Consider the following 115343-nt stretch of genomic DNA (forward strand, 5'->3'; position numbering starts at 1 on the left):
CGAAAAAGGGCAATCAAAACAGCCCTTTTTCGTTTTTGAAAAGCATTAAAAAACAAAACATAAAAATATCTTATAAATTTTAAAATATTGGGATAAAAAGGTGGAAAAATATTTCGAAACCCGATATATTTATAATTACGTTCAATTATTTTTAACAACGGGGGGGAATTTTGTGGATACATTTAAAAAGCTTAAACAGTTTTATATGCCATACAAACAGTTGTTTATCACATCGATGGTTTTCTTATTGTTTGTTAATGCAATTACAATTGTTTATCCCATAATCCTACAAATTACCATTGATGAAGGTGTCGTAGGGAAAAAATACAGCTGGATACCATATTTGGCATTAGGATTTATCGGTATCATGATTGTGAAAGGTGTAGCTACATTTATTCAGCAATATACAGGAGATATGTTTGGAATCACTTCCGTATATCGTTTACGTAATGAATTGTATAAAAAGCTACAATTTTTACCATTTAAGTACTACGATAATGCTAAAACAGGGGACTTAATGTCTCGATTAACATCTGATGTAGAAGGATTTCGTTTCTTTTTATCTTTCGGATTTAGTGAATTATTACGGTTTGTTTTTACTTTAACCATCTGTTTTGGTGTAATGTTTTATTATTCGGTTTCATTAACATTGATGACGATGATTTCTTTACCGTTTCTTGCGGTTGTCGTATTCCGCTTCGATAAATTAATTCATCCAGCTTTTCGCGGAATTAGAAGATCATTTGGCCGCTTGAATACGAATGTACAAGAAAATATTAGTGGTATCAATACGGTAAAATCATTATCTCGTGAGGAATTTCAAAATTCAAAATTCAATGTATCGAATGAAGATTTTAAAGATAGGCAAATTCACACATCGAATGTATGGGCGAAATTCTTTCCGTTAATGGAGTTAATCGGAAATGCGTGTATTGTTATCATTCTTGCATATGGTGGTTACTTAGTAATCCATAAAGATTTAACACCTGGTAAGCTTGTCGCATTTTATTCTTTAATTGGTTATGTAATTGAACCAATTATTAATCTTGGCTTCACTATAAATATGTTTTCACAATCAAAAGCTTCAGGTGAGCGTTTGTTGGAAGTATTGGAAGCCGATGAGGAAATTTTTGATAAGCAAAACCCCGTAAAGGTAGAGCAATTAAATGGAGATGTTGTGTTTCAAAATGTGACGCTCAAATATTTTGGAGATGAAAATGCAGCTATTAAAGACGTAAGCTTTAAAGCTGAAAAAGGGAAAGTGATTGGCCTTATTGGAGCAACAGGTTCTGGTAAAACAAGTATTACCCAGCTAATGACTCGTTTTTATGAGCCGGTTGAAGGGCAAGTGTTAATTGATGGCAAATCAGTAACTGATTATTCACTTCAATCATTACGATATAATATTGGATTTGTTCTACAGGAATCATTCTTGTTTTCATCCACGATCAAATCAAATATTGCGTATGGTCGTCCTGATGCGACAATGGAACAAATAATTCACGCTGCAAAGCTTGCACAGGCACACGACTTTATTATGGAATTACCGGATGGTTATGACACGATGCTTGGCGAGCGCGGGCTTGGTCTTTCTGGGGGACAAAAACAACGGATTGCGATTGCACGTGCCATTTGTTTAGATCCAAGTATTTTAATTTTGGATGATGCAACGAGTGCAGTAGATATGGACACGGAATTTAAAATTCAAGAGGGTTTAAGAGAAGTCATGAGGGACCGAACTACCTTTATCATTGCACATAGAATCTCATCACTTAAGCATGCGGATGAAATTCTCGTTTTCGAGGATGGAAAAATCGTCGAAAGAGGAAAACATGAAGAGCTGTTGTCGAATGGTGGACCATATGAAAGAATTTACACGATTCAGTACAAAGACCAACAAGCAATTCTACAAGCACAAACTGGGTGAGGTGAAATAGGTGGAAAATGCAAAAAAACTTAATCCTAAGGTGATGGAAAGGTTTCACTATTCATCTGAACAAGTGATAGATAAACCTTTTAACTGGAAACAAATGTATCGCCTTCTCGGTTATGTTAAACCATACTTAAAAAATTTAGTACTAAAATCGCTTATTACCGTATTGTTAAATACGATTATCCGACTCATTATTCCAACCTTAATAGGAGTATATGCAATCGGTAAAGGAATTGAGAAAAAAGATGGTTCTTTTTTAGCAACAATCATTGTAATTATTTCTGTACTATTTGTTATGTCATATATTGCGGGGATATTACGAATTCGCTGGCTGAATAAGCTGGGGCAAAATGTTATATACGATATTCGAAAAGATTTATTTACGCATGTTCAAAGATTGTCCCATAACTTTTTTGATAAGCGTTCGGCAGGTTCGATTCTTGTCCGTATTATGAATGATACTGGGTCATTACAAGACTTGTTTACAAATGGGGTCATCAATTTATTAATGGATATGTTGATGCTTGTAGGTGTAATTGTCATTCTCTTTACGTTAAGTCCGCAAATGACCTTGGCAATAATTATTATTTTGCCGATCATGTTTTTAATTTCGACAAAACTAAGGAAAAAAATTCGCATGGGCTGGCAGTATATGCGATTGAAGCAATCGAAGCTAAATTCACATTTAAATGAAAGCATCCAAGGAATTCGGGTAACACAAGCCTTTACACAAGAAAATGAAAACATGGCGTTTTTCGATGGAGTAAATACGGAGAATTATGAAGCATGGAGAGATGCTACAAGAAGATCTGCCTACTTCCGTCCAATGGTTGACTTGACAAATGCGGTTGGTTCCGCAGTCCTTATATGGTATGGTGTCCATTTAATACAAGGAGGACATCTAAAATTAGGAGCCTTTGTTTCTTTCGCTTTTTACTTAGGAATGTTCTGGCAGCCAATATCTCGGATGGGGCAAGTATACAATCAACTACTTCAAGCAATGGCCTCTTCTGAAAGAATATTTGAATACTTAGACGAGAAGCCGCTCGTAAATGAAAAAGGGAATGCGGCAACTGTAGCAGACATTAAAGGACATATTGTATTTGACAATGTTGAATTTGCTTATGATACAAGACGGAAGGCATTAAATGGTATAAATCTAGAGATGAAAGCTGGTCAAACGATAGCACTTGTTGGCCACACAGGATCAGGAAAGACAACCATTGCCAATTTAATTAGTCGTTTCTATGATCCTACTAGCGGATCGGTTAAAATTGATGGTTTCGATTTACGTGATATTACACTTCGGAGCTTGAGAAATCAGATTAGTGTTGTGCTTCAAGACACATTTATTTTTTCCGGTACAATAATGGAAAATATTAAGTTTGGGCGACCAGATGCAACAGATGCAGAAGCAATGAATGCAGCAAAAGCGATTGGTGCACATCATTTTATTGAAAAACTTCCTAACGGTTATGAAACACAAGTCGAGGAACGCGGGAATATCCTCTCAGTAGGGGAACGCCAATTATTATCCTTTGCCCGTGCACTCCTCGCTGATCCTAAGATCATTATTTTAGATGAAGCGACAGCAAGTATTGATACGGAAACAGAAGTTCAAATTCAATCTGCTTTAAAAACTTTGTTAAAAGACAGAACATCCGTTATCATCGCGCACCGTCTTTCCACTATTCGTGAAGCAGATAAAATATTCGTCCTTGACCATGGAAACATCATTGAGGAAGGAAATCATGATGAGCTCATGAAGCATCAAGGTGAATATTTCCGTCTAGTAAAAGCGCAGTTTAAAGTATTAGAAGAAAAATAAGTAACAGAAAGGAGAATGACTTCGGTTGTTCTCTTTTTTTGGTTAATCAATTGATAATTGTTCGATCTAATTTGAACAAGCTTTAGATGTTACCAATAACAGCGAATAAGGAGCAGATCGGCCAACAAACAAATTCTGGGTTGGATAAGAGACCATGGGGATTTTTTGCAATCATTATACGCCTTAAGCCCTACAAAAAAATAAAGCTTGCGATTGTTATGGATTCCTTCATTTTTTTTTATGATAAGTATATCGAAAGGAGGAATAAATATGAAAAAGGTATTGATGTTTAGCTTGGCGGTGATTTTAGCAATAGTCGCTCTTGCTAATTTAGGTCACATAATTGGGCTTGCGATAAGCCTAATTGTCGTATATTTCTCATTTAAACAATTTTTAAAAACCCATTCTTTTTGGGGTAAACTTCTATGGGTTCTAGTTGGAATAGCAGGAATTAGTGGAGTAATATCTACACTTCCAGCACTTGCGGGAATTATAGCAATTTACCTGCTCTATATTGGCTATAAACATTGGAAAAATGATGTAAAAAAAACTCCAACAGCTGGTAACCCATTTGATAGTTTTGACCAACAATGGAATGAAATGAAGAAAAACGTTCATTAAAAAGTAAAGGAGAATTGATTATGACCAATTTATTAGAACGCATTAAGAACACGATAATGGCTGATGTACATGAGGCTTTAGATAATAAGGAAAAGAAAAATCCAATCTCTCTCTTAAATCAGTATTTAAGAGAAAGTGAAAATGAAACAAAAAAAGTAGCTACTTTAATTGAACGCCAATACATGTTAAAGGATGAATTTATGCGTGAATGGAAGCAAGCGGAATACTTAGCGGATAAACGTAAAAAACAAGCTGAGATTGCGAAACTTGCGAACGAACAAATCCTTCAAGATGTGGCCATTGAAGAGGAAGGATTATACAGAGAACAAGCAAATAAACTCCAACTAGCATATGAGCAAGCTGCAGTACAACTGGAAGAATTAGAACAAAAGCATCGTGAAATGAAGCTAAGATTGAAAGATATGCATATTAAAAGAATGGAGCTTATGGGCCGTGAAAATGTAATGCAAGTGAAGGAAAAAATTCATCATGTTCTAGATGATTCTATTATGGGACGTGCAGCATCTAGATTTGATGACACGGAAAAGTATATGGATCATTTAGAAGCGCACATAAATAATGGTTACGAAAAAAGTATGTTTGATGCAAAGATCATTCAATTAGAAAATAGGCTAAAAAGTCAAGAAATATCTGTTAATGAATAGAGTGTCCATGGTAATATAAAAAGGCAAACAACCTTTATTAATCTCCCTTTCCGTAAAAAGGGAGATTTACGCTATTATTCCTAAGGTAAAAATAAGTTAAAAAGAAAGAAGGAGGGCAGCATGAAAAAATTATTCGAACATACATCTCTTGCCTGGATATTCATTGTTGCCATTATCGGAATATTATTTGAAATTTCTTTTCGATCTGATTCACTATTTACACTTGCTTTTGCAGCAATTTTAATCTTTTTCGGAAAGAAAAAGGGCAAATCCACCATAGGTATGATTTGTTTAATAATTGGTATCTCCATCGCTTCTATTATCGTTATCTCAACCTTCTTTTTTAAGTTTATATTAATAGGTTTACTTATCTATTATTTGTTTAAGTATAGAAAAAAGAAAAAGATATCAAAAATGATAATGGTTGAAACGACAGAACCGTTGCTGGACAAGAAAAAATATCGAAAACAGCCATTCCTTTCAAATAAGCTCTTTGGTTCTCAGAAAGTAGTTAATCATGTATATGAATGGGACGATATCAATATTCAAACTGGTATTGGCGACACAGTCATTGATTTAAGTATGACTATGCTCCCTTTAGGTGAGTCCATTGTCATGGTAAGGGGGTTAGTTGGAAATATTCAATTACTCGTTCCATATGATGTTGGGTATTCCATTAATCACTCATCTCTTTCAGGAAGTCTAAGGCTATTTGGCAAAGAAGAAAAATTATTCAATCAAAATGTTGTTTGTTTCTCTGATAATTATAATGAAGCGACTAGGAAAATAAAAATTATCACTTCTTTATCAATAGGTGATATTGAGGTGAAACATATATGAGTATACAAAGATCATTCTTATATTATTTCTGCTCGTTTTCCGTCGTTATCGCAGGTTTTATTACCGTCATTTATTGCATATCGGTAAAAACAGATTGGTACCAGGCGCTTTTTTTCACTCAAATATTTCTAATACCAGTAATCGTTTTTATACTATTAACAAGTTTAATAGTAGGCGGCATTTTTGGGTTAGTCATTGGGCAGTTTGTTAAGAAGAAAATAGAGGAAGTGGATTCACGCTTAGTAGAATTGGAAAATGGCGAATTCCAGGCAGCAAAATTTCCTAAAGAGAAATTAAAGGAGCTTGCTTTTATATACAATCGCTTTTCTGCTATACAAAAGAGATTCGAGGAGCAGGTGAAAGCCTCACAAAAATTAGCTAGTGAAAAAGCTGATTGGAATGAGAAAATGAAACAAGAAGTGCTGTCACAAGAAAGAAACCGACTTGCAAGAGAGCTACATGACTCTGTTAGTCAGCAATTATTTGCAGCCAATATGCTTTTATCAGCCATCAATCAAAACCCTGACCCAAATTCTCCAATGACAAAGAAGCAAATGGTATTAGTGGAAGAAATTATTAATGAGTCCCAGTCGGAAATGAGGGCACTACTCTTACATCTTAGACCAATTCAATTGGAAGGAAAATCATTAAGAGAAGGAATAAAAGAACTGTTGCACGAATTAACAGCTAAACTTCCAATGAAGGTAACTTGGAAAATGGAAGATGTTAAGCTTGATAAAGGTGTGGAGGATCATTTATTTAGAATTGTCCAGGAATCGATTTCTAACACTCTTCGCCATGCAAAAGCGAAATTACTTGAATTACATTTACTAAACCTTCAGCAATTTGTTTTATTAAAAATTATTGATAATGGTGTAGGTTTCGAAATGGAGAAGGAAAAAGCCGGTTCTTACGGTTTGCAAAATATTCGTGAGCGAGCTTCCGAAATTGGAGGGACGGTCAAAATGATAAGCTTTCCTCAAAAAGGTACGAGTATAGAGGTAAAAGTGCCAATTATAAATGAGAAAAAGGATGAGATAGAATGATAAAGGTTTTATTAGTGGATGATCATGAGATGGTAAGGATAGGAGTTTCCGCTTTTTTATCTATTCAACAGGATATTGAAGTGGTTGGTGAAGCTGATAGTGGAGAAAAAGGAGTCCAATTGGCGTTATCTTTACGACCTGATATTATCTTAATGGATTTAGTTATGGGCGGTATGGATGGAATTGAGGCTACTAAGGCAATCATCGAGGAATGGCCAGAAGCAAAGATTATTATCGTTACTAGTTTTCTTGATGATGAAAAAGTATATCCTGCTTTGGAAGCTGGTGCTACAAGTTACATGTTAAAAACATCGAAAGCGAGCGAAATTGCGGAAGCGGTTCGTTCAACATATGCAGGCCAATCAGTACTAGAACCGCAAGTAACAGGAAAAATGATGTTGCGAATGAAACAAGGCAACAAACGACCGCTTCATGAAGATTTAACAAATCGTGAAATTGAAATCTTGCTTTTAATGACAGAAGGTAAATCCAATCAAGAGATTGCTGACGAATTATATATTGCTCTAAAGACCGTAAAAACCCATGTGAGTAACATACTAAGTAAGCTTGAGGTTCAGGATCGCACACAAGCTGTTATTTATGCCTTTAAACATCAATTAATAAAAAAGTCATAATGGAAGTATATCTATTAATTTGTGACGGACTTGAATTAATTCTGCCATGATGCTTACGCTTATTTCATCCGGACCCTCTGCTTGTATGTTTAATCCGATTGGATAATGGATTTGGCTTTTTATCGAATCATTCAAATTAATTAGCAATCTTTCAGTCCTTTTTTTTGAACCTAAAATTCCAATATAAGCTGATCGCTCGAAAGATAATTTCTCTATTATTTGTTTATCTCTTAGGAAGTGATGATTCATAATCACAACAAAGCACGAGTAATATAGTTCATGGCTGCGAAAAAAAGTGTCTGGATGTTCGATAATAAGCTCATCAGCTGTAGGGAAAAAATCACGATTACAACGACTTTCTCTGGGGTCAATAACGGTAACGAAAAAATCCAAACTAGTAGCAAGCTTAACTAATGGTTCAGCATCATTACCAGCTCCAAAAATATATAAATAGCTTTTAGGGTGATGTATTTCGAACAAATAATCTTCTCCTTCAAAGGTAATGATTTTCAGTTTTTGATTAGAATGAAGAAATTCATGTAATGCAGTTGTAATATCATTATGAAGTTCCATTTCAATTTCACAGTCAATTAGGTCTCCATCTTGAGTAAATAAGTATGTCACCGGGGACTTGTCATTTAAAAGTGGCTTTACAGAAACAGCTTTCCTACCATTAAATAAGTACTCTTTCAGTTTTAAGAGGCTTTGGTTACAATTTGGTTCTATATAAACTTCAATTTTTCCATTACAACCAATCCCCCATCCAAGATCTTCTTCGTCTTGTAAATCATACGTTATTATTTTGCTGTGATGCCTTTTAATCGCCTCCGTAGAATGCAGCGCTAAGTCATCCTCCAAACATCCCGCACTAATCGTTCCGAATCTTTGCCCATGCTCCAGAAAAAACATTTTTGCTCCAACCTTCCGATAAGACGAGCCATTAATACGAATAATCGTCGCAACTGCCAGTTTTTCCTCTTTTTCAAAATCAACTTGTTCTAAAATTCTGCATAGGTCATTCATGCTGTTCACCTCTGATTTATACGCTAATTTAAAAGTATTCTTAATTCCTTGCAAACATGAATATGCATGGATAGAAAGTGGAAATCTAAATACACAATAGATATTGTGAAAAGTGTCACAAAATATTCATGTTACATCGTTCCTAATTTAATGGAAAAGCTTACACTAATAGTAAGGAGAAGTAAATTCGAAAAAACTTATGCGCCAGTAAGTAATATAAAAGGTAGAATAAGGGTATAGGATATGTAGGGAGGGTCTTGAATGGTATTGGATAATGTTATGTTAAGCAGGATGCTAACGGGGATGACTTTAGCGTTTCATATTATATTTGCAACCATAGGTGTTGGTGTTCCAATTATGATATCCATTGCAGAATTTTTAGGAATTAAGCGCAAGGATCCACATTATCTACTTCTAGCCAGAAGATGGGCAAGAGGGTTTACGATTACCGTTGCTGTTGGTGTTGTAACAGGTACTTGTATCGGATTGCAACTTTCTATGCTATGGCCGAGCTTTATGAGGGTTGCAGGTCAAGTTATAGCTTTGCCATTATTTATGGAGACTTTTGCATTTTTCTTTGAAGCTATCTTTCTTGGGATATATTTATATACATGGGATCGTTTTAAAAACAAATATTTACATTGGGTACTAACCATCCCAATTATGATTGGATCTTCCGCTTCTGCTATGTTTATTACAATGGTAAATGCATTTATGAATACACCACAGGGGTTCACATTGAAGAATGGAAAAGCGATTAATATTGATCCAATTGCCGCAATGTTTAACCCGGCAACACCTTCGAAGGTCTTCCATGTAGTTACATCGGCATATACCGCTTGTGCGATATTACTAGCTGCACTTACAGCTTTATTAATCTTACGTGGAAAAAGCGGTATATATTATAAAAAAGCTTTAAGACTTACGATGATATGTTCGCTTCTATTTGCCTTAGTAACGGCAATTGCTGGTGATGCATCGGCGAAATTTCTTGCTAAATATCAACCAGAGAAATTGGCAGCAGCAGAATGGCATTATAAGACTGAATCTAATGCAGAGCTCATTTTCTTTGGTACAATAGATAAGAATGATCAAATAAAATATGCAATTCGAATCCCGAAATTACTTAGTTTTCTAGCTGGAAATTCTTTTAAGACAAAAGTGATTGGGTTGAATGATATTCCAAAAGACGAACGACCGCCATTAATCGTTCATTATATGTTTGATGCAATGGCAGGAATTGGTGTTTATTTAATTGTTATTCCAATTTTTTACTTGTTATTTTGGCGAGTAAAGAAATGGAATGAATGGAATAAGCCAATATTGGGGGCTATTATATTAGGAGGGCCATTAGGGATGCTCGCCATCGAATTAGGCTGGATGTATGCAGAGGTAGGACGGCAGCCTTGGATTCTAAGAGGTTATATGAAGGTTGCTGAAGCAGCTACAACTGGTAATGGAGTTGGTTTAACTTTCGTTTTATTCGCCATCCTGTACTTGATTCTTGCTATTTTCAGTTGTGTTGTAATCATTAAAATGTTTAAAAATAAGCCTGCAGAAACGGAACTTGAACAACGTTTTTCTGTGTGAGTATTCGCATTTAGGAGAGGTGTAAGACATGAGTTTGGAAGTAATCGGAATTACAGTTCTTTGGATATTTTTATATGGCTATTTAATGGTAGCATCCATTGATTTTGGAGCAGGCTTTTTTGCTTTTTATGGAAAATTGACGAAAAAAGATCACATCATGAATCATCTGATTAGCCGATATTTATCGCCTGTTTGGGAAGTTACGAATGTATTTTTTGTGTTTTTCTTTGTCGGTTTAGTTGGTTTTTTTCCTGACACAGCTTATTACTTTGGTACAGCACTGTTAATTCCGGGGAGCATTGCACTTATTTTAATTGTAATACGCGGTTCCTTTTATGCATTTGGAAATTATGGATCAAAAGACAATCTCGTTTATTTATTTTTATATGGGGCAACAGGCCTTCTAATTCCGGCTTCACTTTCAACCGCCTTAACGATATCGGAAGGGGGATTCCTTTCTCAAAAAGGAGTGCATGTTGTATTTTTGGCTAAAGAATTGTTTGCAAGTCCTTATTCATGGAGTGTCGTTTTTCTTGCGATTGTTTCCGTTTTATTTATTAGTGCAGGATTTCTAACTTTTTATGCAGATAGAGCGAATGATATTCAAGCAAGGGAGATTTTAAGAAAGTTTGCTTTGTTTTGGAGCACTCCTACCATTATCGCAAGCCTCCTTGTATTTATTGCTTTACATGAACATAACAGTCAGCATTTTGAAAAAGCAATGAGTTTATGGTGGATGTTTGGATTTTCACTTGTGTTTTTTATGATAGCGTCGTTTTTAATTTATAAACGAAAGTATTTTGGTACAGCATTTATTATGATCATGCTTCAATTCTTTTTTGCCTTTTTCGGGTATGGGGCGTCACATTTACCATATATACTTTATCCATATATAACGATTCACACAAGTGTAACAAATCCATCAATGGGGACAGCTCTTGTTTTTGCTTTTATTGCTGGTTTATGCTTGCTTATACCATCGCTATTTTTATTAATGAGACTCTTTTTATTTGATGCAGATTATATAAAAGGGAAAAAATGAATTAATTCATAAACGATTGTTACATTGTAAAGCACTAGGATTTATTTGCATTTAAATAAATCCTAGTGCTTAGTTTTTTCTTATCGGTAAGATTGTTTCATTCTGCTGTGGTACCGTATGTGTGCTAGAATAATATAAGAACATGGATTGGGGGGGTGGATGTGAAGAAAGAATTTGTTGTCATTGGTTTAGGTCGTTTCGGTGGAAGTATTTGTAAAACTTTAATCGAACAAGGGATGGAAGTGTTAGTAATTGATCACGATGAAGCACGAATAGATGAATTTGCTTCTATTGCAACACATGCTGTCATTGCTGACTCTACAGATGAAACAGTTCTAAAAAGCTTGGGCATCCGTAATTTTGATCATGTAATTGTCTCCATTGGTATCGATATTCAAGCTAGTATTCTTACAACATTAATATTAAAGGAAATTGGAGTGAAAATGGTTACCGTAAAAGCTCAAAATGATTACCATGCAAAAGTATTAAGGAAAATTGGCGCTGATAATGTTGTCCATCCTGAACGAGATATGGGGAAAAAAATAGCTCATAATATTGTTTCGAACAATATTCTTGATTACATCGAGCTTTCGGATAAATATAGTATAGTGGAAATTGCATCAAATCAGCTTTTATCAGGACACTCTATCATCAAACTTAACATTAGGGCAAAATATGGCATTACAATTGTTGCTATTAGAAGAGGCTCTGATATCATTGTTTCTCCACATGCTAGTGATGTTATTAAAAAAGATGATGTTTTGATCGTAATTGGTGCGGATGACGATATTAATCGTTTTCAAAAAGATTTTTTAGAGAAATAAAAAAATTGGCAGCTAAAACTGCCAATTTTTTTTATCTATTAATCATACTTCCATAATAATAGGCATAATCATAGGGCGACGTTTCGTTTTTTCATATAAGAACGGTGCAAGTGTATCTGTTATTTCATTTTTAATTTCAGTCCACTGTGATGTTTTGCGTTCCATTACTTTATTTAAATGCTTCGTAATTAGATTTTGTGCCTCATTAATCAAATCACCAGATTCACGCATATATACGAATCCTCTTGAAATAATATCTGGCCCGGATGCAATTTTAAATTCACTCATATTAATGGAAACAACTACAACAACAAGACCTTCTTCTGATAAGATTCTGCGGTCGCGCAACACAATATTTCCAATATCTCCGATACCATTTCCGTCGATATAAACATTACCAGAAGGGATTTTCCCTGCTACTTGTGCAACATCATTGCCTAAAGCAAGAACTTCGCCGTTATCCATAATAAAGCAATTTTCTTCATGAACACCGCAATCTACAGCAAGTTGTGCGTGCATTCTTTGCATACGGTATTCTCCGTGAATTGGCATAAAGTATTTTGGTTTAATTAATCTTAGCATTAGTTTTTGTTCTTGTTGTCCACCATGACCAGAAGTATGAATATCATTTAAGGGTCCATGTATTACATCAGCACCTGCACGAAATAGTAAATTAATTGTTCTATTTACACTAATGGTATTGCCTGGGATTGGAGATGATGAAAAGACAACTGTATCTCCAGGTTGAATTTGAATTTGGCGATGTGTCCCATTAGCAATACGTGATAATGCTGCCATAGGCTCACCTTGACTACCTGTACAAAGTATAGTTACTTTATTAGCAGGAAGGCGATTTATTTGCCCTGCATCAATGAACGTTTCTTTCGGGCATTGTATATACCCCAGATCATGACCTATTCCAATTGCAGCTTCCATACTTCGGCCAAATACAGCGATTTTACGTCCAGTTGCAACAGCAGCTTCCGCAACTTGCTGAAGGCGATGGATATTAGAAGCGAAAGTAGCAAAAATGATTCGGCCATCGACCTTACGGAAAATATCATGAATGCTTTCGCCAACACGTCTTTCTGACATTGTAAAGTTTGGTACTTCACTATTGGTACTATCAGATAGAAGGCATAGGACACCTTCCTTTCCGATTTCTGCCATTTTAGTTAAGTTTGCAGGTTCACCAACAGGAGTAAAATCAAATTTAAAATCACCAGTGTGAACGATGTTTCCGGGTGGTGTTTTCACCACAATCCCATATGAATCAGGAATACTATGTGTTGTTCTAAAAAAAGTAACAGACGTTTTTCTAAATTTGATAATATCGTCTTCTTTAATTTCATGTAGGGTTGTTTGTCGTAATAGTCCATGCTCTTCTAGTTTATTTTTTAGTAATCCGAGCGCAAGCTTTCCACCATAAATTGGAATGTTCACTTGTCGGAGAAGATAAGGTATTCCACCAATGTGATCTTCATGCCCGTGGGTAATGAACAAGCCTTTTATCTTTTCTACATTTTTAACTAAATAAGTATAGTCAGGTATTACATAATCAATCCCTAATAATTCATCTTCAGGAAATTTAATTCCCGCATCAATTAAGATTATTTCATCTTGGAACTGAACGCCATAAGTATTTTTTCCGATTTCCCCTAAACCGCCAAGGGCAAAAACTGCTGTTTGATCATTTTTCACAAATTTCATATAGTTACCTAATCTCCGTTACTTTAAAATATTCTTGCTGCTTCTCATATTCAAGATATGCTCCTTGAATAAGTTGGACAAATTCAATATTGATTTGACGGTCTTTTAATAATTGGCGTGCCTCACGTTCCGAATTTACTTCTAAGAATATTGTTTTTGTTTTTTCTCTTACTGGTACTTCATACTTACTATCTTGGTAATAAACTTTGTACATTTTTTTCTCTCCTAACTCCGAATCAATTGTAACTTTTTCTATTATATAAAAAGTTAACAAGATTTTCATGTTATTTTTAATATAAGTTTTAACAATAAAGGTAAATTATAAAGAATAAGTCCCTACTCGAGAGGGACAAATCATTATCCGTACTTAGATGTAAAGCTTTCCTGTCAAATTGTTGTTTAAGACTTTGCAAAATTTCTAATAAAGTTTCGTGTCGGGGCATCACTTCTTATATAAAGATACCCATTTTATAGTTGAAAGTAAATTATATTAGGTTTTTGTTTAGAAAACGACTGTAAATAAGAAAAGAGTCTTTTAAGCTATTTGTTTTTTTCTTAGTAAATCATTCCATTGTTTAACTAGCTTTTTTTTTAGCTTTTTTAACATGGTGGTTCACTCCTACCTATTATTTTAATGAATTCTACAGGAAAGTAAAGGCGATCAAGAATTTCTATTAATAGTATATGTAATAATACAAGCTTTTTTCTTGGATATTAATGGATTACAATTAGGAAATTGACAAATAGGGTGGAAACATATAGGGTAAATGGCGAAGAAAAATTCATTATGAACAGAATAGATAGATTGGGGTTATTAATGTGAATAAAATAGTTTTTTTTGATATAGATGGTACATTATTAGATCATGAAAAAGCACTTCCTACATCAACGAAAGAAGCAATCTTTGAACTTAAGAAAAACGGAGTTTATGTAGCTATTGCTACTGGTAGAGCACCATTTATGTTTGAACATATCAGAAGTGAACTAGAAATTGAATCATATGTTAGCTTTAATGGTCAGTATGTTGTGTTTGAAAATGAGGTAATATATAAAAATCCACTAAAAACAGACTTGTTACATTCACTAGTTGATTCTTCAAAGTCCCTCATGCACCCATTAGTTTTTTTAAATGAAAAATCGATGAAATCAAATATTCCATTCCATGATTCCATACAAACAAGTATGGAAAGCTTGAAATTGATGCAGCCGGAATATGAACCAAATTTTTATAAAGATACAGAAATATATCAATCATTACTCTTCTGTGAAGAAAAAGATGAAAACTACTATAAAGATCATTTTCCAGAAATTTTATTTTTACGCTGGCATGAATTTTCAATGGATGTTATACCAAAAGGCGGATCAAAAGCAGAAGGGATAAAAAAAATGATAGAGAGAATCGGTTTTGAACTTTCTGATGTCTTCGCATTTGGAGATGGTTTAAACGATATTGAAATGTTGAACGCAGTAGGTACCGGGGTCGCAATGGGGAATGCAAGTGAGATTGTAAAAAGAAGTGCTGATATGGTTACAAATGATGTAGCGGATAATGGGATTTATAACGGATTAAAAAAACTTAACCTTATATAAACATTGTTGGTTTTAAAATTGATTTGATACAAATCTATCAAAAGCTGTCATATCTATTAATTTCCTGCATACATTTTAACAGAACCTAATTCCATTATGAATCGAATAAAATTCCTACTATTGTAAAAGTTGTGAGTTATCTATATAGTAAATTAGCAGTAATATAAGGAGGAAAACTTGTGGTAATGTTTCGGTTCTTGTTGATTTGTATTAGTCTATGTATTGTTTTAACAGGATGTCAATCGAGACCAGAGGAAAAAATTTATCATATCCTAGAAGACACGGTTTCGCAGGAAAAAGGATTTCAAAGCCAACAGTCACCTTTAGCAAAACTTGAATCGGAAGAAACAAATATCTTTGAGCAAATTATGGATTTAGGAATGAATAATTATCAAGAAGTAGTGAAACTTTCAGATAAAGCATTGCAAAATTTACTGGAAAGAAAAGATAGAATGGAAAAGGAACAAGCGTCAATGCTCTCCTCTCAAAGAGAATTTCAGAAAATGAAAACGATAATTTCCGAGTTAAAAGATCAAAATTTAAAAGAAGAAGCTTCTGAATTATATGATATTATGGAAATGCGCTATGAAACACATGAAAAGCTTTATAATTCCTATATTGCTGGCCTAGATGCTGACCAAAAATTATATGAATTATTAAAACAAAAAAATGTTCCATTAAACAATCTAGAAACGCAAATAAACGCGACCAATAAATCGTTTTCTACAGTAATGACGGCAAATAAAAAATTTAATTCAGCAACAAAAACTTATAATGAGAAGAAACTAGAATTTTATAAGAACGCTGGCATTAAAAAAAAATCTTAACAAAAACAGGGAAAATGCTCTCTGTTTTTTTATTTTCAATTATTATAGTACAGAGGTATTTTTTGGACTAGTACAGTTTTTTGGTTGAATTGGTGATGAATTGAAATATTATGTTAGAAAAGTATTATTTATATGGTTCAATTAATTGACTGGTAAAAAAATATGATGTAATCTATTAGGGAAATAAAAGATTGTATTAATGATTTGTGATATTTTATTAATACAGTTTACTTAATGTAAAGGTTTACTACTTTAATATGTTTTTATCGATAAAAAGGTTAGAAGAAAACATTATTTCATGTTGTTTTTGGGTAACCTATTTTTGTATGTTGTCTCACATATCCACCATAATAAATACAACCCATGATATTCTTGTAAAGCGGGAATTGTGTGGCTCATCTAAAACGTATTAAGGGATCGTTACTAATTTAAAACATTACTTTTTATAAGAAAGGAAGAGGTGACTTTAGAATGGCTTCAACAAAAAAAGCACCATTAGACCCGAAAAAGACACTCGAAAACATTGAAAAGCAATTTGAGATGTTTCAGATCTTAAATGAAAATGGTGAAGTTGTAAATGAATCTGCAGAACCTAATCTATCAGATGAACAACTTCAAGAATTAATGCGTCGTATGGTATATACTCGTATCCTTGATCAAAGATCTATTTCATTAAACAGACAAGGACGTCTAGGTTTCGTTGCACCTACAGCAGGACAAGAGGCTTCCCAAATCGCATCTCATTATGCATTAGAGAAAGAAGACTTTATTCTACCAGGATATCGTGATGTACCACAAATTATTTGGCATGGATTACCATTATATCAAGCGTTTCTATGGTCTCGCGGACATTTCGGTGGGATGCAAATTCCTGAAGGTGTAAACATTTTGCCTCCACAAATTATTATTGGTGCACAATATGTTCAAGCAGCTGGTGTTGCCCTAGGTATTAAAAAGCGTGGTAAAAAAGCTGTTGCTATTACATATACAGGTGACGGTGGATCATCACAAGGGGATTTCTATGAAGGAATTAACTTTGCTGGTGCTTACAATGCTCCTGCAATATTTATTGTTCAAAATAACCAATTTGCAATCTCAACTCCACGTGAAAAGCAAACGGCTGCTAAAACAATTGCTCAAAAAGCGGTTGCTGCTGGAATTGCTGGGCAATTAGTGGATGGTATGGATCCATTAGCAGTTTATGTGTCCGTAAAAGAAGCTCGCGAGCGTGCAATTAATGGTGAAGGACCAACCTTAATAGAAACTTTATGCTACCGTTACGGTCCTCATACTATGGCCGGAGACGATCCTACTCGTTATCGTACTTCTGAAATGGATAATGAATGGGAGAAAAAAGATCCTTTAGTACGCTTCCGTAAGTATTTGGAAAATAAAGGTTTATGGAATGAAGAAAAGGAAAATGAAATTATTGAACAGGCAAAAGAAGATATTAAAGTAGCAATCAAAAAAGCTGATGATACACCTAAACAAAAGGTTACAGATTTGATCTCTATTATGTATGAAGAGCTTCCTGCTAATCTAAAAGAACAAAATGATATATATAAAGCAAAGGAGTCGAAATAAGCCATGGCGCAAATGACAATGATTCAAGCAATTACCGATGCATTACGTACTGAGTTGAAAAACGATGAGAATGTATTGGTATTCGGTGAAGACGTTGGCGTTAACGGCGGCGTATTCCGTGCGACAGAAGGTCTTCAAAAAGAATTTGGGGAAGAAAGAGTATTTGATACACCACTAGCGGAATCTGGAATCGGTGGTCTTGCTATCGGTTTGACATTACAAGGGTATCGTCCAGTTCCAGAAATTCAATTTTTCGGATTTCTATATGAAGTAATTGACTCGGTAAATGGTCAAATGGCTCGTTGGCGTTATCGTACAGGCGGCACATTGAATGCTCCTATCACTATCCGTTCTCCATTCGGTGGTGGTGTTCATACACCTGAACTTCACGCTGATAGCTTAGAAAGTCTTGTTGCTTCACAACCAGGATTAAAAGTAGTTATTCCTTCTACACCATATGATGCAAAAGGACTACTTATTTCAGCTATTCGTGACAACGACCCAGTGATTTACTTAGAGCATATGAAGTTATACCGTTCATTCCGTCAAGAAGTACCTGAAGGTGAATATACGATTCCAATTGGTAAAGCCGAAGTAAAACGTGAAGGGAAAGACCTTTCCATTATTACTTATGGAGCGATGGTTCATGAATCAATCAAAGCTGCTGAAGAGCTTGAAAAAGAAGGATATTCAGTAGAAGTAGTGGATTTACGTACTGTTTGTCCACTTGATATAGAAACAATTATTGCTTCTGTAGAAAAAACAAATCGAGCTATTGTTGTTCAAGAAGCACAAAAACAGGGTGGTATTGCAGCTAATGTTGTGGCTGAGATTAATGAACGTGCTATTTTAAGTCTTGAAGCACCTGTATTACGTGTTACAGCACCTGATACAGTGTATCCATTCTCACAAGCAGAATCTGTTTGGCTTCCTAATCACAAGGATATTATGGAAACAGCTAAAAAAGTACTTACATTCTAAGTGCAAATGCGTAAGCGCCTTGCTCATCGGCGTATGGATTTCGTAGTCTTCGACTGAGATAAAGGAAACACAGCGAGGTAGTTCACGAGCTGATGTTGACTTATCGTAGGGAGAAGACGTAGAAATCCACTAGCCGATAGGCGCTAAAGCTAGACGTGGAAGGGCTATGGACTTTAAAAATATTCAATAGGAGGGTGAACAACATTGTCATTCGAATTTAGATTACCAGACATTGGTGAAGGTATTCATGAAGGTGAAATCGTTAAATGGTTTGTTAAGCCTGGCGATAAAATAAATGAAGATGATGTACTTTGTGAAGTACAAAACGATAAAGCGGTAGTTGAAATTCCATCTCCAGTTGCGGGAACAGTGGAAGAGGTTCTTGTGGAAGAAGGAACAGTTGCAATTGTTGGCGATGTCCTTATAAAATTTGACGCTCCTGGCTATGAGGATCTGAAGTTTAAGGGTGATCATGGAGAGGAAGAAAAGAAAGCAGAAGAAAAAGCAGAACCAGTAAAAACGGAAGTTCCTACTACAGAAGCTACTGAAGAAGTACCACAAGCCACTGATGTGGATCTAAATCGTCGCGTTATTGCAATGCCTTCTGTTCGTAAATATGCTCGTGAAAAAGGTGTGGATATTCGCCAAGTCTCAGGTTCAGGAAATAACGGACGTATTCAAAAGGAAGATATCGATGCATTTGCAAGCGGTGGAAACAAAGTAGTAAATGAGCAAGCAGAAGCACCACAAGCTACTGAAGAAAAAGCTACACCAGCTGCTGCAAAAGTAGTGATTCCTGAAGGTGAATTCCCTGAAACTCGTGAAAAAATGAGTGGAATCCGTAAAGCAATTGCAAAGGCAATGGTAAATTCAAAGCATACAGCACCACATGTTACATTAATGGATGAAGTAGATGTTACGAAACTAGTTGCACATCGTAAGAAGTTCAAAGAAGTAGCTGCTGAAAAAGGAATTAAGCTTACATTCTTGCCTTACGTTGTAAAAGCGCTTGTTAGTGCTCTTCGTGAGTTCCCTACTTTAAATACATCGATTGATGATGAAGCAGGAGAAATTATTCAAAAGCATTATTATAACATAGGTATCGCAGCAGATACAGATAAAGGTTTATTAGTTCCAGTAGTGAAAAATGCAGATCGTAAATCCGTATTTTCTGTTTCAAGTGAAATTAATGAACTTGCTACAAAAGCACGTGAAGGCAAGTTAGCTCCAAATGAAATGAAAGGTGCATCTTGCACAATTACGAATATTGGTTCTGCTGGCGGCCAATGGTTTACTCCTGTTATCAATCATCCAGAAGTTGCAATTCTTGGTATTGGTCGAATTGCAGAAAAACCTGTAGTAAAAAATGGTGAAATTGTAGCAGCACCTGTGTTAGCATTATCTTTGAGCTTTGATCATCGAATTATCGATGGTGCTACCGCTCAACATGCTCTTAACCAAATTAAGCGCTTGTTGAACGATCCAGAATTATTATTAATGGAGGCGTAATAAAATGGTAGTTGGAGATTTTCCTATTGAAACAGAAACGATAGTAATCGGTGCTGGCCCTGGTGGATACGTTGCAGCAATACGTGCAGCACAACTTGGTCAAAAAGTGACAATTGTTGAAAAAGAAAATCTTGGTGGAGTATGCTTAAATGTTGGTTGTATTCCTTCCAAGGCATTAATTAATGCGGGACACCGCTATGAAACAGCAAAACATTCTGATGATATTGGTATTTCAGCAGAGAATGTAACAGTAGACTTTTCTAAAGTACAAGCTTGGAAAGGTACAGTTGTAAATAAGTTAACAAGTGGTGTAGAAGGTCTTTTAAAAGGGAATAAAGTTAACATCGTAAAAGGTGAAGCATATTTTGTTGATGCTAACACATTACGTGTTATGGACGAAAACTCTGCGCAAACTTATACGTTTAAAAATGCAATAATTGCTACAGGTTCTCGCCCGATTGAAATTCCAACTTTCAAATATTCAAAACGTGTAATTGATTCAACAGGTGCACTTAATTTACCTGAAGTTCCAAAGAAATTAGTTATTATTGGCGGCGGGGTTATTGGTGTTGAGCTTGGTTCAGCATATGCAAACTTCGGTACTGAAGTAACAATTCTTGAAGGAAGTGCGGAATTATTTGCTGGAGCTTTTGAAAAGCAAATGACTACAATTGTTTCTAAAAACTTGAAGAAAAAAGGTGCCGAAATCGTTACAAATGCTATGGCAAAAGGCGTTGTAGAAAACGAAGACGGTGTTATAGTTACTTACGAAGCAAAAGGCGAAGAAAAATCAGTGGAAGCTGATTATGTACTAGTAACAGTTGGTCGCCGTCCTAATACAGATGAAATGGGTCTTGAGCAAGTTGGTATTGAAATGGCCGAACGTGGACTTATCAAAATTGATAAGCAATGTCGTACGAACGTACCAAATATTTATGCTATTGGAGATGTCGTTGTTGGTCCTGCCTTGGCACATAAAGCATCTTACGAAGCAAAAATTGCAGCAGAAGCAATTGCTGGACATCCTTCTGTAATCGATTATCTTGGTCTTCCAGCTGTTGTATTCTCAGAGCCAGAATTAGCTACTGTAGGTTATACAGAGAAACAAGCTAAAGATGAGGGTATTGAAGTTGTTGCAGCTAAATTCCCATTCGCTGCTAATGGCCGTGCACTTGCATTAAATAGCACAGATGGATTCTTAAAATTAGTTACTCGTAAAGAAGATGGCTTAGTTATCGGCGGTCAAGTAGCTGGAACTAGTGCATCCGATATGATTGCTGAAATCGGTCTTGCTATTGAAGCAGGTATGACTGCTGAAGATATTGCTATGACAATTCATGCCCATCCAACATTAGGTGAAATCACTATGGAAGCTGCAGAAGTAGCTCTTGGAACACCTATTCACATAATTAAATAAGCAGACAAATAAAAGCATCCTCCTGGATGCTTTTATTTGTTATTCAGTTTTAAAATTGACTGCTTTACGCATATAATAGGATTATTAATAGAATTCATCTAAAATCCGATGGTGATAAAATGAAAAACTATGTGGCCTTTTTATTTCAATTAATTGTGTGGAGCGGTTTTACTTTCGCTGAGTGGCTTTCGAACCGGGACCATTTGCTTTATAAGGTCCTTATGTTTCTTGTGTTTTTGTACTTAGCATTTTTATTGACTAGAATGATTGTGAAATCTAATCGTGCAACGATTTTTATTACTATTGCAAGTCTATCTGCTTATTTTTTACTCCAGTTTTTCCTACATCAAATGTTACCTTCCAGAATGGCTTTTTTATCATAAAAAATGCAATAAAACATCTAATTAACAAAATGTGTTATACAATTTGTTCTTGAAATCTCTAATGTGATATATTATTATATTAATTAGGAAATAAAGCGCTTTCAATAATTCTTGATAATAGGCTCTTTTTTTAAAACTTTGTTGTTTTTGTAATCGATAAACTAATAAATTATTTCATTCTGCATTAGTGGGTAATCTTTTCTAAAAAGGATGCTCCGAAACCAATTATTACTTGGAATTAAAATCAAAGTACGCCAAAGCAATAATTTAATCGAAAAATGGCCTGGAGGGAGAATGAAATGGGGACGATTGTTTGTCAATCTTGTAACACAGTAATTGATCATTTTGAGGATGAAAAAGTAAGTATCCTTTATTCGAACTGCAAAACATGTTGTGACCAAGACGATAAACAAGATGCATAGAAGAATTGATGTAAGAGTGTATGTGTCGATGCACTCTCTTTTTTTTGGTCAACAAAAAACTCCCCGTTTAAGGGGAGAACAGTTTAGCGAATAGCCCTATATTCTTTAATAACTCTTAAGGTTTTTAATTCAAAATCCTCTGGCCCTTGAACAGGTAAACCAACCTCAATGTTCTTTTGAATATATTTTAAATTTTCTTCAGTTATGATTTCTCCGGGGATGAATATCGGGATTCCTGGAGGGTAGACCATAATAAATTCCGCACTTATTCTTCCGACTGATTCTTCAAAAGGAACTACCTCTGTTTCCGCATAAAATGCCTCTCTTGGCGATAATGCCAACAAAGGAATGTCTGGAAGCATTATTTCATTATGAACCAAACCAGAAAGATGTGAAAATTGTTTTGATAATTCCTGAAGAGCAGTGACCAACAAATTAGCTTCTTTCTCCGTGTCACCAGGAGTAATAAGACAAAGAATATTATATAGATCTGATAATTCGACTTCAATATTATAAACCTCACGGAGCCACTTCTCTGCATCAAAACCAGTAATTCCTAAATCTTTTACGGAAATAATAAGTTTTGTTGGATCATAATCAAAAGTAGCTTTTGTACCTAAAATTTCTTTTCCGACACAATATAAGTGATCAATTTCATTTATTTGCGAACGAATTGAGTTCGCCAAATGAATGGTGCGGTCTATTAATTGTTTTCCCTCTGTCGCCAATCTTCGTCTTGCTACATCAAGTGAAGCTAATAACAGATAAGAAGTCGATGTAGTTGTAAGCATGCTTAAGATTGTCTGTACCCGATTAGCAGATACAAGTCCCTCGCGTACATTTAACACCGAGCTCTGTGTTAAAGAACCACCTAGCTTATGTACACTTGTTGCGGCCATATCTGCCCCTGCTTGCATTGCGGAAATTGGCAGATCTTCATGAAAATGAATATGAACACCATGTGCTTCATCAACAAGAACAGGAACTTGATAGGAATGGGCGATTTCTACAATCTTCTTTAGATCGGCTGCCACGCCAAAATAAGTAGGATTTATTACTAATACACCTTTTGCATCAGGATTTTGCTGCAATGCTTTTGAAACTGATTCAGTTGTAATTCCATGTGATATTCCTAATTTCGGATCAATTTCAGGATGAATAAATACGGGAGTTGCTCCGGAAAATACAATTGCCGACATAACAGATTTATGGACATTTCTAGGCACGATAATTTTTTCACCAGGGCCGCAAACTGCCATTACCATCGTCATAATTGCCCCACTTGTCCCTTGAACGGAAAAAAAAGTATGATCAGCTCCAAATGCTTCAGCTGCCAAAACTTGCGCTTTCATAATCATTCCCTTTGGTTGATGTAAATCATCAAGCGGCGAAATATTAATTAAATCAATCGATAATGCGTTATCACCGATAAAATTTCGAAATTCAGGGTCAATCCCATTCCCTTTTTTATGACCTGGTATATGGAATTGTACTGGGTTCTTTTTAGCATGTTCGACTAACCCAGTAAATAAAGGAGTTTCATATTGTGACAATGTGTTATACACCTCTTCATCAAAAATAAAATTTCTTTTTTATTATTGCACATAACTTGAGTATTTCCTTTTTGAATTATATATGCTGTTTACATTTTATTATTGTTTTTCGTAATTTGTATAGATTCCTAATAAGTTTTAGATTTTGGACATCTTTTCTTAATAGGATTCCCCATTCTAAAACAGAATAAAAAATTTGTGAGATTTACGCTAACAAAAACAACAAAGTTATATGAAAAGAACAATACATAAAACAAATGAATTATAGCATTTAACCCCTTTTTTGCAAATAGTTTATTATCCACATAAGAATTATTTATAATAGAGAAGAGGTAATATGGAGGGAGAGATTTGGATGAAATGGGAAACAAGGGTTACAGAAATATTTAGTATAAAATACCCCATAATACAGGGCGGTTTAGCTTATCTAGCATATGCTGAGCTTGCTGCGGCTGTTTCAAATGCAGGAGGACTTGGACAGATTACAGCAATGTCTTTAGATGGCCCAGAAAAGCTAAGAGAAGAAATACAAAAAGTTAAAAGACTTACAAATAAACCTTTTGGCGTGAATTTTGCAATCGGACAGCATGGTAGACCTTTTTCACATTTTGTGGATGTAGCTATCGAAGAAAAGGTTCCAGTTGTTTCGGTAACAGGTGGGAATCCAACTCCCTTTTTCCAGCAATTAGAAGGAGTTAATGTGAAGAAACTCGTATTAGTTGCAGCTAAAAAGCAAGCACAAAAAGCAGAAAGCTTAGGTGCTGATGCCGTGATGGTGGTAGGTAATGAGGGAGGTGGACATTTAGGGAAAGATGAAATCGGTACATTTGTCCTCGTACCACAAGTGGTAGATGCAGTTGAAATCCCAGTAATTGCATCTGGAGGAATTGGGGATGGCAGGGGGCTAATGGCAGCATTAAGCTTGGGAGCAGAAGGTGTTGAAATGGGAACACGATTTATTGCAACGAAAGAATGTGTTCATGCATCTGATGTATATAAAAAAGCATTAATAGAAGGAGATGAAACAAATACAGTTGTTATAAAAAAATCGCTTGGTACACCTGCCCGTGCCATTATGAATAATTGGACGGATCAAATTCTTAATATTGAGAAAAACGAAGGTGGTTATGAGGCGTTAAAAACATACATAAGCGGTGCAGCAAACAAAAATTATATTTATAATGGTAAAGTTGAGGAAGGCTTTGCTTGGGCCGGTCAAGTGATGGGACTTATTAAGGACGTACCAACCGTAGCAGAGCTTTTTGAACGAATCATGAAGCAAGCAGAAATAATCCGTAATAATTGGTCAAACTAAAAATAATTGAAATGAAGAGAGTTGGTGTTATGATGGAATATCAATATCCATTTGATACAGATTGGAATACAAAGGAAGTAGTGGATGTCATTCAATTTTTTGAAGCAATTGAATTGGCATATGAGAAAGGGATAGAACGTGAGACAATAATGAAAAAATATCGACGTTTCAAAGAAATTGTTCCTGGAAAAGCAGAGGAAAAGAAATATTGTAATGAATTTGAAAAAGAGAGTGGTTATTCCTCTTATCAGGTAATGAAGAAAGCGAAAGAAATGGAGCCTGGGAAGTTAATTAAAATGTAAACCGCAGCATCCCGCTGCGGTTTTATCCTGCCTCCAATTTTTCTTTAATTGGTTTGTTAAATTGTATATAGGGGTACTAAGCTATTAAAGGTTTCTTGGATTGTATGCAATATCTGTTCACCGCTCATTTTTACTGCTATCTCTTTTGGAATATTTATTCCACATAAGATCTCAGCTTTTTTAATGGTTTGCACACGTTTAAACAATTGAAGCAAGTCAGTTTTACTCATTTCACTCATTGATGTTGCATCCGGCTTCATATGATCACCTGACCAAACGAAGGTAGAAGGGATCATTCTAAAAATATTATCAATGTTTTTCTCGAACTTTTCACCATATTCCGTCTTATTTGGTGCTTCATATATAATAGCAAACCATACAAAAAGATGTGTATGCCAAAGGCCTATTTGAAAATGTGGCAGCATTTTATACCCACGTTTATTATTTGCAAAAGCAACCCAAGTATCTTTCGGTGGATTGATTGTCCTGCGTGCATGCTTTGCTACATGCGGAAACATTTCTTCACCTGTTAATACACTTAAGGTGGGGGCAAAGTGTGCACCAATAAGCTCTAATTTGGGTCTTAAGGTGGAAATTAACTTTTCCATCCTTGCTTCTAACCCATCTATTAAAAATAAATCAAAATCTTCGTTTGTAAATCCATTAAACTTCATTTGTACACCTCTTTTGCAATCATGGTTGTTTTTCTAATAAATTGCTGCTTAAGGTTCACTGTAAAAATCCTAGAACATTTTTAGTTTTGGGCATCTTTTCTTTAAGAAATATTCAATTCTGTAGCCGAATAAAAAAATCACGATATTTTTAGTTTTAAAACAGCAAAGTTTAGAAAAGAGCCTTCCATGACAATATTCTATCATAATTAGTTGCACTTCAAACAAATTTGTCTCGAAATTCTTCTTACTAGGTAAAAACACATTTTAGTTGCAACCTTTTATTTTAAACATACAATATCGAAAGGAAATATTTGAACAATTCGTTAATATACAAAGGTTCCCTTGGCATTATTAGATTTTAATTAATCATAAAAAGAGAGAGCGGATTATTAAGTTTATGGAAGGGAAGTGAATTTCATGAAACAAGTAATGAGTACATCCAAAAAGAAAAAGCATGATCTTGAACGGATTGCAGTATTAAGATTAGAACTAGATTATGAACTAGCCGTACTTTATGAAGCTATTCAGGAAAACGATGAAGCGATGAAAACAAAGTCAAAAATGAAATTAGAAAAAATTAGAGATGAACTCCTTAAAATGAAAGCTATATGATGATAATGCAGTGGTTAAGGTTTCATTCTTTTCCTCATCTGATTGGATGGGGTTCGTTTTTGTGAGTATCAGTCGATGGTTTTCCTACATAAAAGGAGCAGTAAACTTGAAATAGAAATCATTTTCCATTAAGCTAAATTTACATTTAGGTACGGCACTTTTCTTATATTTGTTACTTTAATAAGTAGAAAATTTATATAGTTTCTAATTTATAATATAGAGATATTTTTTAAAGAAAAGATGCCATGAAGCGATAAGTTATTAGGATTTAAATCAATTTACGAATAGCAATAATTAATATGAATAAAGCTTAGCAATGAATGTCTGGAGGATGAGGGTGCTGATGGATTGGGAGCAAGTAAATAGAAATGTAATGGATTGGATAAAAGAAGCGGGAAAAGAAATATTAGACTCGTTTACTCATACATTGCAGATTCAAACAAAATCGGATAGAAATGATCTAGTAACAAATATGGATAAACAAATTGAGCAATTATTTATTAAAAGGATTCGAGCAGCATATCCTGAACATCACATCTTAGGGGAAGAAGGCTACGGTGAAACATTACATAATACAGATGGAGTTATTTGGATTATTGATCCGATAGATGGAACGGTTAATTTTGTTCATCAACAACGCAATTTTTCTATATCTATTGGAATTTATGAAAATGGGGTTGGAAAATTAGGATATATTTATGATGTAGTCCATAATGAACTGTATCATGCTATAGCTGGTAATGGTGCTTATTTTAATGGTAATAAACTACCAAAGCTTGGAACACCACAACTATCAGATGCCATTATCGGGATAAATGCAACATGGTTGATTGCAAATAGACATGTTCCAACCGAAAATTTACAAAAGCTAGTATGTGATGTCCGTTCCACGAGATCCTTAGGTTCTGCTGCTCTAGAGATGGCTTATATCGCAACTGGTAGGTTTGATGCCTATATTTCAATGAGATTGTCGCCTTGGGATTTTGCCGCTGGTAAGATTCTTGTAGAAGAACTTGGAGGAATACTAACAACTGTTAAGGGAGATCCATTAGATATATTACATGGAAGTACTGTATTGGTAAGTAAGCCCGGACTGCATCAAAATATTTTAGATGAATATTTATTGAAATAAAGAGGAGGGGAATCGCTTGATTCCCCTCCTCTGACTCTGTCTAATCTCAAGCAGCGATGCTTCCACTTTTCTTATAGTTTTCCTTCTTCCCTCCATTTTTTCTTAGTTTTAAAACCAAATCCTAATACCACTATTAATAATACGATGCAAATAACAAATCCAAGTATACTTTGATTCCCGATTGCAACCCCAATACCTATCATGAACACAGCTGCAGCGAATGCATAAAGTAGGAATATCCATTTTATTTCTTTCATTTTTTAGTTCCTCCGTTTTCATTTTCTTTTATCAACATCTATTTTATAGAAAAAGTTTCTGCTTTTCTAGTCGCTGTGATATAATACATAGGTTGGAGATATACTAAGGCTGTTCTCGTATAAATTGTTGCTTTTCGTAATTTGTATTTAAATACTAATTTAGACTTTGCTTCGGGACATCTTTTCTTAAAAAGATACCTATTTTAAGTTGAATCGAAAAGTTTATAAGTTTTCCTTTTTACAAATGCAACAAAGTTTAAGAAAAGAGCCATTACTAATTATGATCGTTTTTAGGTCAGGAGGAACAACTTTGAATAGAAGAGAAGATTTAAGAAATATAGCCATTATTGCCCACGTTGACCACGGTAAAACAACACTTGTGGATCAACTATTAAAGCAATCAGGCACATTCCGTACGAATGAACAAGTGGCTGAACGTGCGATGGATTCTAATGATTTAGAGCGTGAAAGAGGAATTACAATCCTTGCAAAAAATACAGCCATTCAATATAAAGATAAAAAAATCAATATTATGGACACACCTGGACATGCCGATTTCGGTGGCGAAGTAGAACGAATTATGAAAATGGTTGACGGTGTATTATTGGTTGTTGACGCATATGAAGGATGTATGCCTCAAACTCGCTTTGTATTGAAAAAAGCGCTCGAACAAAATCTTACACCAATTGTAGTTGTAAATAAAATTGACCGTGATTTCGCCCGCCCAGAGGAAGTAGTGGACGAGGTTATTGAATTATTTATTGAATTGGACGCAAACGAAGATCAATTAGAATTCCCAGTGATTTATGCTTCTGGTATTAATGGAACTGCAAGCAGCACACCAGATAAGCAAGATGAGAATATGGAAGTTTTATTTGATACGATTGTGGAACATATTCCAGCTCCAATTGATAATCGTGAGGAGCCATTACAATACCAAGTGGCACTATTAGATTACAATGATTATGTTGGTCGAATTGGAATCGGACGTATTTTCCGTGGAACAATGAAAGTGGGAGAACAAGTTGCATTAATGAAATTGGACGGTTCTGTAAAGCAATTTCGTGTATCAAAATTGTTTGGTTTCTTCGGATTAAAACGTCTTGAAATTCAAGAAGCTTATGCAGGAGATCTTGTCGCAGTATCTGGCATGGAAGATATCAATGTTGGTGAAACAGTTTGCCCAATTGATCATCAAGATGCACTTCCGCCACTAAGAATTGATGAACCTACATTACAAATGACGTTCATCGTAAATAATAGCCCATTTGCAGGAAGAGAAGGAAAATTTGTTACTGCTCGTAAAATTGAAGAAAGATTACGTGCTCAACTTCAAACAGATGTTAGTTTGAAAGTTGATAATACCGATTCACCTGACGCATGGGTTGTATCTGGTCGCGGGGAATTGCATCTCTCAATTTTAATTGAAAATATGCGTCGCGAAGGATTCGAGCTTCAAGTTTCGAAACCTGAGGTTATTGTAAGGGAAATTGATGGTGTTCGTTGTGAACCAATCGAACGTGTTCAAATTGATATTCCTGAGGAAAATACTGGTGCGATTATTGAATCAATGGGCTCACGTAAAGGTGAAATGTTGGACATGGTTAATAATGGGAATGGTCAAGTTCGTTTGATCTTTAATGTTCCAGCAAGGGGCTTAATTGGGTATTCAACAGAGTTTATGACATTAACTCGTGGTTATGGAATTTTGAATCATACATTTGACAGCTATCAGCCAATGCAGCCTGGAAAAGTAGGAGGTCGCCATCAAGGTGTGCTTGTCTCTATGGAAACAGGAAAAACAACAACATATGGAATTATGCAAGTAGAGGATAGAGGTACCATTTTCGTGGAGCCTGGTACAGAAATCTATGAAGGTATGATTGTTGGTGAAAATACGCGAGAAAATGATCTTACTGTTAATATTACAAAAGTAAAACATGCGACAAATGTCCGTTCAGCAACCAAAGATCAAACTTCTGTAATCAAAAAGCCACGTATCATGTCTCTTGAAGAGGCTTTAGAATATCTTAATGATGATGAGTATTGTGAAGTAACACCAGAATCCATTCGCTTACGTAAAAAGATATTAAATAAAAATGAACGTGAAAAAGTAGCTAAAAAGCAAAAACTTGCAGAAATGAAATAATTTCAGTAAGGTTAATAAATGAAATAATGTTATGGTTAAGATGTGAGAAAATTTCTCACATCTTATTAATAGCTAATACTTTATGTTCGTTTATCTAATTAAAACAGAAAGGAGTAATGAACTTGCCGAGCACAAATGTTCATGAAAGACTTTCTTTCTTTGCATCTCTATATCAGGTTGATAAGCATCCTTCCATGGGAATGTGGCTGCTTTACTTAACGATTATTGCATTATGTATATTAGTATTTAAACTTGGATTTGCGAAGAAGCTACCATTACTAAAGTCAGCAGTCATTTACATTTTCTTAATTTTGGGTTGTACGATATTAACATTTTTAGGAATATTTTTGCCAATTACTGAAGGGTTAGTTGTCGCAAGCCTAATCTTAATTATTTACAAAATTCGTTTGCACAATCAGAAAAAAGCAGAGGCACAAAAAGATATATAAAAACCCGCCAAGACCATTGGCGGGTTTTTATATATCTTCAGAATGTAAATTGCTCGTCCTTGCTGCCAGCCTTGTCAATGTTTTTTCTGTTATTCTATCATGGCAATCATCACACATATATGTATGAATAGGACGGTTTTTTAAGCGCTTGGCAATTAATGTGTCATCATCAATCGTTTCCATTTTATCACATAAAATGCATTTCACTTTCATTCGCGTTACACCTCAAATACCGTTCTCCTTAATTTTAAGTCCCTTTTAGTATACCATGAGTAAACACGAAAGGCTGCTTACATTTTAAATGTTATATTGCGTCCTTATTTATAAATTCTAATTAGGATCGGGGCATCTTTTCTTAAAAGATTTTTACAATAATAACTCAAATAGAGTTGTAACCAAGAATTTTCGTATACAAAAGTAACGAAGTTTAAGAAAAGTTATTTTTTGTGATTCGATTGTTCTTCCTGTTGCTTTTCAAGTTTCCGTTCACTAGGACGATTCAAATCTTGTTGTGAATTATCAAGAGCTTTATCAGGGTTTTTTGCTGGGATAATATTTTTTGGAATTTCAGGCATTAATCTCCCTGCAATATCAGCAAGTTCACGGATAATACCTTGTCCTGGCTTGCCATTCCGTATATCCATAGCGATTTCTTTTAGTCGTGCAGTAATGTCCGGGTCAGCTACAACGATTGACTCTGCCCCATAAGGATCGTGCTTTAAACTTTCAGCGACTGAATACTTTATCGTTCCTACTTGTGAGCGTTCAAGGTTGGCGTCAATATCAATTCCTACAATCGCATATTTTCCAAAAACAACAGCAGTAGCTTCTCTTACTCCGGGTACATCACTAGCCAATTGAACTAGTCTTTTGGAAATTGCTTGTCCGCTTTTTCGATCCACATTCTTGGTAGTATTATTCTTCATTGAAACAGGCTGAGGTGTGTTTCTTTGATTATTTTCAACTACACCATTTCGTGGGGTACAAGAAGTCAATAGTATAAGAAGACCAATAAATAAACATATTTTTTGCAAAACTCAATACCTCCTGCGATTGCCTTTTCTTTATCCAGTTCCAGCGCCTATCGGCTAGCGGATTTCTCCGTCTCCTCCCTACGATAAGTCAACATCAGGTGAAATTTGAAGTGCCAATTTCAATAGTTCGTGAACTGCCTCACTGTGTTTCCTTTATCTCAGTCGAAGACCACGAAATCCGTACGCCGATGTGCAAGGCGCTTCCACTTTTATTTATATTGTGCAATTTTCTTCTATCTTTATTCGTTCATTCATATATTTTAGCAATGTCCGTCCACTTCTAATGAACCGGATGAAGAGAATAATCATAAGATAAATTAATCCAATGAGGAGCAGGAGGCATCAATTTGAAAAAAATATATGTGTTAGATACGAATGTCTTGTTACAGGATCCATATGCTATATTTTCATTTGAAGATAACGAAATAGTTATTCCAGCCGTAGTACTGGAAGAGGTTGATTCAAAGAAAAGGTATATGGATGAAATTGGTCGTAATGCAAGGCAAGTATCCAAATTGATAGACAGCTTTAGACAAGCAGGAAAGCTCCACGAAAAAATCCCGCTTGATAATGGTGGAGAGCTTCGGATTGAGTTGAATCATCGCTCTTTTCATCAGCTTCAGGATATTTTTATCGAAAAAACAAATGATAATCGAATATTAGCTGTCGCAAAGAACCTTTCTCATGAAGAAGGGACAAAGGAAAACGGTAAACAAGTTATTCTAGTTAGTAAAGACGCTCTAGTCAGAGTAAAAGCGGATGCGTTAGGACTAGAGGCAGAAGATTTTTTAAATGATCGAGTAGTAGAAATAGATCATATATATACTGGATTTTTGGAAATACACATCAATATTGAGTCATTAAATACATTTTACGAACATGGGGAACTTCATTTATCGGAAATCACTAATCATTCATTCTATCCTAATCAATTTTTAATTATGAAGGATGCATTAGGGAGTTCTTCATCTGCCATTGGTATGGTAGATAGATCGGGGAAAATTGTAAAAAAGCTAAATTACACCCATGATTCAATCTGGGGGATAAAACCAAGAAATGTGCAACAAACGATGGCAATGGAGTTATTGTTTCGAAAAGATATCCCTCTTGTTACGATGATTGGAAAAGCAGGAACTGGAAAAACATTGCTTGCTCTTGCTGCTGGTCTAATGCAGACTGAGGATTTGCATACTTTTAAAAAGCTGCTTGTTGCAAGGCCTATCGTACCGGTCGGAAAGGATTTAGGATATCTTCCTGGTGAAAAGCAAGAAAAGCTTCGTCCGTGGATGCAGCCAATATATGATAACCTAGAATATTTATTTAATACAAAAAAACCTGGAGAATTAGATGCTATTTTAGCTGGGATGGGCTCTATTGAAGTGGAAGCATTAACGTATATAAGAGGGAGGAGTATTCCAGATCAGTTTATTATCATTGATGAAGCACAAAATTTAACGAAACACGAAGTAAAAACTATCCTAACGAGAGTCGGCGAAAGGAGTAAAATTGTGCTAATGGGAGACCCTGAGCAAATAGACCATCCTTATTTGGATGAATACAACAATGGTTTAACATATGTACTGGAAAAGTTTAAAGATGAAACTGTTTCAGGACATATTAAATTAATGAAAGGAGAACGATCAAGCTTAGCACAATTGGCAGCGGATATATTATAAATTCGATATATAGTGTATGATAAAAGTATTAAGTTGTTCATGTAAAAACAAAAGCAAAAGGGCTTATTGCCGTTTTGCTTTTGTACATATTATTAATCAATCCGAAAAGCTTTTACATTTTTAATAGGGTTTTCTTTATTGGAGCCATCTTCAAATAGGATGTGGATTGGCCCATCTTCATTTAATGGTTTACCATCTTTTGAAAAGGCTGCAATAAGATTATATGCATCTATAAGTGGAAAGGAGACATCTCCATCAGATGTTTCAATGACGAAAGTTCCGCCAAATGGCTCAGCATTCTTAATAAATGGTTCTAATTTTATTCCGAAAGTTCCAGTCAGTAATCTTTCTTTCAAGAACCTTTTTTCTGATTTTATAGTAGGCGGAGACACAGAACCTTCTTTGATTTCACGATCAAAGATTTTTCCTACTTGCTGTTTATAATTTTCCATTTCATCCACTTCAACTTTTTCAGAAGCAAAATATGTATTTAAATCTAGTTTACGGTCGTCAAATATCCATACACCTGCATCAAGTGTAATTGGAAATTTCACACTACCTTTAAATGGTATTATCATTTTTTTTCCTCCTTACTACACTAATAAAATTATACCTTTTTATAATCAAGTTGTCACATATAGTAACCCATGTGATAATAATGCGTTTTTAATATGGTTAACATGTTTAAATGGTTGATTTCAAGGGATTTAAAGTATTTCTTACTTGCATTTAGCTGGATTTCCTAGTAAAATTTTTAAATAGGATTGTCTATTGTAAGGATCGGGGGGATCAAGATGGCGTCTGATATTAAAGTAGATTACCGGGAAAAAGCATATAATCTTTTGAAGATAGATGCGGATAAAATATTGCGTTTAATTAAGGTTCAAATGGATAATTTGACGATGCCCCAATGTCCTTTATATGAAGAGGTATTGGATACACAAATGTTTGGCCTTTCCCGTGAAATAGATTTTGCAGTAAGATTAGGTTTAGTGGACGAAAAGGATGGCAAGGAAATGCTTGATTCTTTAGAGAGAGAACTTACTGCTCTACATGATGCGTTCACTAAAAAATAGGCATTTAAAAACTCAAACAAGTTTTACAATTTGTTTGAGTTTTTTTGATATTTGTATCGTTGTCCTAAAATAACAAAAATTACTATATATTTTGTGTTTTTAAGAAGGATATTCTTTCCTTTTACAGAATATTCTTTTGTAGACTAAAGGATTGGAAGGGTACTATGTTAAAAAAAATCATAAAGTCGTTTGACTACTCCATTATCACCGTGTACATACTGCTTTGCTTATTTGGATTAGTAATGGTTTATAGTGCTAGCATGGTAACTGCTATTAGATTAGGATATGAAAGTGATTTCTTTTATTTGAAACAATTAAAGAATCTGGTTCTATCATTAATAGCATTTGTTTTCACTGCCTTTTTGCCATACAAATTGTATAAATCGAATAAATTTTTGGGTGTAATAATGCTCGCATCCATCTTAGGTTTATTAGCCATATTTGCATTTGGGCATATTGTTAATAATGCAAATAGCTGGATAAAAATCGGTTCTAGCACGATACAACCATCGGAATTCGTTAAACTAAGTGTTATCGTATATTTGTCAGCTGTGTATTCGAAAAAACAAACATATATTGACCATTTTAATAAGGGGGTCGTCCCGCCACTAGCATTTCTTATCTTTGTTTGTTTTCTTATTGTCATTCAACCTGATACAGGAACGGCAGGAATAATCTTTTTAATAGGGATGACTATTATCATATGTTCGGGCATGAAGTTTAAAACTTTGATGAAACTATTTGCAGTAGGACTTCTCATTTTAGCCATTCTTTCTCCATTCGTAATATTAGAGAAAAATAAAATATTTACTCCTACAAAAATGGGACGAATCACTGGTTTTATAGATCCATTTAAATTAGCACAAAAAGAGGGACATCAGTTAGTAAATTCATACTTTGCTATTGGGTCAGGCGGGTTAAAAGGTCTGGGACTTGGCCAAAGTATTGAAAAGCTGGGATATCTTCCAGAACCCCAAACCGATTTTATTATAGCTGTTATTTCTGAGGAGTTGGGGATATTCGGTGTATCATTTGTAATTATTGGTTTAGCATTTTTAGTATTAAGAGGGATCTATATAGGATTAAAATGCCGTGATACCTTTGGAAGTTTATTGTGTATAGGTATATCCAGTATGATTGCCATTCAAACATTTATTAATCTGGGAGGCGCTGTGGGTCTAATTCCAATTACGGGAGTACCGCTTCCATTCATTAGCTATGGTGGTTCTTCGCTACTACTATTGTCCATATCGATAGGAATATTAGTAAATGTAGCAATGTTTATTAAATACGAGGAAAAATATAAAAAGAAGAAAGATCAAGCTATTAAAGAAAAACCAATTAAATATAAAACTTTTAATGCCAGATAATATCTATCTCTAAATCGATCTTGCAAAGGGGAGCGAAAAGGATGAAGAAAATTAAAAAAGTATTAGTGGCAAATCGTGGTGAAATTGCTATCCGTGTTTTCAGAGCTTGTACAGAATTAAACATCCGAACTGTAGCGATTTATTCTAAAGAGGATTTAGGTTCATTTCACCGCTATAAAGCGGACGAGGCTTATTTGGTAGGGGAAGGAAAAAAACCGATCGAGGCATATTTGGATATTGAAGGCATAATTGATATTGCAAAAAGAGCAAATGCAGATGCTATTCATCCAGGATATGGATTTCTTTCGGAAAATATCGATTTTGCTAGGCGATGTGAACAAGAAGGGATCATTTTTATTGGACCTAGAACAGTTCATTTAGATATGTTCGGAGATAAGGTAAAAGCAAAAGAGCAGGCTAAGCTAGCCGCAATCCCAGTTATTCCTGGAAGTGATGGTCCTGTCAAAGAAGTAGAGGATGTGAGTACATTCGCAAGTCTTCACGGTCTCCCTATCATCATTAAAGCATCTTTAGGTGGTGGCGGTCGTGGCATGAGAATTGTTAATCATTTACAAGAAGTAGAAGAAGCTTTTCTACGTGCAAAATCAGAGGCGAAGGCTGCGTTCGGGAATGATGAAGTATATGTTGAAAAGTTTGTGAAAAATCCAAAGCATATTGAAGTGCAAATACTTGGTGATAAGGAAGGAACAATCATTCATTTATTTGAACGTGATTGTTCCGTACAACGACGTCACCAAAAAGTTGTTGAAGTTGCACCATGTGTTTCCCTTTCTAAAGACTTACGGCAACGCATATGTGATGCAGCTGTTAGGCTGATGAAAAAAGTTCAATATGTGGGCGCAGGTACAGTTGAATTTTTGGTATCTGGAAATGATTTTTATTTCATTGAAGTGAACCCAAGAGTGCAAGTGGAACATACCATTACAGAAATGATCACCGGGGTTGATATTGTGCAATCCCAAATCATGATTGCTGAAGGACATTCTTTACACGGAGATATGGTTGGAATTCCGGAACAATCTGACCTGAAAATTAATGGTTTCGCTATACAATCACGTGTAACGACAGAGGATCCATTAAATAATTTTATGCCTGATACAGGAAAGATAATGGCGTATCGTTCCGGTGGTGGATTTGGTGTACGTCTAGATGCCGGAAATGGATTCCAAGGTGCTGAGATAACACCTCATTATGATTCACTACTTGTGAAGCTTTCGACATGGGGATTGTCATTTAATCAAGCAGCATCTAAAATGGTCAGAAATTTACAAGAGTTTAGAATTAGAGGGATTAAAACAAATATTCCGTTCCTTATAAATGTTGTAAAGCATGAAAAGTTTATCAATGGACAATATGATACATCCTTTATTGATACAACACCGGAATTATTTGCTTTTCCAATCAGTAAGGACCGTGGGACAAAAATGCTTACCTATATTGGTACAGTCACGATTAACGGCTTTCCAGGCATTGAAAAGAGAGAAAAGCCGCTCTTTCCAAAACCCCGTGTGCCTAAGTTCAGCTATTCGTCTACAACTCCATACGGAACGAAACAAATATTAGACGAAAAAGGACCTAATGGAGTATTGGAATGGATAAATTCTCAAAAACAAGTGCTATTAACCGATACTACATTTCGTGATGCACACCAGTCATTACTTGCAACTAGAGTAAGGACGCATGATCTTAAAAAAATCGCTGAGCCTACTTCAAAATTACTGCCAGAGCTATTTTCTTTAGAAATGTGGGGTGGAGCAACATTTGATGTAGCATATCGATTTCTGAAAGAGGATCCATGGGAACGTCTAACGGAACTTAGGGAGCGAATTCCTAATATTCTCTTTCAAATGCTTTTAAGAGCTTCAAATGCTGTAGGTTATAAAAATTATCCGGATAATGTGATTAAGGAATTTGTTATAGAGTCCGCTCATAAAGGTATCGATGTATTTCGAATTTTTGATAGCTTAAACTGGGTAAAAGGTATGGAAGTAGCGATAGATGCGGTAAGACAAACAGGCAAAATTGCTGAAGCATCTATTTGTTATACAGGTGATATCGGAAACCCTGCTCGTGGTAAGTATAGTATCCAATATTATAAAGATTTAGCGAAAGAACTGGAGCTTCAAGGTGCACATCTTTTAGGAATTAAAGATATGGCAGGATTATTAAAGCCACAAGCTGCCTACCGGTTAATATCCGAATTAAAAGATGTGGTCAACATTCCAATTCATCTTCACACTCATGATACAAGTGGAAATGGAATTTACACATATGCAAAGGCAATTGAGGCAGGTGTTGATATAGTAGATGTTGCATTAAGCCCAATGTCAGGCAATACATCACAGCCGAGTTTGAATTCTCTTTATTTTGCTCTTGAGGAAACAGAAAGGGTACCAAATATCGATATTAATAATGTCGAGTCTCTTTCACATTATTGGGAAGATGTTAGAAAATATTATCATGATTTTGAAAGTGGTATGAATGCTCCTCATACCGAGATTTATCAACACGAAATGCCTGGTGGCCAATATAGTAATCTACAGCAACAAGCGAAAGCTGTCGGTCTAGGAAATCGCTGGGAAGAAGTAAAAGAAATGTACGCACAAGTAAACTTAATGTTCGGCGATATAGTAAAGGTAACACCTTCTTCAAAAGTAGTAGGAGATATGGCATTATTCATGGTTCAAAATGATTTAACGGAAGAGGATATTATAAATAGAGGCTCGAAAATTGATTTTCCTGATTCTGTAGTGGAGCTTTTTGAAGGGTATCTCGGACAGCCATATGGAGGCTTTCCAGTTGGTCTGCAAAAAGCGATATTAAAAGAGAAGGAGCCCATAACTGTTAGACCAGGAGAATTACTTGAGAATGTAGATTTTGATGGTTTGAAAGATACATTAAAGAAAGAATGGAACAATAATGAAATATCCTCTTTAGATACAATTTCTTTTGCACTATACCCAAAAGTTTTTAAGGATTACATGAAAACAGTAGAGCAATATGGTAATGTTTCTGTTATTGATACACCAACTTTCTTTTATGGCATGAATATCGGCGAAGAAATTGAGGTCGAAATTGAAACAGGGAAAACTCTTATCGTTCAAATGCTTTCGATAGGTCAACCCCGTCCAGATGGAACGAGAATTATTTATTTTGAGCTAAACGGCCAGCCGCGCGAAGTCATTATCCGCGACGAAAGTTTAAAATCAACCATTGTTCAGAAAGTAAAAGCCGATCCTAAAAATGATGAGCATATTGGCGCAACAATGCCAGGAACTGTAATAAAGGTAATAGTGAATAAAGGCGATTTAATTAAGCAAGGTGAGCACCTCATGATCACAGAAGCAATGAAAATGGAAACTACTGTCCAAGCTCCGTTTTCTGGAATAGTTAAGGATATTTATGTTGATAATGGGGAATCTATTCAAACTGGGGATTTGTTAATCGAATTGCAGAAAGCATAGAAAAGTAGAAGTGCCGCAGCTCTAGCGTACGGATGAATGAAATTTGAAGTGTAATTTCACCTGAAGCTAGAAAGGATAAAAAAAGTGCAGACAACTGTCTGCACTTTTTTTACGTACTTTTATTCGCATGGTTATGATGTTTGATATAGTAATGGTTTCGGTTTACGAGTAATAGGAAATAACTCAAAAGACCAAATAAGCAGGAAATGAATAAGGCGTGTGCTAATTCAATATAAAGATTTCCTTTTGACATTATGATAGAAGCACCTGCAATAACTTGCAGCATAACTAGAATAAAAGCGATAATTGATCCCCAATAAATAACTGGATGTTGTTTATAATTTCGTATCGCCAAATACATAATATAGCCAATCCAAACAAAAATTAGTCCTGCAGCACAGCGATGTCCCATTTGGATCCATTGATGGATATTCGTGGGAAGCCATGATGAATCATTAGAACATAATGGCCAATCTAAACATGACATGCTTGAATTGGTGTGACGAACAAGCGCACCCGTATAAACAACGAGATAACTATAAATAGAAACACCAATAATATGAAATTGCATCTTTCGATCAATAAATAGTTTTGCGGCATTAAATTTTTGGTCAATTTCGAAGATTAGCAGTGTCAATAAAAGTACTGAGGCAAATGAAATTAATGAAATGCCAAAATGTAATGCTAGTACAAAGCTATTTTGTCCCCAAACAACGGCAGCAGCACCAATCAAAGCTTGCAGAATAAGAAAGAATAATGCCAATATTACTAGAAACTTTGTTTCTCTTTTATATCCGATTACTTTCCAAGACCATATTGACAAGATTAGTAACAGGATTCCAACACTACCAGAAACTAACCGATGTGCTAATTCAATGATGGTTTTCATTGTTAGTGGACTTGGGATGATTTCACCGTGGCACAGCGGCCATGATCTTCCGCATCCCATTGCGGAATCTGTCTTCGTCACTAATGCTCCTCCAATTAAAACAAATAGCATTCCGAGTGTTGTTATAACAGCCAGCCATTTTAATCCTCGATGCAATCTATTCACCTTCTTTTAAAGAAAATATATAAATTTATTGTTAGCCTTCTTTTTCAAATGATCGTATGAAGTACACTTACTGATAGTACATAAATAAGAAAAAAAAGACAACCGAAAATTTTGTTACAGCATATCGTTATGGGCCTCTGATGAATAAATTATCTGTTTCATAATGTATACAAAAAATGGATATAGTAACAATGAATGAAGATCAGTCACATTTCAGACATAATTAAATCAAAAAAAGTTCACAAAAATACTGGCAGTTATGATTTAATATGAAATTGGTGGCTTTTTTTGTGAACAATTGCAGATAAAAGTCTATTTATGAATGTTTTGTGGTAAACTTTAAATGTTGGTTTTTGGGGCAATTATTTCCACGTTGTTCCTATCGAAAAATGAACAATTAGCGACAATTTGAGGAAATATAGAAATTATATAAAATTTGTTTTATAGTAAATCTATATGTGTAATTAACAACATGAGGGGAGGGAAAAAAATGTCCAACAGTCGTGTAATTGCCAGTGTAGAAAATACAGAAATTCCAGAGACAACCATGATAAAAGATTTTTTATCATTAATAAAAATAGGCATCGTAAATTCAAATCTAATTACCACATTTACTGGATTGTGGTTAGCAATTGTTTTTACAGAAAAACATTTTTTTCAATCTCTTGATATCGTCTTTCTAGCATTAGTGGGATCAGGTCTTATCATCGCTGGATCATGTGCAATTAATAATTATATTGATCGTGATATTGACCAAATCATGCTTAGCAAAAGATCTAGACCTACTGTAACTGGTAAGGTTAGTGCCGGAAAAGTGTTAGCACTCGGACTAAGCTTTATCATTATTGGATTAATTCTATTATTTATGACTACGATTACTGCTGGTGTAATAGGTATAATTGGAGTTTTTAGTTATGTAGTTCTTTATACTATGTGGTCTAAACGTTTATTTGTAAGCAATACGATCATTGGTAGTATACCGGGAGCTGTGCCTCCTTTAATTGGTTGGGCTGCAGTAGATTCACATTTACATACAGTAGCCTGGATTTTATTTTTATTAATGTTTATTTGGCAACCACCACATTTTTACGCATTAGCGATGAAAAGATGTGAAGAATATAGAGCGGCGGGAATTCCAATGCTCCCAGTTGTAAAAGGATTTAAAACAACAAAAAATCATATCGTTGTATGGGTAGCCTGTTTACTACCACTTCCATTTTTCTTATTTTCATTAGGATTACCTTTTGTAATATTAGCAACCATCTTTAATATAGGCTGGTTTGCTCTAGGATTATATGGTTATAAAATGAAAGATGATTTAAAATGGGCGAAGCTTATGTTTGTATACTCGCTTAATTATTTAACTATATTATTTGTAGCAATGGTTATCCTAACACTTATTAAATAGGGAATTCTTTCTTGAAAGAGAAATCCAAATATATTTTTTGTCCTTGTAAACTTATAAGACATAATAGAAAGAGGGGTTTGAAAAGGCTATGAAACAATGGCTGCAAAAAGTGCGTCTAGTATCAGTATTTGCTTTATTGACGCTTGCACTTGCCGGTTGTGGTAAACCATACTTATCTACATTAGATCCAGCCGGTGAAGTAGCTCGTAAGCAATATAATCTAATGATATTGAGTACGAGTATAATGGTAGTAGTAATAGCAGTAGTCGTGGTTATTTATGTTACTGCAATAATTCGCTTCCGACGTAAAAAAGGAAAAGAAGATTATATTCCGAAACAGGTAGAAGGAAATCACGTATTAGAGATTATCTGGACTGTTATTCCTATTATTTTACTGCTAATTTTAGCGATTCCAGTTGTCGCAACCACTTTCAATTTGGGCGATACAAAAGCAATGGATATAAAAGATAAAAACGGAAATCACAAAGTACTTATTGTAAATGTTACTGCACATTTGTATTGGTGGGAATTTGAATATCCTGATCAGGGGATAAGCACAAGTCAAACTTTAGTGATGCCAGAAAATGAAAAAGTATATTTCAATGTTAAAGCAGCTGATGTAAAACACGCATTCTGGATTCCTTCTATCGGTGGGAAAATCGATGCGAACGTTGATAATGTAAATAAATTCTGGTTAGAAGTAGACAGTAAAAAGGCAAAACAAGCTAATAATTTATTCTATGGTAGATGTGCTGAGCTTTGCGGACCTTCCCACGGATTAATGGACTTTAAAGTGAAAACAATGTCCAAAGCAGATTTTTCAAGCTGGGTAGACAAAATGAAAGCTGATACAAATCCTACGCCTACTACAGCACTCGCAACAGATGGTGAAAATGTATTTAAAAAATCATGTGCTGGCTGTCATGCTGTAACGCCGAATGATAAAAGAAATATTGCACCTAACTTATCTACATTCGGTGAACGTGAGCGAATTGGCGGAATACTAGATCATAATGAAAAAAACTTAAAGAAATGGATTAAAAATCCACAAGCCTATAAACCAGGTAATAAAATGCCATCATTCGAGAAGCAATTATCTGATCAAGATTTGGATGCATTAGCAGCATACCTAATGGGCTTAAAAGTGGAGTAATTTTTAATAGTTTTTAGGCACATAAGGGAGGTTTAACAGTGACTACTAAAGCTCAAAAGAGAGGTTTTGGTGCTACCATTTGGGACTACTTAACAACAGTAGACCATAAAAAGATCGCCATTCTTTACTTGTTGGCAGGTGGGGTGTTCTTTTTAGTCGGTGGTATTGAAGCCTTGATGATTCGTATACAGCTTGCTATACCAGACAATAATTTTGTTAGTGCAGGACTTTATAATGAAGTTCTTACGATGCACGGAACTACAATGATTTTCTTAGCGGCAATGCCAATGGTTTTTGCTTTCATGAATGCCGTAATGCCTCTGCAAATCGGGGCGCGTGATGTTGCATTCCCATTTGTCAATTCATTAGGTTTTTGGCTCTTCTTTTTCGGTGGCCTATTCTTAAATTTATCATGGTTTTTAGGTGGAGCACCTGATGCTGGATGGACTTCTTATGCATCTTTATCCATCGATTCACCAGGTCATGGAATTGACTTTTATTCATTAGGTCTTCAGCTTTCAGGATTTGGTACGTTAATGGGGGGAATTAATTTCCTTGTAACAATCGTTAATATGCGTGCACCTGGTATGACTTATATGCGTATGCCAATGTTTACATGGACAACTTTTGTTACATCTGCATTAATTTTATTCGCATTCCCTCCACTTACTGTTGGATTGTTTTTAATGACATTTGACCGTATGTTTGGAGCACAATTTTTTGATGTTTCCGGCGGAGGAAATACGATTATTTGGGAGCATCTATTCTGGATTTTTGGACACCCAGAGGTTTATATTTTAATATTACCTGCATTCGGGATTTTCTCAGAAATAATTCCTGTATTCTCTCGAAAAAGACTTTTCGGATATTCATCGATGGTATTTGCAACAGTCTTAATCGGATTTTTAGGATTTATGGTATGGGCTCACCATATGTTTACGGTTGGTCTTGGTAACGTGGCAAATGCAATCTTTGCTGTTGCAACGATGACCATTGCAATCCCAACTGGTATGAAGATTTTCAACTGGCTATTAACAATGTGGGGCGGAAATATTAAATTTACATCCCCAATGCTATGGTCTGCAGCATTTATTCCATCTTTCCTAATGGGAGGAGTAACTGGAGTAATGTTAGCTGCTGCTCCAGCAGATTATCAATATCATGATACTTATTTCGTTGTTGCACACTTCCACTATGTAATTGTTGGTGGGGTAGTATTTGCGTTAATAGCAGGTACACAATTCTATTGGCCAAAAATGTTTGGAACGATGTTAAATGAAACGTTAGGAAAAATTACATTCTGGACTTTCTTAATAGGTTTCCATTTAACTTTCTTTATTCAACATTTTCTTGGATTATTGGGTATGACTCGCCGTGTTTGGACTTACTTGCCTAATCAAGGTTGGAATACCGCAAACCTTATTAGTTCAATTGGTGCAGCTTTCATGGCCATCGGTGTTATTGTTATGCTAATCAATATTGTGATTACAGTTGTTCAAAATAAACGGATTGGAAATGACCCATGGGGTGACGGACGTACTCTTGAATGGGCATTACCATCACCACCTCCATTCTACAATTTCAAGCAGCTGCCACTTGTTCGTGGTGTTGATACTTGGTGGATTGAGAAAATGGAAGGGAAGAAAGAATTAACACCAGCTGAGCCACTTGGTGATATACATATGCCTGATGCATCTATATTGCCAGTAGTTATCTCAGGCGGATTATTTATTGCTGCTTTCGGTGCTCTCTATCACGGGGATAAAGGCAATACTTGGGGTGTTCCAGTACTGATTCTTGGAATTGGTATCGCATTATTTGGTATGTTAATTCGCTCTGTGAAAGATTATCATGGATTCCATATTCATAAAGAAGAGCTATTGGAAGATGATAAAGATAAGGGGGTTAAGGCATAATGCATGTAGAAGAAAAATTCACGCCAAAAACTTGGCCTGAGTCGCCTGAAAAAGCAACCCTCGAAGGTAAGAATAAATTTCTAGGATTTTGGTTCTTCCTTGGTGGCGAAACAGTACTTTTTGCTTCACTTTTTGCTACTTATCTTGCCTTAAAAGATAAGGTGCCAGATCCTTCAATGGCACATGCTAAAGACCTTTTTGAATTACCATTATCGTTTTTAGCAACGATGCTACTTTTAACAAGTTCTATTACTAGTGTGTACGCAATGTATCACATGAAAAACTTTGCTTTTAAAAAGATGCAAGCTTGGTTACTAATTACAGTTCTATTAGGTGCAGGATTCCTTGGTACCGAAGTTTATGAATTTCATCATTATGTAACCGAATTTCATCATACATTTACAAGCAGTGCATTCGGTTCTGCATTTTATACATTAGTTGGATTCCATGGTGGTCACGTTGCCTTTGGTCTTCTCTGGATTCTTTCGCTAATGCTTCGAAATTCTGGACGTGGTTTAAACCTATATAATGCACCTAAGTTCTATGTTGCAAGTTTATACTGGCATTTCATCGACGTTGTATGGGTTTTCATTTTCACAGTCGTATACTTAATGGGAATGGTGGGATAAGACTATGACGAATGAACAAGTAAAAACTGGTAACCCTAGAGTTGATTATGACTACCGTCGTAGAAAAAGTGCTGAAGAAATGAGATATCAATTAATTTCCTTTGCGTTAATGATTTTCTTAACACTTATTGCATTTGGAGCTGTGTACTTTGATTTTTCAAAGTGGTTTACAATTCCAATCATCTTATTGCTTGCGATAGTACAAGTAATCTTTCAATTGTATTATTTCATGCATATGAGTCATAAAGGCCATGAAGCTCCACAATTGTTTATGTATTCCGGAGTTTTAGTTGGTTTCATTACCATCTTAACTTTTACTACTATTATTTGGTGGTAATGATAGAAAATCCAGTCAAATGACTGGATTTTTTATATCCTTTTAATATTTGTTGTCAATCTGTCAATAAGTACTTATAACATGCATTGAAGTCAGTAAGGAACAAAAGTATAATGAGATTTGAGCATTTGATTTAGTGAGGTGAAAATTGGTGGGAGCAATAAGTATTTTTGGCTTTCGAGCATTGTGGAGCCCGTACTTTTTATTAGCAATATTATTAGTGACTTGTCTGTATTTTTTAATCACAATTAAATGGAGGAAACGTTTTAAAGAGAGTCAGCCTTTGCAGGTAAAACAAGCGGTCTATTTTGTTATTTCTATGGTTTTATTATATGCTGTTAAAGGATCTCCGGTAGATTTGATGGGGCATATTATGTTTTCCATGCATATGATTCAAATGTCCTTTCTTGTGATGATCATTGCGCCATTATTCATTACAGGTATTCCAGTATGGTTATGGATTTCATTTTTAAATCTTCCAATAATCAAGCAAATCTTTCATATTTTCACTAAGCCAGTTCTGGCTGTGGTCTTATTTAATGTTTTCTTTTCTTTGTATCATTTACCAATCCTTTTCGATACGATTAAGAAAAGTGTGTTTATGCATGGACTTTATACATTATTCTTGTTTATCTTAGCTATATTCTTATGGTGGCCGATGATTAATAAAGTACCTGGTCAAAATCAGTTGGCTGGTGTGAAAAAAGTTGCCTATTTAATTACTAGTGCGATACTTTTAACTCCGGCTTGTGGTATGATTATTTTTGCAAACAATCCAATATATCTAACTTATTCGGATAGTTCTAGCTGGTTGCAAGCAATGTCGTTATGCGTTCCTGTGGATACTTTAGCAAATCTCCATTTAAGCGGCCCAGAGCTTTTTTCACCGCTGCCTGTTTTAGAAGATCAGCAATTAGGTGGAGTTATTATGAAAATTGTTCAAGAAATTGTTGATATCGTTGTCTTAGGAAAAATTCTTTCTGAATGGTTTAAAAAAGACAAAGAAGAAGCAGATAAGTTTACAGAAATGATGCTTGCAAATAAACCAGAACCAGTGAAGTAGTTTTTAAGAAGGTAATTTTTCCTTCTAATACATAGGCTAATATTTAAAAAAATTATTTTTGAGAGGTCGAAAAAATGTCATTACCTATTTTGCCAACAATAAGCACATCTTGTATTGTTATAAGTGCAATCTTTGTGGCTATCGGTTGGTCATTCATTAAAAAGAGAAAAATAGAAGCACATATGAAAATGATGGTAACAGCAGCTATTTTTGCCCTTACTTTTTTCATTATTTATGCTACTAGAACGATATTTATTGGGAATACTTCATTTGGAGGACCAGAAAGTATAAAGATTTTTTATACGATTTTTCTTATTTTCCATATAACATTAGCTACAGTTGGAGCTGTACTAGGGATTATCTCTTTGTGGACAGGATACAAAAAAAATTATCAGTTTCATCGTAAATTTGGTCCATTTACAAGTAATGTCTGGTTTTTTACAGCGATTACTGGTGTTTTAGTGTACTTATTATTATACGTTTTCTACCATGGAGGAGAAACAACCTCTGTGATTAAAGCAATTTTAGGCACATAAAAAAAGTTCAGGGAATCATCCCTGAACATCTTTTTTTATTCTGCAAATTCTGCTACTTCCTTTTTAATATCTGCAAGGAGATTTTCACATTGTTTCACTAAATGTGTTGGATACACTTCATCATCGCCATATTCAACGCCATGAGGATAATAATGTTTACCTAAAATCGGCACCATTAATTGAATAACTGCATCAAATGTATCAACATCTCCCTCTACAGCATATCCTTGAACTCGAAGATAATAAATGCCTTCTTTAATCTGTAATTTGCGATCATAGGATACACGTTCATAATCCCATTGTCCCGCACGTACCATACCATGTCTTTGCATAACATCATCTAATCGATTTAAGTCAACTTTAAATGTTTCCAAACCTGTATTTTCGAATCTCATTATTTTTACCTCCTATAGCAGTAAAGCATTCCTATTATTAAAATGCACAATTTGTCTCATGTTTAATAATAGTCCATAATTTACTAACTTGCAATGTATCAATTGTGAAATATAAGTAACAGGTAAAATGAATAAAGTTTTTATGGAAGGAAAAGTTATTATTGTAGGAATTCTTTAGTAGGAGGATATATTTTATGACACAAGTAAGGGATATAATGACGAAAGACGTGGAAACGTGCACACTTTTGGATAGCATATATGAAGTTGCATTAAAAATGCAAGAAGAAAATGTAGGAGCCATACCAATTGTAGATAATGAACGTCTAGTAGGAATGATTACTGACCGTGATATAGTACTGCGATGCGTGGCTGAAAAATATCCTGTTTCATCTAAAGTTGAAGAGATCATGAGTACAAATTTATTTACAATTAAACCTGAAACTACAACACAAGAAGCAGCGAGAATGATGGCCCAGCACCAAATCAGGAGACTTCCTGTCGTAGAAGATAATAAATTAATTGGTATCGTTGCGTTAGGAGATTTTGCAATTCGGGATTTAACAGATCATCAGGCTGGCGAAGCTTTATCACAAATATCTGAAACCTCAAATAATGAATTACACCATTAACCATATGTTAGTATAAAAACCTCTCATTACCTGAGAGGTTTTTTATTTCATATTTAACATTATTATTGTAAACTCCATTTAAATTCAATGATATAATGAAGTTATATAAGTATATTTTGCAGGTAAATATCAGCGATGAATGGAGGGACAAAACTGCGTACGATTGGTAAAGTATTAATCGTGTTAGTTATTATTTTTATAATAAGTTTATACTTTCATTTACGTCCAGAAAATGATAATAGTATATTGAATGGTGACAATAGCTCACATCAACCAGTATTGGATCAACAGAATATCCTGAAAAAAGAAGAAACAGTAAAAGGCTATAAGCGTCCTGAAAATGGTATTTCCACTTTAATAGGAAAGGAAACAAGCAGTCTCGTTAAAATGTATGGAAAACCCTCGAGAATTGATTCCTCTGCCTATGGCTATGAATGGTGGATTTATAATCAAGATGATAAAAAATATTTTCAGGCTGGAGTAGAAAACGGAAAAGTTGTAACTATTTTTGCTATTGGCAGTGCTCTTAATATTCAGCCTTTTAAAATCCAAGAAAAAATTGAAGACATCTATAAATCAATTTTATTAAATACAGAGATTCTTGTCGCTTATAATAAAAGTTATTATCGTTTTGAATTATCTGAAGAGGATTTAAATATTCGTCCATTAGTTAAATTAGGAAACATATTTGCGCAGCTTTCCTTAGATAAGTTCACAGGAACTTTATCAAGCATTAGATTTATGGACAAAGAAACACTTATCAAACAAAGACCTTATGAAATGGTTTATCGAGGAAATCTCATCAAGCCAGAGGATCCAGACGAAGCTCAGTGGAATGTAATAGAAAAAGGCAGTGCTCAACAAATATTTGACTTAACGAATATTATTCGTGAAAGGTTTAAGCTTAATAAGCTGGAATGGGATAATGATGTAGCCCAAGTTGCTTACCAACATAGTGAGGATATGTTTCAAGAACAATACTTTTCTCATGAATCTCCTAAATATGGGGACTTAGCTAAAAGATTAGAAACAGCCCATGTTTTTTATCAATTAGCTGGTGAAAACATTGCAGCACAATATTTGGACGGACCAGCAGCCGTAGAAGGTTGGCTTAATTCAGAAGGCCACAGGAAATCCCTACTTGAAAAGGACTTTACCCATCTAGGGGTCGGGGTTTATCAAAAATATTATACGCAAAACTTTATCGAGAAAAGTTGGAAGTAATAAGAGTCCGGGCGTAAAGCTCGGACTCTAAATTAAATATCCTTTTTAATGATGAAAAATGTACCTGTGCAATGCGCTATTTTTTTTCCTCCATCACAATATGCTGAGCCTTCTACAACCAATGTTTTTGTTCCTCTATGGATTACCTTAGCGGTTGTCTCCATAGTCTCTCCCTTTCCAGGAGCAATATAATGAATCGCTAAGTTTGATGTAACCGCTCCATAACCAGCTGGCAATATTGAGTTTGCCAAAGTCCCCATTACAGTATCTAAAACGGTAGCTGTTATCCCTCCATGGATAATCCCTAGTGAATTATCGGTTAAAGCATTAATAGGGAGTAAAATTTTGTATTCATTATCGGATGGAAGCTTGCTCATATTTAGAATGGCACTAATATAAGAATCATTAAGTTTTAGTTTCTTTCTTCTAACCCCTGATAAGAGCTGGTGTATAACATTAAGCTCCTCTTCGGTTGCATCCTCTATACATAGTTCAAATAAATCCTTTACTTCAGTTTTATTCATTTTGCTATTCCCTCATGTTCATAAGTTTCAACTCCTCCCATAATAGCAAAAAAAATCTTATGTGAAAACTTTTTCACCTTTTCTATGCATTTATCATAATTTATATTAAAAATGGCTCAATCTTTAAGAGGTGAATTAATATGGCTGAAAAAATACTTCACCCTTCCGTTGAAAAATTTAAGTCGTTTGTAAAGGAACATCCGGGACTTATTAAAGAAGTTCGCAAGGGTGAACATACTTGGCAGGATTTATTTGAAGATTGGTATTTACTTGGTGAGGATGATCCAAGTTGGGAAACATATCAAGATGAGAATTCGAAACAAACGACAACAAATACAAAAAAAACTACTAAATCAGAAAAAGGTTGGATGAATCAAATAGGTAATGTGTTGCAAAAAATGGATCCTGAACAAATGGACCATCATATTGATAATTTAAGTAAAGCGATTGCTGCTGTTCAAGGTGTTTTAGCACAATTTCAAAGCCCTACTTCCAGTACAACACAAAACACAACTCCTGAAGTAAAAAACCCATTTTCCTTCCGAAAAGATTAAGAATGGAGAGTTTTTATGCGATTAGAAGTTATTGATTATATTCGTTCAAATAATGATTTAATGCAATTTATTCGTGAACAGCCTATTTGGTATAGAACGTTAAGTAGACATCCAGAAGAATTGGAGCGCTTAGAAATAACATCGCTACATTATTATAAACGGACAATTCCGCATCGCATGGAAAAGTTCACTAATGGGGTACAAATGGCCTCGATGATGATGAATATGGTTCAAGCAATGTATACACAAGGTTAAAAAGCACATTTTTTAATGTGTTTTTTGTTTTTTTTGAGTAAAAATCATTGTTTTGAAGAATGATAAAACAAAGGAGTGATGAGTATGAAGAAAGTAATCGGTTTAGCCTTAATTTTTATAATTTTAAGCGGATGCAGACAAAATATACCGAACCCAGAAATGATTAAAGTCAAAGCATCCTCCGGAAATCCTGTGAGCCAAGCGAATAAAGAAGCTACTATACGTCATTTTGTGCGAGGAAATGATTTATTCGTCGAATGCTTTGTCCCTTATGTTTCGTTTTCAGGATTAAATAAAGGCCAACCAGCGAAAATTAAAGTGTATGTCGATGGTGAGTTAAAGGCTGAATATAATACGGCAGCATTTATTTTAAAAGATCTAAATAGTGGCATTCATTATATAAAAGTAGATATTGTAAAACCAAATAATAAAAGTCTTGGGTTAAGCAAGAAGTTTTACATAACAATATAAAAACTTAAATAAAATTCGCTTGCCTACTTAAAACATGATAAAATAAATGTTGGAGGTGAGCTTTTTGCTTGCAACTATTGAAAGATTAGAAGTAGTGGCTGAGGCGGAAAATTTAGCAAAAATGATTTTGCAGTCTGATGCTGCTTTAAAATATAAAAAATCATATTTTAAATTAAATAATGATCCTGAGACGCAAAGAAAGATTAAAGAATTTGTGCGGATGAAGGATTTATTTGAAGATGTACAAAGATTTGGAAGATATCATCCAGATTATAAAAACATAAATCAAAAAACTCGTGAAGCAAAGAGGGAAATGGATTTAGACGAAAATGTAGCACAGTTTCGTCAAGCGGAAAATGTGCTTCAACAAATATTAGATGAAATTAGTGTGCTAGTTGGAAATTCTGTTTCCAAACATATTAAAGTTCCATCTGGGAATCCATTCTTTGATTCAGGGTCTTCGTGTTCAGGTGGCTGTGGATCTGGCGGAAGCTGCGGCTGTTCTGCGTAGTATAATGTTTATTATTTAATTGCATAATCTTTAAAGGGATACCTAGGTATTCCTTTTATTTTATGGTTTGTATGTGTTGTTTATTGCTTAATTGTAAAAATATATGGTAAACTAATGAGAATTAAAATAAGGGGAATTAGGACATGCGCTCAGATAGACAAGGACTAATTATTTGGTTAAATAATTTAAAGCATGCCAAATCACTTAGGAGATTTGGAAATATTCACTATATATCAAAAAAATTGAAATATGTTGTTTTATATTGTGATCGTGAAGAAATTGAAATCTTAGTAGAAAAGTTTGAAGCATTGCCATTTGTCCGCAAAGTGGAGCAATCATACAAACCATTTTTGAATACGGAATTTGAGAATTCCAAACCGGATAAAGCAAAAGAATATGATTATAAAGTGGGGATATAAACAACAGGTGAAAATCTTTTCATCTGTTGTTTATTTTTTATTAACGCTGTTTTCGTAATAATTGTTGTTTTACGTCATTTGTTATAATTCCTAAGTGGGCTTGGTTTCGGGGCATCTTTTCTTACCAGTTTATTCATTTTTACCCCAAATAACGATGTTAACATAGATCTAGTATATAAAAGCAACAAAGTTAAAGAAATGAGCCTTATTTAAAGAGGTTTAATGAAATGATTCATTCTTAATATTCCAATTAAATATTGATAATATAATTCTTTTTCTGCAAAAAGAGTGGAAGGCTTAATATCAAATTCGATAATTTTTTTGTTCATTTGTTCTGCTAATTCTTGAAATAGATCGTATCTTTTATTAGGATAATGGTTTGGATTTGGGATTCCTTCTCTACACATATATAAAGCTTGGAAGTCTCCAGGATTTGTTGGTTGGAAAATTACAACGAATGATGTTACTTCCTTGCCTTTTACTGTTGTATGTAATGCCAATAGATGTGTTAACCGATGTTCGTTCCCTTTTGCTAATTCTATTAATTCATATATATCCGAGTACCCTTCACCAAGTTCAATAAATCGTTGAATCATTTTGTTTCCACACTCCAAACGTTCTTTCTTTTATCTAATCAATATTTACATATAGCAAACAAGCTCCTTATTAATGTATCATTGAATTATGAAAAAGAGAAGGTTTCAAAAATAGATAATGTGTAATTAGAAAAAAGAGGTAAGAGAATGCGGCAAAAAGGAAAATGGAAATTAGCTGTTTTTGTTCTATTAGCAGTATTAATTAGTGTGATATTTTTTCAATGGAGAAGTTTTTCATCTGAACAAAATAAAAAAATGGAAAAAGCTAATGCTGAGTTTTCCATAAAACATCAAAATGATCATTTTATAATACAACAAACCATCCATCATTTGTCACCGCGTACTTATGAGCTGATATGGCCAAAAGATATAAAAAATTTAAAGTGTTCCAGTAGTTCCGGTAAAACATGTACATGGATAAATGCAAATAAATCAAAAATTAAACTAGGCAGCAGTAATGTGACCTTTACCTATACGCTCAATAGAAAAGCAAATAAGGATTTTTTTGTCTTAAACGATTGGTTTTTACAATTGAAAAATGTGCCATTAAATTCAATAAAAATCCAACTATCAGATAGTGATTTCCAAAATGGTACTTGGATAGCAGGTGGGAATAGAGTTGCCATTAAACACATGGATTTTATTGATTACTATGTTTTTGAGACAAAAACCGATATCCCCGCATTACTTTGGAATAATAAAAAACTTGTAAAATCAAAGATAAATAACTGGCTAACTATTTATAATGATGGATCAACAAAAATACCAGTTCTGCCATATGAGAAAATAAATGTATTTCAAGAGCATCCACCAATATATATTTTTTTAACATCTGATTATACATCTAGGCAAATTGGATCAATTATCGTGTTAAATGTGAAGGACGTTCCAAAGTTTGAACCTATGCTTGTACAATCGTTTTTGGATAAAAAATTCCATTTTGAAAGTAATGAAGAATTGTTAAGGGATATTATTGCATCAGCTGTTATGGAAAAACCATTAGGGTCCAAAAAATCTCAAGAATTGTATGATCAATTAGTGAAAGTCTTTAGCCAAAATGATTTGGATAAATGGACAAATGACATAATAAGTTTGAAAAAAGATAAGATTAATGATAAAGATTTAGATTTACTAATCCAAAAAATCACCGGATTACGAACAAATTTTTTTCAAGAAAATAATAATGAAAAAAGCTTAATCAAATCACTTCAGTTGTTTGACCCACATATAGTAAAAATAAATGGCCAAGTTATAAACATGAATATCATTTTAAATCATGGAAAGAGGATGTACCCTCTTGAAAAAACTATGTCGGCACTTGGGTATAAAGTAAAAACATCAAATAACGGTACTATTCTTCAGATTGATAAAATTAAGCATCATTTTCAATTCACTTTAAATAGTCATATATTTTATTACAATAACGAAAAATATGGAGTTCTAACCTATCCGATTTTTACACAAAATAATAAAAATTATATTGAGGAAAATTGGTTAAAACAACTATTTAAAATGAACATACAAATTTATGATAAAGAGATAGAGCTTTTCAATTAATAAACGATTTAAAAAAAGCGCTAGCAGATGGCTACTTGCGCAAGAGAGAGACCAAACTTGTAAAAAAATTCATATGATTTATTTAAAAATAAAAAACCCTGCAGCAATCCTGCAGGGTCCTTCTATATCCTATGTAAAGGACAGAAGGCAAAGGGAGAGGAGAAACCGGAGGAAGAACTTATGGGGAAACGTAAGTCTTCTCCGCGGTTGGCAACAACATCTAAAATGATGTTGCTAATAAAAGTATGACCATCAACGTTGATTTTATACATCAATTTAAAATCCCTTTTTGAATAAAAATGTGAAATATTGGATGCGAAATTAATCTTTTTATAGGCATCTTTAATAGTCTAAATGTAGTCATGAAATGCATTCGATTTTTTGCTTTTCCATCCACCTTGCATTATGGTAGGATAAATAGGGAAAAAATATAAAAAATTATTGTGGTGAATATAATGAGAGTTATTTCAGGAAGCCAAAAAGGAAAAAGTTTAAAGTCAGTTCCTGGCAACCAAACGAGACCAACAACAGACAAAGTAAAAGAAGCGATTTTTAATATGATAGGTCCTTATTTCGAAGGTGGAATTGGATTAGATTTGTTTGCAGGTAGTGGGGGTCTTGGATTAGAAGGATTGAGTCGGGGATTGGATAGAGTAATATTTGTCGATCGTGATATTCAGGCATTTCAAACACTAAAAGCAAATATTAAAATATGTGGCTACGAAGAACAAAGCGAGGTTTTCAGAAACGATTCCGAGCGAGCATTAAAGGCATTAATGAAGAGAAACAAATCTTTTGATGTTATCTTTCTAGACCCTCCATATAAAAAGCAAAAGCTGGTTGATTTACTTCAAATGTTAAGTAATGCGAACATGCTTAATGAAAACGGTTCCGTCGTCTGTGAACATAGCTCTGATTTAGAATTGCCAAATTTAATTGGTGATTTCACATTAATCAAAACAGCTAAATATGGAATTATTGGTCTTTCAATATTTCAATTAGATACAAATAAGGGAGAGGAAATGGAATGACAAGTATTGCAGTTTGTCCCGGGAGCTTTGACCCTATTACAAATGGTCATTTAGATATCATTAAAAGAGGTGCAAGGGTCTTTGACAAGGTTTATGTAGTCATCTTAAATAATTCATCTAAAAACCCGCTTTTCTCTGTCGAGGAAAGAAGTCAATTAATAGGGGAAGTGACGAAAAGCATTCCGAATGTAATTGTCGATACATTTCAAGGTCTGCTTGTCGATTATGCATCAAGTGTAAATGCAAATGCTATTATCCGAGGTTTACGTGCCGTTTCTGATTTTGAATATGAGATGCAAATTACATCGATGAACAGAGTACTCAATGAGAAAATTGAAACTTTTTTCATTATGACAAACAATCAATACTCATTCCTAAGTTCTAGCATAGTAAAAGAAGCGGCAAAATATAACGGAAATATTTCGGATTTAGTTCCAAAGGAAGTGGAAAAAGCGCTTCGCTTAAAGTATACATAAAAAAATAAGAACTGCTGCACATATATCCCATGTGCAGCAGTTCTTTTTACAAATCAAATTCACTTACTGAAGACTCCTTTTATAATTAATGAATATGTATAAAAGAATACCTCCAATCGTGAGTAGCGGTCCATAATGTAGTCCCCATCGATATATTTCCAGTAAAAAATGATGATTGTAACCATTTAAAAATACAGGAGAATTTGTTGAACGATCAGGATGAAAAAGTCTTATGTAGATAGGTTTCCAAATAAAGAAAGTGATGAACGCAGAAATAAATCCGTGTAAGATTCTAGCTATAAAAAATGGTTTAAACCTAATATCTGTCTGAGCAAGAATACTTGCCACCTGAGCCTGTATACTGAATCCGCTGAACCCAAGAATAAAGCTAGTGATAACTGCTTGTTGTAAAAGGGTAGAATGGAAAACTTCACTAACTAATTTGCTGCCTAAAGTAATCTCAAATAAACCAGCAATATAGGGGATACTTAGTGAAATAGGAAAATGAATCGATAATAAAATGCTTCCAATAATACTTGCTAAAAAAGATGTAACATGGAGATGGAATAATAATCGATTGATTACTGAGAATATGATGATAAATCCGCCGATCATTAATAAAGTTTGAATAGAAGAATTGACAGCATCACCTAATAATTTTCCAATTGGTCGTCTATCTTCCACTCGTGTTTTATGTAATGCTCTTAAAGCTTCCTTTAAGGGGATTTTTCTTATTTCATTTTTCACTTTTTCATTACGTGAATAACCATAATATCTCATAATCAATCCGACCATAATATTTCCCGCATAATGCGCAGTAGCAAAAATAATACCCAAATCCTTGTTGTGAAAAAAGCCTACAGAAACTGCAACGAAAATAAATAGAGGGCTTGAGTAATTAGTAAAGGAAACAAGTCTCTCCGCTTCAATCTGTGATAATTGTTTTTCCTGACGCAGTCTGGCGGTTATTTTAGCTCCTGCCGGATTTCCTGAAGCCATACCCATTGCTAAAGCAAATCCCCCAACACCAGGTACACGAAATAACGGTCGCATTAATGGTTCAAGAATCACTCCGATAAATTTAACAACCCCAAATCCTATCAATAATTCGGAAATGACGAAAAAGGGAAAAAGAGAGGGAAAGACGACTCCCCACCAAATATTCAATCCGTCAAGCGATGCTTCTGAAGTTACTTTCGGAAGAACAATCATAGAAATAGCCATTAATGTTGCACTAGAAGCTAAAAAGACTGTTTTTAATCTCGATTTAAACAACCTTTGTCCCTCCTAAATAAATAATCCAAAATAAATAACTTGTCCCCATATAAATCAATATACTCATAGATAAATATTTTAGACCATATTATGTACTGAGTTCGAAAATACGATTTTTCATGATAATACCAGTTCTTCACTTGGAAAGGGGATTTATATAAATGGACAAACCGAAAATTGGTTTGGCATTGGGATCTGGTGGAGCACGTGGTTTTGCCCACTTAGGTGTATTAAAAGTTTTAGAGGAGCATAATATTTCGATTGATTATATGGCTGGGAGTAGTATGGGTGCACTTGTCGCAACTTTTTATGGAATGGGACATAATATCGATTATTTAATTAAGCTTTCACTTGCATTCAAGAGAAAGTTTTATATGGATTTTACTGTTCCCAAAATGGGGTTTATTAGTGGAAACCGAATAAAGGAATTTATTAAGCTATTTACCCACGGGAAATATATAGAGGATTTGAAACTACCAATATCCATTATAGCCACTGATCTTGTGAAAGGAGAAGAGGTAATATTTTCGAAAGGGCCAATTGCGGATGCAGTTCGTGCAAGCATCTCAATCCCAGGTATTTTTGTACCTGTAAAAATGAATGGGAAAATATTAGTAGATGGAGGAGTAATTGACCGAGTCCCTGTCTCTATCGTCAAGAAAATGGGGGCAGATATTATTATTGGTGTTGATGTTACTTACAGTAAAAAAGAAACTGAAATTACTAATATGTATGATGTTATTATGAAGAGCATTGATATTTTGCATTTGGAAGCGATATCTAATCGCAGGTTAGGAGCAGATGTACTAATCCAGCCTGATGTATCCGAATATAGTTCAACTGCTTTTACTAATACAGAAGAAATTATTAAGATAGGGGAAGAAGAGACAATAAAGAAACTTCCAGAAATAATGCATGTGTTGAATCGGTGGACGGAGAAAAATTCAGATGAAATGTAAGCTATGTTTTTCGGCAAACATAGTTGATGCAATTATATAACTGCATCTTTTGCCGCCAAAGAAAACAGGTGATAAGTCGGTCACCTGTTTTCTATATTTGGATAGGCGGTTGGGAAAATTCCATTTTCATAAGATATTGCCGTTCTGGTTCATTTAATCCTTGGGCGTATATTCTTGAAGCTTTAATATCTAATTGTATCGAATCATTTTCAAAGGAAGAAAGCTTAGAAATAATGGGAAGTGATATATTTTTCTTCATTTCGTTTAAATATGATCTCCCGTTTTGACTTATTCCTAAGAGGCGAATATATTCCGGTAGCATTTTTTCATTCTTCATTTCTATTTTTTTTGTATTCGTTAAAATGTGGACACACATTCTTTGAATTCTTGTCCAAGTATATCTTTTTGTTTTTACCTTACTCATAAAATCATAAAAGCTAGTCGACTTTTCCGCTGCTTTTAGTAGACGATGCTCAATTCCTTCTTCAACTTCATACAAATGGGCAATTTCTTCCGGCTTCGTTGAAATCAGCTTGTATTGCAAATATGGCCAGTAAAGTTCCCATTGGTGGAGGATTCCAAAATGTTGTTTATAATTTAGAAGTTCATTATAGGAAGCTGCAGGTACATATTGTTCAATATTTGATGGATTATTTTCATCAAATATTGCTTTTCGAATAGCGGTCGCACTTGCAATCGTTGAAGATGAAAAATTTTCATCATGATAATTTGCGTTTTTTCTAGAAATAGTTAGTGCTTTCATATTAGAATCAATATGATTTCGTGCCTTAACATACTGGTAGCCTAAGATATTGTTTGGCATAGAAAGATCTAAATACTCCGTTCCCAACCCTAAATCTAGAAAGCTTTTGGATAATGCAGATGGGTAGCTGACCCCAGCTTGCATATATTTTTTTATATTTTCATTATATTGTTCAAGATTTTTCTGAATGATATCAATTGTATTCGTAAAAACCTCTATATCCCCTGATTCACTACCAAAACAAAAACTTTGACAGCCTAGAGCATCTAGAAGAGATACAGATCCTAATGCAAAGTTTTCTGCTTGCTGAACGGCAAACTTATACGGCAATTCTACGACAATATCTATTCCAGAAAGCAAAGCCATTTTTGTCCTGGACCATTTTGAAACAATAGCGGGTTCTCCTCTCTGCAAGAAGTTTCCACTCATCACTGCAATTACAATATCGGCGTTAGCTGCTTCCTTAGATTGGGTAAAATGATATAAATGACCATTATGGAATGGATTGTATTCCACAATTATGCCGGTACTATTCATAAATTCCTCCATGTATTTAAATTTTAAATGTAATATGCCTTTTACTAACGGTTATACTTTATTTTATCACTAGTCTTGACAATTTTTTTAATAACTTGCTGAATACTTGCAAGTATTTGCATTTTCTTCAAAAGAGTATACAATACTAAGAATAGCTCTTACTACAATGATGATTTAATTTTTTGAAAGAAGTATCAATATAACTATTTGAAATAGGTTTTACGTCTAGCTCCAGCGCCTATCGACTAGCAAACTTCCGGTCTCCTCCCTACGATAAGTCAACATCGGCTCCTGAAAAACCTCGCCGTGTTTCCTTTATCTCAGTCGAAGCCCTCCAGTTTGTACGTCGATGAGCAAGGCGCCTTCGCATTTGAAATTGTAAAGATAAAATATTGACAAAAGGTATGATGAAAGCTATAATTACCTTTGTTGCCTTGGGGTGATTTACATGAAATGGTCTACGATTCAGTTGCAAAAATATCGCGGCAAGAACATCGAGTTAGATGAAATGATAGATGTTTCCGAGGATCTTATTAAAAGGGATTCACAAGTTCGTAACGTTTCTCCGATGCATGTTACAGGTATTGCGAATGTTACATCTGAAAAGGTAACTTTTCAGCTTCATATAACAGGAAACTTAATTTTGCCTTGCTCAAGAACACTTAAAGATGTTCGATACCCTATCGATATAGACACTACTGAAATATTTTTGTTGAAGCCGGCAGAATCTTATGAAGATGATGAGGCGGAAATTCACCAGCCTATTGGTGAAGTTATTGATTTGAACCCAATTATCACCGAATTACTTCTTTTGGAAATTCCAATGCAAGTATTTAGTGAGGAAGCAAATGAGAATTCAGAGCTTCCTACGGGAAATGACTGGGAAGTAGTGAGAGAAGACCAAGACAAACTAATTGAAGGCAAGGATGCAAAAAAATTAGATCCTCGTCTTGCCGGACTAGCAAAATTCTTTAATAAAGAAGAATCTTAAAAATTTGGAAGAACCAGCTTTACTGTTTCTTTACAACCGTGATCTCTTTAAGGAGGTGGGAAGAATGGCTGTACCTTTTAGAAGAACATCCAAAACTGCGAAAAGAAAACGCCGTACACACTTTAAATTACAAGTACCTGGCATGGTTGAATGTCCTAATTGTGGAGATATGAAACTTGCTCACCGTGTATGTAAAGCGTGTGGAACATATAAAGGCAAGGATGTAGTTAATAACTAATAAAAAAAGGTGAAGAGACCATGGCTCTTCACCTTTTTTTCGTTTTTTATGGAAAAGCAATGAATTAGAAATGGATTAACAGCAGATTCGAAAAACTCCAATTGCTAGAGAAAAAATACAATTAAATCCAAAAGATACTGTTCCAAAATTATTATTTAATTAAATCTAATCCTGGTATAGTCTATCTTTTCTATCAGCTGCATATGTATGAATTAATGAATCTTCCTATAGTAGAAAAAATGCATTCATATTTTACACAATCCTTGTGGATCAGAAGTTTACCCTACTTTAGGGAGTTTATTTTGTTAGCAAAATTGTCGTGTAAGGCATTAACGCATAGTAAGAGATCTATACATACTGCTAATATTTGCTTATGCCAATTCGACAGTTAGAGCGATAAATAAAAAGCTGGGAGGGATAGAATTGTCATCTACTCGTCAAGATGCTTGGTCACATGATGAAGATTTGTTATTAGCGGAGGTTGTCCTAAGACATATTCGCGAAGGAAGCACACAGCTTCAAGCGTTTGAGGAAGTCGGGAAGCAAATGAATCGTACTGCAGCAGCCTGTGGCTTTCGCTGGAACTCATATGTACGAAAACAATATAAGTCTGGTATAGAATTAGCTAAAAAACAAAGAAAAGAAAGAAAAAATAAACAAACTGATCAAAACGAACAGTCTGCACCGCTTCAATATGTTGAAGTTAGTGAAAAACAGGAAGAGGCTGTGCCTTCTATTAATTTAAAAAATGTTATTGCATATTTAGAAAACCTTCAATTTTCACAAGACCAAGCTAGGAAGGATAAAGAAAACTTAAGTAATGAGGCGGAGGAATTTCGAAATAAATTTTTCCATTTACAACACATTTATGAGGAGAAACAAAAGGAATTTTGTGAATTAGAAAAAGAATATTCCTCAATGTTAGCAATAATGGAAAAGGCTAGAAAAATGGCGTTGAAATAGAAACAAAATGTAGTATAGCCCCATAATAAGAACAAAAAAACAAACAGCATTTTAGCTGTTTGTTTTTTGTAGTTTAACACCTTCCGGACACCACACTAATGGATTTTGACCTAAATCTCTATCCATATCATATTCAACTGTTTGGAAACCTATCTTTTCCCAAAATTCTTTGGACTTCATTCTCGAATTTGTTTTGATTGGAAGACCTAAGTCTTTTGCAAAATCAACAAGAGCTTTTCCAAAGCCTTTAAATTGATAGTTAGGCAAGACTTCTAATTTCCATAATTCCAAATAAGATTGTCTCGGATCAAAATATAGATCGTATTTTGCATCTCGTTTGTATAAGCTCATACGGGCGACAAGTTTATCAGCAAAATAAATTCCGAAGAATGGGGACTCTGAATTATCTTCAATAATGTTTTCTTGAAGATCTTCGAGCATGGATAATTCCTGAATTCCATATTCTTTAAATTTTTTAAATTCTTCTAATGTTTTATAGTTAACTTTTAATCTCTCTATTTTCATAGCTGCCTTCCTCCTTATTTTATCTAAATCCTATGTGGATAAAAATTACTTTGGCTATTGTTTAGAATTAAGTGATGAAGTGCTGTTTTGATTATTATATATTAATTATATACCAAATAAATATAAAATTCCGCTTTAACTTTCGGAAGCGTTTACAAAAAATGAAGGAAAAAATATTTTTTTGTAGAATTTTATTTATGTGATGCATTTTGTAAGTGAAAAACGGGCAGATCATAATTCCCGTTTTCAAAAGAGACATATTTAGGATTTGTTGAAAGGGGTTCTGCTATGAATAAAATTTTAATAGCAAATCGTGGAGAAATTGCATCTCGTATCATTAGAACGTGCAAACAAATGGGGATCGAAACAGTAGCTATTTACTCAGATGCTGATGCGGAACTTCCGTATGTAAAGGAAGCTGATAAAGCTTTTTGTATCGGACCACCACCAGTAAATCAATCTTATTTAAATATGGATTTAATCATCGATATCGCTGTGAAGGAAGATGTTCAAGGGATTCATCCTGGGTATGGGTTACTATCCGAAAACAGTGCATTCGCTAAAAAGGTGATGGAAAAGGGAATCAAGTTTATTGGTCCAAATCCCGAAACGGTTGAAGAAATGGGCGATAAGATTAGTGCTCGCAAAAAAATGATTGCAGCTGGAGTACCTGTTGTACCAGGAAGTGTAGAGGGATTACAAAATATTGAGGAAGCCCTACATTTTTCCGAAAGAATTGGCTATCCGGTTATGTTAAAGGCAAGTGGTGGCGGAGGAGGTATTGGAATGATTCGATGTGAGAATGAGCAAGCGCTCAATCAGCATTTTGAATCTACAAAAAATCGCGCCAAGGCCTACTTCGGATCAGATGGAGTATTTATTGAAAAATGCATTGATAATGCTCGGCATATAGAAGTTCAAATATTTGCTGATCAGTATAATCAGGTAATTCATTTATTTGAGCGAAACTGTTCCGTTCAAAGAAGAAATCAAAAAGTTATAGAAGAAGCTGGTTCACCTAAAATTTCACAAGAAACAAAGGAGAAAATGTATGATGCTGCGATAAAAGCAGCAAAGGCAGTAAATTATGAAAATGCTGGTACTGTAGAATTTATTGTTGATGAAAATGAAGATTTTTATTTTTTAGAAATGAATACACGCTTACAAGTTGAACATCCCATCACTGAAATGATTACAAATATTGATTTAGTAAAATGGCAAATCACTGTGGCACGTGGTGAAAAATTGCCGTTAAAACAAAATGAAATAATGGAAAAGGGTCATGCAATTGAATTAAGAATTTACGCTGAAGATCCTAAAACCTTCTATCCTTCTCCAGGAACGATCTCCTCTCTTTCATGGGGAAAAGGGGATGGTATAAGAATTGATAGCGGTTATACTCAAGGTTTGAAGGTTACTCCTTTTTACGATCCTATGATTGCTAAATGTATTTTATATGCTGATTCAAGAGAAGCTTGCATTCAAAAGGCATTTACATTCTTAGAAGATACAAAAATTGAAGGTATTAAAACAAATATCCCGTTTATCCAAGCGGTTTTAAAGAATGAAATTTTTCAAAATGGATTTTATTTTACAAATATCAACAACATTATAAAAGTAAATTAAGTATTAACAAATACATTGGAGGAAAAGAACATGAAAGAAGTATATGCATCAATGGCAGGAACTGTGTTAAATGTTTTAGTAAATAACGGTGATGAAGTATCCGAAGGACAAACCATTATTATGCTGGAATCAATGAAAATGGAAATTCCGATTGAAGCAAGCGAGGCAGGAAGAGTTTCTGAAGTGAAAGTAAACGTTGGAGATTTTGTCAATGAAGGAGACGTCCTTATTACATTAGATTAAGCTTCAAATACGAGAGGAGATGGCCGTGTTGACGAAAACAACAGACTACTCATTGTCTGCTATAAAGGAAAAAATTAATGCAGGCGGTCCTGAAAAATATCATGAAAAGTTAAAGAGCCAAAATAAACTTTTCGTAAGGGATCGTTTAAATAAGTTATTTGATCATGGAGAATATGAAGAGGATGGTCTTTTTGCAAATTGCCAAGCAGAGGATTTACCTGCAGATGGTGTTGTTACAGCAATCGGAAAAATCAATGGTCAAACTGTTTGCGTGATGGCAAACGATTCTACCGTTAAAGCAGGTTCTTGGGGTGCTAGAACAGTAGAAAAAATTATCCGCATACAAGAAACAGCTGAAAAGCTAAAAGTTCCTTTATTGTACTTAGTTGATTCTGCAGGCGCGCGTATTACGGATCAATTAGATATGTTTCCAAACCGTCGCGGAGCGGGTAGGATTTTTTATAATCAAGTAAAACTATCTGGTATGATTCCACAAATTTGCTTGTTATTCGGACCATCCGCAGCTGGAGGAGCATATATTCCAGCATTCTGTGACATCGTAATAATGGTTGATAAAAATGCTTCCATGTATCTTGGATCACCGCGAATGGCTGAAAAAGTTATCGGTGAAAAAGTTACATTAGAGGAAATGGGTGGAGCAAGAATGCATTGTTCTGTCAGCGGATGTGGAGACATGTTAGTCCAAACAGAAGAAGAAGCAATTGACGCTGCCCGTAAATACTTAAGTTATTTTCCAAAAAATTATACGGAGAAGCCAAACTTCATAGAATCCATCCAGCCAAGAACTGGCAGAAGTGTTGAAGAAATTATTCCGAAGCATCAAAATGCTCCGTTTGATATGTATGAATGCATTGATTCACTGATAGATGAAGGCAGTTTTTTCGAAATTAAAAAACTATTCGCTCCAGAACTTATAACAGGACTAGCACGAATTGGCGGAAGAGCAGTTGGAATCATTGCAAATCAACCTAAAATCAAAGGTGGAGTTTTATTTGTGGATTCCGCAGATAAGGCAGCGAAGTTTATCCAGCTATGTGATGCCTTCCATATACCACTATTGTTTTTAGCAGACGTTCCTGGATTTATGATTGGTACGAAGGTGGAAAGAGCGGGAATAATTCGCCATGGTGCCAAATTAATTGCAGCTATGAGTTCTGCAACGGTTCCGAAAATTTCAGTTATTGTTCGGAAAGCATACGGTGCAGGATTATATGCTATGGCAGGTCCAGCATTTGAACCAGATTGCTGTATTGCATTGCCAACTGCGCAAATAGCCGTTATGGGACCGGAAGCTGCTGTAAATGCCGTCTATTCTAATAAAATTCAAGCGATTGAAGATCCGAAAGAGAGAATTGCCTACGTACAGGAAAAGCAAAAGGAATATCAAGAAACAATTGATATTTATAAGCTTGCCTCCGAATTGATTGTAGATGAAATAGTTGCTCCGAATGACTTAAGAAAAGTATTGATCAATCGTTTTCATATGTATGAAACAAAAGAGTTGAATTTTAGTACGAGAAAACATCCTGTATATCCTGTATAAATAATATAAGAACAGTACTTACTTAGTGCTGTTCTTATATTATTTTTAACACTATTATAATAATTTGGTACAATAATATTAAAATTTGTTAAATTGAGGGATAGGGATGAGAATTGGAATTATCGGTGCGGGATCCATTGGTCTTTTATTTGGAGGGTATTTAGGAAAGGAAAATACTGTTACAATGATGTTAAGAAGACAGGAACAAGCAGAACATCTTCGATATGAAGGAATTACCGTTGCAAAAGAAAAAAGACAGCACACAACGGTAGTTAATACGAATGTTCGAGGCGATTCCTTAAACGAAATGGATTTAATAATCGTGGCAGTCAAACAATATCATCTTTCTGACATCAAGTCTGAACTAAATAGTTTTAAACAGAATACTCCATTATTATTTTTGCAAAATGGTATGGGGCATATTGAAATGTTAAACGATCTAAACAGTGAAACGATATTAGTAGGAACTGTAGAACATGGTGCCCTTAAAATAAATGAAAATACCGTCCAACATAACGGAATTGGACAAACCAATATTGCCTTATTGAGAGGGGACAGCTCAATCATAAAATCTTTGGTTTCTTCTGATATCCCTTCGTTCCCATTTCACTATCATCATAATTGGGAAGAAATGCTCGTAAAAAAACTGATGATCAATGCGATTATTAATCCTTTGACAGCTGTTTTAAAGATGCAAAATGGACAGCTTATATCGAACTCCTACTATTTCTCTTTACTTAAAGATTATTTCTTAGAGCTTCATTCCGTCTTTTCTTTTATGGACAAGGAGCTTGTTTTTGAAGAAATAATGAAAGTATGCCGAAATACTAGTGAAAATAAGTCTTCCATGCTAAATGATATTCTACATAATCGAAAAACAGAAATTGATGCAATCCTAGGATATATTATAGATCGATCAAAATCGGAAAAAGTCCAAGTGCCAATTACACAGATGCTATTTCACATGGTAAAGGGAATGGAAGGGGGAAGAGGAGAGTAGAATGGGAGTATTTCTTTCTTGGGTAGCGGGAGTTTTGATAATAATTCCTTTGATTGCTTATATAATAGTGTTTTTTGCCATAAAGCTTATTACGAATAATCATAGAAAAGCAGTATCTATAGCTATAGATATTACCACCTTATTTCTAATACTATCAGTTAATGAACTTGCACTTGTTATCTGGTCGCACTCTTTTTTGTGGGTAATCATACTGCTCATGTTGCTAATTGCTATCGGCTTTGTTTTTCTATATCGTTACATACGCAATGAAATTATATATTCCAAGGTCTTCAAAGGATTTTGGCGTTTTAATTTTCTATTATTTTTGGCCGCCTATATTATTCTAATGATTTACGGTTTGACCCGCAGTGTGCTTGAATCAGTTGCAATGTATTAGTAAATGAAAATATTTCAAGCAATATTTTTCTCTTTCCTGCATAATAATGCTATACTCTAACAAGATTAATGATGGAAATTTATCATTTGTTTTATTATGAATTCAGAAAGGAAGAACACCATATGGATTTGGAAAATATCCTCATTCCAGCAACGAATCGATTCGCTTCCCTTTACATAGAGCAAAAGAAACCTGTTAAAGACTTTTTTCATTATGACATAACAGATCAAGATATTTTTAAGAAGCGTTATAAAGATGTGCTTTCTCGTACATTTAAAAGAGAAAAACTTGCTGAATGCATTGAGTCATATATGAAGAAATTTTCTTTTTCCAACGAAGTAAAAGAGTCCCTTGTAAAATTAAGACAACCAGATTCAGTAGTTGTTATTGGAGGGCAACAAGCTGGATTATTAACAGGACCGCTATATACAGTACATAAACTCATTTCTATTATTCAACTTGCAAGGGAGCAAGAAAGGAAATTACAATCCCCTGTTATACCAGTTTTCTGGATAGCGGGAGAGGACCATGATTACTTAGAGGTTAATCATGTTTTTGTGGAAAATGGCCGCTCCATCAGTAAATTAAGTTATGCTGAAGGACCAATTGATAAACGTATGGTATCGGATGTAGAATTTGATAAAATTCATATGAAAAAATGGGTTAAGAAAGTGTTTGAGCATTTCGGAGAAACAGAATATACGAAGCAATTGCTACAAATGATGGATACAACTATTGAACAATCAAAATCATTTGTTGATTTTTTCTCTAATATAATAATTAGCCTCTTTTCTAAATATGGTGTTTTACTTATTGATTCCGCAGATAAACAATTAAGAAAACTAGAGGTTCCTTTCTTTAAACGAATCATTGAGGAAAGCAGGTCAATTACGGATTTAGTTATACAACAGCAAGAACATATCCGTTCTTTTGAATTTTCCAATACAATTGAGATCGGAAAGAATGCGGTTAACTTATTTTATTACGACGGGAAAGAAAGAATTTTATTAGATTACTTTCCAGAGGGGGAGTACTACGTCGGCAAAAATAATAAAGTCCAATTTACAAAAGAGGAGTTATTAATAGAGCTCGAAAATCATCCGGAGCGCTTTAGTAATAATGTGGTAACAAGACCGATGATGGAGGAATGGCTGTTTCCAACACTTGCTTTTATCGGTGGTCCAGGGGAAATCGCGTATTGGGCAGAATTAAAACTTGCCTTTGAGCATATGGGATTCGAAATGCCGCCCGTTATCGCAAGATTGAATTTGACGATATTAGAGCGCTTTATTGATGCGGATATGAAGGAATTGCAATTAGATGCTGAAAAGACCGTTCGAAATGGTGTGGAGGAAGAAAGAACAAAGTATTGGAATTCAGTAAAAGATGAAACGTTGGACGGACTAGTAATGGAAGCAAGAGATTGGCTGGAAAACCAATATAGCCAAATTCTTTCCAGAAGTGATAAAGGTATCGAACCATTGATTGAAAAAAATCTATCCATCCATTTACGTCAACTTGAGTTTTTACAAAGAAAAATTAATTTAAATATTGAACAGAAGCATGACGCTGTTATAGGAATGTATGAGCGCATTGAAAGAAATGTAAAACCAAATAACTCCCCGCAGGAAAGGATTTGGAACATCTTTTACTTCATTAATAAATATGGCGCCACATTTATTGATGATCTATTATCCCTTCCATATGAGTTTGATGGAACCCATAAATTAATACGAATGTAAAACCAGTTTGAGATTTCAAACTGGTTTTTTTTATGGAAAAAACATGACAAAAAGCAGGAAATATTAAGGTTGTGGGAAAACATAAAAAATAGGTGGTGAAAAGTGGGGGAATGTGGTACATTTATTTTAGAAAGTGGGGGCTAGTTCTATGTTCATGGGGGAATACCAACATAACATTGATACAAAGGGACGAATCATCGTTCCTGCCAAGTTTCGTGAACTCTTAGGTGAGACGTTTGTTATCACCAGAGGACTTGATCGATGCTTATTTGGTTATCCGGTAGATGAATGGAAACAAGTCGAAGAAAAACTTAAAGCCCTCCCACTAACGAAAAAAGATGCACGTGCGTTTACCCGGTTTTTCTTTTCTGGCGCTTCTGAGTGTGAACTGGATAAGCAAGGTAGAATCAATATCCCCACTCCGCTTGTAAGTTATGCCCAGTTAGAAAAAGAGTGTGTTGTTTTAGGTGTTTCCAATCGAATAGAGATTTGGAGCAAGGAATTATGGGAAGACTATTTTGAGGAATCTGAAGAATCATTTGCTGAAATTGCTGAGAACATGATTGGATTTGACATTTAGAAAGGCTCTTTTCTTAAACTTTGTTGTTTTTGAAAAAAGAAAATCTTAATAGCTTCTACATACGCTTCATGAATGGATATCCCTTTTAAGAAAAGATGCCCGAAGCAAATCTTAAATTATTTACGAATTACGAAAAACAACAATCATGTACGATAACAGCCATTAGGTAACAAAGTGCGAATGATAAAACAAATAAATTTTCCTATGATTCGATTGGAAAGGTGATTTGAAATGTTTGAACATACAACAGTACTATTAAAGGAAACGGTGGATGAATTAAATATCAAGCCAGATGGAACTTATATTGATTGTACCTTAGGAGGAGCAGGTCATAGTGAGTATTTATTATCTAGGCTGTCACCACAAGGGAAATTATTTGCATTTGATCAAGATGAAACGGCGATAAATAACGCCAAAGTGAAATTGCAGAACTATGAAAATCAAGTAACGTTTATCAAGAGTAACTTTTTAAATATTAAACATGAGCTTAATCTGCGTGGAATCGAAGCCGTGGATGGAATTTTATATGACTTAGGTGTTTCTTCTCCGCAATTAGATACCCCGGAACGAGGATTTAGTTATCATCATGATGCCCCATTAGATATGCGAATGGACCTTCATGGAGAAGTATCTGCCTATGAAGTAGTAAATAGCTGGCCATATGAAGATTTAGTAAGAATTTTTTTCAAATACGGTGAAGAAAAATTCTCTAAACAAATCGCCAGAAAAATAGAGGCTGCACGAGAAAAAGAACCTATCGAAACGACAGGACAACTAGTGGAATTAATCAAAGATGGAATACCGGCTCCCGCAAGACGAAAGGGAGGTCATCCAGCAAAAAGAGTATTTCAGGCAATAAGAATTGCTGTTAATGATGAATTAAGCGTTTTTGAAAAGTCACTTCAAGATGCAATTCAATTATTAAAACCAACGGGAAGAATTAGTGTTATTACTTTTCACTCATTAGAAGATCGCATTTGTAAAACGATTTTCAAAGAAGTAAGTCAAGGTCCACAACTACCTCCTGGCATTCCGTTTGTACCTGATGAATACAAGCCTCAATTAAAAATCATCACAAAAAAACCAATTGTGCCAAGTGAAGAGGAACTTATCAATAATAATCGCTCAAGGTCAGCAAAGCTTCGTGTTGCTGAAAAACAATAAATTTAAAGTAAAATAAAGGGGGAGAATAGCTTGAGTAATTTAGCAAGAAAACAACCATATTTAGAACCACAGAGACAAAACAATATACCAACTATGCCTAAGCCACAGGCACAACCGATACATACACGAAAATCCATTACGTTAGGTGAAAAAATGCTAGGAATATTGTTAATTTCTTTCGTTGCTATTATGGCAATAAAGATTATTTCTACTCAAGCTACCATTTATAAAGTAAATAGAGATATTCAAGATAAACAATCCTCCATTCAATCTCAGATGAAAGTGAATAAAGATTTACAAGCACAAGTTAGCGATTTAAGTCAATATGACCGAATTAAGAAAAAGGCTGAAAAACTAGGACTAAAATTAAATGAAAATAATGTTAAGGTTGTTGAAGGCAAATGAACAAGAAAAGAATCAATGTTAACAGAGGAGCAGGGGTATTATTTTTGATATTCGGTCTGCTCTTTTTTATCATTATCGTCCGATTTTTTACGATTCAAGTTTCAGGTAAAGTAGATGGGGTTGACCTCGTAGCTAAAGCAGCTAAGCAATATTTACAAATGGATAAAATTAAAGCAAATCGGGGAACCATTTATGATGATAAAGGAGAAGTCATCGCAGAAGATACAGCATCCTACTCTCTTGCAGCTATCTTAGACAAAAAAATGACGACAGATCCTAAACATCCTCATCATGTGGTGGATCCGCAAATGACGGCAGAAAAACTATCAAAATATATTGATATGTCTGAAGAGGATATTTATAGACTACTTACCAAAAAAGGTCGCTTTCAAGTAGAGTTTGGTAAAGTTGGAAATGACATTTCCTTAGAAACGAAGAAAAAAATTGATGCCCTTAATTTACCAGGAATTATTTTTATTCCTGGGTCTAAAAGATTCTATCCTAATGGAATTTTTGCATCGCATTTAATTGGATATGTAGCTCAAAAAAATCCAGACAAACCTAATTCGAAATTGGTTGGAAAAATGGGTTTAGAACATAGCCTCGATAAATATCTGCAAGGTACTGATGGAGAAGTTTCCTTTAAAGGGGATTTGTGGGGATATTTATTGCCGGGAACGAAGAAACAAGTACAGCCACCAAAAAATGGTGACAATATTTATTTAACAATAGATAAAAAGATTCAAATATTTATAGAGGATGCACTATCCAAGGTAGAGGAAAAATATAAGCCTAAAAATATGATTGCCATTGTAGCCGACCCGAAAACAGGAAAAATTTTAGGGATGGGACAAACACCCACTTTTGACCCGATGACAAGGGAAGGAATTGAAAAAGGCTGGAGCAATCAAGCTGTAGAGACATCTTATGAGCCAGGTTCCGTTATGAAAATTTTCACACTTGCAGCTGCTGTTCAGCAAGGTGTATACAACCCTAATGAACAATATAAATCTGGTACATTTTCTGTAAAAGGTGTTCCTAATCCTATCAGGGATTGGAATCAAGGAGCTGGTTGGGGAACTATTACCTTTTTGGAAGGACTTCAAAGATCTTCGAATGTCGCTTTTGCTACTTTGCTTGATAAAATTGGACAAGACACTTTTCGAACATATCTAGATCGTTTCCATTTCGGGCAACCAACAAATATTGGACTTCCTAACGAAGCTTCCGGAAAAATTCTATATAATTGGCCAATTGAAAAATATACAACAACATTTGGACAAGGGACAACTGTTACCGGGGTGCAAATGATTCAAGCTGCTACAGCTATAGCGAATGATGGGAAAATGATGAAACCGTATGTGGTGGATAAAATCGTAGATCCCAATAATGGGAAAGTCAAAACTACTAAACCTGAAGTGGTTGGAAATCCTATCAGCGCGGATACAGCTAAACAAGTAAGAGATTATCTTCGTACAGTTGTCACTGGAAAAGTAGGTGTAGCTACTGGAAAAGTGTATGAGATTCCAGGGTATGATGTGACTGGGAAAACTGGTACAGCGCAGATCCCTGGACCAGATGGAAAGTACTTAAATGGGTATGATGATTACATCTTTTCGTTTCTAGGAATGGCGCCAAAAGATGATCCTAAGCTTATTGTATATGTAGCAATCCAACAACCTCATTTGGACAAACAAAACTTAGAAAGCGGCTCGAAACCTGTTCAAATGATATTTAACCCAGTAATGAAAAATAGCTTACAATACTTAAATATTAAACCGATTAAAATGTCTGCTACAAAAATATCAAAGGTTCCTGATGTAACGAATATGAATATAACTGATGCGGATTCAAAACTTAAAAATACGGGTTTACAAGTAATTGTACTAGGAAAAGGTACAAACGTAGTTAATCAGCTTCCTGATAAAGGTACGACACTAATTCAAGGTGAAAAAATAATCCTTAAAACGGATAGCACTCCTTCCGTGCCGGATATGAAAAACTGGTCTAAACGGGATGTATTGAAAGTTGCTGATTTATTAGATCTAAAGCTTAATATGATAGGTGACGGGTATGTTTGGAAACAAAATATCACCTCTAATTCACCAGTCGTAAAAGGTGATCTTCTCGTCGTGAATCTGTTGCCAATGGATAAAATTATCGAGCAGCAAGCAAAGAAAGCAAATAAGGAAGATCAAAATAAAAGTGGTTCTAGTGAAGATTCGACTCCACCACTAGATTAACTTTCAGCCCTCAAATCCCTGAGGGCTGTTCTTTTTTTGGGGGTACAAGCATATATTTTTAGGGGAAAATAGCATTTTTATGGGGGAGAAGGCTAATTTACTAGAGGAGGATTGTGGTATTGAAACGAGTATCCAATGTAACGGTTAGAAAAAGATTGGTCATAACACTTCTTGTTGGTCTATTAATTTTTGGGATTATTGATACAAGACTTGGATATGTGCAATTTTTTTCAGGAGATTGGTTAACGGCAAGGGCGAAAAATTTATGGAGCAGAGATATCACATTTCAGCCGGAAAGAGGAAAAATTGTTGATCGAAACGGAATTGCAATTGCTTCTAATCAAAGTGCGCCGACTATCTATGTCATTCCACGGCAAATTGTAGATCCAGCAAAAACAGCAGAAAAGCTTGCAACAGTATTAAACGGATCAAAGGAAAAAATCTATGAACAAATTACAAAAAAATCAAGCAAAGAAAGACTGAGTGCAGGTAGGAAAATCTCTCCGAAAATAGCAAATAATATCCGTAAATTAAATTTAAAAGGAGTATATATTGCCGAGGATTCAAAACGTTATTATCCGTTCGGAAGTTATTTATCTCAAGTTCTAGGTTTTACTGGGATTGATAACCAAGGATTAACTGGACTTGAACTTACTTACGATAAGGAATTAAAAGGGAAAGTTGGATCGGTTCAATTTTTTTCTGATGCAAAAGGGAAAAGAATGCCTAATATGTCGGATGATTATGTTCCACCGGAAAACGGTATGAATTTAAAATTAACAATCGATACAAAGATTCAAACCATTATCGAACGGGAATTGAACAATGCAGAAAAAAAATATAATCCAGATGGGATCGTCGCAATCGCCATGGATCCGAATACAGGTGAGATTCTTGGGATGTCTAGCAGACCAACTTTTAATCCTTCAAAATATAAAAATGTTCCCCAGGAAGTATATAATCGTAACTTACCAATTTGGAGTACTTATGAACCAGGATCTACATTTAAAATTATTACCCTTGCCGCCGCCTTGGAAGAAGGAAAGGTGAATTTGGAAAAAGACTCCTTCTTTGATCCAGGATATGTTAAAGTAGGCGGTGCTACACTACATTGTTGGAAGCGTGGAGGGCATGGAAGCGAGTCATTTTTGGAGGTAGTACAAAATTCGTGTAACCCAGGATTTGTTGAGTTAGGTAATCGTTTAGGGAAGAATACTCTATTTAAATATATTCGTGATTTTGGCTTTGGACAGAAAACAGGCATTGACCTTTCTGGTGAAAGTTCGGGAATCTTATTTAATTTAAATAAAGTAGGCCCGGTTGAATTAGCTACCACCGCTTTCGGACAAGGAGTATCTGTTACACCGATTCAGCAAGTCGCCGCTGTTTCAGCAGCAATTAACGGTGGGACGCTATACCAGCCTTATATTGCTAAAGAATTAGATGATCCAATTACTGGAAAAGTTGCGATGAAAAAGACTCCGATTGCGGAGCGAAGAGTAATTTCAGAAAAAACATCCAAAGAAATCCGACATGCCTTAGAAACAGTCGTAGCCCAAGGTACAGGGAAAAATGCCTATGTTGATTCCTATCGAATTGGTGGAAAAACTGGTACTGCTCAAAAGGCAAAAAACGGGAGATATTTAGAAAATAACTATATTCTATCTTTTGTTGGATTTGCACCTGCAGATGACCCGCAAATTGTTGTTTATTTTGCAATCGATAATCCGAAGAATACCGTTCAATTTGGTGGTCAAGTAGCAGCACCAATTGCTGGAAATATTATTGGAGATAGCTTGCGCGCTTTGGGAGTTAGTCCGCGAAAAAATCAAATTGAAAAGGAAATAACGTATCCGCAAGTTCCTCTTGTTGAAGTACCTGATTTAATCGGTTCAAATAAAAAGGACTTCCTTGGTGTTGATGTTAATTTGAAACTAGACATAAGTGGAAAAGGGGATACCGTTTTAAGGCAAGATCCAGCACCTGGAAAGAAAGTGGAAATAGGATCAACAATTCGAATCTATATGAATTAAAAAATGGAGACGGCAAACATTTGATTGCCGTCTTTTTTTTTTAAAAATAGAATAATTTACAAATAAAAATATATGAAATAATTATAAAGCTGCATAGATTCATAATCATTTTTTTAGTAAAATAGAAACGATTGTTTATTTTGGAGTGGTAAGTTAAAAATTTTTTTAATAAAAAACATACTCAACTTTATTTTCCTATTAAGGAGGAAAAAAATGAAATTACATACACTCTTGAAAGTTTTACCATTTGTAAGTCTCCCAAATGAGAATCCAGAAATTGTTGAAATTGTTCAGGATAATCGCAAGGTATCTGCGGGAAGTTTATTTATTTGTATAAATGGACTGACTGTAGATGGACATCAGTTTGCTGAGGAAGCAGCAAACAAAGGGGCTGTTGCCATCTTAGCAGAGCGGTCATTAGATGTGGATATTCCTGTAATTGTTGTACCTAATACGAAAAGAGCGATGGCCATTTTAGCCGATTTCTTTTACGGTCAGCCATCGAAAAAATTACAGTTAATTGGGATCACAGGAACGAATGGAAAAACAACTACAAGTCATTTAATCGATCAAATCATTCGTGATGCAGATATAAATACTGGATTAATAGGCACGATGTACATGAAAATTGGCGATAAAATGATTGAAACAAAAAACACAACGCCTGATAGCTTGACATTACAAAAAACATTTAAACAAATGCTTGATGAAGAGGTTAATACCGCTATCATGGAAGTATCCTCCCATGCGTTAGATCAGGGACGTGTATTTGGTTGTGATTATGATGTAGCCGTTTTTACCAATATAACTCAAGATCATCTCGATTATCATCACACAATGGAAGCATATTTAAGAGCAAAAGGGCTATTATTCGCACAGCTAGGGAACACGTATAATCATGATCGTCCTAAATTTGCCGTTTTAAATATGGATGATCCAGGATCAAAACAGATTCAAAAGGAAACTGCAGCACATATTGTTACATATGGTATAGATAATATATCAGCACAATTTAGAGCTTATGATATTAAGATGAATTCAAAAGGTACTTCATTTACATTAGTATCGCCAGCAGGGGAAGCAAAAGTTCATCTTCAGCTTATAGGAAAATTCAGTATTTATAACGTTTTAGCAGCAATTGCAGTTGGGTACATACTAAATATTCCGATTGAATCTATTATTTTGACCATGGAAAAAGTGAAAGGTGTTTCAGGAAGATTTGAATTAGTTAGTGCAGGTCAGCAGTTTCCAATAATAGTAGATTATGCACATACACCAGACAGCTTGGAAAATGTACTAAAAACCATTAAACAATTTGCAAGAAAACGAATTTTCGTAGTAGTAGGTTGTGGTGGTGACCGAGATAAAACGAAACGGCCAATTATGGCCAAAATAGCTTGTCAATATGCTACAGACGCTATTTTTACGTCGGATAATCCTCGAAGTGAGGATCCAGAAGAGATTATTATGGATATGGAGGTAGGGGTAAAAGGACTTCCGTATACGAAAATTATTGATAGAAAAGACGCTATCCAATATGCTATCGGGCATGCTTCCGAAGGAGATGTAGTATTGATTGCTGGAAAGGGTCATGAAACCTACCAAATAATTGGAGACGAGATTAACGATTTTGATGATCGTGTTGTGGCAAGAGAAACAGTACAGGAGTTTAAAAAATGTTAACCATTTTAGAATTGAATCATCAATTTGAAAATAGGCGTGGAATTAAAGATGAATCAATAACATTTAATGTGGTATCCATTTTTGAAGATGAAGATTTGAACAAAGGCCTATTCGTGCCAATTTATCCTAAGCAAAGGCTGGATAAAGCAATTGAATCTGGTGCTATTGCTGCACTCTGGCCGCATGATAGAGAAATTCCTTTTTTTACTCCTAATCATTTTCCGATTTTCATAGTAGAAAATCCAATACAAGCATTGAAACAGCTTTGTGAAAATTATATTCAAAAAATTAAACAAGAAGAGTGTGAAAAAATGACTAAATTTATTTTATTTAGTTCTGAACTTCATAATAATCATCCACATACATATGATTTATTTGAAAAAGGTACAGGACAAAAACTAATTAAAGCAGTAAATAATTTAACAACCAGAAAGGGGCAGGAATAAAAATGATGGCAAAAGTTATCTTCTTTACAATTTTAATGAGCTTTCTTATTACAGCGCTACTTTCGCCTATTTTTATTCCCTTTTTAAGAAGGCTGAAATTTGGGCAAAGTATACGTGAGGAATTGAGTAAATCCCATCAAATGAAAAAAGGTACTCCGACCATGGGTGGAATTGTCATCGTCATTTCAATCTTGGTTACAACATTAGTAATGACTGGGAAAATTATTGAGCCTTCTGTTAATACGTATTTATTATTATTAGTCACATTAGGATTTTGCGTTTTAGGCTTTTTGGATGATTTCATTAAAGTAGTATTGAAGCGTAGTCTTGGACTAACTTCCAAGCAAAAGCTTTTTGGGCAAATTATTATTTCTGTCATATTTTATATTATTTTACGAGGATCAAATATACCGACAGATATTTCAATACCTTTTATCCATACCTCCATTGATCTTGGATGGTTTTATTTAATCATGATAATTTTCTGGCTAGTTGGATTCTCTAATGCTGTTAATTTAACGGATGGGGTAGATGGTTTAGTTTCCGGAACCGCTGCAATCGCCTTTGGCGCCTTTGCTATTATTGCATGGTATCAATCGCAAACTGAAATTGCCGTATTTTCCGTTGCTGTCGTTGGAGCGCTTCTTGGATTTCTTGTCTTTAATGCCCATCCCGCCAAAGTATTCATGGGGGATACAGGCTCATTAGCGTTAGGAGGAGCGTTAGCGACCGTTGCCATTTTAACTAGACAGGAATTATTGCTTATTATTATCGGTTTTGTATTTGTAATGGAAACCTTATCGGTCATCTTGCAGGTCATAAGCTTCAAAACAACAGGAAAACGAATTTTTAAAATGAGCCCAATACACCATCATTTTGAACTGCTCGGTTGGTCTGAGTGGCGAGTAGTAGTTACCTTTTGGACAGTAGGTATTTTATGTGCCGTATTAGGAATTTATATTGAGGTGTGGTTGTAATTGAAAAATATTAATGAGTATCAACATAAAAAAATACTAGTTTTAGGTTTGGCGAAGAGTGGAGTTACTGCAGCCTCCCTATTACACAAATTAGGGGCATTTGTTACTGTAAATGACAAGGAACCGCTTGAAAAAAATCCTGAAGCACAAGGACTACTTCAGGAAGGCATTAAGGTTATTTGTGGAAGCCATCCGATAGAGTTGTTAGATGAGGGGTTTGAATTAATTGTAAAGAACCCAGGGATTCCATATAGCAACCCTTTAGTTGCCGGTGCCATAGAACGTGGAATCACCGTTATTACAGAGGTAGAATTAGCGTTTAAAATATCTGAAGCGGAAATTATTGCCATTACAGGTACAAATGGAAAAACGACAACAACGACATTAATAAATGAAATTCTAAAGGAAGATGAAAATAAAGATCCACTAATTGCTGGAAATATTGGCACTGTTGCATCAGAAGTTGCTCAAAAAGCAACAGAAAACAACCAGATGGTCATAGAATTATCTTCCTTTCAATTAATGGGAATTAAGGAATTCCGTCCTCATATAGCTATTATTACAAATATTTATGAGGCCCATTTAGATTATCATGGGACGATAGAAGAATATGCGAGTGCAAAAGCTAATATAACGAAAAATCAAACAAATGAAGATTTCTTAATCGTGAATGATGATCAAAGTAAATTAATGGACTTAGTATCATTTTCAAAGGCGAAGCTAATTCCATTTTCCACTACTAGATACATTGAGGATGGCTGTAGCTTGCGTAATGATGATATAACATTTCTTGGTGAAACAATTATTTCTAAGAATGATATAGTTTTGCCAGGTGAACATAATCTTGAAAATATTTTATCAGCCGTTGCAGCCTCAAAGTTAATCGGGGTAAGTAATGAGGCAATCCGAAAAGTATTAACAACCTTTACTGGTGTTAAGCATCGAACACAATTTGTTATGGAAATTAAGGGACGCAAGTTTTATAACGATTCGAAAGCTACAAATATTTTAGCTGCTCGTAGTGCATTAAAAGCTTTTCAACAACCAGTTATCTTATTAGCAGGTGGCCTTGATCGTGGGAATGGCTTTGAAGAATTAGTTCCATATTTAAAAAATGTAAAAGCTCTTATCACATTTGGACAAACCGCAGATAAACTAGCTAAAGCTGGTATCGCTGCTGGAATAGAATCTATTCAACGTGTCGATAATGTTGAAAAGGCTGTACCTGTGGCATATCAATTATCCAACCCTGGAGATGTCATATTATTGTCGCCTGCATGTGCAAGTTGGGATCAATACAAAAGTTTTGAAATTCGCGGTGATATTTTTATTGATGCCGTGCATAAGTTAGTATAAGAGCTTGTTCAAATAATGAAGAGTTAAATACTATCATCATGAGATCAGCACCTTCAGTGTAGTTTAAGCTCGTTTGATGTGGTTTCAAAGGCTGTTTTCGGATAAATTGTTGTTTTTCGTACTCAGATTCGATTTCATTTAGGTATAGTTTCGGTGCATCTTTTCTTAAAAGGATTACTTACCTAATACTGAATGAAAAAATTATGAGATTTAAGATGATAAAGAAAACAATGATTTAGAAAAGAGCCTTTGTTTAAGAACCAAATTAAAAGCTCTAATAATTCACTGCCCGAGGTGTTGAAATTGCCTTTAAAAAAATCAAATCCTGATTTTATCTTAATTATTGTGACATTATCACTTTTAGCAATCGGCTTAATAATGGTTTACAGTGCAAGTGCAATTTGGGCTAATTATAAATTTGACGATTCTTTATATTTTGCTAAAAGACAGCTTTTATTTGCCGGTATTGGCGTAATTGGTATGCTGTTTATCATGAATGTCGATTATTGGACATGGAGAACCTGGGCAAAGCTTCTTTTAATTGTTTGCTTTGGTTTATTAGTTTTAGTATTAATTCCTGGAATCGGTTTGGAGAGAAATGGTTCAAGAAGCTGGATTGGGGTTGGAGCATTTTCCATTCAACCTTCGGAATTCATTAAGCTTGCCATGATAGCTTTTTTAGCTAAATTTCTAGCAGAAAATCAAAAATATATAACGACGGTTAAAAAAGGATTAGCACCTTCGCTCGCACTCGTATTTCTTGCCTTTGGAATGATTATGCTACAGCCTGATTTAGGGACGGGCACAGTAATGTTAGGAACTTGTATCATCATGATTTTTATTTCCGGTGCTAGAATTGCCCATTTTGCGGTATTAGGTTTAATAGGTGTGGGAGGTTTTGTTGCTCTAATTTTGTCTGCTCCATATCGAATGGACCGGATTACATCTTTTATGGATCCATGGAAAGATCCTTTAAGAACTGGATTTCAAATCATCCAATCCTTGTACGCAATTGGTCCAGGAGGATTATTTGGATTAGGCTTAGGACAAAGCCGTCAAAAGTTTTTTTATTTACCTGAACCACAAACAGATTTTATATTTGCTATTTTAGCAGAAGAGCTTGGTTTTATCGGTGGGACATTAATTCTTATATTATTTGCCCTTTTACTTTGGAGGGGGATACGTATTGCATTGGGTGCCCCTGACCTTTATGGGAGTTTTCTAGCGGTTGGTATCATTTCCATGATTGCTATTCAAGTTATGATTAATATTGGTGTTGTAACAGGATTAATGCCAGTTACAGGGATCACACTTCCGTTTTTAAGCTATGGAGGTTCATCCTTAACCTTAATGTTATTCGCGGTTGGAGTGTTACTGAATATAAGCAGATATTCCCGAATTTAGAAGCCCTTTTAAAGGGTTTTTTTACTTTTAATACAGTTCTTTATCATTCTTGTAAATATTCTTTTACTGTAACCAAATCATGGTTTAAAATATAGTATGATATACTAATCAGTCATAATCTTTAACGAGAAATGCATTAAAACAATCTAAAGCAAAATGTTATTCAACACGAGGTGGAAAAATGAAAATCATTATTAGCGGTGGTGGTACAGGAGGTCATATTTATCCTGCTCTTGCCCTGATTCGAACGATAAAAAAAGAACATCCTGATACAGAGTTTTTATACATTGGAACAGAAAATGGATTGGAATCATCAATTGTAACAAGAGAAAAGATTCCGTTTAAGTCGATACATATAACAGGTTTTAAACGATCAATTTCACTGGAAAATTTTAAAACCATTACACGTTTCCTCAAAGGTGTGCGCGAGTGTAAAAAGATGATAAAATCGTTTAATCCAGATGTTGTAATCGGAACAGGTGGATATGTTTGCGGTCCTGTTGTATATGCTGCAGCGAAACAAAAGATTCCAACAATTATTCATGAACAAAATAGTGTACCTGGCCTTACTAACAAGTTTTTAAGTAGATATGTTAATAAAGTTGCTATTTGTTTTGAAGCAGCAGGAGAATTCTTTCCGAAAAATAAAGTTGTTTTAACTGGAAATCCTCGTGCTTCGGAAGTAATAGGGGATCGTAATACAGCTATCCTTAAAAAGTTTCATTTGCAATCCAACATACCGACGGTTTTGATTTTTGGAGGAAGCAGGGGTGCCAGGCCAATTAATGAAGCTGTGATTAGAAACCTTGCCCAATTTTCGCAGAAAACGTACCAAGTCTTATATGTTACTGGAGATGTACATTTCAAAGAGGTAGAAAAAGAAGTTTCATTGATTGGAAAGTCTAACAATATTTCTATTGTCCCATTCATCCATGATATGCCAGAGGTTTTACGGGCAGTAGACTTAGTGGTATCAAGAGCTGGAGCAACTACATTGGCAGAATTAACGGCACTTGGAGTACCGAGTATTTTAATCCCAAGTCCATATGTAACCAATAATCATCAAGAGAAAAATGCCAGAGCTTTGACTGAGTCTGGTGCGGCAACACTAGTATTAGAAAATGAATTATCTGGTCCAATGCTTTTACAAGCTATAGATGAAATTCTTCTAAATACGGATAATAGGATTAAAATGAAAGAGGCAGCAAAAAAGCTAGGGATTTCTGATGCTTCGAATAGGTTATTTAAGGTGATGGTAGAATTAGCAAAGAAATAATCAGTTTAGGATTAGCTTAGATTGAATTGCGCTCTTACCACAATTTATTTACAAATATAAAATAATATAACAATGAATCATAAACGGTTTGATTATCATACCGTTTATCCTACATAACATATAAAAGCTAAATAGAAAGTTGTTTTACTAGGGAGGGGCGATCATTATATGGGAAAAGGCAAAGTTGTTTCATTAGAGGACCGAATTCCCAAACTAAAGCAGCAGAGAAAACGAAAAACTAATCGTCGGTTAATTTTTCTTCTGTCTGTATTCTTTTTACTCATCATTTGTGTTATTTACTTCCAATCGCCCTTAAGCCATGTTGGAAAAATCAGTGTTAAAGGTAACTTATCTGTTAGCGGAAAAGACATTATCGAAAAAAGTAGCTTATCAACAAAAACGAATATTTGGAATATGAAAAATGAAGATATTACGAAAAAAATACTTCAACTTCCAGAAATTAAATCGGTTGTTATTAAAAAGGAAATGCCTAATAAAATAAACATTCAGATAAAGGAGTATAAACAATTAGCATCATTAGCAACTGGGACTAGTTTTATTCCTGTACTTGAAAATGGTGTAATTATTCGTGGAGATAATGTAAAGAAACTTAATGTTCCCATCTTAACAAATTTTCATGAAGGTAATTATTTAAAGCTCATGATGGAGCAACTTCAACAATTACCTAAGGAAATCACTAATTCTATTTCTGAAATTCATTATGATCCAAATAATACAGATAAGTATCACCTTCTGTTATATATGAATGATGGTAATGAGGTTTCAGCAACAATGAGGACATTTGCTGATAAAATGCTCCACTATCCTTCTATAATTAGTCAATTGGCGCCTAACTCAAAAGGGATTATTGATCTTGAAGTAGGTTCATATTTCACACCTTTTAAAGTGAAAAAGGATCATAAAGATGAAAAACAGAACAGTGAAGGGTAAAAATACCATCTTCAAACTACTTTTGCTATTTTAAAGGATATTTATATTAGCTCTCTCCTTTTACCTAGCAACTTAAAAGATCTACTAGTTCAAATTTACCAGATCTCCAGTTTTAATTATTATTCTTGCATTAAGTTTAGCTTTTCTAGGTGTTATTCTTAGTGTAGACTTATATTTGGCGGCAGTTTTTTCGTTTCATGTACGCAATTTTAAACTGTCAGCGGTCAATAAAAGAATTATTTTTAAAAAATAGTATTATAAAAGTGAAAAAACTAAAAAAAATTAAACAATTTAAAAGGGAAATATTCACTTACGACGAATATTTGTATAGTATATATACTAGTAGATGATAAAATAGACAATATAATTAATAGTTTTAACTTATGCTAGATATGAAAAAGTAGAAAGACTTTTTAGGCAAAAGGAGGTGCCATTGTATGAACAACAATGAAATATATGTAAGTCTTGACATCGGTACGTCCACCGTTAAAGTAATTATCGGTGAAATGGTTAATGATTCATTAAATATTATCGGTGTTGGCAATGTAAAATCAGAAGGAATTCGAAAGGGTTCCATTGTCGATATTGATGAAACTGTTCATTCGATAAAAAAAGCAGTTGAACAAGCTGAAAGAATGATAGGGATGAATATTAACCATGTTATTGTTGGTATTGCCTCCAACCATGTAATGCTGCAATCATGTCATGGGATTGTTGCTGTTGCAAGTGAAAATCGCGAAATTTCTGATGAAGATGTAGCGAGAGTAATGGATGCTGCACAGGTAATTTCTATTGCACCAGAAAGGGAAATTATCAATGTTATTCCTAAGCAATTTATTGTTGATGGTTTAGATGAAATTAATGATCCTCGTGGTATGATTGGTGTTCGGTTGGAAATGGAGGGCACTATTGTAACAGGATCAAAAACAAGTTTACATAATACTCTAAGATGTGTAGAACGAGCTGGTTTAAATATTACTGAAATAGTATTGCAGCCATTGGCTGCCGGAGCTGTCTGCTTGTCAAAGGATGAATTAAATTTAGGAGCTATCTTAGTCGATATTGGTGGAGGTTCTACTACTTTAGCAGTATTTGAAAATGGAAATATCAAAAGTACAAGTGTCATACCAATTGGCGGCGATCATATTACAAAAGATTTATCTATCGTCCTGAGAACTTCTACAGAAGATGCTGAAAAAATTAAAATAAAGCATGGACATGCTTTTCGAAATGATGCATTAGAAGATGAGGTTTTCAGTGTTCCAATTATCGGAAGTGACCAGCATCAACAATTTAACCAATTGGAACTTTCTGATATTATAGAAGCTAGATTAGAAGAAATATTTGACTTTGTATTAGAAGAGTTAAAGCGATTGAATATTTATGATCTGCCAGGTGGTATAGTATTAACAGGTGGAACAGCAAATATACCTGGTGTGTTAGAATTAGCACAATCGGTCTTTCAAAATCGCATTCGTATTGCCATTCCAGATTATATTGGGGTTCGTGAACCACAATATACGACAGCAATTGGATTAATTAAATATGCATATCGAAATGCTAGATTACAAGGTCGAAGTGTAAGTGCATCTTCTATTCAGATAGATCATCAAGAAAAGAGACCTATGAAGAAATCACAACCAAAACCAAAAAATGAAAAACAACAAGAAGAGAAAATGTCCACAAAGATGAAGAAATTCTTTGGATACTTTTTTGAGTAATAGAGAGAGTAAGTTAACCATTAAGGAAGTTAGTTGCGACTGAAGAATGAAATCTTCACCGCAGGTATCCTTCTATTCTTATTACAGAACCCAGAGTAGAAAATAAGTCTTGGTGGAATACCGACGAATTAGGAGGATTTGTCATGTTGGAGTTCGATACGAATTTAGATTCTTTAGCAACGATAAAAGTAATTGGCGTAGGTGGCGGTGGGAATAACGCCGTAAACCGAATGATCGAAAATGATGTTCAAGGTGTTGAGTTTATTGCAGTCAACACGGATGCACAGGCATTGAATTTGTCTAAAGCGGAATTAAGAATGCAAATTGGTGCAAAGCTGACTAGAGGGCTAGGTGCTGGTGCAAATCCGGAAGTAGGGAAGAAAGCAGCCGAAGAAAGTAAGGAGCAGATTGAAGAAGCATTAAGAGGAGCAGATATGGTATTCGTTACAGCCGGTATGGGCGGTGGTACAGGTACTGGTGCTGCACCTGTAATTGCACAGATAGCAAGAGAGCTTGGTGCTTTAACTGTTGGCGTAGTAACTCGTCCATTTTCATTTGAAGGTCGTAAACGTTCTACACAAGCTACAGGCGGTATTGCAGCAATGAAGGAAGCTGTTGACACACTAATTGTCATTCCAAATGATCGATTATTGGAAATTGTAGACAAAAGCACACCGATGCTTGAAGCATTCCGTGAAGCAGATAATGTTTTACGCCAAGGGGTTCAAGGTATATCTGACTTAATTGCTACACCTGGATTAATCAACCTTGACTTTGCTGATGTGAAAACTATTATGACCAATAAGGGATCAGCATTAATGGGAATTGGTGTTGCTACAGGAGAAAATAGAGCTGCTGAAGCTGCTAAAAAAGCAATTTCTTCTCCGCTTCTTGAAAAATCGATTGATGGAGCTCAAGGGGTTTTAATGAATATTACAGGTGGAGTTAATTTAAGCTTGTATGAAGTTCAAGAAGCCGCCGATATTGTAGCTTCAGCTTCTGATCAAGAAGTGAATATGATTTTTGGTTCCGTAATCAACGAGGAATTAAAAGATGAGATTCTCGTGACTGTTATTGCAACTGGATTTAATGAGGATGGCCCTCAAGTCAAACAGCAGCATCAAGGACATAGCTTTGGACAAGTTAAACCTTCGCATAATCAGCCATTAAAGCGTGAACCTAAACGGGAAGAAATGCATCAAGAGCACGTTCGTAATACAACGCAGCATGTTGAAGATACACTTGATATCCCAACATTTTTACGAAACAGAAATCGCAAATAATGTTTTATATCAAAACCAGATGATTTATTCATCTGGTTTTTTTGTACTGATAATTTACCCCAACCTCTCATATTGAGAATGACAAATTTCGAATGAAACTTCGAAAAGTTCTTCTTTTTCACTTACAAGAAATGACACACTTTTAAAAGGGATGTACGATATACTGTCGGTATTATAGTTTTTCGAAAAGCTCTTTTCTTAATTTTTGTTGTATTTAAATTTGTATATCCCATAAAACTATCCATCTTGTTTTAGATTGTTAATCCTTTTAAGAAAAGAAGCCCCGAAACTATACTTTATTAGAAGAGTACGAAAAGCAACAGATAAAAATCAGCTTTTGGTTTTTATACAATTAATATGAAAAACATCATTCGAAAAAAGGAGGGGATATGTTATTGGTCATTTATATGGATGTAGTATGGCTACTGAACTTATTGGTAGATAGCATGCTCCTTTGGCTTACCGCCATTATTTTAAAACGCAATGTAAGAATATGGAGGGTCTTTATTGGTGGACTAATAGGCTCCATCCTAATTTTAATGCTCGTTACACCATTAGCTCATTATGCTGGGAATCCTATTGTTAAACTTGGATTTTCCATAGTAATGGTTTATTCCGTATTCGGTTTTAAACGATTTAAATATTTTTTTTCAAATTTATTAACGTTTTACTTTGCGACCTTTTTGATTGGAGGCATATTGATTGGTACCCATTATTTTTTGAATGTCGATAATCAGCTCCTGCTTGCAAGTGAAAAGGGTTTCGGAGACCCAATAAGCTGGATGTTTGTTATTTTTGGACTGCCAATTGCTTGGTATTTCGCGAAGCAGAGAATTTCAAATTTCGAAATGACAAAAATCCAATTTGATCAATTAGTGGAAGTGGAAATTTACATTAATGGGTTACATATTGTATTACCTGGACTAGTAGATAGTGGTAATCAATTACAAGACCCTATTTCAAAGGCTCCGGTAATGATTGTTTCAACTCAGAGCATCCTTGAAAAATTGCCCAATACAGTAATTACGCTATCCGAAAACCATGAAAGGCTAATGGATGGTTCCATTCAATTAGATCCTGAGTGGTACGATAAGATTCGTCTTATCCCTGCTAAAGCAGTCGGAAAAAATCAACAGTTACTTGTAGCCTATAAGCCAGATTCACTCCATATTCAAAGTGTAAAAGGCAGCTGGAACGTACAAAAATCACTTATTTCTTTCACAAACCAATCGTTATCAAGTGATGATATCTTCCAGTGTATTGTTCATCCAAAAATGTTAACGGGTATTCCAATCCAAAATGCTTCATAGTTCCCCGTATTCAATATTTGTAATATTACTATACTCTCGATAGTTCCAATTTAGAAGGAGGACTTCCAATGAAAAATCTAAAAATTAAATTGTCCTATATATGGTATAAATTATTAATGAAGCTTGGCTTGAAAACAGATGAAATATATTACATTGGAGGAAGTGAAGCACTTCCTCCACCATTGTCAAAGGATGAAGAAGAAGTACTTCTTAAAAAACTTCCAAGTGGTGATAAGGCTGCAAGATCATTATTAATTGAGCGTAACTTAAGATTAGTAGTGTACATTGCACGCAAATTCGAAAATACAGGTATAAACATTGAGGATTTAATCAGTATTGGTACGATTGGTTTGATAAAAGCAGTAAATACTTTCAATCCGGAGAAGAAAATTAAACTAGCTACATATGCTTCAAGATGTATTGAAAATGAAATTCTTATGTATTTAAGAAGAAATAATAAAATCAGATCGGAAGTTTCATTTGATGAGCCTTTAAATATTGATTGGGATGGTAATGAATTATTATTATCAGATGTATTAGGAACTGAGGAAGATATAATTACGAAGGATCTGGAAGCAAATGTTGATAAAAATCTCTTATTTAATGCCCTTCACCAGCTCACTGACCGCGAAAAGCAAATTATGGAGCTTCGTTTTGGACTTCAAGGGGAAGAAGAGAAAACACAAAAAGATGTAGCTGATATGCTTGGCATTTCACAATCATATATATCACGTCTTGAAAAAAGAATCATCAAAAGACTACGTAAAGAATTTAATAAAATGGTTTGAACTTAACGCAAATAAAAAAATTTTTTCGCGAAAAATGCCATAAAAATCAACGATTTAACAAACATAATTGGAATATGTAATCGTTACTATAGTGCATAAATTTCCCACCTAAGGAGATACTTATTTTTGAACAGCAGCTCCTGTTAGGAGGGAAATAACTTGAAGCGAAATAAAGTAGAAATTTGTGGTGTTGATACATCTAAGCTTCCTGTTTTAAAGAATGAGGAAATGAGAGAATTACTAAAGCAAATGCATGCCGGTGATATGTATGCTAGAGAAAAGCTTGTAAATGGAAATTTACGACTGGTATTAAGTGTCATTCAGCGTTTTAATAATCGCGGAGAATATGTGGACGACCTTTTTCAGGTTGGTTGCATCGGACTTATGAAGTCCATTGATAACTTTGATTTAAGTCAAAATGTACGATTCTCTACCTATGCAGTTCCGATGATAATTGGAGAAATACGCCGGTATTTGCGGGATAATAATCCAATCCGTGTTTCGCGTTCACTCCGTGACATTGCTTATAAAGCTCTCCAGGTTCGGGAGCGGCTAATTAGTGAAACATCAAAGGAGCCAACTGCAGAGGATATTGCAAAAGTGTTGGAAGTACCACATGAAGAAATTGTATTTGCACTAGATGCTATTCAAGATCCAGTTTCCCTATTCGAGCCAATATACAATGATGGTGGAGATCCTATTTTTGTTATGGATCAATTAAGTGATGAAAGAAATAGGGACAGTAATTGGATTGAGGAAATAGCATTACAAGAAGGTATGAGAAGGTTAAATGACCGTGAGAAATTAATTATACGAAAACGGTTTTTTCAAGGAAAAACCCAAATGGAAGTTGCCGAAGAAATTGGAATATCACAAGCACAAGTATCTCGTTTAGAAAAAGCTGCGATAAAAGCCATGAACAAGAATATTCAATAAAGTAAAGTCGTGCAACTATGAAATGGTGCACGACTTTTATTATTAATTCCTTTGTCCTAGCATATACATTAATTAATTGGATAATTGCCTTTAAGGAGAGGGATTAAGATGGTACGTATATCTGATTTTCAAATAAAAGATGTTGTAAGCATTTCTGATGGTCGAAGATTAGGAAATGTAACAGATATTGATATTAATTTAGACAATGGAAAGATTGAAAGTATTGTAATAGGTGGACAAGGGAAACTATTGAGCTTTTTTAGTAAGGATGAGGAAGTTGTAATACCTTGGAGCAATATTGTTAAAATTGGTGAGGATGTTATTTTAGTAAGATTTAAAGAACAAAAATTTATGGGGCAGCAGCAGCTTCAGGAGCCAAAAAATTAAATCATTCCCCCAATTAATAGTTTCTATGGTACACTATTGGAAAGTGAAGGTAAATACTACCTTCTTTTTTTATTATGGCTCTTTTCTTAATCAATGTTCCTTTTGTAGACGTAACTTTCATTAACATCCTTAAATAGTTCAAGAATGAATAATCATTTAAGAAGAGATGCCCCGAAGCTATGACTCCATTTAGATTAATAGCAATTTACGCAAAGCGACAATCTTTACGAAAAAGACATTATTGAAAAATAAATTGGAGTGTTCACAATGCGGGAACCATTTGAAAAACAAGATAAAGAATATTTTTATATAAAGGAATGGACGGAAGAAGAACCACATGTTATTGCTGGATTTACTACAAAAAATGGTGGCTATAGCGAAAGGTTTGATGGTACTCTAAATTGCGGATTTCATGTTGGAGACAATCAAGAGGCTGTTAGGAATAATAGGCAGCATTTGGCTAGGAAACTTCATTTTCCAATTAAATCATGGGTGGGCTGTGAACAAACACACGGAATTCGTATTGCGGAAATAAATAGTGAACAACAGGGAAAAGGTTCTCTAGATTATGAAAGCAGCATTCAAGATACGGATGGTTTGTATACGCATTTGAAGAATACCCTTTTGACTTTATGTTACGCTGATTGCGTACCTATTTACTTTTACGCTGCGAAGCATGATATGATTGGGATTGCACATGCTGGTTGGAAGGGAACGGTTAACGGCATTGCCAAGGAAATGATTGATGAATGGAATAAAAAGGGGATTGATTCATCAGATATAAAGGTGGCAATTGGGCCTTCTATTTGTGAAAAATGTTATGTTGTCGATAACCGAGTCATGAAAGAAGTTGATTCATGGTTATCTCCAGAAGATAATAAACCTTATAATGAAATTTCTGCTGGACAATATCAATTAAATTTAAGAAAATTAAATCAAATGATTCTTAAAAAATCAGGAATTTTATCAGAAAATATATACATAACAAAGCTTTGTACAAGTTGCGATCTCGGTGAATTTTATTCTCATCGTCGCGACAATGGAAATACAGGAAGAATGATTGGCTTCATAGGTTTGAAAGGATATGATGGAAGTGAAGGTTAGTGAAAAGCTAACAATAATTCAAAATAATATCGAAGAGTCTTGCATTAGGGTTGGACGTAACTCTAGTGAAGTAAAGATAATCGCAGTAACAAAATATGTTACAGTTGAAAGGGCGGAAGAAGCTCTTGAAGCGGGAATCATTCATCTAGGTGAAAATCGAGGTGAAGGCTTACTTGGAAAATGGGATTATTTAGGAAAACAACCGATATGGCACTTTATTGGAAGTTTGCAATCTAGAAAAGTAAAAAATATTATTGATAAAGTATCTTACATTCATTCTTTAGATCGAATGTCATTAGCTGAGGAAATAAATAAGCGAGCAGCAAAGCGAATTTCATGTTTTATCCAAGTGAATGTCTCGAAAGAAGAATCAAAGCATGGAATTTCAGCAGAGTCTGTAATAGACTTTATAAAAGAGCTACAACCATTAGAGAAAATACATGTTATTGGCTTGATGACGATGGCACCTTTAACGGAAGATGAAAATATGATTCGTCATACTTTTCGCGGTTTGAAACAGCTTCAAGAAAATGTACAAGCTCTGAAGCTAGATTGGGCCCCATGTGAGGAGCTATCCATGGGTATGTCAAATGATTATGAAATCGCAATCGAAGAAGGAGCTACATTTGTACGGATTGGTACATCATTGGTTGGGGAATAATTTAGGAGGTGTAAATAATGGGGTTGAAATCTAAAATAAAAACATTTTTTTTGTTAGATGATGAATATGATGATATGGAAGAAGAAAAAATGGGACATGAGGGTACTCATGAACATGAGCATGAGCCTGCCCCAAGATTTAATCAATCTTCTGCAAAGCAAAATATTGTCAGTCTGCAAAGTGTCACTAAGGGTTCTAAAGTAGTGTTAATAGAGCCTAGGGTATATGCAGAAGCCCAAGAAATAGCTGATCATTTAAAAAATCGACGTTCCGTGGTAGTAAATTTACAACGTATTCAGCATGATCAGGCAAAACGCATTATTGACTTCTTAAGCGGTACTATTTATGCCATTGGTGGCGACATCCAGAGAATTGGAAGTAATATATTTTTATGTACCCCCGATAATGTTGAAGTATCTGGAAATATTTCAGAATTAATGCAAGAAAGTAATTTTGATTCGAGGTGGTCCTGAATTAAATGAGTTTAATTTTTGGGTTATTAATTCAAATTCTATCGATATATTCATATATAATCATTATTTATATTTTTATGTCGTGGTTTAATGCACAACAAACATCCTTAGGAAATTTATTTGCTCGTATTTGTGAACCATATCTTGAACCATTTAGACGAATCGTTCCTCCGATTGGGATGATTGATATTTCGCCTATTGTAGCTTTAATTGTTTTGGGATTAGCACGCGGAGGACTTGGGCAATTGCAAGGTTGGTTAATGTAAAAGGTTGCAAATGCGTGCAACCTTTTTATTTTATTTGATGGAAGGATAACTATGAGTAATATTTATCAGCATTTTAGACCGGATGAGAAAGAATTTATTGACCAGGTTTTAAATTGGGAGCAATTTGTAGAAGATTCTTATGCACCTAAATTAACTGACTTTTTAGACCCTAGGCAAATACATATTGTAAAGTCAATCATCGGAACAGATTCACCTGTAAATTATAGTGAATTCGGTGGATATGATGGGGCTGAAAGAAAAAGAGTATTATTATACCCGGATTATATTACACCGGACAACAACGATTTCCAATTGACATTATTGGAAATAGAGTATCCAAGAAAATATGTTACTCTTGGCCATCGACAAATATTGGGCACCATAATGTCTCTAGGTCTAAAAAGAGAAAAATTTGGGGATATCTTGGTTCAAAATGATCGCATTCAACTTATCATACCTACGGAAATTATGGAATATATTAAGATGGAGATGCAGCAAATTGGTAAAACCAATATTCAGCTTGTGGAAGTTCCTTTTAGCCATGTAATTGAAAGTAACGAGGAATGGAGGGAACTTGTAACAACGACTAGCTCCTTACGATTAGATGCAGTATTATCCGCAATATATCCTATTTCTAGACAAAAGTCTCAAACACTTATTCAGCATGGCATGGTGAAAGTGAATTGGAAAGAAGTAGAGCAAACATCTTTTCTTTGTGAAGAAGGGGATATCATTTCGGTACGTGGATACGGGCGAAGCAAAATGATTGCAATTGAAGGTCAAACTAAAAAAGAGAAATGGCGATTGAAAGTTGGTTTATTAAAATAAATAAAAAAATTGCAGGAAATTCCCCTAATAGTGTCGAAATTCAGTTATAATAAAAGAAAATGATTGATACTTGAAGTTTGATCAGATTAAATCTATCAAAATCAGTAACATATTGTGGAGGTGGCATAAATGCCTTTAACGCCATTGGATATACATAATAAAGAATTTAGTAAAGGGTTTCGCGGTTACGATGAAGATGAAGTAAATGAGTTTCTAGACCAAATTATAAAAGATTATGAATTGTTAATTCGTGAAAAAAAAGAATTAGATGAAAAATTATCCTCCTCAAATGAAAGACTTGGCCACTTTACGAATATTGAGGAAACATTACATAAATCCATCATAGTTGCTCAGGAAGCAGCAGAAGAAGTAAAGGGAAATGCCCAAAAAGAAGCAAAATTAATCATTCGTGAAGCGGAAAAAAATGCTGATCGAATTGTAAATGAAGCACTTTCTAAGGCAAGGAAAGTTGCTATGGAAATCGAAGAACTGAAAAAACAATCTAAAGTATTTAGAACAAGGTTAAAAATGTTAATTGAAGCTCAACTCGATCTATTAAGAAACGATGACTGGGATAAATTAATGGAGTTCGAAATTGATGCAACAGAACTAAATCTTGAAGAAGAAATTAAGTAAGATAGTTTTACAAATGTATCGTCCTAGTTTAATTATTAGGGATAGGCTCTATTTTTGTATTACATTAAAGTTTACGAAAAAGCTCCTTAATATTCTTGACTGACTAGAAATTTATCACATATAATAGAAAAATAATATGTAAAGCGATGACAGGGACAGTAAAGTTATTATCATCTTATTTTAGCGAGCCAAGGATAGTGGAAGCTTGGTATAAGTAATATTCTTGAAAATCACCCTTGAGTACTTGATTTGAAAGCAAACATGCGAGTAAATGACGGCGTTCATTCACGTTATGAATGGAAGAGAGGACAAAAAAACATTTGTCTATCAGGGTGGTACCGCGGGAAAACCTTCTCGTCCCTATTGGGATGAGAAGGTTTTTTTGTTGTTTAAATTGGAAAGGATTTATACGAACTAACAAATGTCTCTGTAATCTTTTATATAAGGAGGAAAAATTCGTGGAATATAAAGATACGTTATTAATGCCAAAAACTGAATTTCCGATGAGAGGAAATTTACCAAAAAGAGAACCTGAAATTCAAGAAAAATGGGAAGAAATGAATATCTATCAAAAAGTTCAGGAAAGAACTAATGGTAGACCATTATTCATCCTTCATGACGGACCGCCGTATGCAAATGGTGACCTACATATGGGGCATGCTTTAAATAAAACCTTGAAAGATTTTATCGTTCGTTTTAAATCAATGACAGGATACTCAGCTCCATATGTTCCAGGATGGGATACACATGGTTTACCTATCGAACAAGCATTGACAAATAAAGGCGTTAAAAGAAAAGAAATGTCCATTGCCGAATTTCGTAAATTATGTGCTGAATATGCTTACGAACAGGTTGATAATCAACGTACTGCTTTTAAACGTATAGGTGTACGTGGTGATTGGGACAACCCATATATCACTTTAAAACCAGAATATGAAGCTCAGCAAATCAAAGTATTCGGTGAAATGGCGAAAAAAGGGTATATCTATAAAGGGAAAAAACCTGTTTATTGGTCCCCTTCTAGTGAGTCTGCATTGGCAGAAGCTGAAATTGAATATAATGATAAACGATCAGCCTCCATTTATGTAGCATTTGATGTGAAGGATGGAAAAGGTGTATTGGAGAATGGGACTAAAATTATTATCTGGACTACCACACCTTGGACAATTCCTGCAAACCTAGGTATTTCCGTTCATCCAGAATTAAAATATGCTATTGTTGGAGTAAACAATCAAAAATATGTAGTAGCTGAAGCGCTATTGGAAGAGGTTACTTCATTACTTGAATGGGATAATCCACAAGTAGTACAAACGGTTGTAGGGAAAGATTTAGAGTATATTATTGCTAAACACCCATTATATGATCGTGAATCACTTGTCATGTTAGGAGATCATGTTACTACTGAATCAGGTACTGGATGCGTGCATACTGCTCCTGGTCATGGTGAAGATGACTTTATCGTTGGGAAAAAATATAATTTAGATGTACTATGTCCAGTTGATGATAAAGGGTATATGACTTCAGAAGCACCAGGATTTGAAGGTTTGTTTTATGATAAAGCAAATAAACCGATTACGGAAAAACTTGAAGAGGTCGGAGCATTATTAAAACTAAACTTTATCACTCATTCCTATCCACATGATTGGCGAACAAAGAAACCTGTTATTTTCCGTGCTACAGCTCAATGGTTTGCTTCTATCGATTCATTCCGTGAGGAGCTTCTTCAAGCTATACAAGAGGTGAAATGGGTTCCTTCATGGGGAGAAACAAGACTATTTAATATGGTTCGTGATCGCGGTGATTGGTGTATTTCCCGTCAGCGTGCATGGGGTGTTCCAATTCCTGTATTCTATGCGGAAAATGGAGATCCAATTATTACAGATGAAACAATTGCTCACATTTCAAAATTATTCCGTGAAAATGGATCAAATATTTGGTTTGAAAAAGAAGCAAAAGATTTATTACCTGAAGGATTTACACATCCTAGCAGTCCGAATGGTAATTTTACAAAAGAAACAGATATTATGGATGTTTGGTTTGATTCAGGGTCATCTCATCAAGCTGTATTGGAAGAAAGAAATGAATTACAACGTCCAGCTGATTTGTATTTAGAAGGATCAGATCAATATCGTGGATGGTTTAATTCGTCCTTAACAACTGGAGTGGCTGTAACTGGTAAAGCACCTTATAAAGGGATTTTAAGTCATGGATTTGCTTTAGATGGTGAAGGAAGAAAAATGAGTAAGTCGCTAGGAAATGTTATTGTTCCTGCTAAAGTAATTAATCAATTAGGTGCAGATATTATTCGTCTTTGGGTCGCATCTGTTGATTATCAAGCAGATGTTCGTGTATCTGATGCTATTTTGAAACAAGTATCAGAAGTATATCGAAAAATTCGTAACACATTCCGCTTCTTACTTGGGAATTTAAGCGACTTCCATCCAGAACAAGATGGTATTGCATATGATGAATTGCGTGAAGTTGACCAATTCTTACTAGTTAAATTAAATAAACTAGTTAAACATGCACGTGAGGCGTACGAACGTTATGAATTTGCTAGCATCTACCATGCAATTAATAATTTCTGTACATTAGATTTAAGCTCTTTCTACTTAGATTTTGCTAAAGATGTATTATATATTGAGGCGAAGGATAATTATGAACGTCGTGCGATGCAAACGGTATTATATGAGTGTCTAACATCGCTTACAAAGCTATTATCACCAATTCTTCCACATACTGCGGATGAGGTCTGGGCATTCATTCCAGGTGTAGAAGAAGAAAGTGTGCAATTAACAGATATGCCAGAGCCTAAAGAACTTCAAAACGCTAAAGGCTTAGAAGAAAAATGGGATCGCTTTTTAAACCTTCGCGATGATGTTTTAAAAGCACTAGAAGAAGCAAGAAATGAAAAAATTATTGGGAAATCATTGACTGCAAAAATTTCATTGTATGTAAATGAAAATACAAAGGAATTGCTTGAAAGCATTTCAGAGAATATGAAACAGTTATTTATTGTTTCTGGTTATGAAGTAGCTGGTTCATATGATGAAGCTCCTGAAAATGCAGTTAAGCTTGAACATGCTGCAATTGTTGTCGAAAAAGCAGATGGTGAAACTTGTGAAAGATGTTGGATTGTAACTCCTGAAGTAGGAAAAGATGAAAAGCATCCAACACTTTGCTTACGTTGTGCGTCCGTAGTTGAAAAAGAATATGTATAAAAATAAAGTGCTTGACACCAAACGGTGTTAGGCACTTTATTTCTAATTTTTAGTAGTTTTTGCAACAGTTACTCCCGAAAAACTTTTGGTTCATGGGCACACTAATGAATACAATACGTTGGAGGGATGGATATGAATATGGAGAATGATGAATTATTCTGTTTGTTGCAATCGTTAAAAGCAGAGCTAACGGCATATAAAACAAATAATGAAATGATTCAAGCCCTCATCAAGGAGGAACTCAGTGATATAAATATCGCACTTTCTAAATGGGATAACGGTCATTTTGGAAAATGTGAACAAAGTGGTGAAGCAATTCCAAATAATTGGCTCGATTCCATACCAACATTAAAAAGTTCTGAAGACTGGTATGAATTAAGGAATTATGCAAAAGTAGCCATCCCATTTAATTAAGGTAGAAATACTATTTCTTCCCTTTCATCCATATAGTATGCTAAAATTCAAAAGAAACGTTTTAAAACCAAAATGAATTAATACATATGGATTCGGGGGTTGCTTTTGTGGTTTTTTACATTATCGCACTATTTATTATTGCATTAGATCAATTAACCAAATGGCTTGTTGTTAAAAATATGGAATTTGGCGAAAGTATCCCTATAATAAAAAATTTGTTCTATATCACCTCACATCGTAATGAAGGTGCTGCCTGGGGGATATTACAAGGACAAATGTGGCTATTTTATCTAATCACAGTAGTAGTAGTCATTGGGATAATTTATTATATGCAAAAATATGCTAAGGGAAAAGTATTATTAGGTGTAAGTCTTGGCTTTATGCTTGGTGGAGCAATTGGAAATTTTATAGATAGAGTATTTAGAAAACAGGTTGTTGACTTTATCCATACGTATATTTTCGGATATGACTTTCCGATTTTTAATATTGCAGATTCTGCATTAACGATTGGTGTGATTCTGTTAATTATTTACATGCTACTAGAAGAGTTTCGTTCAAAGGAGAAAACATATGGAAATAATGGAACACATCATACAAGAAAATGAAAAAAATGAACGGTTAGACAAAGTGTTATCTACTATTAATGATGAATGGTCAAGATCTCAAGTTCAGCAGTGGATTAAAGACGGCAATGTGACTGTTAATGCAAAAATAGTGAAATCTAATTATAAAAGTAATTTAGGCGATAAAATTTTAATAAGCATTCCGGAGCCACAAAATTTGGATGTTGTTCCAGAACAATTGGATCTTGATATATATTACGAAGACCACGATGTATTGGTAGTAAATAAGCCAAAAGGTATGGTGGTGCACCCTGCTCCTGGTCATTTGACTGGTACCTTAGTGAATGGATTAATGGCTCAATGTAAAGATTTATCAGGAATAAATGGTATTTTAAGACCAGGTATTGTGCACCGAATAGATAAAGATACATCAGGACTATTAATGGTTGCGAAAAATGATATGGCACATGAAAAGCTTGTGAACCAATTAGTGGAAAAATCAGTGACACGCAAATACTACGCCATTGTTCATGGTGTAATACCTCATGATTATGGGACAGTTGATGCACCTATTGGAAGAGATCCTGAGGATAGGCAAAGAATGACGGTAGTGGATAATGGAAAACATGCGGTCACTCATTTTCGTGTATTAGAGAGATTTAATCAATATTCATATATTGAATGTGAATTGGAAACTGGAAGAACTCATCAAATTCGAGTTCATATGAAATATATTGGCTTTCCACTTGTAGGGGATCCAAAGTATGGTCCAAGAAAAACACTTGATATTGATGGTCAAGCACTTCATGCAGGGATATTAGGTTTTGTTCATCCAAGGACAGAAGAGTATATGGAATTCGAAGCGCCATTACCAGAATATTTTTCAAGGCTTTTACATGATATTCGAAACTAGTGATTGACAAAATCGTGGTCATGTTTTATTCTATTAGTAGCTAAATAGCCCTTTAACCCAGTCCAGAGAGGCTGAGAAGGATACGGAAATTTATTATTTTTGTTATTATTACGTATGCCCTCTCAACTCTAATTGAGAGGGTTTTATATTGGAGTGATACTATTGAATCAAAAAGCAGTCTTACTAGATGAACAGGCAATTAGTCGATCACTAACTAGAACTGCACATGAGATTATCGAAAGAAATAAGGGAATAGATAATTGTGTCTTAGTTGGAATACGAACAAGAGGAATCCATATTGCAAAACGTTTGGCTGAGAAAATTGAAAAAATTGAAGGAAATCCGATCATAGTTGGTGATTTAGATATCACTTTATACCGTGATGATTTATCTATTAAAACACAGAATGCTGAACCAGAAGTAAAAGGTTCTAATATTCCATTTGATATTACAAACAAGAAAGTAATTCTTGTAGACGATGTTTTATTCACGGGGAGAACTGTAAGGGCTGCAATGGATGCACTAATGGATATTGGAAGACCATCGCAAATTCAGCTCGCAGTCCTTGTTGATAGAGGGCATAGGGAACTTCCAATACGTGCAGATTTTATTGGAAAAAATATACCAACTTCCAGCTCTGAAAAAATAGTTGTGGAGCTAATGGAAGTGGATCAGGTAGATAAAGTAAGTATTTATGAAAATTAAATAGTTTATCCTTTTAAAGACAGTCCCGTGAGGCTGGCAAAGGAGTTATAGCCAAATCTATCAAATTTTTTGGCTACTTATACCTCTTTGCAGCTTCACCGCTGTAAAGAGGTTTTTTTATTGCGCTATTCTGACATAATTGAGGAGGAACACAAATGGGGAAACAACAAGAAATTATTTTAGATATACACGAAAAACCTGGTGTATCACAATGGATTAGTCTTAGTATCCAGCATTTATTTGCGATGTTCGGTTCTACGGTACTTGTCCCAATGCTTGTAGGTTTAAGTCCTGCAGTAGCGTTAGCGTCAAGTGGTTTAGGAACTTTAGCATATATTTTAATTACAAGAGGACAAGTACCAGCATACTTAGGATCAAGTTTTGCCTTTATAGCTCCCCTTATAGCAGCAAAAACTGCAGGTGGGCCAGGAGCTGCAATGATGGGTACCTTCCTAGCAGGTATTGCTTATGGTATCGTTGCTTTAATTATTTCAAAAACAGGGTATAAATGGCTGATGAGGCTTCTACCACCTGTAGTAGTAGGACCAGTGATTATCGTTATCGGTTTAGGAATTGCAACAGTGGCGTGTGGGATGGCTATGTATAAAAATTATGGTGCCCCAGCTCAAGACCTAATTTATAGTCAGAAACATATGGCTATCGCACTAAGCACATTAGCAATTACGATTATAAGTTCAGCTTTCTTGAAAGGATTCTTCCGTATCATCCCGATTCTAATTGGGATTGTAGGAGGATATATTATCTCAGTGTTTGCAGGAATCGTAGATTTTACTCCTGTCATAAAGGCACATTGGCTAGCATTACCAGATTTAATATTTCCTTTTGCTTCATATAAACTAACTTTTTCCGGGAGTATTTTTTTCCTAATGGTTCCTGTTGCCATCGTCACTCTATCAGAGCATATAGGACATCAGCTTGTGTTAAGTAAAGTTGTCGGAAGAGATTTAGTTGCAAAGCCAGGATTAGGTCCATCAATCATGGGAGATAGTGTTTCCATTATTATTGCTTCGTTAATCGGTGGTCCGCCTACAACAACCTATGGTGAAAATATTGGAGTATTGGCAATCACAAAAGCATATAGTGTTTATGTAATCGGAGGAGCGGCAGTATTCGCAGTTTGCTTTAGTTTTATAGGAAAAATTAGTGCTCTTCTAAGTACGATTCCTCCTTGTGTGATGGGAGGAGTATCTATCCTGCTATTTGGAATAATTGCTTCAAGCGGATTGAGAATGCTAGTGGATAATAAAGTTGATTTTAGTTTAAATCGCAACTTAATTATATCCTCTGTCATCTTAGTAATAGGTGTCGGTGGTGCTTACTTAAAGCTAACTGAAAAATTAGAGCTATCCAGTATGGCATTAGCAGCAATTATCGGGGTTATCTTAAATCTTGTTTTACCAGGAAGACCAAAAGAAGAAATAAATATGTTTGAACAAGAAACTGAATAAGGATCCACCTTTTAATGTAAGTCCAGAGAGGCTTAAAAGGGTGTTGAAATGTGAACGAAGGTTTTTCCTAAAACTGATTCACATTTTGATAATGCACCCTGCACTTTACTTAGCGCAGGGTGTTTTCATTTAGGAGGGGAAAACATTGAGAAATTTACTATCCATTTCCGATCTTTCGGTTGAAGAAATAAACGAATTGTTGAGAGAAGCAGCATTTTTTTCAAAAGGAGAGTTTTGGAGACCAAAGCAGCAAACCTTTGCAGTCAATATGTTTTTTGAATCAAGCACAAGAACGAAAAGCAGTTTTGATGTAGCAGAGAAGAAATTAGGATTAGAAGTAATTCCTTTTGATGTGAATTTCTCAAGTGTTTCAAAAGGTGAATCACTTTATGATACGGTAAAGCTTTTTGAAGTAATCGGGACAAATATTGCAGTTATAAGACATCCCCAAGACCGTTACTATGACACTTTGGTTGGTAAAGTAAATATTCCAATTATTAATGGGGGAGATGGATGCGGTCAACACCCTACTCAATGTCTTCTTGATCTGTTTACGATTCAACAAGAATTTGGCGGATTCAAAGATCTCCAAGTGGCAATAATCGGTGACATTATGCATAGTCGTGTTGCCAGGTCCAACAAGGATGCTTTAAGTAAACTTGGAGCGAAAGTAGTGTTTTCCGGACCTGAGGAATGGTTTGACTCCTCATTCTTAAGCACTGGACAATATGAAAATATTGATAAGGCCATTGAAAATGCAGATGTCGTTATGCTACTAAGAATTCAAAATGAAAGACATGAACAAACTTCCAATATGAGTGCAGAACAGTATCACTTAAAATACGGTCTAACACTTGAACGAGAAAGCCGTATGAAACGGGGCAGTATTATCATGCATCCTGCACCTGTCAATCGTAATGTGGAAATAGCAGATGAATTGGTGGAAGCTACGCGCTCAAGGATTTTTAAACAAATGGAAAATGGAGTTTTTGTGAGAATGGCAGTACTGAAAAAAATACTTGAGTGTGGAGGATACTAAAGATGAATTATTTACTTAAAAATGGAATGATCTTAACGGAAAACGGAGAATTACAAAAAACAGATATTCGGATAATGGATGGAAAAATTGCAGAAATCGGTATTCATTTAGAAACCCAAGGTGAACAGAAAATAGTTGCAGATCAGTATCTCGTCACACCAGGATTCCTCGATTTACATATTCATCTCCGCGAACCGGGTGGAGAGCATAAAGAAACCATAGAAACAGGTACATTAGCAGCTGCAAAAGGCGGATTTACCACGGTTGCTCCAATGCCCAATACAAAACCGGTGCCAGACACCATGGAACAGATGGAATGGTTGCAAAAACGTATCATGGAGACCGCTAATGTCCGAGTACTCCCCTACGCATCAATTACCATGAACCAAGCAGGTGTGGAACTGACTGATTTTGCCGGATTAAAAAGAGCAGGTGCATTTGCCTTTACAGATGATGGAGTGGGAGTTCAAACATCTTCTGTTATGCACGAAGCAATGAAACGGGCAGCTGCACTTGATATGGCAATTGTTGCCCATTGTGAAGATAACTCGCTTATTTATGGAGGTGCATTTCACGAAGGTGAGTTCACAAAAAAACATGATATTCCTGGAATTCCTTCCATATGTGAGTCGGTGCAAATAGCCAGAGATGTTTTGCTTGCTGAAGCATCAGGCTGTCACTATCATGTCTGCCATATTAGTACAAAAGAATCTGTCAGAGTGGTAAGAGATGCAAAGAAGGCAGGGATTAAGGTAACGGCAGAAGTCACACCGCATCACCTATTGCTTTGTGATGAAGATATCCCATCTATAGATACAAATTATAAAATGAACCCGCCGCTAAGAGGGAAAGAGGACCAAAAAGCATTAATCAATGGGTTATTAGATGGAACCATTGATTTTATTGCAACAGATCATGCCCCGCATACAGCAGAAGAGAAAGCAAGAGGATACGTGTCAGCGCCATTTGGAATTGTTGGATTAGAAACAGCCTTTCCGCTGCTTTATACAAATTTTGTAGAAAAAGGGATTTTTACATTAAAACAGCTAGTCGATTGGTTAACAATTAATCCAGCGGAAAGTTTTAAGCTGCCATTTGGAACATTAAAGATTGGCAGTAAAGCAGATATTGTTTTACTAGATTTACAGAGCGAAAAAACAATTGACCCATTGGAATTTTTATCAAAAGGCAAAAACACGCCATTTACTAACTGGAACTGTAAAGGATGGCCAGTCGCAACATTTGTTGATGGAGAAATAAAGTGGTCTATCGGAGGTGCTTTTGCATGAAAAGACAATTAATTTTGGAAGATGGAACAGTATTAGTAGGGAATGCATTTGGAAGCGAAATTGAAACAGTGGGTGAAGTTGTTTTTACAACAGGGATGACTGGATATCAAGAAACGATTACGGATCCTTCCTTTTGCGGCCAAATTGTAACGTTAACTTATCCTTTAATCGGTAATTACGGCGTTAATAGAGAAGACTTTGAATCTATTAAGCCTGCCATTAAAGGGCTTATTGTAAAGGAAGCGGCTACTTACCCATCAAATTGGCGAAGTGATATGAGCATTCATGAGTTCTTACAAAGTAAAGGCATTCCTGGTATTGAGGGAATTGATACGCGTAAGCTAACTCGCATTATTCGCAAATATGGAACATTAAAGGGTGCCATTTGTTCCATTAAAGAAAACCCGGAAGAAATCATCGGACGTTTGAAACAATTGGAACTTCCTACAGATCAAGTAAAACAAGTATCTACTAAAAATCCTTATCCAAGTCCGGGAAGGGGGCATAAAGTTGTTCTAGTAGATTTCGGATCGAAACATGGTATTTTAAGAGAATTAAATAATCGTGATTGTGATGTAACGGTTGTGCCATATCATACAGCTGCAGAGGAAATACTTTCTCTCCATCCAGATGGAGTAATGCTATCCAATGGACCTGGAGATCCAAAAGATGTACCAGAGGCTATTAAGATGGTTCGTGATTTATTAGGGAAAGTTCCTTTATTCGGAATCTGTTTAGGCCATCAATTATTTGCTCTAGCATGTGGCGCTGACACATATAAATTGAAATTTGGTCATCGTGGAGCAAATCATCCAGTTAAAGATTTATGCTCAGGTAAAGTGGTCTTTACTTCTCAAAACCACGGATATGCCGTCGATGAAGCATCTATAAAACAAACAGATTTGGAGATTACCCAGATTAATTTAAATGATCAGACGGTAGAAGGTCTTAAACATACGAAATATAGTGCATTTACAGTCCAGTACCATCCGGAAGCTTCACCAGGGCCGGAAGATTCTAATGAACTTTTTGACGAATTCTTAAAACAAATCGATCAGTGGAAAGGTAGTGTGAAGCATCATGCCTAAACGTACAGACATAAACAGTATATTAGTAATCGGATCAGGTCCGATCATCATCGGTCAAGCAGCAGAATTTGATTATGCAGGGACACAAGCCTGTCTGGCATTAAAAGAAGAAGGATATCGCGTTATCCTTGTAAACTCCAATCCGGCAACCATTATGACGGATACAGAAATTGCTGATGTTGTCTATATTGAACCACTTACGCTTGAATTTGTGAGCCGGATCATCCGAAAAGAAAGACCAGATGCCATTCTGCCCACCTTAGGGGGACAGACGGGACTAAATATGGCAATGGAGCTTCATAAAGCGGGAATATTGGAAGAATGCAAAGTGGAGATTTTAGGAACAAGACTAACTGCTATTGAGCAAGCAGAAGACAGAGAACTTTTCCGTCAGCTAATGAATGATTTACAAGAGCCAGTACCAGCAAGTGAAATAGTTCATACATTAGAGGAAGCAAGTGCTTTTGTAGATAAAATTGGCTATCCTATCATTGTTAGACCAGCATATACATTAGGTGGAACTGGTGGTGGTATTTGTGAAAATAAACAAGATTTAGAAGAAATTGTTACGAGCGGATTGAAAAATAGTCCAGTAAATCAATGTCTAATAGAAAAAAGTATTGCGGGATATAAAGAAATTGAATATGAAGTAATGCGTGATGCAAACGATAATGCAATTGTTGTTTGTAACATGGAAAATATTGACCCTGTAGGGGTACATACAGGGGATTCTATCGTAGTGGCACCGAGTCAAACCTTAAGTGATCGCGAATATCATATGCTCCGAAATGTATCTTTAAAGATTATTAGAGCTTTAGGGATCGAAGGAGGTTGTAATGTTCAGCTTGCATTAGATCCAAATAGCTTCCAATACTATATTATTGAGGTTAATCCGCGTGTCAGCAGATCATCTGCCCTTGCTTCCAAGGCAACCGGCTATCCGATTGCAAAACTGGCTGCGAAAATCGCAGTCGGTTTAACACTAGATGAAATCATGAATCCTGTAACTGGAAAAACATATGCTTGCTTTGAGCCTGCACTTGATTATGTAGTAACAAAGATTCCTCGCTTCCCATTTGATAAATTCGAATCCGCTAATCGCCACCTTGGAACACAAATGAAGGCGACAGGGGAAGTAATGGCTATCGGGAGAAACTTCGAAGAATCTATATTAAAAGCAATTCGTTCTTTAGAGAGCAATGTATATCATATAGAGCTTCCGGATGCGGAAAAATTTGATTTGGCAGTAATCGAAAAACGAATCAGAAAAGCAGGAGATGAGAGACTCTTCTATATTGCCGAGGCGATAAGAAGAGGAGTTACCATCGATGAGATACATGCTTGGTCTAAAATCGATTTATTCTTCCTGAATAAAATCGAAAAGATGATTCAATTTGAAACTACGTTACAACAAGCACCGTACAATGTCGAATTAGCGCTGGAAGCAAAAAAACGTGGTTTTTCAGACTATATTCTTGCGAAATTGTGGAATGTATCAGAAAAAGACATTTACAACTGGAGAAAAGATAATCAACTATTGCCTGTTTATAAAATGGTAGACACATGTGCAGCAGAATTTGAATCGGAAACCCCATATTATTACGGAACATATGAAGAAGAGAATGAATCTGTTATAACAGATCGGAAAAGTGTGATCGTACTTGGATCTGGACCAATTCGAATCGGGCAAGGTGTGGAATTCGATTATGCAACCGTCCATTCTGTATGGGCTATTCAAGAAACGGGTTATGAAGCAATTATCATCAATAATAATCCAGAAACCGTCTCTACTGACTTTAGTATATCGGATAAATTATATTTTGAACCTCTTACAATTGAGGATGTTATGCACATTGTCGATTTAGAAAAACCAGAAGGGGTTATCGTCCAATTTGGTGGTCAAACAGCAATTAATCTAGCACAATCTTTAGTAGAGCGCGGAGTGAAAATACTGGGAACATCCCTAGAAAGTCTTGATCAAGCGGAGGATCGTGACAAATTTGAGCGGGCGTTAATGGAACTTAATATTCCTCAACCTTTAGGAAAAACTGCATTTTCGGTAGAAGAAGCAGTTAAAATTGCAAGTGAAATCGGATATCCGGTTCTAGTGCGTCCATCTTATGTTCTCGGAGGACGTGCAATGGAAATTGTCTACCATGAAGAAGAGTTAATTCATTATATGACAAATGCAGTGAAGGTAAATCCTGAACATCCAGTCCTTGTGGATCGCTATTTGATAGGAAAGGAAATCGAAGTGGATGCCATTTCTGACGGCCAAAATGTATTAATCCCAGGGATCATGGAGCATATTGAGAGGGCAGGGGTCCATTCAGGAGACTCCATAGCAGTGTATCCATCACAAAGTATTTCCTTGAAAATGAAAGAAAAAATTGTCGAATATACGACGAAGCTTGCAAAGGGATTAAAAATAATTGGATTGCTGAACATTCAATACGTTATATCAGGAGATGAACTCTATGTTATAGAAGTTAATCCGAGATCAAGTAGGACAGTACCGTTTTTAAGTAAGATTACAAACATACCGATGGCAAATCTGGCGACAAAAGTAATATTAGGAATCCCATTATCTGACTTACATTATGGAACTGGATTAGTGCCAGAAATGAATGGTGTATTTGTAAAAGTTCCTGTTTTCTCCTTTGCGAAGCTTAGAAGAGTGGATATTACACTTGGTCCAGAAATGAAATCAACGGGAGAAGTAATGGGGAAAGATACAACCTTGGAAAAAGCATTATACAAGGGTCTAGTTGCAGCGGGGATGAAAATTCAAAACTACGGTACGGTTCTCTTAACGGTAGCAGATAAGGATAAAAAAGAAAGCCTTGAGCTTGCAAAACGATTTGCTAATATCGGTTATACACTACTTGCTACAAGTGGAACAGCGAGCTTTATGAAGGAAAACGGAATAAAAGTGGATATTGTCGACAAAATCGGCTCCGATGGGGAAAACCTTCTTGATGTAATCAAAACTGGCAAGGTACAGCTTGTGATTAATACATTAACAAAAGGCAAGCAGCCTGAACGTGATGGCTTCCGCATTCGCAGGGAGGCAGTAGAAAACGGAATTCCTTGTCTAACATCATTGGATACAGCTGAAGCCATTTTAAGAGTGTTAGAATCAATGACATTTTCAACAGAACAAATGGCTCCTGTACAAAGGGAGAAAGAGAGTGTACTTGCATGATCAGACAAGAGGACATGACAATTGTTTCGCAAAAATTAATTGCATCCAATATTTATGAGCTTACGTTAAAAGGGGATCTTGTTAAGGAAATGGACCAACCAGGGCAATTTGTTCATATCCGTGTCCACCAGCATGTTGCACCTCTTTTAAGGAGACCGATTAGTATTGCGGCAATAAATAAAGAACTGCAAACGATCACTTTAATTTATCGTGCAGAAGGAGACGGAACTTCCCTGTTAGCCAAAAAAAGGAACGATGATACAGTAAATGTGATGGGACCATTAGGGAATGGTTTTCCAACGGATGATTTGGTAAAAGGGCAAATTGCATTGTTGGTCGGTGGAGGGATTGGGGTCCCTCCTTTATATGAACTATCTTTGCAGTTAAGAAACAAAGGTGTAGAAGTAATCCATGTCCTAGGGTTTGAATCTGACGAAAAATCGTTTTATCTTGATCAATTCTCTAAATTAGGGAAAACCTATACAGCTACTGTAGACGGATCCTTAGGTACAAAAGGGTTTGTTACGGATGTAATAGAAAAAGAAAAAATAGATTTTGATTGTCTATATACATGTGGGCCGCTTCCGATGTTAAGAGCTTTGGAAGAAAGGTTTGCTTTGAAAAAAGGCTATATATCTTTGGAACAGAGAATGGGCTGTGGAATTGGGGCTTGTTTAGCTTGTGTATGTCATGTGGCGAACGATCCGACTATGAAAAAATATCGAAAAGTTTGCAGTGACGGACCCGTTTTTAAAATGGGAGAGGTGATTATATGAATCCATTACAAATAGATTTACCTGGTCTTTCTTTAAAAAACCCCATTATGCCAGCATCTGGTTGTTTTGGGTTCGGAAGAGAATATAGTCAATTTTATGATTTGAGCGTCCTTGGTGCGATTATGATAAAGGCAACTACCTTTGAAACGAGATTTGGGAATCAAACGCCAAGGGTAGCGGAGACACCAGCAGGTATGCTGAATGCAATAGGTTTGCAAAATCCAGGGCTACACGGAGTTTTAACAAATGAATTACCTTGGCTGGAGAAATTTGATGTTCCGATTATCGCAAACGTAGCAGGTTCACAAGTCGAGGACTACGTAGAAGTAGCAAAGGAAATCTCCAAAGCCCAAAATGTAAAAGCACTGGAACTGAATATTTCATGTCCAAATGTGAAAACAGGGGGCATTGCTTTCGGAACAATTTCCGAAGTCGCCAAGGATTTAACTAAAAAAGTGAAGGATGTATCCGAAGTTCCTGTTTACGTGAAACTATCCCCAAATGTGACAAATATCGTAGAAATGGCTAAAGCTGTTGAAGATGCAGGGGCAGATGGTCTAACGATGATTAACACATTACTAGGCATGAGGATTGATATCCGGTCTGGTAAGCCTATACTTGCAAATCGAACAGGTGGATTATCGGGACCAGCCATTAAGCCTGTAGCGATAAGGATGATTTATGAAGTAAGCCAGCACGTCAATATTCCGATTATTGGAATGGGCGGCATTCAAAATGTTGATGATTGTATCGAATATTTTTATGCTGGGGCAAGTGCTGTTGCGATAGGGACTGCGAATTTTGTAGATCCTCTTATTTGTCCAACATTAATTAATGAGTTACCTGAAAAATTAAAGGAATTAAAAATCGACCATATTTCCCAAATTGTCGGAAGGAGCTGGAAAAATTAATGTCTTTTAAGCCGATTATAGCTCTTGATTTCCCAACGGAAGTAGAAACAATTTCTTTCTTAAACCAATTTAATGAGGAATCCCTTTATGTAAAGGTAGGAATGGAGCTTTACTATCAAACAGGTCCAAGTTTAATAGCACAAATAAAAGATAGAGGACATCAGATTTTTTTAGATTTAAAGCTTCATGATATCCCCAATACCGTGTATAGTGCGATGAAAGGGTTGGCAAAATTAGGGGTTGATATGGTCAACGTACATGCCACCGGTGGGACTAGCATGATGAAGGCTGCTCTATCCGGTTTAGAGGAAGGTACCGAATCCGGGAAAGAGCGCCCACTATTAATTGCAGTTACACAGCTGACAAGTACATCTGAGGAGCAAATGAAGAAAGAACAATTAATAAATACTACCTTGAATGAATCCATTCTTCAGTATGCCAGACTCACTTTTGATTCCGGATTAGATGGGGTAGTTTGTTCGGCGCTAGAAGCAAAATTAATTAATCAGCATATTGCTTATCCGTTTTTGATAGTAACGCCTGGAATCAGACTTCAAGACGATGATGTGAATGATCAAAAGCGGGTTGTGACTCCTGCGATGGCCCGTGAATTTGGATCAAGTGCCATTGTAATAGGTAGATCTATAACGAAGTCAGAACATCCTTATGAAACTTATATGAGCATAAAGAAGATTTGGGAGGAAAAATAAAATGGATAAATATTTAGTTCAGCAATTACTTGAAATTGAAGCTGTTTTCCTAAGTCCTAATGAACCATTTACATGGTCTTCTGGAATTAAATCACCTATCTACTGTGACAATCGTTTAACATTATCATACCCTCACTTGCGAAAAGAGATTGCAAAGGCTATAGCGGAAAAAATTAATACCCATTTTCCGAATGTTGATGTCATTGCTGGAACTGCAACAGCTGGAATCCCTCATGCAGCTTGGGTAAGTGATTTAATGGAGTTACCAATGTGCTATGTACGTTCTAAGGCAAAGGGTCACGGAAAAGGAAAGCAAATCGAGGGGAAGGTAGAGAAGGGTCAGAGAGTAGTTGTCGTCGAGGACTTAATCTCAACAGGGGGCAGTGTCATAACAGCTGTTCAAGCTTTGCGTGATGCAGGATGTGATGTTGTTGGGGTAGTATCTATTTTTACATATGAACTGGAAAAAGGAAAACTGCAATTAGCTGAAAATGACATCCAACATTATTCCTTAACAAATTTCTCCACTCTCTTACATGTGGCATTGGAAAGAAACATCATTAACGAAAATCATTTGGATGCTTTAAATGCTTGGCGTAAAGACCCTAGTTCTTGGGGAACTTTTGCCTAAAAGGAAAAAGTCAAAAGGCAATGAACATTATGCCTTTTGACTTTTTTTCATTTCCATTACTTTTTCGCTATTTGGAGTAACATAAACGGTTTGTTGATGTTCATATGTAACAAAACCAGGCTTAGATCCTGCAGGTTTTTTGACATAGCGGACCTTTGTAAAATCTACAGGTACAGAGCTTGAATCTTTGGCTTTGCTATAGTAGGCAGCAAGTACAGCCGCTTCAAGGATTGTTTCATCCGCAGGATCTTTACTGCGAATCACAACATGTGAACCAGGAATATCTTTCGTATGCAGCCATATCTCATCTCTTGCTGCTAGTTTATTCGTTAAATAATCATTTTGCTTATTATTTTTTCCTACTAAAATCTCTGTCTCATCTTTAGAAAAATATTTTTCTAAAGAAATTTTTGCGGTTTTAACTTTTTGCCTTCTTTTTTGTTTTATTTTCAAATAGCCCTCTTCAGCTAATTCTTGGCGAATCTCCTCAATATCTCTCGGTGCTGCCGATTCAATTTGCTGTAGTAAATTTTCAAAATACACTATCTCATTTTGAGCCTTTTCGATTTGTTCTTGTACTACAATTAAAGCATTTTTCGCTTTCTGGTATTTAGAGAAGAAAATTTGTGCATTTTCAGACGGTGTTTTTCTCGGATCTAATGGGATTATTTCTGTTTTTCCATTTTCATCGTAATAATTGACGACTTCAATTTCGTGCATCCCTTTTGTTAACAAATAAAGATTTGCAGTCAAAAGCTCACCAAATAATTGAAATCGATCTGCATTTTTTGCTTCCTGTAAGGTATTTGTTAGCTTCTTGATTTTCGTTTCATTTTTTGCAATTTCATTTTTTATAAAACGTTCAAGATCATGAGCTTGTTGTTTAACCCTATCTCTTTCTGCTTTTCCAAAATAAAAATGATCAAGCATGACACTTAATGTTGGAAATGTCTTCATCTCTGCATTTAAATATGTAATTGGAAAGAGATAATAGTTTTCTTTTTCTTTACTTATCATTATAGTCGGCTCATATTGATGATTATTGAGCAACGATATGATGTTGTGGAAAGCAGGAGGTAATGTTTCCCGGTTTGCTATTTTCGCCCTGTGTATAATTTCAGTACTAAGCAATGGTGATATTCCAGAAAATTGTCCGACAAGCTGCTTATCAAGTTTCCCACTATTAAAATCAATTACTCTCTGAATATCACTTTCGGTAGTCGATAAAGGATTCGTTTTATTTTGTTCTGGAGGGAGCTTATATTCTACACCTGGAAGAACAATGCGATAGCTATTAACAGCTGCAGACACATGCTTAATACTATCCAAAATCATGTTGCGTTCTTGGTCTACTAAAATAATATTGCTATGTCTGCCCATAATTTCAACATACAATTTTTTATATGAAATATCTCCTATTTCGTTTCTACCCTTAATTTCAAAAACAATAATGCGATCTAAACCGATTTGTTCCATTTTTTCAATGGTATAGCCTTCAAGATGTTTTCTTAATAGCATACAAAACATTGGTGGCTCAGATGGATTGTCATATTGCTCCTCTGTAAGTTGAACTCGAGAATGGCTTGGATGTGCTGAAAGTAATAATTTATAATTAGTTCCACCTGCGCGAATAACCAAAATAAGTTCATTCTTAAAAGGCTGATGAATTTTGTTAATTCGGCCCCCCTGTAAAATATCTACAAGCTCCTTCGTCATTGCTCTTGTGAATAATCCGTCAAAAGACATAATAAACATTCCTCTACCAATAATTTTTATTAGCTTATTATATCATTTTTTTGGACGAGTCTGAATATGCTTGCTAGGAGAGGTTGTTCAAAAAGAAAAGTCTAATCCTTATATACTCGTCTAAGACAATAAACTTTCTAGATTAATACCCTCATGTTGGGATGAAAGAACCCATCACATTTCTTATTTTTAATGAACACAAATAAAGAAAAAGACAACTTCTGTTCTGTTAGGGGAGAGTGTGATTTGAATGATGTTCCATGAAATGAAAGCTAGTGACGTGGCAAAGGTTTTAAACACTAATGTTAAACTTGGATTAACACTAAAAGAAGTAGAAAAAAAGCGGAAACAATTTGGTTGGAATGAGTTGGAGGAAGGAGAGAAGCAATCTGCCTTACTGCTTTTTTTCAGTCAGTTTAAGGATTTTATGGTGCTTGTATTACTTGGAGCAACACTTGTATCCGGTTTTTTAGGAGAGTATATTGATGCAATCGCCATTATTGCAATTGTATTAATTAATGGGTTCTTGGGGTATTTTCAGGAGAGAAAAGCTGAAAAATCTTTACAAGCACTGAAGGAAATGTCGGCACCTCAAGTTTCGGTCTTACGTGATGGGAAATGGACAAAAATCATGTCCCGTGATGTAGTTGTTGGGGATATTCTGCGATTTACATCTGGTGATCGAGTAGGTGCAGATTTACGAATAGTTGAGTCTAATAATTTGGAAATTGAGGAATCCGCTTTAACGGGCGAATCGATTCCTTCAACAAAAAATATAGGAATTATTATGAAAAAAGATGTTGGCCTAGGTGATTTGAGTAATATGGCATTCATGGGTACGATGGTCACGAGGGGAAATGGGATTGGAATTGTAACTGGGATTGGTATGAAAACAGCAATGGGCGAAATTGCTCATATGATTCAAAATGCAGATGTAATGGAAACACCCTTACAAAGAAGGCTAGAACAGTTAGGAAAAATACTCATCATTGTTGCACTGCTTCTTACTTTATTGGTGGTAGTTGTAGGAGTTGTCCATGGTCATGATTTGTATTCGATGTTTTTAGCTGGTGTTTCCCTTGCGGTTGCAGCTATTCCAGAAGGACTACCAGCAATCGTTACTGTTGCACTTTCGCTTGGGGTTCAGCGAATGATCAGGAAAAATGCGATTGTAAGAAAGCTTCCTGCGGTAGAAACATTAGGGTGTGCATCTGTTATTTGTTCCGATAAAACCGGGACGATGACTCAAAATAAAATGACGGTTACGCATGTTTGGAGCGGAGGTAAGTTATGGAGTGTTTCGGGGACTGGTTATTATCCAGAGGGGGGATTTTATTTTCATGAGAATGAAATAAAACCCCAAAATGAAAAAAGTTTATATCAATTATTAACTTTTGGATTGCTTTGCAATCACGCTGAATTAAAAATAAGAGAAAAAGATTTTTACCTTGATGGAGATCCAACTGACGGTGCACTGCTAGTATCAGCAATGAAAGCAGGATTAACAAGGGAATCGTTACAAAGTCAATTTACAATTGAAAAGGAATTTCCATTTGATTCAAATCGGAAAATGATGAGTGTTATCGTGAAAGATAATATTAATCGCAGATTTGTTATTACAAAAGGCGCACCAGATGTATTAATCGGACTTTGCGAATCTGTTCTTTGGGAAGGCAGGCAAGTATATTTTAACTCAGAATACATGGAAAAGACCCAAACTATTATTGAAGAGCTTGCGGAAAAGGCTTTAAGAAATATTGCAATTGCTTTTAAGCCGTTACCGAATCATATAGAAATGTTAAGTGAGGAAGAAGCCGAAAAAGATTTAACTTTTATAGGTTTACAGGGGATGATTGATCCACCAAGGCAAGAAGTAAAACAGGCAATCAAAGAGTGCAAAGAAGCTGGAATAAAAACCGTGATGATTACAGGTGATCATGTTATTACAGCAAAGGCTATTGCTAAGCAACTTGGGATTATCCAAAATAATTCAAAAGTACTGGATGGCCAATCACTTAATAAAATGAGTGTTGACGAACTTGAAAATATTGTCGATGAAGTGACAGTTTTTGCAAGAGTATCACCTGAGCATAAATTAAAAATTGTAAAGGCATTTCAAAATAGGGGACATATTGTTGCTATGACCGGTGATGGTGTTAATGATGCTCCAGCGATAAAATCAGCTGATATCGGAATTGCGATGGGTATAACTGGAACAGATGTTGCGAAAGAATCTTCTTCCTTAATTCTATTAGATGATAATTTCGCAACAATAAAAGCAGCAATTAAGGAAGGAAGAAATATTTACGAAAATATTCGTAAATTTATCCGTTATTTACTTGCTTCAAATGTAGGGGAAATTTTGGTCATGCTATTTGCGATGACTCTTTCCTTGCCATTACCAATGGTGCCAATTCAAATCTTATGGGTGAATTTAGTTACGGATGGTCTTCCGGCAATGGCTCTTGGACTTGATCAGCCTGAAGATAATGTGATGAAACGTAAACCGCGGCATCCAAAAGAAGGTGTATTTGCAAGAGGATTAGGCTGGAAAGTAATTTCACGTGGTTTTTTAATTGGAATTGCAACAATTATTGCTTTTATAACCGTTTACCGACAGCATCTTGATAATTTGGC

111 protein-coding genes, 1 pseudogene and 1 other annotated feature (1 of these 113 running past the window's edge) are annotated in these 115343 nt (G+C 35.2%); of the genes and pseudogenes, 95 read left to right on the top strand and 17 right to left on the bottom strand.

The annotated features are described in order from the left end of the window. Positions 1-172 precede the first annotated feature (172 nt). The 7 genes from AC3WJF_RS00005 to AC3WJF_RS00035 all read left to right on the top strand — a co-directional run bounded on the left by AC3WJF_RS00005 (position 173) and on the right by AC3WJF_RS00035 (position 7568). On the top strand, positions 173-1927 hold the full coding sequence (locus AC3WJF_RS00005; RefSeq protein ID WP_492448945.1) for an ABC transporter ATP-binding protein: 1755 nt from the start codon (positions 173-175) through the stop codon (positions 1925-1927). A gap of 43 nt (positions 1928-1970) precedes the next feature. Beyond that, on the top strand, positions 1971-3761 hold the full coding sequence (locus AC3WJF_RS00010) for an ABC transporter ATP-binding protein (protein ID WP_492449278.1): 1791 nt from the start codon (positions 1971-1973) through the stop codon (positions 3759-3761). 270 nt (positions 3762-4031) lie between these two features. Further along, positions 4032-4382, top strand: a complete 351-nt coding sequence (locus AC3WJF_RS00015) for a lmo0954 family membrane protein (RefSeq protein WP_492448947.1) — start codon at positions 4032-4034, stop codon at positions 4380-4382. 20 nt (positions 4383-4402) lie between these two features. Then, a complete protein-coding gene (locus AC3WJF_RS00020) occupies positions 4403-5047 on the top strand; it encodes a PspA/IM30 family protein (RefSeq protein ID WP_492448948.1) in 645 nt (214 codons plus the stop codon). 120 nt (positions 5048-5167) lie between these two features. Next, on the top strand, positions 5168-5887 hold the full coding sequence (gene liaF / locus AC3WJF_RS00025) for a cell wall-active antibiotics response protein LiaF (RefSeq protein WP_492448950.1): 720 nt from the start codon (positions 5168-5170) through the stop codon (positions 5885-5887). Further along, a complete protein-coding gene (locus tag AC3WJF_RS00030) occupies positions 5884-6933 on the top strand; it encodes a histidine kinase (RefSeq protein WP_492448952.1) in 1050 nt (349 codons plus the stop codon). Before liaF ends, AC3WJF_RS00030 begins: the two co-directional genes overlap by 4 nt. Further along, positions 6930-7568, top strand: a complete 639-nt coding sequence (locus AC3WJF_RS00035; protein ID WP_492448954.1) for a response regulator transcription factor — start codon at positions 6930-6932, stop codon at positions 7566-7568. The genes AC3WJF_RS00030 and AC3WJF_RS00035 overlap by 4 nt, the downstream gene beginning before the upstream one ends. Here AC3WJF_RS00035 and AC3WJF_RS00040 read toward each other — a convergent pair. Continuing rightward, a complete protein-coding gene (locus tag AC3WJF_RS00040; protein WP_492448956.1) occupies positions 7563-8591 on the bottom strand; it encodes an XdhC family protein in 1029 nt (342 codons plus the stop codon). The two genes, AC3WJF_RS00035 and AC3WJF_RS00040, sit on opposite strands and share 6 nt — an antisense overlap. A 261-nt stretch (positions 8592-8852) precedes the next feature. On the opposite strand from AC3WJF_RS00040, the gene AC3WJF_RS00045 reads away from it, so the two are divergent. From AC3WJF_RS00045 to AC3WJF_RS00055, 3 genes are all read left to right on the top strand, one after another. Continuing rightward, on the top strand, positions 8853-10181 hold the full coding sequence (locus AC3WJF_RS00045) for a cytochrome ubiquinol oxidase subunit I (protein WP_492448957.1): 1329 nt from the start codon (positions 8853-8855) through the stop codon (positions 10179-10181). 28 nt (positions 10182-10209) lie between these two features. Further along, positions 10210-11223 carry a cytochrome d ubiquinol oxidase subunit II gene (locus AC3WJF_RS00050; protein WP_492448959.1) on the top strand — a complete coding sequence of 338 codons (1014 nt, stop codon included), beginning with the start codon at positions 10210-10212 and terminating at the stop codon, positions 11221-11223. A 161-nt stretch (positions 11224-11384) separates the two neighbouring features. Then, the gene (locus tag AC3WJF_RS00055) at positions 11385-12047 is read left to right on the top strand and encodes a potassium channel family protein (RefSeq protein WP_492448960.1); all 663 of its coding nucleotides are present in this window, start codon (positions 11385-11387) and stop codon (positions 12045-12047) included. A gap of 42 nt (positions 12048-12089) precedes the next feature. Here the strand turns inward: AC3WJF_RS00055 and rnjA are convergent, their stop codons facing one another. Further along, on the bottom strand, positions 12090-13757 hold the full coding sequence (gene rnjA / locus AC3WJF_RS00060) for a ribonuclease J1 (protein ID WP_492448962.1): 1668 nt from the start codon (positions 13755-13757) through the stop codon (positions 12090-12092). 4 nt (positions 13758-13761) lie between these two features. Continuing rightward, a complete protein-coding gene (locus AC3WJF_RS00065) occupies positions 13762-13971 on the bottom strand; it encodes a DNA-dependent RNA polymerase subunit epsilon (protein WP_492448963.1) in 210 nt (69 codons plus the stop codon). A 605-nt stretch (positions 13972-14576) separates the two neighbouring features. Here AC3WJF_RS00065 and AC3WJF_RS00070 point away from each other — a divergent pair. The 8 genes from AC3WJF_RS00070 (at position 14577) to AC3WJF_RS00105 (ending at position 22470) form a co-directional block, all read left to right on the top strand. Further along, the gene (locus AC3WJF_RS00070) at positions 14577-15347 is read left to right on the top strand and encodes a Cof-type HAD-IIB family hydrolase (RefSeq protein ID WP_492448965.1); all 771 of its coding nucleotides are present in this window, start codon (positions 14577-14579) and stop codon (positions 15345-15347) included. Between the two features lie 185 nt (positions 15348-15532). Continuing rightward, positions 15533-16174 carry a YkyA family protein gene (locus AC3WJF_RS00075; RefSeq protein WP_492449279.1) on the top strand — a complete coding sequence of 214 codons (642 nt, stop codon included), beginning with the start codon at positions 15533-15535 and terminating at the stop codon, positions 16172-16174. Between the two features lie 471 nt (positions 16175-16645). Continuing rightward, the gene (pdhA, locus tag AC3WJF_RS00080; protein ID WP_492448966.1) at positions 16646-17758 is read left to right on the top strand and encodes a pyruvate dehydrogenase (acetyl-transferring) E1 component subunit alpha; all 1113 of its coding nucleotides are present in this window, start codon (positions 16646-16648) and stop codon (positions 17756-17758) included. Positions 17759-17761: 3 nt separating this feature from the next. Beyond that, complete coding sequence (locus AC3WJF_RS00085; protein ID WP_492448967.1) at positions 17762-18739, top strand: alpha-ketoacid dehydrogenase subunit beta; 978 nt, start codon at positions 17762-17764, stop codon at positions 18737-18739. Positions 18740-18943: 204 nt separating this feature from the next. Then, positions 18944-20248 (top strand): dihydrolipoamide acetyltransferase family protein, encoded by a 1305-nt coding sequence (locus tag AC3WJF_RS00090; protein WP_492448969.1) that lies wholly within the window; start codon positions 18944-18946, stop codon positions 20246-20248. 4 nt (positions 20249-20252) lie between these two features. Continuing rightward, positions 20253-21665, top strand: a complete 1413-nt coding sequence (lpdA, locus tag AC3WJF_RS00095; RefSeq protein WP_492448970.1) for a dihydrolipoyl dehydrogenase — start codon at positions 20253-20255, stop codon at positions 21663-21665. A gap of 119 nt (positions 21666-21784) precedes the next feature. Next, positions 21785-22048 carry a hypothetical protein gene (locus AC3WJF_RS00100; protein ID WP_492448972.1) on the top strand — a complete coding sequence of 88 codons (264 nt, stop codon included), beginning with the start codon at positions 21785-21787 and terminating at the stop codon, positions 22046-22048. Positions 22049-22347: 299 nt separating this feature from the next. After that, positions 22348-22470 carry a GapA-binding peptide SR1P gene (locus AC3WJF_RS00105; protein WP_492448974.1) on the top strand — a complete coding sequence of 41 codons (123 nt, stop codon included), beginning with the start codon at positions 22348-22350 and terminating at the stop codon, positions 22468-22470. Between the two features lie 83 nt (positions 22471-22553). Here the strand turns inward: AC3WJF_RS00105 and AC3WJF_RS00110 are convergent, their stop codons facing one another. Further along, positions 22554-24023 carry an aminotransferase class I/II-fold pyridoxal phosphate-dependent enzyme gene (locus AC3WJF_RS00110; RefSeq protein WP_492448975.1) on the bottom strand — a complete coding sequence of 490 codons (1470 nt, stop codon included), beginning with the start codon at positions 24021-24023 and terminating at the stop codon, positions 22554-22556. A gap of 355 nt (positions 24024-24378) precedes the next feature. Here AC3WJF_RS00110 and AC3WJF_RS00115 point away from each other — a divergent pair, with 355 nt between their 5' ends. Next, complete coding sequence (locus tag AC3WJF_RS00115) at positions 24379-25338, top strand: NAD(P)H-dependent flavin oxidoreductase (protein ID WP_492448977.1); 960 nt, start codon at positions 24379-24381, stop codon at positions 25336-25338. Positions 25339-25370: 32 nt separating this feature from the next. Next, positions 25371-25640: a UPF0223 family protein gene (locus AC3WJF_RS00120; RefSeq protein ID WP_492449280.1), complete on the top strand. Its 270-nt coding sequence runs from the start codon at positions 25371-25373 to the stop codon at positions 25638-25640. Positions 25641-25696: 56 nt separating this feature from the next. Here AC3WJF_RS00120 and AC3WJF_RS00125 read toward each other — a convergent pair whose 3' ends face one another. Next, positions 25697-26314: a DUF1054 domain-containing protein gene (locus AC3WJF_RS00125; RefSeq protein ID WP_492448978.1), complete on the bottom strand. Its 618-nt coding sequence runs from the start codon at positions 26312-26314 to the stop codon at positions 25697-25699. 417 nt (positions 26315-26731) lie between these two features. Here AC3WJF_RS00125 and AC3WJF_RS00130 point away from each other — a divergent pair, with 417 nt between their 5' ends. Continuing rightward, positions 26732-26926, top strand: coding sequence for a YkzI domain-containing protein (locus AC3WJF_RS00130; protein WP_492448980.1), 195 nt, complete (start codon positions 26732-26734; stop codon positions 26924-26926). A gap of 343 nt (positions 26927-27269) precedes the next feature. After that, complete coding sequence (locus tag AC3WJF_RS00135; RefSeq protein WP_492449281.1) at positions 27270-28058, top strand: inositol monophosphatase family protein; 789 nt, start codon at positions 27270-27272, stop codon at positions 28056-28058. A 71-nt stretch (positions 28059-28129) separates the two neighbouring features. Here AC3WJF_RS00135 and AC3WJF_RS00140 read toward each other — a convergent pair whose 3' ends face one another. Continuing rightward, positions 28130-28315 (bottom strand): YlaF family protein, encoded by a 186-nt coding sequence (locus AC3WJF_RS00140; RefSeq protein WP_492448981.1) that lies wholly within the window; start codon positions 28313-28315, stop codon positions 28130-28132. Positions 28316-28625: 310 nt separating this feature from the next. Between AC3WJF_RS00140 and typA the strand changes: the two genes are divergently transcribed. Together typA and AC3WJF_RS00150 are read left to right on the top strand one after the other, a co-directional pair. Then, on the top strand, positions 28626-30464 hold the full coding sequence (gene typA / locus AC3WJF_RS00145) for a translational GTPase TypA (RefSeq protein ID WP_492448983.1): 1839 nt from the start codon (positions 28626-28628) through the stop codon (positions 30462-30464). A gap of 194 nt (positions 30465-30658) precedes the next feature. After that, positions 30659-30913, top strand: coding sequence for a YlaH-like family protein (locus AC3WJF_RS00150; RefSeq protein ID WP_492449282.1), 255 nt, complete (start codon positions 30659-30661; stop codon positions 30911-30913). 27 nt (positions 30914-30940) lie between these two features. Here AC3WJF_RS00150 and AC3WJF_RS00155 read toward each other — a convergent pair whose 3' ends face one another. Together AC3WJF_RS00155 and AC3WJF_RS00160 are read right to left on the bottom strand one after the other, a co-directional pair. Then, entirely contained in the window at positions 30941-31126 is a 186-nt protein-coding gene (locus AC3WJF_RS00155) for a YlaI family protein (RefSeq protein ID WP_492448985.1), read from the bottom strand. A gap of 224 nt (positions 31127-31350) precedes the next feature. Then, positions 31351-31947 carry a YhcN/YlaJ family sporulation lipoprotein gene (locus AC3WJF_RS00160; RefSeq protein ID WP_492448986.1) on the bottom strand — a complete coding sequence of 199 codons (597 nt, stop codon included), beginning with the start codon at positions 31945-31947 and terminating at the stop codon, positions 31351-31353. 347 nt (positions 31948-32294) lie between these two features. On the opposite strand from AC3WJF_RS00160, the gene AC3WJF_RS00165 reads away from it, so the two are divergent. After that, complete coding sequence (locus AC3WJF_RS00165) at positions 32295-33623, top strand: PhoH family protein (RefSeq protein ID WP_492448987.1); 1329 nt, start codon at positions 32295-32297, stop codon at positions 33621-33623. Positions 33624-33715: 92 nt separating this feature from the next. Here the strand turns inward: AC3WJF_RS00165 and AC3WJF_RS00170 are convergent, their stop codons facing one another. After that, positions 33716-34201, bottom strand: coding sequence for a peptidyl-prolyl cis-trans isomerase (locus AC3WJF_RS00170; RefSeq protein WP_492448989.1), 486 nt, complete (start codon positions 34199-34201; stop codon positions 33716-33718). 216 nt (positions 34202-34417) lie between these two features. Here AC3WJF_RS00170 and AC3WJF_RS00175 point away from each other — a divergent pair, with 216 nt between their 5' ends. The 3 genes from AC3WJF_RS00175 to pyc all read left to right on the top strand — a co-directional run bounded on the left by AC3WJF_RS00175 (position 34418) and on the right by pyc (position 39554). Beyond that, a complete protein-coding gene (locus tag AC3WJF_RS00175; RefSeq protein ID WP_213092761.1) occupies positions 34418-34699 on the top strand; it encodes an Fpa/YlaN family protein in 282 nt (93 codons plus the stop codon). A gap of 164 nt (positions 34700-34863) precedes the next feature. Continuing rightward, positions 34864-36069, top strand: coding sequence for an FtsW/RodA/SpoVE family cell cycle protein (locus AC3WJF_RS00180; protein ID WP_492448990.1), 1206 nt, complete (start codon positions 34864-34866; stop codon positions 36067-36069). A 41-nt stretch (positions 36070-36110) separates the two neighbouring features. Then, positions 36111-39554 carry a pyruvate carboxylase gene (gene pyc, locus AC3WJF_RS00185; RefSeq protein WP_492448991.1) on the top strand — a complete coding sequence of 1148 codons (3444 nt, stop codon included), beginning with the start codon at positions 36111-36113 and terminating at the stop codon, positions 39552-39554. 109 nt (positions 39555-39663) lie between these two features. On the opposite strand, the gene AC3WJF_RS00190 is transcribed toward pyc, so the two are convergent. Further along, positions 39664-40599 (bottom strand): COX15/CtaA family protein, encoded by a 936-nt coding sequence (locus AC3WJF_RS00190; protein WP_492448992.1) that lies wholly within the window; start codon positions 40597-40599, stop codon positions 39664-39666. A gap of 499 nt (positions 40600-41098) precedes the next feature. Here AC3WJF_RS00190 and cyoE point away from each other — a divergent pair, with 499 nt between their 5' ends. From cyoE to AC3WJF_RS00225, 7 genes are all read left to right on the top strand, one after another. Further along, complete coding sequence (gene cyoE / locus AC3WJF_RS00195) at positions 41099-42016, top strand: heme o synthase (RefSeq protein WP_492448994.1); 918 nt, start codon at positions 41099-41101, stop codon at positions 42014-42016. Between the two features lie 88 nt (positions 42017-42104). Beyond that, a complete protein-coding gene (coxB, locus tag AC3WJF_RS00200; protein WP_492448995.1) occupies positions 42105-43169 on the top strand; it encodes a cytochrome c oxidase subunit II in 1065 nt (354 codons plus the stop codon). Between the two features lie 38 nt (positions 43170-43207). Continuing rightward, a complete protein-coding gene (ctaD, locus tag AC3WJF_RS00205; protein ID WP_492448996.1) occupies positions 43208-45085 on the top strand; it encodes a cytochrome c oxidase subunit I in 1878 nt (625 codons plus the stop codon). Further along, positions 45085-45714: a cytochrome (ubi)quinol oxidase subunit III gene (locus tag AC3WJF_RS00210; RefSeq protein WP_492448998.1), complete on the top strand. Its 630-nt coding sequence runs from the start codon at positions 45085-45087 to the stop codon at positions 45712-45714. The genes ctaD and AC3WJF_RS00210 overlap by 1 nt, the downstream gene beginning before the upstream one ends. Before the next feature lie 4 nt (positions 45715-45718). Continuing rightward, a complete protein-coding gene (ctaF, locus tag AC3WJF_RS00215; protein ID WP_492449000.1) occupies positions 45719-46051 on the top strand; it encodes a cytochrome c oxidase subunit IVB in 333 nt (110 codons plus the stop codon). Between the two features lie 151 nt (positions 46052-46202). After that, complete coding sequence (gene ctaG / locus AC3WJF_RS00220) at positions 46203-47114, top strand: cytochrome c oxidase assembly factor CtaG (RefSeq protein WP_492449283.1); 912 nt, start codon at positions 46203-46205, stop codon at positions 47112-47114. Between the two features lie 74 nt (positions 47115-47188). Then, positions 47189-47650: a DUF420 domain-containing protein gene (locus AC3WJF_RS00225; RefSeq protein ID WP_492449001.1), complete on the top strand. Its 462-nt coding sequence runs from the start codon at positions 47189-47191 to the stop codon at positions 47648-47650. A gap of 35 nt (positions 47651-47685) precedes the next feature. Here AC3WJF_RS00225 and AC3WJF_RS00230 read toward each other — a convergent pair whose 3' ends face one another. Then, positions 47686-48045, bottom strand: coding sequence for a YugN family protein (locus AC3WJF_RS00230; RefSeq protein WP_492449003.1), 360 nt, complete (start codon positions 48043-48045; stop codon positions 47686-47688). Positions 48046-48239: 194 nt separating this feature from the next. On the opposite strand from AC3WJF_RS00230, the gene AC3WJF_RS00235 reads away from it, so the two are divergent. Continuing rightward, positions 48240-48674: a CBS domain-containing protein gene (locus AC3WJF_RS00235; RefSeq protein ID WP_492449004.1), complete on the top strand. Its 435-nt coding sequence runs from the start codon at positions 48240-48242 to the stop codon at positions 48672-48674. Positions 48675-48827: 153 nt separating this feature from the next. Further along, positions 48828-49898: a CAP domain-containing protein gene (locus AC3WJF_RS00240; RefSeq protein WP_492449284.1), complete on the top strand. Its 1071-nt coding sequence runs from the start codon at positions 48828-48830 to the stop codon at positions 49896-49898. Between the two features lie 32 nt (positions 49899-49930). Here AC3WJF_RS00240 and AC3WJF_RS00245 read toward each other — a convergent pair whose 3' ends face one another. Beyond that, a complete protein-coding gene (locus AC3WJF_RS00245) occupies positions 49931-50422 on the bottom strand; it encodes a PaaI family thioesterase (protein ID WP_492449006.1) in 492 nt (163 codons plus the stop codon). Between the two features lie 140 nt (positions 50423-50562). On the opposite strand from AC3WJF_RS00245, the gene AC3WJF_RS00250 reads away from it, so the two are divergent. The 5 genes from AC3WJF_RS00250 (at position 50563) to AC3WJF_RS00270 (ending at position 52632) form a co-directional block, all read left to right on the top strand. Continuing rightward, entirely contained in the window at positions 50563-50976 is a 414-nt protein-coding gene (locus AC3WJF_RS00250) for a YlbD family protein (RefSeq protein ID WP_492449007.1), read from the top strand. Positions 50977-50991: 15 nt separating this feature from the next. After that, a complete protein-coding gene (locus tag AC3WJF_RS00255) occupies positions 50992-51231 on the top strand; it encodes a YlbE-like family protein (RefSeq protein ID WP_492449009.1) in 240 nt (79 codons plus the stop codon). 84 nt (positions 51232-51315) lie between these two features. Then, positions 51316-51702, top strand: a complete 387-nt coding sequence (locus AC3WJF_RS00260; RefSeq protein ID WP_492449011.1) for a hypothetical protein — start codon at positions 51316-51318, stop codon at positions 51700-51702. Positions 51703-51766: 64 nt separating this feature from the next. Next, positions 51767-52213: a YlbF/YmcA family competence regulator gene (locus AC3WJF_RS00265; RefSeq protein ID WP_492449013.1), complete on the top strand. Its 447-nt coding sequence runs from the start codon at positions 51767-51769 to the stop codon at positions 52211-52213. A gap of 143 nt (positions 52214-52356) precedes the next feature. Continuing rightward, positions 52357-52632: a YlbG family protein gene (locus tag AC3WJF_RS00270; protein ID WP_492449014.1), complete on the top strand. Its 276-nt coding sequence runs from the start codon at positions 52357-52359 to the stop codon at positions 52630-52632. Between the two features lie 209 nt (positions 52633-52841). Here AC3WJF_RS00270 and AC3WJF_RS00275 read toward each other — a convergent pair whose 3' ends face one another. After that, entirely contained in the window at positions 52842-53228 is a 387-nt protein-coding gene (locus tag AC3WJF_RS00275; protein ID WP_492449016.1) for a DUF7147 family protein, read from the bottom strand. A gap of 147 nt (positions 53229-53375) precedes the next feature. Between AC3WJF_RS00275 and AC3WJF_RS00280 the strand changes: the two genes are divergently transcribed. The 3 genes from AC3WJF_RS00280 to coaD all read left to right on the top strand — a co-directional run bounded on the left by AC3WJF_RS00280 (position 53376) and on the right by coaD (position 56292). After that, positions 53376-54785, top strand: coding sequence for a stalk domain-containing protein (locus AC3WJF_RS00280; protein ID WP_492449018.1), 1410 nt, complete (start codon positions 53376-53378; stop codon positions 54783-54785). Between the two features lie 455 nt (positions 54786-55240). Further along, entirely contained in the window at positions 55241-55816 is a 576-nt protein-coding gene (gene rsmD / locus AC3WJF_RS00285; RefSeq protein WP_492449019.1) for a 16S rRNA (guanine(966)-N(2))-methyltransferase RsmD, read from the top strand. Next, positions 55813-56292, top strand: a complete 480-nt coding sequence (gene coaD, locus AC3WJF_RS00290; RefSeq protein WP_492449021.1) for a pantetheine-phosphate adenylyltransferase — start codon at positions 55813-55815, stop codon at positions 56290-56292. The genes rsmD and coaD overlap by 4 nt, the downstream gene beginning before the upstream one ends. A 63-nt stretch (positions 56293-56355) precedes the next feature. On the opposite strand, the gene ylbJ is transcribed toward coaD, so the two are convergent. Next, positions 56356-57567: a sporulation integral membrane protein YlbJ gene (gene ylbJ, locus AC3WJF_RS00295; RefSeq protein ID WP_492449023.1), complete on the bottom strand. Its 1212-nt coding sequence runs from the start codon at positions 57565-57567 to the stop codon at positions 56356-56358. Positions 57568-57728: 161 nt separating this feature from the next. Here ylbJ and AC3WJF_RS00300 point away from each other — a divergent pair, with 161 nt between their 5' ends. Continuing rightward, the gene (locus AC3WJF_RS00300; protein ID WP_492449024.1) at positions 57729-58526 is read left to right on the top strand and encodes a patatin-like phospholipase family protein; all 798 of its coding nucleotides are present in this window, start codon (positions 57729-57731) and stop codon (positions 58524-58526) included. Between the two features lie 91 nt (positions 58527-58617). Here the strand turns inward: AC3WJF_RS00300 and AC3WJF_RS00305 are convergent, their stop codons facing one another. Next, positions 58618-59826, bottom strand: coding sequence for a nucleotidyltransferase (locus AC3WJF_RS00305; RefSeq protein ID WP_492449025.1), 1209 nt, complete (start codon positions 59824-59826; stop codon positions 58618-58620). Between the two features lie 448 nt (positions 59827-60274). On the opposite strand from AC3WJF_RS00305, the gene AC3WJF_RS00310 reads away from it, so the two are divergent. The 3 genes from AC3WJF_RS00310 to AC3WJF_RS00320 all read left to right on the top strand — a co-directional run bounded on the left by AC3WJF_RS00310 (position 60275) and on the right by AC3WJF_RS00320 (position 62018). Then, on the top strand, positions 60275-60817 hold the full coding sequence (locus AC3WJF_RS00310; RefSeq protein WP_492449027.1) for a YceD family protein: 543 nt from the start codon (positions 60275-60277) through the stop codon (positions 60815-60817). Positions 60818-60881: 64 nt separating this feature from the next. After that, on the top strand, positions 60882-61055 hold the full coding sequence (gene rpmF, locus AC3WJF_RS00315; protein ID WP_492449029.1) for a 50S ribosomal protein L32: 174 nt from the start codon (positions 60882-60884) through the stop codon (positions 61053-61055). Between the two features lie 423 nt (positions 61056-61478). After that, positions 61479-62018: an RsfA family transcriptional regulator gene (locus tag AC3WJF_RS00320; protein WP_492449030.1), complete on the top strand. Its 540-nt coding sequence runs from the start codon at positions 61479-61481 to the stop codon at positions 62016-62018. Between the two features lie 51 nt (positions 62019-62069). On the opposite strand, the gene AC3WJF_RS00325 is transcribed toward AC3WJF_RS00320, so the two are convergent. Continuing rightward, positions 62070-62543: an N-acetyltransferase gene (locus AC3WJF_RS00325; protein ID WP_492449031.1), complete on the bottom strand. Its 474-nt coding sequence runs from the start codon at positions 62541-62543 to the stop codon at positions 62070-62072. A gap of 288 nt (positions 62544-62831) precedes the next feature. Here AC3WJF_RS00325 and AC3WJF_RS00330 point away from each other — a divergent pair, with 288 nt between their 5' ends. The 45 genes and pseudogenes from AC3WJF_RS00330 (at position 62832) to pyrE (ending at position 110960) form a co-directional block, all read left to right on the top strand. Then, the gene (locus AC3WJF_RS00330; protein ID WP_492449032.1) at positions 62832-64169 is read left to right on the top strand and encodes an acetyl-CoA carboxylase biotin carboxylase subunit; all 1338 of its coding nucleotides are present in this window, start codon (positions 62832-62834) and stop codon (positions 64167-64169) included. A gap of 30 nt (positions 64170-64199) precedes the next feature. Continuing rightward, positions 64200-64412 (top strand): acetyl-CoA carboxylase biotin carboxyl carrier protein subunit, encoded by a 213-nt coding sequence (locus AC3WJF_RS00335; RefSeq protein ID WP_492449034.1) that lies wholly within the window; start codon positions 64200-64202, stop codon positions 64410-64412. 28 nt (positions 64413-64440) lie between these two features. Further along, on the top strand, positions 64441-65976 hold the full coding sequence (locus AC3WJF_RS00340; protein ID WP_492449036.1) for an acyl-CoA carboxylase subunit beta: 1536 nt from the start codon (positions 64441-64443) through the stop codon (positions 65974-65976). Between the two features lie 106 nt (positions 65977-66082). Then, entirely contained in the window at positions 66083-66976 is an 894-nt protein-coding gene (locus tag AC3WJF_RS00345; protein ID WP_492449038.1) for a 2-dehydropantoate 2-reductase, read from the top strand. A gap of 1 nt (position 66977) precedes the next feature. Next, positions 66978-67373 (top strand): DUF3397 domain-containing protein, encoded by a 396-nt coding sequence (locus tag AC3WJF_RS00350; protein ID WP_492449040.1) that lies wholly within the window; start codon positions 66978-66980, stop codon positions 67371-67373. A 122-nt stretch (positions 67374-67495) separates the two neighbouring features. Then, entirely contained in the window at positions 67496-69115 is a 1620-nt protein-coding gene (gene bshC / locus AC3WJF_RS00355) for a bacillithiol biosynthesis cysteine-adding enzyme BshC (protein WP_492449041.1), read from the top strand. A 148-nt stretch (positions 69116-69263) separates the two neighbouring features. Further along, positions 69264-69695, top strand: a complete 432-nt coding sequence (gene mraZ / locus AC3WJF_RS00360; RefSeq protein ID WP_492449043.1) for a division/cell wall cluster transcriptional repressor MraZ — start codon at positions 69264-69266, stop codon at positions 69693-69695. A gap of 231 nt (positions 69696-69926) precedes the next feature. Then, complete coding sequence (rsmH, locus tag AC3WJF_RS00365; RefSeq protein WP_492449044.1) at positions 69927-70859, top strand: 16S rRNA (cytosine(1402)-N(4))-methyltransferase RsmH; 933 nt, start codon at positions 69927-69929, stop codon at positions 70857-70859. 30 nt (positions 70860-70889) lie between these two features. Beyond that, positions 70890-71264: a cell division protein FtsL gene (gene ftsL, locus AC3WJF_RS00370; protein ID WP_492449046.1), complete on the top strand. Its 375-nt coding sequence runs from the start codon at positions 70890-70892 to the stop codon at positions 71262-71264. Next, the gene (locus AC3WJF_RS00375; protein ID WP_492449048.1) at positions 71261-73507 is read left to right on the top strand and encodes a penicillin-binding protein; all 2247 of its coding nucleotides are present in this window, start codon (positions 71261-71263) and stop codon (positions 73505-73507) included. The genes ftsL and AC3WJF_RS00375 overlap by 4 nt, the downstream gene beginning before the upstream one ends. 119 nt (positions 73508-73626) lie before the next feature. Further along, positions 73627-75540 (top strand): stage V sporulation protein D, encoded by a 1914-nt coding sequence (locus AC3WJF_RS00380; protein WP_492449049.1) that lies wholly within the window; start codon positions 73627-73629, stop codon positions 75538-75540. Positions 75541-75753: 213 nt separating this feature from the next. Beyond that, positions 75754-77223, top strand: a complete 1470-nt coding sequence (locus tag AC3WJF_RS00385) for a UDP-N-acetylmuramoyl-L-alanyl-D-glutamate--2,6-diaminopimelate ligase (RefSeq protein WP_492449051.1) — start codon at positions 75754-75756, stop codon at positions 77221-77223. Continuing rightward, complete coding sequence (locus AC3WJF_RS00390; RefSeq protein ID WP_492449052.1) at positions 77217-77669, top strand: hypothetical protein; 453 nt, start codon at positions 77217-77219, stop codon at positions 77667-77669. The genes AC3WJF_RS00385 and AC3WJF_RS00390 overlap by 7 nt, the downstream gene beginning before the upstream one ends. 2 nt (positions 77670-77671) lie before the next feature. Beyond that, positions 77672-78646, top strand: coding sequence for a phospho-N-acetylmuramoyl-pentapeptide-transferase (gene mraY / locus AC3WJF_RS00395; protein ID WP_492449054.1), 975 nt, complete (start codon positions 77672-77674; stop codon positions 78644-78646). Next, a complete protein-coding gene (gene murD, locus AC3WJF_RS00400) occupies positions 78647-80002 on the top strand; it encodes a UDP-N-acetylmuramoyl-L-alanine--D-glutamate ligase (protein ID WP_492449055.1) in 1356 nt (451 codons plus the stop codon). A 303-nt stretch (positions 80003-80305) separates the two neighbouring features. Beyond that, on the top strand, positions 80306-81406 hold the full coding sequence (gene spoVE, locus AC3WJF_RS00405) for a stage V sporulation protein E (protein ID WP_492449056.1): 1101 nt from the start codon (positions 80306-80308) through the stop codon (positions 81404-81406). Between the two features lie 181 nt (positions 81407-81587). Next, complete coding sequence (gene murG / locus AC3WJF_RS00410; protein WP_492449058.1) at positions 81588-82682, top strand: undecaprenyldiphospho-muramoylpentapeptide beta-N-acetylglucosaminyltransferase; 1095 nt, start codon at positions 81588-81590, stop codon at positions 82680-82682. Between the two features lie 168 nt (positions 82683-82850). Then, a complete protein-coding gene (locus AC3WJF_RS00415; RefSeq protein ID WP_492449059.1) occupies positions 82851-83633 on the top strand; it encodes a cell division protein FtsQ/DivIB in 783 nt (260 codons plus the stop codon). Between the two features lie 118 nt (positions 83634-83751). After that, positions 83752-83886 (top strand): annotated as a pseudogene (locus AC3WJF_RS00420) (DUF1290 domain-containing protein); the annotation flags it as partial. Positions 83887-84070: 184 nt separating this feature from the next. Continuing rightward, positions 84071-85354 (top strand): cell division protein FtsA, encoded by a 1284-nt coding sequence (ftsA, locus tag AC3WJF_RS00425; RefSeq protein ID WP_492449061.1) that lies wholly within the window; start codon positions 84071-84073, stop codon positions 85352-85354. A gap of 143 nt (positions 85355-85497) precedes the next feature. After that, positions 85498-86637 carry a cell division protein FtsZ gene (ftsZ, locus tag AC3WJF_RS00430; RefSeq protein WP_492449062.1) on the top strand — a complete coding sequence of 380 codons (1140 nt, stop codon included), beginning with the start codon at positions 85498-85500 and terminating at the stop codon, positions 86635-86637. Between the two features lie 389 nt (positions 86638-87026). Then, a complete protein-coding gene (spoIIGA, locus tag AC3WJF_RS00435) occupies positions 87027-87947 on the top strand; it encodes a sigma-E processing peptidase SpoIIGA (protein ID WP_492449063.1) in 921 nt (306 codons plus the stop codon). Positions 87948-88015: 68 nt separating this feature from the next. Further along, positions 88016-88735 (top strand): RNA polymerase sporulation sigma factor SigE, encoded by a 720-nt coding sequence (sigE, locus tag AC3WJF_RS00440; RefSeq protein ID WP_492449065.1) that lies wholly within the window; start codon positions 88016-88018, stop codon positions 88733-88735. 159 nt (positions 88736-88894) lie between these two features. Beyond that, complete coding sequence (gene sigG, locus AC3WJF_RS00445; RefSeq protein WP_492449066.1) at positions 88895-89671, top strand: RNA polymerase sporulation sigma factor SigG; 777 nt, start codon at positions 88895-88897, stop codon at positions 89669-89671. A 108-nt stretch (positions 89672-89779) separates the two neighbouring features. Continuing rightward, complete coding sequence (locus AC3WJF_RS00450) at positions 89780-90058, top strand: YlmC/YmxH family sporulation protein (protein ID WP_492449068.1); 279 nt, start codon at positions 89780-89782, stop codon at positions 90056-90058. 267 nt (positions 90059-90325) lie between these two features. Then, complete coding sequence (gene pgeF / locus AC3WJF_RS00455) at positions 90326-91162, top strand: peptidoglycan editing factor PgeF (RefSeq protein WP_492449069.1); 837 nt, start codon at positions 90326-90328, stop codon at positions 91160-91162. Further along, on the top strand, positions 91152-91823 hold the full coding sequence (locus tag AC3WJF_RS00460) for a YggS family pyridoxal phosphate-dependent enzyme (RefSeq protein WP_492449285.1): 672 nt from the start codon (positions 91152-91154) through the stop codon (positions 91821-91823). The genes pgeF and AC3WJF_RS00460 overlap by 11 nt, the downstream gene beginning before the upstream one ends. Before the next feature lie 17 nt (positions 91824-91840). Then, complete coding sequence (locus AC3WJF_RS00465; protein WP_492449070.1) at positions 91841-92296, top strand: cell division protein SepF; 456 nt, start codon at positions 91841-91843, stop codon at positions 92294-92296. Between the two features lie 5 nt (positions 92297-92301). Beyond that, a complete protein-coding gene (locus tag AC3WJF_RS00470) occupies positions 92302-92562 on the top strand; it encodes a YggT family protein (protein ID WP_492449071.1) in 261 nt (86 codons plus the stop codon). Positions 92563-92613: 51 nt separating this feature from the next. Continuing rightward, positions 92614-93390: a YlmH family RNA-binding protein gene (locus AC3WJF_RS00475; protein ID WP_492449072.1), complete on the top strand. Its 777-nt coding sequence runs from the start codon at positions 92614-92616 to the stop codon at positions 93388-93390. A 129-nt stretch (positions 93391-93519) separates the two neighbouring features. After that, positions 93520-94026 carry a DivIVA domain-containing protein gene (locus AC3WJF_RS00480; RefSeq protein WP_492449073.1) on the top strand — a complete coding sequence of 169 codons (507 nt, stop codon included), beginning with the start codon at positions 93520-93522 and terminating at the stop codon, positions 94024-94026. A gap of 137 nt (positions 94027-94163) precedes the next feature. Continuing rightward, positions 94164-94391 (top strand) — a binding site (T-box leader). 93 nt (positions 94392-94484) lie between these two features. Next, the gene (ileS, locus tag AC3WJF_RS00485; RefSeq protein ID WP_492449074.1) at positions 94485-97247 is read left to right on the top strand and encodes an isoleucine--tRNA ligase; all 2763 of its coding nucleotides are present in this window, start codon (positions 94485-94487) and stop codon (positions 97245-97247) included. 132 nt (positions 97248-97379) lie between these two features. Beyond that, positions 97380-97661: a hypothetical protein gene (locus AC3WJF_RS00490; RefSeq protein ID WP_492449075.1), complete on the top strand. Its 282-nt coding sequence runs from the start codon at positions 97380-97382 to the stop codon at positions 97659-97661. Positions 97662-97747: 86 nt separating this feature from the next. Beyond that, a complete protein-coding gene (gene lspA / locus AC3WJF_RS00495; protein WP_492449077.1) occupies positions 97748-98266 on the top strand; it encodes a signal peptidase II in 519 nt (172 codons plus the stop codon). After that, a complete protein-coding gene (locus tag AC3WJF_RS00500; protein ID WP_492449078.1) occupies positions 98232-99137 on the top strand; it encodes an RluA family pseudouridine synthase in 906 nt (301 codons plus the stop codon). Before lspA ends, AC3WJF_RS00500 begins: the two co-directional genes overlap by 35 nt. 162 nt (positions 99138-99299) lie before the next feature. Next, entirely contained in the window at positions 99300-99842 is a 543-nt protein-coding gene (pyrR, locus tag AC3WJF_RS00505; protein WP_492449080.1) for a bifunctional pyr operon transcriptional regulator/uracil phosphoribosyltransferase PyrR, read from the top strand. A 155-nt stretch (positions 99843-99997) separates the two neighbouring features. Next, positions 99998-101311: a solute carrier family 23 protein gene (locus tag AC3WJF_RS00510; RefSeq protein WP_492449081.1), complete on the top strand. Its 1314-nt coding sequence runs from the start codon at positions 99998-100000 to the stop codon at positions 101309-101311. Between the two features lie 145 nt (positions 101312-101456). Continuing rightward, positions 101457-102350 carry an aspartate carbamoyltransferase catalytic subunit gene (locus tag AC3WJF_RS00515; RefSeq protein WP_492449083.1) on the top strand — a complete coding sequence of 298 codons (894 nt, stop codon included), beginning with the start codon at positions 101457-101459 and terminating at the stop codon, positions 102348-102350. Positions 102351-102352: 2 nt separating this feature from the next. Continuing rightward, positions 102353-103639 carry a dihydroorotase gene (gene pyrC, locus AC3WJF_RS00520; protein WP_492449085.1) on the top strand — a complete coding sequence of 429 codons (1287 nt, stop codon included), beginning with the start codon at positions 102353-102355 and terminating at the stop codon, positions 103637-103639. Further along, complete coding sequence (locus AC3WJF_RS00525) at positions 103636-104727, top strand: carbamoyl phosphate synthase small subunit (protein WP_492449086.1); 1092 nt, start codon at positions 103636-103638, stop codon at positions 104725-104727. Before pyrC ends, AC3WJF_RS00525 begins: the two co-directional genes overlap by 4 nt. Beyond that, a complete protein-coding gene (gene carB, locus AC3WJF_RS00530; RefSeq protein ID WP_492449087.1) occupies positions 104720-107932 on the top strand; it encodes a carbamoyl-phosphate synthase large subunit in 3213 nt (1070 codons plus the stop codon). Before AC3WJF_RS00525 ends, carB begins: the two co-directional genes overlap by 8 nt. Beyond that, the gene (locus AC3WJF_RS00535) at positions 107929-108708 is read left to right on the top strand and encodes a dihydroorotate dehydrogenase electron transfer subunit (RefSeq protein WP_492449088.1); all 780 of its coding nucleotides are present in this window, start codon (positions 107929-107931) and stop codon (positions 108706-108708) included. The genes carB and AC3WJF_RS00535 overlap by 4 nt, the downstream gene beginning before the upstream one ends. Beyond that, positions 108705-109619, top strand: coding sequence for a dihydroorotate dehydrogenase (locus AC3WJF_RS00540; RefSeq protein WP_492449090.1), 915 nt, complete (start codon positions 108705-108707; stop codon positions 109617-109619). The genes AC3WJF_RS00535 and AC3WJF_RS00540 overlap by 4 nt, the downstream gene beginning before the upstream one ends. Then, a complete protein-coding gene (pyrF, locus tag AC3WJF_RS00545) occupies positions 109619-110329 on the top strand; it encodes an orotidine-5'-phosphate decarboxylase (protein ID WP_492449091.1) in 711 nt (236 codons plus the stop codon). The genes AC3WJF_RS00540 and pyrF overlap by 1 nt, the downstream gene beginning before the upstream one ends. Before the next feature lies 1 nt (position 110330). Then, entirely contained in the window at positions 110331-110960 is a 630-nt protein-coding gene (gene pyrE / locus AC3WJF_RS00550) for an orotate phosphoribosyltransferase (protein WP_492449092.1), read from the top strand. A 27-nt stretch (positions 110961-110987) separates the two neighbouring features. On the opposite strand, the gene AC3WJF_RS00555 is transcribed toward pyrE, so the two are convergent. Then, the gene (locus tag AC3WJF_RS00555; RefSeq protein WP_492449094.1) at positions 110988-112706 is read right to left on the bottom strand and encodes an Rqc2 family fibronectin-binding protein; all 1719 of its coding nucleotides are present in this window, start codon (positions 112704-112706) and stop codon (positions 110988-110990) included. Between the two features lie 250 nt (positions 112707-112956). On the opposite strand from AC3WJF_RS00555, the gene AC3WJF_RS00560 reads away from it, so the two are divergent. Further along, on the top strand, positions 112957-115343 hold the 5' portion of the coding sequence (locus tag AC3WJF_RS00560) for a cation-translocating P-type ATPase (protein ID WP_492449096.1). 292 nt of this gene lie beyond the right edge of the window; 2387 of the gene's 2679 nt are visible here — the first part of the coding sequence; its start codon is at positions 112957-112959; its stop codon lies off the right edge, out of view.

Source organism: Heyndrickxia sp. FW510-T9 (assembly GCF_058781025.1).

Coding starts and splice junctions, on each gene's coding strand:
- AC3WJF_RS00010 (WP_492449278.1), top strand. CDS start 1,971: ATGGAAAGGTTTCACTATTCATCTGAACAAGTGATAGATAAACCTTTT.
- AC3WJF_RS00015 (WP_492448947.1), top strand. CDS start 4,032: ATGAAAAAGGTATTGATGTTTAGCTTGGCGGTGATTTTAGCAATAGTC.
- AC3WJF_RS00020 (WP_492448948.1), top strand. CDS start 4,403: ATGACCAATTTATTAGAACGCATTAAGAACACGATAATGGCTGATGTA.
- liaF (WP_492448950.1), top strand. CDS start 5,168: ATGAAAAAATTATTCGAACATACATCTCTTGCCTGGATATTCATTGTT.
- AC3WJF_RS00030 (WP_492448952.1), top strand. CDS start 5,884: ATGAGTATACAAAGATCATTCTTATATTATTTCTGCTCGTTTTCCGTC.
- AC3WJF_RS00035 (WP_492448954.1), top strand. CDS start 6,930: ATGATAAAGGTTTTATTAGTGGATGATCATGAGATGGTAAGGATAGGA.
- AC3WJF_RS00040 (WP_492448956.1), bottom strand. CDS start 8,591: ATGAATGACCTATGCAGAATTTTAGAACAAGTTGATTTTGAAAAAGAG.
- AC3WJF_RS00045 (WP_492448957.1), top strand. CDS start 8,853: ATGGTATTGGATAATGTTATGTTAAGCAGGATGCTAACGGGGATGACT.
- AC3WJF_RS00050 (WP_492448959.1), top strand. CDS start 10,210: ATGAGTTTGGAAGTAATCGGAATTACAGTTCTTTGGATATTTTTATAT.
- rnjA (WP_492448962.1), bottom strand. CDS start 13,757: ATGAAATTTGTGAAAAATGATCAAACAGCAGTTTTTGCCCTTGGCGGT.
- AC3WJF_RS00065 (WP_492448963.1), bottom strand. CDS start 13,971: ATGTACAAAGTTTATTACCAAGATAGTAAGTATGAAGTACCAGTAAGA.
- AC3WJF_RS00075 (WP_492449279.1), top strand. CDS start 15,533: ATGTTTCGGTTCTTGTTGATTTGTATTAGTCTATGTATTGTTTTAACA.
- pdhA (WP_492448966.1), top strand. CDS start 16,646: ATGGCTTCAACAAAAAAAGCACCATTAGACCCGAAAAAGACACTCGAA.
- AC3WJF_RS00085 (WP_492448967.1), top strand. CDS start 17,762: ATGGCGCAAATGACAATGATTCAAGCAATTACCGATGCATTACGTACT.
- lpdA (WP_492448970.1), top strand. CDS start 20,253: ATGGTAGTTGGAGATTTTCCTATTGAAACAGAAACGATAGTAATCGGT.
- AC3WJF_RS00100 (WP_492448972.1), top strand. CDS start 21,785: ATGAAAAACTATGTGGCCTTTTTATTTCAATTAATTGTGTGGAGCGGT.
- AC3WJF_RS00105 (WP_492448974.1), top strand. CDS start 22,348: ATGGGGACGATTGTTTGTCAATCTTGTAACACAGTAATTGATCATTTT.
- AC3WJF_RS00115 (WP_492448977.1), top strand. CDS start 24,379: ATGAAATGGGAAACAAGGGTTACAGAAATATTTAGTATAAAATACCCC.
- AC3WJF_RS00120 (WP_492449280.1), top strand. CDS start 25,371: ATGGAATATCAATATCCATTTGATACAGATTGGAATACAAAGGAAGTA.
- AC3WJF_RS00125 (WP_492448978.1), bottom strand. CDS start 26,314: ATGAAGTTTAATGGATTTACAAACGAAGATTTTGATTTATTTTTAATA.
- AC3WJF_RS00130 (WP_492448980.1), top strand. CDS start 26,732: ATGAAACAAGTAATGAGTACATCCAAAAAGAAAAAGCATGATCTTGAA.
- AC3WJF_RS00135 (WP_492449281.1), top strand. CDS start 27,270: ATGGATTGGGAGCAAGTAAATAGAAATGTAATGGATTGGATAAAAGAA.
- AC3WJF_RS00140 (WP_492448981.1), bottom strand. CDS start 28,315: ATGAAAGAAATAAAATGGATATTCCTACTTTATGCATTCGCTGCAGCT.
- AC3WJF_RS00150 (WP_492449282.1), top strand. CDS start 30,659: ATGGGAATGTGGCTGCTTTACTTAACGATTATTGCATTATGTATATTA.
- AC3WJF_RS00155 (WP_492448985.1), bottom strand. CDS start 31,126: ATGAAAGTGAAATGCATTTTATGTGATAAAATGGAAACGATTGATGAT.
- AC3WJF_RS00170 (WP_492448989.1), bottom strand. CDS start 34,201: ATGATAATACCATTTAAAGGTAGTGTGAAATTTCCAATTACACTTGAT.
- AC3WJF_RS00175 (WP_213092761.1), top strand. CDS start 34,418: ATGGCGTCTGATATTAAAGTAGATTACCGGGAAAAAGCATATAATCTT.
- AC3WJF_RS00180 (WP_492448990.1), top strand. CDS start 34,864: ATGTTAAAAAAAATCATAAAGTCGTTTGACTACTCCATTATCACCGTG.
- pyc (WP_492448991.1), top strand. CDS start 36,111: ATGAAGAAAATTAAAAAAGTATTAGTGGCAAATCGTGGTGAAATTGCT.
- cyoE (WP_492448994.1), top strand. CDS start 41,099: ATGTCCAACAGTCGTGTAATTGCCAGTGTAGAAAATACAGAAATTCCA.
- coxB (WP_492448995.1), top strand. CDS start 42,105: ATGAAACAATGGCTGCAAAAAGTGCGTCTAGTATCAGTATTTGCTTTA.
- AC3WJF_RS00210 (WP_492448998.1), top strand. CDS start 45,085: ATGCATGTAGAAGAAAAATTCACGCCAAAAACTTGGCCTGAGTCGCCT.
- ctaF (WP_492449000.1), top strand. CDS start 45,719: ATGACGAATGAACAAGTAAAAACTGGTAACCCTAGAGTTGATTATGAC.
- AC3WJF_RS00225 (WP_492449001.1), top strand. CDS start 47,189: ATGTCATTACCTATTTTGCCAACAATAAGCACATCTTGTATTGTTATA.
- AC3WJF_RS00230 (WP_492449003.1), bottom strand. CDS start 48,045: ATGAGATTCGAAAATACAGGTTTGGAAACATTTAAAGTTGACTTAAAT.
- AC3WJF_RS00235 (WP_492449004.1), top strand. CDS start 48,240: ATGACACAAGTAAGGGATATAATGACGAAAGACGTGGAAACGTGCACA.
- AC3WJF_RS00245 (WP_492449006.1), bottom strand. CDS start 50,422: ATGAATAAAACTGAAGTAAAGGATTTATTTGAACTATGTATAGAGGAT.
- AC3WJF_RS00250 (WP_492449007.1), top strand. CDS start 50,563: ATGGCTGAAAAAATACTTCACCCTTCCGTTGAAAAATTTAAGTCGTTT.
- AC3WJF_RS00255 (WP_492449009.1), top strand. CDS start 50,992: ATGCGATTAGAAGTTATTGATTATATTCGTTCAAATAATGATTTAATG.
- AC3WJF_RS00260 (WP_492449011.1), top strand. CDS start 51,316: ATGAAGAAAGTAATCGGTTTAGCCTTAATTTTTATAATTTTAAGCGGA.
- AC3WJF_RS00270 (WP_492449014.1), top strand. CDS start 52,357: ATGCGCTCAGATAGACAAGGACTAATTATTTGGTTAAATAATTTAAAG.
- AC3WJF_RS00275 (WP_492449016.1), bottom strand. CDS start 53,228: ATGATTCAACGATTTATTGAACTTGGTGAAGGGTACTCGGATATATAT.
- AC3WJF_RS00280 (WP_492449018.1), top strand. CDS start 53,376: ATGCGGCAAAAAGGAAAATGGAAATTAGCTGTTTTTGTTCTATTAGCA.
- rsmD (WP_492449019.1), top strand. CDS start 55,241: ATGAGAGTTATTTCAGGAAGCCAAAAAGGAAAAAGTTTAAAGTCAGTT.
- coaD (WP_492449021.1), top strand. CDS start 55,813: ATGACAAGTATTGCAGTTTGTCCCGGGAGCTTTGACCCTATTACAAAT.
- AC3WJF_RS00300 (WP_492449024.1), top strand. CDS start 57,729: ATGGACAAACCGAAAATTGGTTTGGCATTGGGATCTGGTGGAGCACGT.
- AC3WJF_RS00305 (WP_492449025.1), bottom strand. CDS start 59,826: ATGAATAGTACCGGCATAATTGTGGAATACAATCCATTCCATAATGGT.
- AC3WJF_RS00310 (WP_492449027.1), top strand. CDS start 60,275: ATGAAATGGTCTACGATTCAGTTGCAAAAATATCGCGGCAAGAACATC.
- rpmF (WP_492449029.1), top strand. CDS start 60,882: ATGGCTGTACCTTTTAGAAGAACATCCAAAACTGCGAAAAGAAAACGC.
- AC3WJF_RS00325 (WP_492449031.1), bottom strand. CDS start 62,543: ATGAAAATAGAGAGATTAAAAGTTAACTATAAAACATTAGAAGAATTT.
- AC3WJF_RS00330 (WP_492449032.1), top strand. CDS start 62,832: ATGAATAAAATTTTAATAGCAAATCGTGGAGAAATTGCATCTCGTATC.
- AC3WJF_RS00335 (WP_492449034.1), top strand. CDS start 64,200: ATGAAAGAAGTATATGCATCAATGGCAGGAACTGTGTTAAATGTTTTA.
- AC3WJF_RS00345 (WP_492449038.1), top strand. CDS start 66,083: ATGAGAATTGGAATTATCGGTGCGGGATCCATTGGTCTTTTATTTGGA.
- AC3WJF_RS00350 (WP_492449040.1), top strand. CDS start 66,978: ATGGGAGTATTTCTTTCTTGGGTAGCGGGAGTTTTGATAATAATTCCT.
- bshC (WP_492449041.1), top strand. CDS start 67,496: ATGGATTTGGAAAATATCCTCATTCCAGCAACGAATCGATTCGCTTCC.
- mraZ (WP_492449043.1), top strand. CDS start 69,264: ATGTTCATGGGGGAATACCAACATAACATTGATACAAAGGGACGAATC.
- rsmH (WP_492449044.1), top strand. CDS start 69,927: ATGTTTGAACATACAACAGTACTATTAAAGGAAACGGTGGATGAATTA.
- AC3WJF_RS00375 (WP_492449048.1), top strand. CDS start 71,261: ATGAACAAGAAAAGAATCAATGTTAACAGAGGAGCAGGGGTATTATTT.
- AC3WJF_RS00385 (WP_492449051.1), top strand. CDS start 75,754: ATGAAATTACATACACTCTTGAAAGTTTTACCATTTGTAAGTCTCCCA.
- AC3WJF_RS00390 (WP_492449052.1), top strand. CDS start 77,217: ATGTTAACCATTTTAGAATTGAATCATCAATTTGAAAATAGGCGTGGA.
- mraY (WP_492449054.1), top strand. CDS start 77,672: ATGATGGCAAAAGTTATCTTCTTTACAATTTTAATGAGCTTTCTTATT.
- murG (WP_492449058.1), top strand. CDS start 81,588: ATGAAAATCATTATTAGCGGTGGTGGTACAGGAGGTCATATTTATCCT.
- AC3WJF_RS00415 (WP_492449059.1), top strand. CDS start 82,851: ATGGGAAAAGGCAAAGTTGTTTCATTAGAGGACCGAATTCCCAAACTA.
- ftsA (WP_492449061.1), top strand. CDS start 84,071: ATGAACAACAATGAAATATATGTAAGTCTTGACATCGGTACGTCCACC.
- ftsZ (WP_492449062.1), top strand. CDS start 85,498: ATGTTGGAGTTCGATACGAATTTAGATTCTTTAGCAACGATAAAAGTA.
- spoIIGA (WP_492449063.1), top strand. CDS start 87,027: ATGTTATTGGTCATTTATATGGATGTAGTATGGCTACTGAACTTATTG.
- sigE (WP_492449065.1), top strand. CDS start 88,016: ATGAAAAATCTAAAAATTAAATTGTCCTATATATGGTATAAATTATTA.
- AC3WJF_RS00450 (WP_492449068.1), top strand. CDS start 89,780: ATGGTACGTATATCTGATTTTCAAATAAAAGATGTTGTAAGCATTTCT.
- pgeF (WP_492449069.1), top strand. CDS start 90,326: ATGCGGGAACCATTTGAAAAACAAGATAAAGAATATTTTTATATAAAG.
- AC3WJF_RS00465 (WP_492449070.1), top strand. CDS start 91,841: ATGGGGTTGAAATCTAAAATAAAAACATTTTTTTTGTTAGATGATGAA.
- AC3WJF_RS00470 (WP_492449071.1), top strand. CDS start 92,302: ATGAGTTTAATTTTTGGGTTATTAATTCAAATTCTATCGATATATTCA.
- AC3WJF_RS00475 (WP_492449072.1), top strand. CDS start 92,614: ATGAGTAATATTTATCAGCATTTTAGACCGGATGAGAAAGAATTTATT.
- AC3WJF_RS00480 (WP_492449073.1), top strand. CDS start 93,520: ATGCCTTTAACGCCATTGGATATACATAATAAAGAATTTAGTAAAGGG.
- AC3WJF_RS00490 (WP_492449075.1), top strand. CDS start 97,380: ATGAATATGGAGAATGATGAATTATTCTGTTTGTTGCAATCGTTAAAA.
- lspA (WP_492449077.1), top strand. CDS start 97,748: ATGGATTCGGGGGTTGCTTTTGTGGTTTTTTACATTATCGCACTATTT.
- AC3WJF_RS00500 (WP_492449078.1), top strand. CDS start 98,232: ATGGAAATAATGGAACACATCATACAAGAAAATGAAAAAAATGAACGG.
- AC3WJF_RS00510 (WP_492449081.1), top strand. CDS start 99,998: ATGGGGAAACAACAAGAAATTATTTTAGATATACACGAAAAACCTGGT.
- pyrC (WP_492449085.1), top strand. CDS start 102,353: ATGAATTATTTACTTAAAAATGGAATGATCTTAACGGAAAACGGAGAA.
- AC3WJF_RS00525 (WP_492449086.1), top strand. CDS start 103,636: ATGAAAAGACAATTAATTTTGGAAGATGGAACAGTATTAGTAGGGAAT.
- carB (WP_492449087.1), top strand. CDS start 104,720: ATGCCTAAACGTACAGACATAAACAGTATATTAGTAATCGGATCAGGT.
- AC3WJF_RS00535 (WP_492449088.1), top strand. CDS start 107,929: ATGATCAGACAAGAGGACATGACAATTGTTTCGCAAAAATTAATTGCA.
- AC3WJF_RS00540 (WP_492449090.1), top strand. CDS start 108,705: ATGAATCCATTACAAATAGATTTACCTGGTCTTTCTTTAAAAAACCCC.
- pyrF (WP_492449091.1), top strand. CDS start 109,619: ATGTCTTTTAAGCCGATTATAGCTCTTGATTTCCCAACGGAAGTAGAA.
- pyrE (WP_492449092.1), top strand. CDS start 110,331: ATGGATAAATATTTAGTTCAGCAATTACTTGAAATTGAAGCTGTTTTC.
- AC3WJF_RS00555 (WP_492449094.1), bottom strand. CDS start 112,706: ATGTCTTTTGACGGATTATTCACAAGAGCAATGACGAAGGAGCTTGTA.